Annotated in this window: 74 protein-coding genes, 2 pseudogenes and 1 riboswitch; of the genes and pseudogenes, 48 read left to right on the forward strand and 28 right to left on the reverse strand. The window is 52.8% G+C overall.

Features of this window, described 5'->3' with window-relative positions; all coding sequences use genetic code 11:
* Positions 1–106 precede the first annotated feature (106 nt).
* The 3 genes from BLQ82_RS21665 to BLQ82_RS21675 are packed head-to-tail and all read right to left on the reverse strand — an operon-like array spanning position 107 to position 2,682.
* Complete coding sequence (locus tag BLQ82_RS21665) at positions 107–490, reverse strand: RidA family protein (protein ID WP_062522722.1); 384 nt, start codon at positions 488–490, stop codon at positions 107–109.
* Positions 491–536: 46 nt separating this feature from the next.
* Positions 537–1,928, reverse strand: a complete 1,392-nt coding sequence (locus BLQ82_RS21670) for an aldehyde dehydrogenase (protein WP_062522720.1) — start codon at positions 1,926–1,928, stop codon at positions 537–539.
* 46 nt (positions 1,929–1,974) lie between these two features.
* Entirely contained in the window at positions 1,975–2,682 is a 708-nt protein-coding gene (locus BLQ82_RS21675) for a Crp/Fnr family transcriptional regulator (RefSeq protein WP_062522717.1), read from the reverse strand.
* 143 nt (positions 2,683–2,825) lie between these two features.
* On the opposite strand from BLQ82_RS21675, the gene hcp reads away from it, so the two are divergent.
* The 4 genes from hcp (at position 2,826) to BLQ82_RS21695 (ending at position 8,096) form a co-directional block, all read left to right on the forward strand.
* A complete protein-coding gene (hcp, locus tag BLQ82_RS21680; RefSeq protein ID WP_082722628.1) occupies positions 2,826–4,478 on the forward strand; it encodes a hydroxylamine reductase in 1,653 nt (550 codons plus the stop codon).
* 420 nt (positions 4,479–4,898) lie between these two features.
* Positions 4,899–5,558: a response regulator transcription factor gene (locus tag BLQ82_RS21685; protein ID WP_062522715.1), complete on the forward strand. Its 660-nt coding sequence runs from the start codon at positions 4,899–4,901 to the stop codon at positions 5,556–5,558.
* A 3-nt stretch (positions 5,559–5,561) separates the two neighbouring features.
* Entirely contained in the window at positions 5,562–6,917 is a 1,356-nt protein-coding gene (locus BLQ82_RS21690) for a sensor histidine kinase (protein ID WP_062522713.1), read from the forward strand.
* A 60-nt stretch (positions 6,918–6,977) separates the two neighbouring features.
* Complete coding sequence (locus BLQ82_RS21695) at positions 6,978–8,096, forward strand: hypothetical protein (protein WP_062522712.1); 1,119 nt, start codon at positions 6,978–6,980, stop codon at positions 8,094–8,096.
* Between the two features lie 95 nt (positions 8,097–8,191).
* On the opposite strand, the gene BLQ82_RS21700 is transcribed toward BLQ82_RS21695, so the two are convergent.
* Positions 8,192–10,183, reverse strand: coding sequence for a serine hydrolase domain-containing protein (locus BLQ82_RS21700; RefSeq protein WP_062522710.1), 1,992 nt, complete (start codon positions 10,181–10,183; stop codon positions 8,192–8,194).
* Positions 10,184–10,388: 205 nt separating this feature from the next.
* Here BLQ82_RS21700 and BLQ82_RS21705 point away from each other — a divergent pair, with 205 nt between their 5' ends.
* From BLQ82_RS21705 to BLQ82_RS21715, 3 genes are all read left to right on the forward strand, one after another.
* Positions 10,389–10,976 carry a sensor domain-containing protein gene (locus BLQ82_RS21705; RefSeq protein WP_062522708.1) on the forward strand — a complete coding sequence of 196 codons (588 nt, stop codon included), beginning with the start codon at positions 10,389–10,391 and terminating at the stop codon, positions 10,974–10,976.
* A 114-nt stretch (positions 10,977–11,090) separates the two neighbouring features.
* Complete coding sequence (locus BLQ82_RS21710; RefSeq protein ID WP_244280928.1) at positions 11,091–12,896, forward strand: helix-turn-helix transcriptional regulator; 1,806 nt, start codon at positions 11,091–11,093, stop codon at positions 12,894–12,896.
* A gap of 137 nt (positions 12,897–13,033) precedes the next feature.
* A complete protein-coding gene (locus BLQ82_RS21715; protein WP_062522704.1) occupies positions 13,034–13,636 on the forward strand; it encodes a flavin reductase family protein in 603 nt (200 codons plus the stop codon).
* Positions 13,637–13,736: 100 nt separating this feature from the next.
* Here BLQ82_RS21715 and BLQ82_RS21720 read toward each other — a convergent pair whose 3' ends face one another.
* Both BLQ82_RS21720 and BLQ82_RS21725 read right to left on the reverse strand, forming a co-directional pair.
* A complete protein-coding gene (locus BLQ82_RS21720; RefSeq protein WP_062522702.1) occupies positions 13,737–15,623 on the reverse strand; it encodes a flagellar assembly protein A in 1,887 nt (628 codons plus the stop codon).
* A gap of 106 nt (positions 15,624–15,729) precedes the next feature.
* A riboswitch (cyclic di-GMP riboswitch) is annotated at positions 15,730–15,822 on the reverse strand.
* Positions 15,823–16,138: 316 nt separating this feature from the next.
* Positions 16,139–17,239, reverse strand: coding sequence for an FUSC family protein (locus tag BLQ82_RS21725; RefSeq protein ID WP_062522700.1), 1,101 nt, complete (start codon positions 17,237–17,239; stop codon positions 16,139–16,141).
* Positions 17,240–17,530: 291 nt separating this feature from the next.
* Here BLQ82_RS21725 and BLQ82_RS21730 point away from each other — a divergent pair, with 291 nt between their 5' ends.
* From BLQ82_RS21730 to BLQ82_RS21745, 4 genes are read left to right on the forward strand one after another with little or no spacing between them, the layout of a single operon-like run.
* Positions 17,531–18,655, forward strand: a complete 1,125-nt coding sequence (locus BLQ82_RS21730) for an ABC transporter ATP-binding protein (protein ID WP_208810733.1) — start codon at positions 17,531–17,533, stop codon at positions 18,653–18,655.
* A complete protein-coding gene (locus BLQ82_RS21735; RefSeq protein ID WP_062522698.1) occupies positions 18,645–19,451 on the forward strand; it encodes an ABC transporter permease in 807 nt (268 codons plus the stop codon). Before BLQ82_RS21730 ends, BLQ82_RS21735 begins: the two co-directional genes overlap by 11 nt.
* Positions 19,448–20,275, forward strand: a complete 828-nt coding sequence (locus tag BLQ82_RS21740; protein WP_062522696.1) for an ABC transporter permease — start codon at positions 19,448–19,450, stop codon at positions 20,273–20,275. The genes BLQ82_RS21735 and BLQ82_RS21740 overlap by 4 nt, the downstream gene beginning before the upstream one ends.
* A complete protein-coding gene (locus tag BLQ82_RS21745) occupies positions 20,272–21,345 on the forward strand; it encodes an ABC transporter substrate-binding protein (RefSeq protein WP_062522695.1) in 1,074 nt (357 codons plus the stop codon). Before BLQ82_RS21740 ends, BLQ82_RS21745 begins: the two co-directional genes overlap by 4 nt.
* An 899-nt stretch (positions 21,346–22,244) precedes the next feature.
* Here BLQ82_RS21745 and BLQ82_RS21750 read toward each other — a convergent pair.
* From BLQ82_RS21750 to BLQ82_RS21765, 4 genes and pseudogenes are all read right to left on the reverse strand, one after another.
* A complete protein-coding gene (locus tag BLQ82_RS21750) occupies positions 22,245–22,916 on the reverse strand; it encodes a hypothetical protein (protein ID WP_062522693.1) in 672 nt (223 codons plus the stop codon).
* Positions 22,917–23,065: 149 nt separating this feature from the next.
* A pseudogene (locus BLQ82_RS21755) lies at positions 23,066–23,870 on the reverse strand (class I SAM-dependent methyltransferase).
* 363 nt (positions 23,871–24,233) lie between these two features.
* Positions 24,234–25,073 (reverse strand): 1,4-dihydroxy-6-naphtoate synthase, encoded by an 840-nt coding sequence (locus tag BLQ82_RS21760; protein ID WP_062522740.1) that lies wholly within the window; start codon positions 25,071–25,073, stop codon positions 24,234–24,236.
* Positions 25,074–25,085: 12 nt separating this feature from the next.
* A complete protein-coding gene (locus BLQ82_RS21765) occupies positions 25,086–25,781 on the reverse strand; it encodes a futalosine hydrolase (protein ID WP_244280929.1) in 696 nt (231 codons plus the stop codon).
* 495 nt (positions 25,782–26,276) lie between these two features.
* On the opposite strand from BLQ82_RS21765, the gene BLQ82_RS21770 reads away from it, so the two are divergent.
* From BLQ82_RS21770 to mprF, 7 genes are all read left to right on the forward strand, one after another.
* Positions 26,277–26,747: a MarR family winged helix-turn-helix transcriptional regulator gene (locus BLQ82_RS21770; RefSeq protein ID WP_082722627.1), complete on the forward strand. Its 471-nt coding sequence runs from the start codon at positions 26,277–26,279 to the stop codon at positions 26,745–26,747.
* A gap of 169 nt (positions 26,748–26,916) precedes the next feature.
* The gene (locus BLQ82_RS21775; protein ID WP_062522691.1) at positions 26,917–27,318 is read left to right on the forward strand and encodes a DoxX family protein; all 402 of its coding nucleotides are present in this window, start codon (positions 26,917–26,919) and stop codon (positions 27,316–27,318) included.
* 142 nt (positions 27,319–27,460) lie between these two features.
* Positions 27,461–28,411: a ring-cleaving dioxygenase gene (locus tag BLQ82_RS21780; protein ID WP_062522689.1), complete on the forward strand. Its 951-nt coding sequence runs from the start codon at positions 27,461–27,463 to the stop codon at positions 28,409–28,411.
* Entirely contained in the window at positions 28,408–29,028 is a 621-nt protein-coding gene (locus BLQ82_RS21785) for an alpha/beta hydrolase (protein WP_062522688.1), read from the forward strand. Before BLQ82_RS21780 ends, BLQ82_RS21785 begins: the two co-directional genes overlap by 4 nt.
* 213 nt (positions 29,029–29,241) lie before the next feature.
* A complete protein-coding gene (locus tag BLQ82_RS21790; RefSeq protein ID WP_062522685.1) occupies positions 29,242–30,471 on the forward strand; it encodes a multidrug effflux MFS transporter in 1,230 nt (409 codons plus the stop codon).
* Positions 30,468–30,626 (forward strand): hypothetical protein, encoded by a 159-nt coding sequence (locus tag BLQ82_RS32125; RefSeq protein ID WP_157243790.1) that lies wholly within the window; start codon positions 30,468–30,470, stop codon positions 30,624–30,626. The genes BLQ82_RS21790 and BLQ82_RS32125 overlap by 4 nt, the downstream gene beginning before the upstream one ends.
* Before the next feature lie 645 nt (positions 30,627–31,271).
* Positions 31,272–33,932 (forward strand): bifunctional lysylphosphatidylglycerol flippase/synthetase MprF, encoded by a 2,661-nt coding sequence (gene mprF, locus BLQ82_RS21795; RefSeq protein WP_062522683.1) that lies wholly within the window; start codon positions 31,272–31,274, stop codon positions 33,930–33,932.
* A 70-nt stretch (positions 33,933–34,002) separates the two neighbouring features.
* On the opposite strand, the gene BLQ82_RS21800 is transcribed toward mprF, so the two are convergent.
* The gene (locus tag BLQ82_RS21800; RefSeq protein WP_074648488.1) at positions 34,003–35,703 is read right to left on the reverse strand and encodes an ATP-binding cassette domain-containing protein; all 1,701 of its coding nucleotides are present in this window, start codon (positions 35,701–35,703) and stop codon (positions 34,003–34,005) included.
* Positions 35,700–36,512, reverse strand: coding sequence for an ATP-binding cassette domain-containing protein (locus BLQ82_RS21805; protein ID WP_062522679.1), 813 nt, complete (start codon positions 36,510–36,512; stop codon positions 35,700–35,702). Before BLQ82_RS21805 ends, BLQ82_RS21800 begins: the two co-directional genes overlap by 4 nt.
* A 124-nt stretch (positions 36,513–36,636) precedes the next feature.
* Here BLQ82_RS21805 and BLQ82_RS21810 point away from each other — a divergent pair, with 124 nt between their 5' ends.
* Complete coding sequence (locus tag BLQ82_RS21810; protein WP_062522677.1) at positions 36,637–37,245, forward strand: biotin transporter BioY; 609 nt, start codon at positions 36,637–36,639, stop codon at positions 37,243–37,245.
* A 120-nt stretch (positions 37,246–37,365) separates the two neighbouring features.
* On the opposite strand, the gene BLQ82_RS21815 is transcribed toward BLQ82_RS21810, so the two are convergent.
* Together BLQ82_RS21815 and BLQ82_RS21820 are read right to left on the reverse strand one after the other, a co-directional pair.
* Positions 37,366–38,910 (reverse strand): alpha-amylase, encoded by a 1,545-nt coding sequence (locus BLQ82_RS21815; RefSeq protein ID WP_062522675.1) that lies wholly within the window; start codon positions 38,908–38,910, stop codon positions 37,366–37,368.
* 107 nt (positions 38,911–39,017) lie between these two features.
* Positions 39,018–39,860 carry a DUF72 domain-containing protein gene (locus tag BLQ82_RS21820; RefSeq protein ID WP_062522674.1) on the reverse strand — a complete coding sequence of 281 codons (843 nt, stop codon included), beginning with the start codon at positions 39,858–39,860 and terminating at the stop codon, positions 39,018–39,020.
* A 182-nt stretch (positions 39,861–40,042) separates the two neighbouring features.
* On the opposite strand from BLQ82_RS21820, the gene BLQ82_RS21825 reads away from it, so the two are divergent.
* Positions 40,043–40,897, forward strand: a complete 855-nt coding sequence (locus BLQ82_RS21825) for an MBL fold metallo-hydrolase (RefSeq protein WP_062522672.1) — start codon at positions 40,043–40,045, stop codon at positions 40,895–40,897.
* Between the two features lie 363 nt (positions 40,898–41,260).
* Here the strand turns inward: BLQ82_RS21825 and BLQ82_RS21830 are convergent, their stop codons facing one another.
* Positions 41,261–42,853, reverse strand: coding sequence for a histidine kinase N-terminal 7TM domain-containing diguanylate cyclase (locus tag BLQ82_RS21830; RefSeq protein ID WP_062522670.1), 1,593 nt, complete (start codon positions 42,851–42,853; stop codon positions 41,261–41,263).
* A 399-nt stretch (positions 42,854–43,252) separates the two neighbouring features.
* On the opposite strand from BLQ82_RS21830, the gene BLQ82_RS21835 reads away from it, so the two are divergent.
* From BLQ82_RS21835 to BLQ82_RS21860, 6 genes are all read left to right on the forward strand, one after another.
* Positions 43,253–44,035 carry an ABC transporter ATP-binding protein gene (locus tag BLQ82_RS21835; RefSeq protein WP_062522668.1) on the forward strand — a complete coding sequence of 261 codons (783 nt, stop codon included), beginning with the start codon at positions 43,253–43,255 and terminating at the stop codon, positions 44,033–44,035.
* Between the two features lie 2 nt (positions 44,036–44,037).
* On the forward strand, positions 44,038–44,850 hold the full coding sequence (locus BLQ82_RS21840; RefSeq protein WP_082722626.1) for an ABC transporter permease: 813 nt from the start codon (positions 44,038–44,040) through the stop codon (positions 44,848–44,850).
* Positions 44,850–45,752 carry an ABC transporter permease gene (locus BLQ82_RS21845; protein ID WP_062522666.1) on the forward strand — a complete coding sequence of 301 codons (903 nt, stop codon included), beginning with the start codon at positions 44,850–44,852 and terminating at the stop codon, positions 45,750–45,752. Before BLQ82_RS21840 ends, BLQ82_RS21845 begins: the two co-directional genes overlap by 1 nt.
* Before the next feature lie 130 nt (positions 45,753–45,882).
* The gene (locus tag BLQ82_RS21850) at positions 45,883–46,980 is read left to right on the forward strand and encodes an ABC transporter substrate-binding protein (protein ID WP_062522664.1); all 1,098 of its coding nucleotides are present in this window, start codon (positions 45,883–45,885) and stop codon (positions 46,978–46,980) included.
* 91 nt (positions 46,981–47,071) lie between these two features.
* Positions 47,072–48,535, forward strand: coding sequence for a CoA-acylating methylmalonate-semialdehyde dehydrogenase (locus tag BLQ82_RS21855; RefSeq protein WP_062522662.1), 1,464 nt, complete (start codon positions 47,072–47,074; stop codon positions 48,533–48,535).
* A gap of 29 nt (positions 48,536–48,564) precedes the next feature.
* The gene (locus BLQ82_RS21860; protein ID WP_062522660.1) at positions 48,565–49,932 is read left to right on the forward strand and encodes an aspartate aminotransferase family protein; all 1,368 of its coding nucleotides are present in this window, start codon (positions 48,565–48,567) and stop codon (positions 49,930–49,932) included.
* On the opposite strand, the gene BLQ82_RS21865 is transcribed toward BLQ82_RS21860, so the two are convergent.
* Positions 49,898–51,586, reverse strand: coding sequence for a PucR family transcriptional regulator (locus tag BLQ82_RS21865; RefSeq protein WP_062522658.1), 1,689 nt, complete (start codon positions 51,584–51,586; stop codon positions 49,898–49,900). The two genes, BLQ82_RS21860 and BLQ82_RS21865, sit on opposite strands and share 35 nt — an antisense overlap.
* A gap of 331 nt (positions 51,587–51,917) precedes the next feature.
* On the opposite strand from BLQ82_RS21865, the gene BLQ82_RS21870 reads away from it, so the two are divergent.
* The 5 genes from BLQ82_RS21870 (at position 51,918) to BLQ82_RS21890 (ending at position 57,178) form a co-directional block, all read left to right on the forward strand.
* Positions 51,918–53,324 carry an NAD(P)-dependent oxidoreductase gene (locus tag BLQ82_RS21870; protein ID WP_062522656.1) on the forward strand — a complete coding sequence of 469 codons (1,407 nt, stop codon included), beginning with the start codon at positions 51,918–51,920 and terminating at the stop codon, positions 53,322–53,324.
* Between the two features lie 61 nt (positions 53,325–53,385).
* Positions 53,386–54,675 (forward strand): NAD-dependent dihydropyrimidine dehydrogenase subunit PreA, encoded by a 1,290-nt coding sequence (gene preA, locus BLQ82_RS21875; RefSeq protein ID WP_062522654.1) that lies wholly within the window; start codon positions 53,386–53,388, stop codon positions 54,673–54,675.
* A 2-nt stretch (positions 54,676–54,677) separates the two neighbouring features.
* Positions 54,678–56,105 carry a dihydropyrimidinase gene (gene hydA, locus BLQ82_RS21880; RefSeq protein WP_062522652.1) on the forward strand — a complete coding sequence of 476 codons (1,428 nt, stop codon included), beginning with the start codon at positions 54,678–54,680 and terminating at the stop codon, positions 56,103–56,105.
* Positions 56,106–56,345: a hypothetical protein gene (locus BLQ82_RS21885; protein ID WP_062522649.1), complete on the forward strand. Its 240-nt coding sequence runs from the start codon at positions 56,106–56,108 to the stop codon at positions 56,343–56,345.
* Between the two features lie 188 nt (positions 56,346–56,533).
* A complete protein-coding gene (locus tag BLQ82_RS21890) occupies positions 56,534–57,178 on the forward strand; it encodes a TVP38/TMEM64 family protein (protein WP_062522641.1) in 645 nt (214 codons plus the stop codon).
* Here BLQ82_RS21890 and BLQ82_RS21895 read toward each other — a convergent pair.
* The 7 genes from BLQ82_RS21895 to BLQ82_RS21925 all read right to left on the reverse strand — a co-directional run bounded on the left by BLQ82_RS21895 (position 57,164) and on the right by BLQ82_RS21925 (position 66,308).
* Positions 57,164–58,675, reverse strand: a complete 1,512-nt coding sequence (locus BLQ82_RS21895) for an aminotransferase class V-fold PLP-dependent enzyme (protein ID WP_244280930.1) — start codon at positions 58,673–58,675, stop codon at positions 57,164–57,166. The genes BLQ82_RS21890 and BLQ82_RS21895 overlap by 15 nt on opposite strands.
* Before the next feature lie 129 nt (positions 58,676–58,804).
* The gene (locus BLQ82_RS21900; RefSeq protein ID WP_062522636.1) at positions 58,805–59,281 is read right to left on the reverse strand and encodes a DsrE/DsrF/DrsH-like family protein; all 477 of its coding nucleotides are present in this window, start codon (positions 59,279–59,281) and stop codon (positions 58,805–58,807) included.
* Between the two features lie 92 nt (positions 59,282–59,373).
* A complete protein-coding gene (locus BLQ82_RS21905) occupies positions 59,374–60,255 on the reverse strand; it encodes a helix-turn-helix transcriptional regulator (RefSeq protein WP_062522634.1) in 882 nt (293 codons plus the stop codon).
* 123 nt (positions 60,256–60,378) lie between these two features.
* Positions 60,379–60,702 (reverse strand): hypothetical protein, encoded by a 324-nt coding sequence (locus BLQ82_RS21910; RefSeq protein ID WP_062522632.1) that lies wholly within the window; start codon positions 60,700–60,702, stop codon positions 60,379–60,381.
* Positions 60,703–60,832: 130 nt separating this feature from the next.
* Complete coding sequence (locus BLQ82_RS21915; RefSeq protein WP_062522631.1) at positions 60,833–62,977, reverse strand: bifunctional diguanylate cyclase/phosphodiesterase; 2,145 nt, start codon at positions 62,975–62,977, stop codon at positions 60,833–60,835.
* Positions 62,978–63,197: 220 nt separating this feature from the next.
* Positions 63,198–63,821: an acetate uptake transporter gene (locus tag BLQ82_RS21920; protein WP_062522629.1), complete on the reverse strand. Its 624-nt coding sequence runs from the start codon at positions 63,819–63,821 to the stop codon at positions 63,198–63,200.
* Positions 63,822–63,941: 120 nt separating this feature from the next.
* Entirely contained in the window at positions 63,942–66,308 is a 2,367-nt protein-coding gene (locus BLQ82_RS21925; RefSeq protein ID WP_062522627.1) for a bifunctional diguanylate cyclase/phosphodiesterase, read from the reverse strand.
* A gap of 152 nt (positions 66,309–66,460) precedes the next feature.
* On the opposite strand from BLQ82_RS21925, the gene BLQ82_RS21930 reads away from it, so the two are divergent.
* Both BLQ82_RS21930 and BLQ82_RS21935 read left to right on the forward strand, forming a co-directional pair.
* Positions 66,461–67,414: a 1,4-dihydroxy-2-naphthoate polyprenyltransferase gene (locus BLQ82_RS21930; protein ID WP_062522625.1), complete on the forward strand. Its 954-nt coding sequence runs from the start codon at positions 66,461–66,463 to the stop codon at positions 67,412–67,414.
* A gap of 93 nt (positions 67,415–67,507) precedes the next feature.
* Entirely contained in the window at positions 67,508–68,509 is a 1,002-nt protein-coding gene (locus BLQ82_RS21935) for a Gfo/Idh/MocA family protein (RefSeq protein WP_062522623.1), read from the forward strand.
* A gap of 457 nt (positions 68,510–68,966) precedes the next feature.
* Here the strand turns inward: BLQ82_RS21935 and BLQ82_RS21940 are convergent, their stop codons facing one another.
* Complete coding sequence (locus BLQ82_RS21940; protein WP_208810731.1) at positions 68,967–70,334, reverse strand: dicarboxylate/amino acid:cation symporter; 1,368 nt, start codon at positions 70,332–70,334, stop codon at positions 68,967–68,969.
* 261 nt (positions 70,335–70,595) lie between these two features.
* On the opposite strand from BLQ82_RS21940, the gene BLQ82_RS21945 reads away from it, so the two are divergent.
* The 3 genes from BLQ82_RS21945 to BLQ82_RS21955 all read left to right on the forward strand — a co-directional run bounded on the left by BLQ82_RS21945 (position 70,596) and on the right by BLQ82_RS21955 (position 75,286).
* Positions 70,596–71,396 carry an ABC transporter ATP-binding protein gene (locus tag BLQ82_RS21945; protein ID WP_062522621.1) on the forward strand — a complete coding sequence of 267 codons (801 nt, stop codon included), beginning with the start codon at positions 70,596–70,598 and terminating at the stop codon, positions 71,394–71,396.
* Positions 71,389–73,044, forward strand: coding sequence for a hypothetical protein (locus tag BLQ82_RS21950; protein WP_062522619.1), 1,656 nt, complete (start codon positions 71,389–71,391; stop codon positions 73,042–73,044). Before BLQ82_RS21945 ends, BLQ82_RS21950 begins: the two co-directional genes overlap by 8 nt.
* Positions 73,045–73,276: 232 nt before the next feature.
* Positions 73,277–75,286 (forward strand): bifunctional diguanylate cyclase/phosphodiesterase, encoded by a 2,010-nt coding sequence (locus tag BLQ82_RS21955; protein WP_062522617.1) that lies wholly within the window; start codon positions 73,277–73,279, stop codon positions 75,284–75,286.
* A gap of 195 nt (positions 75,287–75,481) precedes the next feature.
* On the opposite strand, the gene BLQ82_RS21960 is transcribed toward BLQ82_RS21955, so the two are convergent.
* Positions 75,482–77,176, reverse strand: coding sequence for a methyl-accepting chemotaxis protein (locus BLQ82_RS21960; RefSeq protein ID WP_062522615.1), 1,695 nt, complete (start codon positions 77,174–77,176; stop codon positions 75,482–75,484).
* 210 nt (positions 77,177–77,386) lie between these two features.
* On the opposite strand from BLQ82_RS21960, the gene BLQ82_RS21965 reads away from it, so the two are divergent.
* On the forward strand, positions 77,387–77,818 hold the full coding sequence (locus BLQ82_RS21965) for a MarR family winged helix-turn-helix transcriptional regulator (RefSeq protein WP_062522613.1): 432 nt from the start codon (positions 77,387–77,389) through the stop codon (positions 77,816–77,818).
* A gap of 80 nt (positions 77,819–77,898) precedes the next feature.
* On the opposite strand, the gene BLQ82_RS21970 is transcribed toward BLQ82_RS21965, so the two are convergent.
* Positions 77,899–79,785, reverse strand: a complete 1,887-nt coding sequence (locus tag BLQ82_RS21970) for an LTA synthase family protein (RefSeq protein WP_062522611.1) — start codon at positions 79,783–79,785, stop codon at positions 77,899–77,901.
* 259 nt (positions 79,786–80,044) lie between these two features.
* Here BLQ82_RS21970 and BLQ82_RS21975 point away from each other — a divergent pair, with 259 nt between their 5' ends.
* A complete protein-coding gene (locus tag BLQ82_RS21975) occupies positions 80,045–82,354 on the forward strand; it encodes an ATP-dependent DNA helicase (protein WP_062522608.1) in 2,310 nt (769 codons plus the stop codon).
* Between the two features lie 54 nt (positions 82,355–82,408).
* Complete coding sequence (locus BLQ82_RS21980; RefSeq protein WP_062522605.1) at positions 82,409–83,377, forward strand: Gfo/Idh/MocA family protein; 969 nt, start codon at positions 82,409–82,411, stop codon at positions 83,375–83,377.
* Between the two features lie 86 nt (positions 83,378–83,463).
* Here BLQ82_RS21980 and BLQ82_RS21985 read toward each other — a convergent pair whose 3' ends face one another.
* Both BLQ82_RS21985 and BLQ82_RS21990 read right to left on the reverse strand, forming a co-directional pair.
* Positions 83,464–84,144 carry a CidB/LrgB family autolysis modulator gene (locus tag BLQ82_RS21985; RefSeq protein ID WP_062522730.1) on the reverse strand — a complete coding sequence of 227 codons (681 nt, stop codon included), beginning with the start codon at positions 84,142–84,144 and terminating at the stop codon, positions 83,464–83,466.
* Positions 84,144–84,515 carry a CidA/LrgA family protein gene (locus BLQ82_RS21990; RefSeq protein WP_062522601.1) on the reverse strand — a complete coding sequence of 124 codons (372 nt, stop codon included), beginning with the start codon at positions 84,513–84,515 and terminating at the stop codon, positions 84,144–84,146. The genes BLQ82_RS21985 and BLQ82_RS21990 overlap by 1 nt, the downstream gene beginning before the upstream one ends.
* A 197-nt stretch (positions 84,516–84,712) precedes the next feature.
* Between BLQ82_RS21990 and cidR the strand changes: the two genes are divergently transcribed.
* From cidR to BLQ82_RS22035, 9 genes and pseudogenes are all read left to right on the forward strand, one after another.
* Positions 84,713–85,636, forward strand: a complete 924-nt coding sequence (gene cidR, locus BLQ82_RS21995; RefSeq protein ID WP_143013518.1) for a cidABC operon transcriptional activator CidR — start codon at positions 84,713–84,715, stop codon at positions 85,634–85,636.
* A 110-nt stretch (positions 85,637–85,746) separates the two neighbouring features.
* Entirely contained in the window at positions 85,747–86,031 is a 285-nt protein-coding gene (locus tag BLQ82_RS33110) for an aspartyl-phosphate phosphatase Spo0E family protein (protein WP_062522597.1), read from the forward strand.
* A gap of 134 nt (positions 86,032–86,165) precedes the next feature.
* On the forward strand, positions 86,166–87,566 hold the full coding sequence (locus BLQ82_RS22005) for a hypothetical protein (protein WP_062522596.1): 1,401 nt from the start codon (positions 86,166–86,168) through the stop codon (positions 87,564–87,566).
* A gap of 423 nt (positions 87,567–87,989) precedes the next feature.
* Positions 87,990–88,376, forward strand: a complete 387-nt coding sequence (locus BLQ82_RS22010; RefSeq protein ID WP_082722624.1) for a MarR family winged helix-turn-helix transcriptional regulator — start codon at positions 87,990–87,992, stop codon at positions 88,374–88,376.
* Positions 88,369–90,129 carry an ABC transporter ATP-binding protein gene (locus BLQ82_RS22015; protein WP_062522592.1) on the forward strand — a complete coding sequence of 587 codons (1,761 nt, stop codon included), beginning with the start codon at positions 88,369–88,371 and terminating at the stop codon, positions 90,127–90,129. Before BLQ82_RS22010 ends, BLQ82_RS22015 begins: the two co-directional genes overlap by 8 nt.
* Complete coding sequence (locus BLQ82_RS22020) at positions 90,126–92,039, forward strand: ABC transporter ATP-binding protein (protein WP_062522590.1); 1,914 nt, start codon at positions 90,126–90,128, stop codon at positions 92,037–92,039. Before BLQ82_RS22015 ends, BLQ82_RS22020 begins: the two co-directional genes overlap by 4 nt.
* 530 nt (positions 92,040–92,569) lie before the next feature.
* Positions 92,570–92,785: pseudogene (locus BLQ82_RS33235) on the forward strand (transposase); the annotation flags it as partial.
* A 353-nt stretch (positions 92,786–93,138) separates the two neighbouring features.
* Entirely contained in the window at positions 93,139–93,906 is a 768-nt protein-coding gene (locus BLQ82_RS22030) for a carbohydrate-binding protein (protein WP_062522588.1), read from the forward strand.
* Positions 93,907–94,759: 853 nt separating this feature from the next.
* On the forward strand, positions 94,760–96,985 hold the full coding sequence (locus BLQ82_RS22035) for an MMPL family transporter (RefSeq protein ID WP_062522586.1): 2,226 nt from the start codon (positions 94,760–94,762) through the stop codon (positions 96,983–96,985).
* Positions 96,986–97,242 lie beyond the last annotated feature (257 nt).

Raw genomic sequence — 97,242 nt, forward strand, 5'->3', positions numbered from 1 at the left:
CAGGCCGGCTGGCTCCGAAACAACGGCAGAAACGCCGTTGTTTTGGAGCCGTCGCAAGTCCGATGGCTCTATGATTGCAGCGCACGGAATCATGCAGGAGCATGGGTCACGGTGCAACAGCCTCCACTTCGATTTCAATGAGCAGATCGGGGTCGATCAGCGCTTTTACCTCGACCATTGTTGCAACCGGCTGGATCTCCTTGAAAAACTCCCCATGGGCCTTTCCGAATTCCTCCCATTTGGAAATGTCCGTAACGAACATTCTGGTTCTGATAACATTGTCCAGGCCGGCGCCCAGCTCCCCAAGTGCCTTTTCGATCATTTGCAAGATAAACCGGGTTTGCTCATAAGGACTGCCTTTGCCAAAAACTTTCCCGTCTTTCATCGCTGTCGTTCCTGCCACCTCAATTCGGCCGCCAACGCGGATGGCACGGCAGTATCCTACGGTTGACTCCCAGGGTGAGCCTGTAAACACTTGTTTCCGCTCCATAGAACCCTCTCCGTCCTTAAAGATTGTTCCTGAATCCTACAGCTTGCTATTTCAGCAGCTTTCGCGCCAGCTTGACTTTATTGCCGTATGGCGGATAGACAATGCCGAGATCGATTCGGGTGCTCCGCTTCACGATGCTTTTCCGGTGCGAAAAAACATCAAAGCTGTGCTTGCCGTGATACCCGCCAATCCCGGAGCCGCCGACACCGCCGAAGGGCAGGTGGGTGCTGGCGACATGGGTGATGGTATCATTCACGCAGCCGCCGCCGAACGAAACACGCCCAAGCACCTCCTGCTCCACCTGCTTATCCTCTGTGAACAAGTAGAGGGCCAGCGGTTTAGGGCGCTCATTCACCGATTGAATGGCCTCTTCCAGGACGCTGTATTCCATAATGGGCAGGACAGGTCCAAAGATCTCTTCCGCCATGGAAGCGTCGCTCCAGGCAGCCGGGTGGATCAGGGTAGGCTCAATGTACAGATCCTCCGGCAAAACCCTGCCGCCCAGAACAATCTTGCCCTGGTCCTTCTCCAGCATTCCGCGAAGCCGCTGCAGCTGCCGTTCATTGACGATCCGGCCATAATCCGGGCTGCGCTGAATATCGCTGCCATAAAAAACCGCAATATAATGCTTGATCCGGCCGATCAGCTCTGCTGCAACTTCGCTGTGGACCAGCAAATAATCCGGGGCAATGCAGGTCTGCCCGGCGTTGATCAGCTTGCCCCAGACGATCCGTTTGGCCGCAGCCTCCAGATCGGCCGTCTTATCGACGATGACCGGACTTTTACCGCCGAGCTCCAGTGTGACCGGGACCAGATTTTTGGCGGCGGCTTCCATTACAATTTTGCCGACAGGGACACTTCCCGTAAAAAAAATGTAGTCGAACCTGGCATGGATCAGCAGGCTGGTCATCTCTTTCTCGCCTTGAACCACACGGATATACGCCGGTTCAAAGGTCTCCCGAATCATGTCCTCTATGACTCCCGAGACGGCGGGGGTGCTCTCCGAAGGCTTCAGAACGGCACAATTCCCGGCGGCTATGGCACCGATCAGCGGTTCAATCAGCAGTTGGAACGGATAATTGAAAGGCCCGATAACCAGTACGGTTCCGTAGGGCTCGCTGAGAATCAGGCTTTTGGCCGGGAACATATGCAGCGGTGACTTCACCTTGACGGGCTTCGCCCAGCGTTTCAGGTGCTTCATCATGTACCCGATGCTGTCGAGCGTGAAGCCGATCTCTGTAGCATAGGCTTCGAACTCGCTTTTGTGCAGGTCCTTATTCAGAGCGGTAATAATCCGTGTTTCGTAGCGCTTGATGGTATTCTTCAGCTTCTGCAGCTGCTCCAGCCGGAAGGCAACAGCCCTTGTAACTCCGGTGTGGAAAAATTCACGGGTTTCCCCCAGCATTTGTTCTACGTTCTGTGATGCTGCTTCGAGCATTCTCGACCCTTCCTCCATAATCCGTCATCTGTTTATGCGTAACGCTTCAGCTCTTGCCCCCGGAATCAGCTTCGACACTGTGAATGTAATCCTTCATCTGATCCACGTCCAGCAGGGTGATGTCCCTCCCCTTGAAAAGAATCCAGCCCTGGTCGCGCAGATTCCCCATTTCACGGGAAAGCGAAGGCCGTGCCGTATTTAAATGCTCTGCCCATTCCTTTCTGCTGAAAGGAAGCCGGACAGTCGCGGAGGATTGCAGCTCCGCCTGCTCCAGCAGAAAATCGACAATCCGCCGCCGCAGCGGTCCGGCTGAGAGTATCTCAATCTTCCGGTTGACCAGCACCAGCCGCTCGGACAGATTCTCAATGAAGCGGGTCAGCAAGTCTGTATCTGCCGTAAACATCCGCAGCAGCTCCTGCTTGCTAATGAACATGACGGTGCAGGGCTCAGAGGCGGTAACTGTGGCGGGAACACTGTTATTTCTGCGGAACAGCACGGCTTCGCCAATGGTCTGGCCTTGATTCAGATGGGCAATGGTTACACCGCTGCCCGTGGGATGGTTCTTCTGTACTTCCACCCGTCCCGAGAGCACGATACCGAGGCGGTCGGCCTTGTCGCCTTCAGCGAGGATGACTGTTTTTCTCGGATACTCGCTGACAGTGTAGATCATCTTGTGCAGCAGAGATTCAATCTCTTCCACAGACCGTCCCCGAAACAGCAGACAGGCCTGCAGCACGGCAGGGTCAGGTTTCATAGATTTCCTCCAGAATCGTAAGTGTTCGGTAACATCCGTTACCGATTGTTCGACGAAAGTCTACTACAATTACTGGTAACTGTAAAGGCGGGACGAAGAGTGTCCTGTCCAGTATCCAAGAACCTATAAGGAGTGAACGGGAAATGAGCGAAATGTTCTGTTTTCAATGTCAGGAGGCGGCGAAGGGATCAGGCTGCACCATCCAGGGAGTCTGCGGTAAAACCAGCGAGGTGGCGAATCTCCAGGATCTGCTGCTGTATACGCTGAAAGGCATTTCAATCTTTGCACAGCGGGGCCGCGAGCTAGGCATCACTGATCAGGCCACGGAGAAATTTATAACCGGGAGCATGTTCGCGACCATCACCAATGCTAACTTCACCCCGGAGCATTTCACAGCACGCATCAGGGAAGGACTTGCACTGCGTGACCAGTGGAGAAACTGGCTGAACTCAGCAGGGGCAGAGGCTGCCCTTTCAGATCATGACGCAGCCCTCTGGATTGCCGGTACCGACGAAGAGCTGCTGCTGAAGGCACAAGAAGTAGGTGTGCTTGCCACAGAACATGAGGATATCCGTTCGCTGCGCGAGCTGCTGACCTATGGACTCAAAGGGATGGCGGCTTATATGGAGCATGCGGCGGTGCTGGGTTATTATGAGCCTGGGGCTCAGGCTTTTATGGAAAAAGGCTTGGCGGCAGTGCTGGATGACACCCTTAGCGGCGACGAGCTGACTGCACTGGTACTGGAATGCGGGAAATTTGGAGTAGAGGTCATGGCGCTGCTGGACCGGGCGAATACGTCAACTTACGGCAACCCCGAAATCACCAAAGTGAACATCGGTGTGGGAACCCGTCCGGGGATTCTGATCAGCGGGCATGACCTGAAGGATATGGAGTCGCTGCTCAAGCAGACGGAAGGAACCGGAGTGGATGTGTATACACACAGCGAGATGCTGCCGGCCCACTATTATCCTGCATTCAAAAAATACAGCCATTTCGTAGGCAATTACGGCAACGCCTGGTGGAAGCAAAATGAGGAATTTGCGAGCTTTAACGGTCCGATTCTGATGACTACGAACTGTATTGTACCTCCTAAGGACAGCTATATTAACCGTCTGTACACCACCGGCCATACGGGTTTCCCTGGGGTACAGCATATTGCGTCCGGTGAGAACGGGGAGAAGGATTTCTCTGCAATCATCGAGCAGGCCAAGAGTTGCGAGGCGCCAACTGAAATTGAAACCGGAGAAATTGTCGGCGGCTTCGCCCACGCTGCGGTAATGAATGTGGCCGATCAGGTGGTAGAGGCTGTGCAGAGCGGCGCGATCAAGCAGTTCTTTGTGATGGCAGGCTGCGACGGCCGGATGAAGAGCCGGAATTACTATACAGATTTCGCTGCCGAGCTGCCGGGAGATACCGTCATTCTGACGGCGGGCTGTGCAAAATATAAATACAACAAGCTGGCGCTTGGCGAGATCGGCGGGATTCCCCGCGTACTGGATGCCGGACAATGCAACGATTCCTATTCCCTGGTAGTGATCGCAATGAAGCTGAAAGAAGTATTCGGGCTGGATGACATCAATGATCTGCCGATTGCCTACAATATTGCCTGGTACGAGCAGAAGGCGGTCATTGTACTGCTGGCGCTCCTGCATTTGGGCGTTAAGAATATCCATCTCGGCCCGACGCTTCCGGCCTTCCTCTCCCCGAATGTAGCCAAAGTGCTGGTAGACACCTTCGGAATCAGCGGCATTACAACTGTAAAAGAGGACATGGAGCATTTCATCGCTGCGGTATAACAAGATAGGTTAAAATTAAGCCGGACGCTGCCCCCTTAGGGGATAGCGACCGGCTTATTGGCGTCTAAGATTGTAAAATAGAGGGAATTGGGTTAAAATGTCGAACCACAACGTCAGTTGCATCGAACGGGTGCAACTATATAAGATGAACTTAAAAAATACATAAAAGGGTAGAAGTGCGGAGGGGAAGTTTGGATACTTACAGAGCGAATGCGTCCGCCTGAAAGCTTTCCGTAGGAAAGCTCGCTATCTCCAGCATAATCAGTCACCGGATTTCAACCGCTAAAAGCGGTTCAATTCAAGAAATTCTTACGACAACAGCGGCTGGAAGTCCAAACATTCCCCGTAGTTACGACCATACCCCGCAATGTAAAACTAAAGTTCAACTTATATAGCTAAGCAATGGGTGGAGGTTTGGGGATGGCAACAATATTGGTGGTTGAGGATGAAAAGCCGATCAGCGATCTGATTACGATGAATTTAAAGCTGGTTGGCCATCAGTTTTTTAAAGCTTATGACGGGGAGCAGATGCAGCAGATTCTGGAGCAGGAGAAGATCGATCTTATTTTGCTGGATGTGATGCTGCCGGTGATGGATGGATTTGAATGGATGAGGCGGCACCGCCATCCGGGTGTTCCGGTTATTTTTATTACCGCCAAGGATTCTTTGGCTGACCGCATCACCGGCTTTGAGCTGGGTGCGGATGATTATATCATTAAGCCGTTTGAGATTCTGGAGCTGCTGGCCCGGATCAATGTCGTTTTGCGCCGTAACGTCAAGGAAGAGGAAGGGTTTACTGCGGGTGATGTGGACGTCCGTCTGGCGGCCCGGCAGATTTATAAGAGCGGACAGCTTGTCGAGCTAACGGCGAGAGAATTTGAATTGCTGGAGGTTCTGATTCAGAACCGGAATATTGCCTTGTCCCGGGAAAAACTGCTGGAGCTGGCCTGGGGATATGAATTTGAAGGCGATACCCGGACAGTGGATGTGCATATCCGGCAGCTGCGCAAAAAACTGGGCTGGGAAGAACGTATTAAAACGGTGTACAAGCTGGGCTACCGTCTGGAAGCAGAGAGGTGAGCGATGAGATTCTGGCAGAAAACGCTGTTGCTGATGCTCGTCTTGTTCGTTGTAGTGCTGGATGTGAGCGTCATTATGATTATGAACAAAAGCTGGCGGCTGAATATGGGAAGGGAACAGCAGCGGGCGGCAAGTGATCAGGCCCTGATTGCAAACAATATCTATGAAAATCTGAACTCTATTAAATCACGGGGCATGCAGATTAACGATACGATTCTGCTGGATGTTGCCCGTTCCTATGGGGAGTATTACCGGGAGCGGGGGATTTCACTGGAATTGTCGAGCCAGGATACTCCCGTCTATGCCGGGCCAGCGGAGCCGTCCGCCCGCTATATCAGCGTAACGAATGAGCTGCCGGCGCCTTATGGGTATTTGCAGCTAACCTACCGGCGGGATATTGAAGCGCTGTATGCCGGCCAGGATGAGTTGAACCGGTATTTTGTCTATATCAACTGCATCTCTATTCCTGTTCTTGCTGCGCTCATGTATGTACTGATCCGCAAGCTGACGAAACCTCTGCAATCATTGGCGGACAGCACCAAAAATATTGCCGAAGGAAACTACGGCAAACGGGTGCAGCTTCAGAACAGGGATGAATTCGGGGAGCTGGCGCGGCATTTCAACCGCATGGCAGATGCTGTGGAAAAGCAGGTTACGGACCTCTCCGCCATGGCTGAGGAGAAGCAGCGGATGGTGGACAACCTGGCTCATGAACTGAGAACGCCGCTGACCAGCTTGCAGGGATTCGCCCAGTATTTGAATGCCGCCCATATCGACGAAGAAGAGCGGATGACAGCGAGCGGTTATCTCTGGAGCGAAACGCTGCGCCTGAAGAATCTGGTCTTCAAGCTGCTGGATTTATCCATTCTCAGCCATCAGCCGGTAGAACGGAGCCGGATACCGGTTGTGGAACTGTTCGAATCCGTGCGCCGGATGGAACAGGCCAATCTGGATGCAGCGGGGATTGAGCTGATTCTGGAAGCGGATATTTCTGCGGTATGGGGCGACCGGGAGCTGCTCGAATCGTTCCTGGTGAATTGCCTGGAGAACTCTATCCATGCTTCAAACCCGGGTTCGGAGATCAGGCTGGCCGCGTATGAACAGGATGCTGCGGCTGTTCTGGAGGTAACAGACTACGGCAGAGGCATGAGCGCCGGACATCTGGAGCGGGTATTCGAGCCGTTCTACCGGGTGGATCATGCCCGGTCAAGAGAACATGGCGGGGCAGGACTCGGTTTGGCCCTGTGCCGCCAGATTGCAGAGGCGCATCAGGCACAGTTGTCTCTAAGTTCAGAGGAGCAGAAGGGTACGACTATAAAGCTTATTTTACAACTCCATAACAACGGGCTTCTTACTTGATAACATCTTTATCTTACAGTAGGGCTAAGACAAGCCACTTACACATTGGAGGTAGTAAAGATGAACAGGAATGACGTTAAATCGGCCCTTGGGGTAATTGCCATATCGGGAGGACTGCTGGGTCTCAGTGCTTTTGCGGTGCCGCATATTGTTGCTTATACAGAAATGAACCGTCAGGTGCCGGAAGCGCATGTATCTTACGAACAGCAGCATACCAGAAAGCCAGCGGTTCAACTGGCGAGCAGCCAGATTCCGGTGCTGAAGATCGAGGCGGAAGCTCCGGTCTCGACGATACAGACGTATTTGGAGCGCACGGTCACTGAAGAGGAAATCAAGGAGTCCAATGCGTACGCCGAAAAGCTTAGATATATGGATCATGAAATATTCACGCGGGAGATGACCGAGCAAGAAAGCAAGCGGCAGCTTATCCTGGACGATCAATACCGATTCGATGGCCTGCGTCCCAAGCAGAAGCTGCCCATGAAGGCCGGGAACTACGAGTTCTATCTGGATCGGAGCAAGGCTACTTATGTACTCCCCAAGCGTGCCCTTACGGATGAGGAACTGCTGCAGTTTATCGATTGGACTTATCGCTTCAACTATGTGTTGGGCCTGAGCTATGTGAAACCGCAACCCGATCAGAAGGACATCGGTGAGGCTGAAGCCCTCAGCAAAGCAAAAGAGAGTGTGGCCCGTCTGTTCGATGTGGATCTGTCTAAGATGGAAGGCAAGGCGTCCTATAACAAATCGGGTCCTGAGCAAAAGGGGGTATGGTTCGTACATTTCCAGCCTTACCGTGTAGGCGCACTCCAGGCTCAAGGAAAACCTTATTTCATGTATAATGTGTTCATTGACTCCCTGAGCGGAACCGTCATCGATTCCACTATTGTGGAATTGGCTTATAAGAGAACGCCGATCACAGCAGAGATGAACGGGCGGATCCGACAGGATTCCAGCTGGCTCCAAGCCGCGCGCACCATTGTTGCGGACAAACAGGGCGACACCCGTGAGATTGCCGGCACTACTATTATTAAAGACAGCATATATGACAAACGCGGGGTTGTAGCAGTTTTGGTTAAACTGAAAGACGGAAGCTCCTACACTGCAGAACTTCGTTATCCCGAGAAGAAACTGCGCTGCTTGATTTATACTCCGGCCTCCCCGGCCTCCAAGTCATAAAGGCAGTTCGCAGGCACCTGCTGCCTGCCGCTGTTCAAACCCAAAAAAAGTGAAGCGCTGTTCCATTCAGCGCCTCACTTTTAATATGAGCAAATTCAGGGTTTAATTGGTAAGGAGTAGTAACCGAAAGCTTTGTCAAGCAGCGCGCTGGCTTCTTGGCGGCTCAAAGTTTGTGTGGACCGGAAATTAACAGTCTGATTGGGATTAATCTTCGTATCCGGGTCTACAATGCCTTGAGAAACAAGCGCAGCGATTGCATCAACCGCCCATGAATCCGTTTTGCCGGTTAGTTTGACATTCGTTCCAGGTGCTGCATGCTTAAGATTTTGCATCATAACTGCCGCCATTTGTCTTGTAATTAAGGACTTTGGCTGATAATTAGGGACTCCCGCTATCATCCGCTTCTTATTTTCACGAAATTCATCCGGAAATGTATGCATGCCATGGGCGCGCAGCAATACATCCGCAAATTCCCCCTGTGTCATCTTTCCTTTAGGGTCAAAGCGGTTACCTGATTTGGCTCCCATAATGTCTAAACTGTTTAGATTATCAATGTATGATTTATATACACTGTCATTAGGCACATCGGAAAATGCAGGTTTCATCTTTACTTTTTGGGCGTAAGCAACGAAATCCACTCCATTGGGATTCGTATAATAGAAATAGGTGATATTGCCGGATTTATCTTTCTTGAATGCCATTTTATTGCCGGCTTCATCTTCAAATAGAAGCGGATGAACCATTTTCAGTGTATGCTTGCCTGTAGTCCCCGTTTCCATGAATAAATCCCCATCTGCATAAGAAATTTTAGTCCTTACTCCATACAAACGCGTGTTTTTGTATAATCCAATATAAGCTTGGGCTGCTTGCTTGCTTACTTTTGAATAGGTTGGTGGCTGCGTTGTTACAGTCTTAGGAAAATAGTGATTCATAAATGCCTTGTACACATCTAAACTCATCATTGAATCGTTATTGTAAGACAAGTAAAAAGCAGTATTCTTTTCTGGCAAGATGGCAATTAAAGAGGAATGCCCCGGAACATTTCCTCCCTTGAGTACTACATGCTGCCCATTCATCACATTGTTGTAATACCCCTCAAACCCAACGGTTGTGATGGGAATTGTAGGGTCAGCGTAAACTTGATAGGTATGCATCAGATCGATGCTTTTTTTGCTGACGATTTCTTTGCCTTCAAATTCTCCTTTGTTTAGGTGCATAATCAAGTACTTAGCCATGTCTTCACCTGTTGAAGTTATACTTCCCTCAGGCTTCTCGGACGGCGCGGTTCCCATTGTCGGCTGAAGCTCACCGCTCGGTCCATAGTGTGCAGCCATATTGGATAATATCTCAGGGGTTAATCTAACACTGGTCTTGTTCATCCCTAATGGTTTGAATACATTTTTCTCCATATATTGAGAATACGGCATGCCGCTTACGTTCTCTACTGCATATCCCGCCAGCATAAAACCAAAATTATCATACGTATAAGCTTCTCCCGGAGGTCTGACCACAGTCGGCATATTCTTATTGAGGTACCCCTTCATTGAAATGTCCTTATTCAGATATTCCACCGAATAATCAGTGACGATATCCGGCAAGTCCACCCCGCTCGTATAGGTAAGCAGATCAAACATCGTCAGCGGTTTCCCTGTTTTATTGGGCACCTTCATTCCACCGAGATATTCTTGGATGTCATGCTTGAGATCAATTTTTCCTTGATCAACAAGCTGCATAGCCGCCAATGCTGTAAAAGTCTTGGTAACAGATCCAATTTGGAAAATAGTATCTTTATCGACGGGTATCTTCTTTTCTCTATCTGCATAACCGTACCCTTTGCTTAAAAGCACTTTCCCGTCCTTAACGACTACAAAATTGGAGCCGACGGTATTGAATTTCTTCATCTTATCCGCAAATACAGAATTAGCGAACGTCTCCACTTCCTTCGAATCTTTGGGCCCTTCCAGGCTGACCTTCTCTGTTGGTTTCTGATCTGATGCAGCTGCACCATGAGTAGCTGTACAAGCTGTAACGACACTCGCAGATAATAGTAGAACTGCAAGACTGGTATTGCGGATTGCTTTTCTCATTGTTCCTGTCTCCCTCTATCATATTTGCCCTGTGACCACTTGGCCTACCCAAGTATTGCAAAGCGCCTGTCATAAGAACAAGCTGCATTTCGTCACCACTTTCTCTGGTATCTCTAGGAATGTCACATGACATTTTTGCACTAGATGAAGTGACACGGGCATCAGTATGATACGTCTATTACATTGAAGGGACGATGGAACATTCATGAATAAAACGATCCGTTGCTTTTTCCAAAATGGGTACTTCTTATTGCTCACTTTTGCTACAGGATTATTTTACTTTTGCTTTTATTTGGTTACTCTGACATTAGGCATAGGTCTTTCTTTTACAGTTGCAGGCATTCCCCTGCTCACACAGGTATTGCGGACCACGCTAACCTTCGTGCAATATGAACGTATACAAACGAAGATCTATACCGATATCACCACTCAGCCTTACGAACGGAGTATAAGAACAGAGCAATCTTTATGGGCGCAAGCTAAAGAGGAGCTTATGGATACACGCAACTGGGCCGCGATCTGCTGGCTGATGTTGAAGTTTTGGATTGGTCTTCTAAGTCTCCTAAGTGTTGTTTTGCTCTGTGTGATGCCTCTTTTGTTAATGCTAACTCCGCTGTTCTTTCCTATCTTTGATATCCGCCTTTTTGGGATACAGATAGATACCTTCATGCAATCACTTTTTATTATGGCTATGGGGGTTATTTTTGCTTTTATAAGTTCCTGGCTATTAAATGTCTTGGTTCGTCTTATAGGCGGTTACACGCGTCAAATGACAAAAAGATTAAACCGGTAGCCTCTGTGTTACAACCTGCATTTGTCCAAAACTTACTGCGGAAACTTATCGTTTAGTCGAACTTAGACTTATAATAGTAAATAATAAAAGACATAGAAGACTTAGTAAGGGGTGATGAACTTGTTTGAAACGGTAAAACAGTGGTTCTGGTATGACTGGATCATGTTCATATTTCGGCTTATTCTCAGTATTTCTCTCATGTTCACAACCGTACAATTCCATGCCCAGATATCCCTGCCGCTTTGGATTTTGATTTTTTGGCAGATTTTCGCTTTTTCCGTTCCCTGGCTTTGTTTGCAGCTCAACTATAAGTATTATCTGCTTACAGAAATTATTTTTTCGGGCGGACTATGCTTGTATTTAACTTCTTTGTTTCCGGAAGCTTATCTCGCGTTTCTGACCTATGCTTTCCTGATTGCGGTGAATAGCGCCCGTCAATCCTATCGTTGGACAGGGCCCGTAACGATCCTGCTCTTGCCGGTTTTGATAAATCTGTTATCTCACCAGAGCAATTATCTGATCATGATGCTCCAAATCGGACTTGCTTATGCCATTGGGTTTGCCTTTCATTTACTGGTGGTCAATCACCGGCAGAGTGAAATCATCCGGGAACAGAATACGGTCTTAAAACAGTATTTTTCCCAAATTGAACGCATCACGCTAGCTGAAGAACGTGACCGGCTGTCGAAGGATCTCCACGATACTATTGGACATTCCTATACTTCTATCATCATGGGATTAGAAACATTGCGTCCTGAACTTTCTACAGAGGCCGGGGAACAGAAGGTCAGCTCTTTATTGAATTTGGCCCGCAAAGGTTTAAAAGAGGTCAGAGGATACTTGCATCAAATAGAGCCCCCGCAGGAGACACTTCCGGTGCTGCAATCGCTGCAGCAGTTAGCAGAAGATTTTCAGGCACAGGCCAAAGTAAACGTTCACTTCCGTACCTTTGGAGAGGAATACCCGCTGCCCAAGCTGGCCAAGATGGCCTTCTATCGTTGCTTGCAGGAATCGTTAACTAACGCCGTCCGGCATGGAGAGTCTACAGAAATTACCGCTACTCTGAAATTTGAGCAGCGGCAGGCTAGACTGGAAATACAGGACAACGGTAAAGGAATGGAGAAATGGCAGGATGGCTTTGGCTTGAACGCGATGAAAGAGCGCGCCATGAATCTGCAAGGACAAGTGTCTGTTTATTCCGAGCCTGGGGAAGGAACGCTCGTGACCTGCACATTGCCAAGACAAGCAGAATTACCGGATGAGGTTATCCGCTTACTGATCGTAGATGACCAACCCTTCATCCGGGAAAGCCTGCGGACCATTCTGGAGGGGCATCAGGATCTGAAAGTGGTGGGATTGTCTGAGGATGGCTTACAAGCCATTGAGAGCTGTGAGCAGGATCAGCCCCAGGTGGTGCTCATGGATTTGGACATGCACAATATGGATGGAATTTCAGCATCCGGAATCATTAAACAAAGATGGCCGCACATCCGGATTCTAATTCTAACCACGTTTCAGGATACTGAACAAGCCCTTGAGGTTCTGCGAAGCGGAGCAGATGGTTACTTATTGAAATCTATTGAACCGCGGGAGCTTGCTGAAACTATTCGTCATGTCTATCGCGGGGGCACACTGATTGATCAAGAGATGTCGCATAAATTGTTTGAGAAGCTCGAAATGGACAAGAAGGAAACCGGAGTGTTGAATCCAAAAACAATGGAGAGCTTCGGTCTGACTTCAAGGGAAATAGAAATATTACAGCTTGTTTGCAAAGGGCTGCGCTATAAAACCATCGCCTCCAAATTATATTTATCTGATGGCACCGTGAGGAATTATGCCTCCGCAGTCTATACGAAATTGGGCGTTCGTAACCGGGAAGAAGCGGTACAGAAGGCAGTGGAAGCCGGACTCCTCGAATGAGTTCCAACTTCTAATGCCTGCCTTGTTCATAACAGTTTTGGTATGCCCCTTATAATCATAATTCATTTCAATTAGCATCATTTTGGTTAATTTCAAGAAAGCCATTAGGCGTTCTACACATTAAATGGAGGTGTTTTATGTATATCGCTGCATCAGCACAATCGGCGCATGACAATTACAAGCTTTTGATCGGAAGCATTATCCCCCGGCCGATTGCTTTTGTGACCTCAATCAATGAACAAGGCGTGGTGAATGCCGCACCGTTCAGTTTTTTTAATATTGTGAATGATGAACCGCCGATGATTATGTTCTCCTGTCTACGCAAGGCAACCGGAGAAATGAAGCATACTGCAAGCAACATTTTGGGCAACGGGGAGTTTGTGGTGCATATTGTGGACGAGGATAATGTGGCTGCGATTAACCACACCTCGATCAACGCCCCGGAAGGCGTCAGCGAGCTGGAATTGGCCGGACTGACGCCGGTGCCCGGGCAAATGGTCCGGGTTCCGCGTATAGCGGAATGCAGGATTGCCATGGAGTGCCGGCTTACGCGGCATGTGGAGCTGGGACACTGCGATATGCTGATCGGAGAAGTGCTGTGTTTCTATGTAGAGGATGAATTGATTCATAACGGACGCATTGATGCGGCCAAGCTGAAGCCGGTAAGCCGTCTCGCGGGAGCTTCGTATGCGGCGATTGGCCGGACGTTCGATATGGAGAGACCGCAATACGAGTCTTAAAACACGGGAAAGACCCTGCCGGATGCCGACGCGCGGCCCAGCAGGGTCTTTCAGTCTGTGTATCTTTTACCGGTAAGGCTATATGTAAGGATACCGCTGGTTACTCGTTTGAAGAGGATGCCGCTCCCCTGTATTTCTGTTTTAGACTTTTGGCCGTAAAAGCGATATTTTCAATCGGGTCAGTAATCTCCAGGGAATACCCGTCTATTGTCACAGAAGCATTACGGATGGTATGTGCAATGATTTGCCGGCCTGCAACCAGCAGCGATTTGCCGGTTGATTCCCCGCCGACGCTGTGTGCATTAATCGTTCCGGCTGCCTCCAAGGTGGAGTCAGAGGACATGGAGCTATTCTTCGCAAAATAAATATCGCCAGACGAATACAATCTGCTCAGGGAAACCCCTTCTCCATGAATATGGACATCCCCGCCGGATTTTATAATACTGTCATGTGACCCGGCAATATCAATCCGGACCCGTTCCTCCTGCATCTGGTAGATGCCACGGGCCAGGTTCTTCAACAGACTCAGAAAAGAGCCTATTCCCGCATCCGTAATTTGGTCGGTAAACTGTCCGGGATTCAACATAAACTCCATCATATGCTTCAGGATCTTGGTATCCTGAGGATAATCAGCGCTCATGCCTGATAACAGCTCCTGCATGTCACGGATCATACGGGGAAGATGTGCATATTTACTTTCGAGCAGCAGCATGATGACCAATCCGTATTTCACAGTCTGCATCGTTGACTCAACCGTCTCGGCAAGGTTCCTGGCGGCCTCTCTCAGTCTCGCAACCTCCTTCGCCAGCAGTTCGGTGAAGCTGCACAAGCGGTTATGTGTGGCCCCGTATCCCCCGGCATACAGCTCGCTCTCTACAACCATACCGCTGATAAATATGCTGCCTGTAGCAGTGATCCGGGATTTGCGCACATCACCAAAAATATAAACATTGCCCAAAGCCTCAATAACCGTGTTTTTGCTTAAATAATGAGTTGCGATAACATCACCAGGGTACATGAGGGTGACCCCAGCCTCACTGTCACTATGCGGAACGAGGAACGTTTGGGGAAAATCAATTGTTTTTATAAAGGTTCCGCTTCCGGTTATCCGTGGTCTGCCTTTGCGGCAGGCCTTGATCTCCCCGCCCGGAAGCAGTGCGGCGTAGGGGGAGGAGAACAGGGTGAGGTCCTGCGGCGGAGGCGGCGGAAGTACACCGCCATACACATCAAAGCCGGGAAGGCCTTCTTTGGGGGGCAGTTTCTTCGCAAACACTTCGCCTTCCTGCACCATGAAGAATTCCGGGCAGCTTGTTGCTTGGGCGGAATCGGCCATCGGCTTGAATGCATTCTCTATCTTCTGCTGAAACAGCAGTTCCAGACTCGCATCTGTCCCTGGCACGGGAGCCTTGCCTTCAGCAATACACACGGGAAGGTAGGTTGGATTATTCAGCTCCTCGTAAAGCGCAGGGATATTGAGACTGCTGACTATAGGGCTTTTCTCAAATCCGGCCATAATCCGTTCAATGGAAAGGGTGGATAACAGCATATCCCTGTTCATCTCCGCACGGACAGTGACAAAGGCTGAAGCCGGACTATTGACGAGGTTCCAGGCATACCTTTCAGCACGGTAAAGGGTAAAGTACACTTTAAGCTTATCATCGGATACGGTAATCTGGTATTGCGGTTTCTCGCAAATCTCCCAGGTGAGGTCATCTGCAGAGGTAATCTGAGTCGGACCCGTGATGACCTGACCGTTAATCTTCAATACAACAGGATGGATCGATGAGATTACAGCCGGTTTGCCTCCGGGAAGAGGCGGAGTGATGAAGATTTCGTTATTCTGGATAATGATAACACCATTCTTAGCTTCGTCTGTTCCGCCAAACGTCTGAGGATCCACAGAGTAAAGATTCAAGAGATCGGTCTTCCCAAGAAGCATGGAAGCAATGAACTCGTACCGTGAACGTTCGATGGTATGCTGCGGCATTCTCGTAACCTCACTTTTTTCGTATAATCAATGGTATCTGTACAGAAAAGAACATCATGGAGCCGTGATGCTTATATCCTGGGATATCCGACCAAATGGCGTCTCTATTGGCAACCTGGCGACCATAAATGCAGCAATAGCGCTCTTAGGCCCATGGCTTTGCGTCCTGCCCTTTCGGGACAGTTTGCCTTTAGGAATAGATCAATGATATATACTCAGTATGAGGCCAATTAAATCGACTGCAATCGACAAAAAGTGGTCAATACTGGTACGATGTCCAAAAATAACTTCTGCAAACAACATTAATTCTAGTCCTTAAGTAGCGAATTTTCAACTGGAATAATTGAATTTGACTATAAATATTGAATAAAGTAGGTAATTGTTGATTAATTGTAAATAAAATGAATTTATAATTAATGTAGGGCTTGAAGCAGGGGGAAGGGGCATGAAACAGAAGGCTGACTGATAGTGTGAGAGGTGAGAGCGATCCATTAAAAAAAGGGACGCTCCCAAGCTTAAAGCTTGTGGGAGAGTCCCTTTTGTATGAAGCGCACAGCATGTGCAGCTCCAGCTTTGGCCTTCTGCGGTGCGGCTGACATCACTACATAGTCGGCCTGCTCGATTTCTTCCAGCACCCGGTTCAGGTGGGAGAACACTGCGCCGAGATCGCGGATGGAGGTGAGGGAGCATTGTCCCTGCAGCTCGGAGAACCAGGCCAGTTGAAGATCGCGCGCCCGGCGCAGCGATTCGGGAAGCGAACGCTGGCATTCGGCATCCGCCAGTGCCTTCGTCCCATAAAGGGCGATACAGTCTGCGGTGGCTGTGACCACCTCAGCCATCCAGTCGGCTGCGGCATAATGTGCGGGCAGCAGTGCGATTTCCGCACGGATCTCTTTTACATAAGAGTGGATTTTTTTAAGATGGGCCGTTGTCTGTGTCAGTCCACGCAGCTCATTGCGGCAATGGTAATGGGTTAAGGTATAATGCAGCTCCTTCTGCTGCAGCTCGCTCTTCGCCAGCAGTGAAGCGGAGCGTGTCAGGGCGTCTCCCGCCTGAACGGCTTCCCGTCCGCCGCCGGTCTGACCGCTTAGGGCATCCGCCAGCAGCAGGCCGCCTTCCAGAGCCAAGCCCTTAACCTTGACGAACCCCTTAGGCGGAACGATAATCATATTGATGATTAGAGCAATGACTACACCGATAAGCGTTTCAGCGACCCGCCACTCGATATAATGATCATTATAGAAGGTGAGTGCCAGCACAGAGGTTACGCCGACCTGGGAGATCGCCTGGATATTGATCCGGCAGGCTGTGGCGACTCCGATACCGATCAGAAGCATCAGCAGAATGGAAAGGGCTCCTACATCGAAGAACCGCCCCACAATCAGGCTGACAATGCCGCCCAGTACAATGCCGGTCATGCGGTAAACGCCCTTTTCCAGAGAAGCCTTGACGCTGCCCTGTGTAATCAGAATCGCCGCCAGCGGGGCGAAGTATAAATAGCTGTCTCCATACAGCGTATGTACTGCCAGCCAGGAGAGTGAAGCAGCCAGTGTAACACGTATCATATATAAAGACAGTCCGAACTTCTCCAGGCGGTCCTGTAATCCTTCGTTCATTGGAGGTCATCTTCTTTCAGGTTGGTAAAAATGAAATGAATTTCAGCCGTTTTCATTATAGCACCGCAAAACAGCCTGGGAGGTTCTTAAATTTTACGAACTTGTTAAGTTTCCGGACTGGTTTTAACCATGTATGCTATCGCATATATAGGACTAATCCGTTATGCTATATATTATGGAAGGTTGTCGAAGAAAGGGAGGAATTGTCGCTTGCACGCGCTGAGCCAGCCCGCTTCGATTGTCCCCCGCAGGAAGCGGGTAAAATAGATTGTATACATAAGGTAAGGGAGGTTGTTAGCTATAGCTACCCCGGAAGGCACTATTATTTCTTTTGACCAGGTGATCAAACAATACGACGACGAAGAGCCTGTATTGAAAGGCGTCAGCTTCGAGATCGAACGCGGTAAATTCTATACCTTGCTGGGTCCTTCGGGCTGCGGCAAGACGACTATTCTGCGGCTGATTGCCGGTTTCGCTGAGCCGACTAAAGGCTCTATTTATCTCAACGGCCAAATCATCAACCACATTCCCGCCAACGAGCGGCAGGTCAATACGGTATTTCAGGACTATGCGCTGTTTCCGCACCTGAACGTATTCGAGAATGTGGCTTTCGGACTGCGCATCAAGAAGCTTAAGAAGGATGTTATCACGCATAAGGTGCAGGAAGCGCTGCGCTTCGTGAACCTTGTAGGCTATGAGCAGCGTGCAATTAATGAAATGTCCGGCGGACAAAGACAGCGTGTGGCGATTGCCCGCGCCATCGTCAATGAGCCGCAGGTGCTGCTGCTGGATGAGCCGCTGTCGGCGCTGGACTTGAAGCTGCGTACAGAGATGCAGTATATTCTGCGGGAAATGCAGCAGCGGCTGGGCATTACCTTTATATTCGTGACCCATGACCAGGAAGAAGCGCTGGCGATGTCGGACTGGATCTTTGTCATGAACGGCGGACGGATCGAGCAGAGCGGCACGCCCAACGATATTTATGATGAGCCGATCAACCGCTTTGTGGCCGATTTCATCGGGGAATCGAATATTGTGCCGGGTGTGATGATCGACGATTACCTGGTGGAGTTTAACGGTCACCGGTTCGAATGTGTCGATGCCGGGCTAAGACGCAATGAAGCGGTGGAGATCGTTATTCGTCCCGAGGACCTGGAGATTGCCGCGCTTGAACAGGGCAAGCTGCGCGTGCGCGTAGATTCCCAGCTGTTCCGGGGCGTGCACTACGAGATCAGCTGCTACGACGAATCCGGCCATGAGTGGCTGGTTCATTCCACGCGCAAAGCAGAGGTCGGCAGCGAAATCGGCCTTTATTTTGATCCGGAAGCGATTCATGTCATGCGGTTCGGTGAAACGGAGGAAGAATTCGACAAACGTCTGGAAGCTTACGGCGAGGTGGAGAGCCATGAAGAATAAGGGCAAGTCGTATTTTCTCATCCCTTACTACTTGTGGATCGCGCTGTTTGTCATAGCTCCGGTGCTGCTGGTGGTCTATTATTCCCTGTTTGATCTGGACGGGCATCTCACGCTGGACAATTATGTGAACTTCTTTACACCGGTATATATGAAAATGATGCTTAACTCCTTCTGGTATGCATTCCTGATCACGCTGTTTTCGCTTCTGGTAGCCTATCCCGCCGCCTATCTGCTGACCCGGACGAAGCATAAGCAGCTGTGGCTGCTGCTGATTATTCTGCCAACATGGATTAATCTGCTGCTGAAGACATATGCATTCATCGGCATTTTTGGAACCTTCGGGCCGGTTAATAATTTCTTCGGCCTGCTTGGCATCGGGGAGCAGCAGATTCTGTTTACCGGCTTCAGTTTTGTGTTTGTGTCCGTGTACATTTTTATCCCGTTCATGATTCTGCCGATCTTCAGTGCTTTGGAGGAGCTGAATTTGTCGCTGGTGGATGCCGCGCGCGATCTGGGCGCTTCCGGGTGGACGACGTTCCGCCGGGTGATCTTTCCGCTGACGATCTCCGGGGTGCGCTCCGGCTGTATGGCCGTTTTTATCCCGGCGCTGTCGCTGTTCATGATTACGCGCCTTATCGCGGGCAACCGGGTCATTACACTGGGCACTGCGATTGAGCAGCATTTTCTGGTTACGCAGGACTGGGGAATGGGCTCTACGGTCGCTGTCTTCCTGATCGTCATTATGGCGCTGTTCATGCTGCTGACGGGCGGCTCGCGGAAAGGGGTGCGCCAGTGAGGAACAAAAACGGACTTGCCAATCTGTATCTGGTGCTGGTCTTCGCCGTGCTGTATGCACCGATTCTGTATCTGATGTACTACTCGTTCAACAGCGGGGGCACGATGCACAAATTCGAAGGCTTCACGCTGGATTATTACCGCGAGGTCCTTCAGGATACAAGGCTGATGATTATTGTCATCAATACGCTGGTGATTGCGCTGCTGTCTTCAGCGATTGCCACACTGATTGCAATTATCGGCGCACTGGCGATTCAGCGTGTCCGCAGCCGCCGGGCCAAAAACACGCTGCTCTCGCTGAACAACGTGCTGATCGTCAGCCCGGATGTGATTATCGGGGCCTCGTTCCTCATCCTGTTCACGATTGTAGGCATTAAGCTGGGCTTCACTTCTGTACTGCTCTCGCATGTGGCGTTCAGCGTGCCGATTGCCGTGCTGATGATCCTGCCGCATCTGCAGGAGATGAGCCCCACGCTGACCGATGCGGCCCGCGATCTGGGAGCCAGCCGCCGTGATGTGCTGACGAAGGTTGTATTGCCGATTATTAAGCCGGGGATTTTCAGCGGCTTTTTCATGGCCCTGACCTATTCGCTGGATGACTTTGCGGTAACCTTCTTCGTTACGGGCAACGGATATTCCACGCTGTCGGTAGAAATCTACTCCCGGGCACGGCAAGGCGTGTCACTGTCGATCAACGCGCTGTCGACGCTGATCTTCCTCTTCACCATCCTGCTGGTCATCGGGTACTATTTCCTGAACCGGCGCAAGAACCGTCCGGCGGGCCCGCTCTCCGAGCCTGCCGCCGAAATGGGGGTGCCTAGATGAAGCAGCTGGTTAATGCGTTTCTGGCGATTCTTATTGTTGCCTTCGGGCTGATGTTCCTCGCGTCCCGGCTGAACTCAGCCGAGGGATACTCAGGGGGGAATACGCTGACCATCTATAACTGGGGCGATTATATTGAGCCTGAACTGCTGAAGCAGTTCGAGAAAGAGACGGGAATTACGGTCATCTACCAGACCTTTGATTCCAATGAGGCCATGCTGACAAAGGTCGAACAGGGCGGAACGACCTTTGATGTTGTGGTCCCGTCGGACTATGCTATTGCCAAGATGCGGGAGGAGAACCTGCTGTTGCCGCTGGATAAAAGCAAGATCCCGAATCTGGCCAACATCGATTCCCGGTTTATGGATCTGTCGTTCGACCCGGGCAACGTCTACTCCGTGCCTTATTTCTGGGGGACGGTTGGCATTATCTTTAACCCGGGCATGACCAAGGGCATGGATTTCAGCAGCTGGGATTCCCTATGGGACAGCAGGCTGAAGAATAATATTTTTCTGGTGGATGGAGCCCGCGAAGTTATGGGCATGGCGCTGAACAGCCTGCATTATTCTGTTAATGACCAGGACGAGGAGCATCTGCAGGAAGCATTGTCCAAGCTGAACCGGCTCTCGCCCAATGTGAAGGCGATTGTCGGCGACGAGATCAAGATGCTGCTGGCGAATGAGGAAGCGGCAGTCGGGATTGTATGGTCCGGCGATGCCTCGGAGATCATGGACGAGAACGACAAGCTGGACTATGTGGTGCCGAAGGAAGGCTCGAACAAATGGTTCGACAACATGGTCATCCCGCGCACGGCAGTGAATGTGGAAGGGGCGCACAAGTTCATCGACTTCATGCTCCGGCCAGACGTTGCAGCCAAAAATGCGGAGTACGTCGGCTACTCCACCCCTAATGTTCCGGCGCTGAAGCTGCTTCCCGAAGAAATCTCCGGCGATACGCGCTTCTACCCGCCCGCCGAAATTACCGACCGGCTGGAGGTCTACGACAATCTCGGCAAGCGGATGCTCGCCCACTATAATGAGCTGTTCCTGAGATTTAAAATGAATAAGAAATGAATAAGAAATGAAGAGGATATAAATGAGATATGAGCGGGTGGGACTTCGGGGCGGAATGAAACAGACCTTAATACTGCTGTGTTAGCGGAGCGCCGGTAACAAGTCCTGAGCCCCGCCCCTCCTTACACTCGACAGAAAAGAGCCTGATGCGGTATTTCGCTTCAGGCTCTTTTCTGTAGTCGAGGGCGGAGCCGCAAGTGGAACCGCGCGTACGAGGCGCGGAGAGGAATGAGGCAAAAGGCTGGTGGTATGTGCTTTGTGGCCGTAACCCGGTAGCCCCGTAACCCTGCCCCATTGCAGGCACATGGGTTTGAATTTAGAACACACTTGCTTTGTATACTCCTAATTAGTGGGGATTTCTCCACTAAAATTCTTTAGGCCACCTCTTTAGGAGGCACGAGTGGGAAAAAGTACACTTAAAACAAGCCTAAACACAGATAATGAGTAAATTCGAGTGGAATAAATATACTTTTTCCACCTAATTGTTCTGAAATGGCGAAAATGAACAGATTAGGTTCACTTTTTCCATCTAACCTTAGATATGAGTGTTAGCTAAAGAACGAACGGGACCCGCAAGCAACTATTCACTTGAACGATCCGGCGAACGCGACCCGCGCAGCTGTTGGCACCATCATTGCGACGATCGCGGGCAGTAACCCGGGAATTGGTAAAGTAACTAATAAGACAACGTGGGTAGTAGCAGGCAACTGCTGAATAATAAAGCAGCCCAGCGAGTGTGACCGGAATTGGCATTTGATGAGCACAAATAACCGGATCAACGGGAAACTGCCTGGTAAACCGCCTGTAAGTTACTCGAAACATACTGCGATCCGCAAACTCCAGCGCAATCCGCCAACGATAGGTCCACTGTTAAATAGACTTGTTTTTAAAACTAACGATTAGAAGTACTCCAAAACCCCGCGCGCCAGCTCGTAACGCACAATTCTCTGCTGCTTGGTGTCGGCGGAAGGGAGCAGCCAGCCTTTTACGGTCAGACTGCGGAGTATTTGAATCGCCGTTTTGTAGGTGATATTGAAATGCTCCTTCACATCCTGAGGGCGGATGGGACGAGCCAATTGAACGGCCAGCCGGATTACCTCCTGTTCCATAAGCAACACGCGTGATACAGGCGCTTCAGACGGTTGAAACCTGCCCAGAACCATGCGCAGCAAGGTCATGCAGAGCTCGGGACGCTGCTCCACATCATCATAGGCAAAAGAAATCACATGATAGCCCATAGCATACAGAAACGTTTCGCGGTTCAATTCACTGCAGTACTTTTGCCGGTCCATATCACGGACATGCGAGGCATAACCCTTAATTTCGATGAGCAGCTTTACATACCCGGGCAGCCAGGCGAAATCAGCAAAATAAGATCTCCCCCGCCAGTCGGTCACCTCATATTCGGGATGAAGTCCGGTAAAATGTCCCCGGAGCGGCCACCAGACATTACGGAGGAATAAGGCTTCAGCGTGCTGATGACCTCTTTCCAGCCGTCCCCGCCGCTCTCCTGCCGGTCTGTCCGCCAAATGACCATTTATAAATTGCAAATGCGCTTCTTCAAATACCAATCGTTCACTCTCCCCGGAAAAATAGAAAACGCCCCGGCTTCCCCTAAGAGGGCAACCGGGACGTTCTTCGTCTCGCTTCAATAAGTATAGGCCAAACATGAACTATCGTCAAACATAGCGCTATAGCCAAGGCGGCCGGTTTGTAATAGCTATTTTACACCCACCCGCATCCGGTAGCTGATCAGCACAGGCAGGGTCCGGCCTTGAAAAAACTGCTCCACATCTGCCGTGAACCCGGCAATATCCTGTGTCAGGGCAGCCGGATCAAGCTTAAGGACGGTCTGGATTCCGCCTTGACTGAGCATAAGCCCGACATAACGCTGTGCATCACAGTTTTCCGTATTATGAAAAACAATTTCCCGCGCATAGGTAAAGACTCCGCTGGCCTTCATCCGGGCCAAATGTCCTTCTTTGTCCCATTTGCAGGCCTGCTCGGCAGCGGGCTGAAGCTCTGCAAGCAAAGCTTCGGAAGTGGCAATCAGATGGCTGTAGCGGGCCTCAATATCCGGCTGCAGGACCAGCGGCCAATCACAATCATAAGCGGCGAATATTCCGCCCGGACGGAGGCAACGGGAGACTTCCTGCAGCGTACTGCCCGGGTCCATCCAGTGGAACGATTGCGAGCAGGTGATGATGTCCACGCTGTCCGGTGAGAAGGGAAGCTGGTTGGAGAAGCCTTGAATAAAGGACAGGGAGGGTGCAGAATCCTTCAAAAAATGCAGCTTTTCCAATGCTTTGCCCAGCATATCAGAATTAGGCTCCACTCCGGTTACAGTCTCCGCTGCATCCTTCCAGAGAAAGGTGGACAGTCCGGTTCCGCAGCCCACATCGGCCCAGGTACCGGGTTAGCCGCTCAATGACAATCGGCGGAGCTTCGGGCCGGTAGCGGTCATACTCATCCTGGAAACCCAGGAAACGTTCGATATTCGGCTTGCTGTTGCCGGCAGGAATCACATCAAATCCTCCTCGCTGTTCTTAATCTGTCCTTCTATCCTGAAATAACAATGTCCGAACTGGAACATTGTGTTCGGAGCCTCAGATTGGGCGGACTTTAGACCGTTGTGCAGCCGTGGGGCAGTTTGCAATCTTTAAGGTTCTTCTTCAAAACATTATCGCCTGATAGTGCCGCGAATGAACGGAGTGGCTGTCTTTGTATTGTCAGCGTAGTCTATTGTCAACGCAGTCTATCGTCAGCGCAGGTTAAGAAACAATATCAATCAGGGGAGGGCGGGAGGTTGAGCGCCGAGTTAAGAAATAACCGGCTCCCGGAGCGTTAGCATGTGGACGGGAGCCGATGGAATGTTGTCTGTCCGTGTGCTACCGCAGCAGCACCGGATCAACCGCCGGACCCAGCCCTTCGGCGGCGGCACGGTTCAAGAGGGCCGCAATCGCGGCATAGCCGTCATCGCCCAGGTTCATGGTGAACTCATTGACATACAGGTCAATATGCGACTTGGCTACCTCAGGTGACAACTCCTGGGCATGCTCCAACACATAGTCTCTGCAATCTGTCGGGTGATCCCACGCATATTGCAGCGAGCTGCGAATCCAGCCGGTGATGGCCTCGTGGTCCAGATCGCGGCGGGCGATAATCGCACCGAGCGGGATGGGCAGCCCGGTGTCGCTCTCCCACCAGCTGCCGAGATCAGTCAGCAGGTTAAGGCCGTAGGACGGATAAGTGAAGCGGGCTTCATGGATGACAAGCCCTGCATCGATCTGTCCGTCACGCACCGCAGGCATAATCTCGTCGAAGGGCAGGACGACGATCTCGGCTGGGCCGCCCGGCACCTGCTGTGCCGCCCATAGCCGGAACAGCAGATAGGCGGTCGAGCGCTCGCTTGGCACGGCGATTCTCCGGCCCGACAGCTCGCGCGGATGCCTGATGGCGCCTGCGCCCTCGCGGGTGAGCACCAGCGGGCCGCAGCCCCGGCCAAGCGCACCGCCGCAAGGCAGCAGCTTGTACTTCTCAAGCACCCAGGGAAGGGCGGCATAGGAGATTTTGAGCACCTCCGGTCCGGCGCCGTCCGCAGCCAGGCCGTTGGTGATATCGATATCGGCAAACGTCACATTCAGTTTGGGCGCGCCCGGAACTAAGCCGTGGGCCCAGGCATGGAACACGAAAGTATCGTTAGGACAAGGGGAGAAGGCAATATTCAGCTCTGTTGTCATTTACAGTACCTCCAATAGAATAGCCGCCGCTGCTGTGAGGGCGTCTAAGGCTTCATTGATCTTCCACGCGGCCCGGTCGCGCGGGCCGACCGGGTTTGAGATTGCGCGCAGCTCCAGCGCCGCAATCCCTAGCGCCTGGGCGGCCACGGCAACCCCGTGGCCTTCCATCGCTTCCGCCGCCGCCTCCGGGTGGCGGGCGGCCAAGGCGGCGGCCGTCCCGGCGGTGCCGGTCGCCGTAGACACGGTAAGCACGGGACCCGTGCTTACCGCTAGCCCGGCCGCTGCCAGCGCGGCCGCAAGGGCCTGCACCGTGCCGCGCTCCGCCGGCACGGTCACGCTGCCGAAGCCGAGCTCGGCAGCGCTGCGGAAGCCCTCCGGCGTCTCTGCGCCGAGGGCCGCGTCAGTCATCTCGCTGGCGACGACCAGCGAGCCTACGGGCGCACGGCCCGGGAAACCGCCGCCGATCCCGGCGCTGACGACGCAGCCGTAGCTCCCGGCTGCCAGAGCGGCGGCGGTTCCCGCCGCCGCCGCGGCGGTGCCGGCGCCCGCCGCAATCACATCGAACCTGCCGCTGCCGTTCAGGCCGCGCAGGACCGCGTCCCGCTCCGCTGCGACCGCCGTCACGATGAGGACGCGGGAACATTCCGCGCCGCCGGAGGCGGTGTCACCGGCAGCTTGTCTATCCAATACATTCATGAGGTAGCCTCCTTCTATATAAATACATATCAAAATGAAGATTAGCTGCCAAAGAAACCGCCCCTCAGCTATCGATGAAAAGAAATGCGTGACCTCTCTTCTATATAAGGGGGCATGGTGTGCAGCAGATGTAATGAAACGAAACTCTAAAAGAGATTAGTGCAAGATTCAATTGTACAGCGTGCTGCAGATCCGCTGTCCAGTTCAGTCTGTAGAACATTCTGCTGCACCAAATGCAGCAGAGCAGTTAAGCCTCCAGGGATACTCCCGGTTACGCTTTTTATGCAGTTCCGTGCGGGCTTCAGCCGGCTGCTTAAGGAAAGGAGTCTGCTCCCTTTTCCAAGGAAAAGGATACGCCGTTTTTAGAGGCAGGTCAAACCGCTGTGATTATTTTAACTGCAGGTGTTGACAATAGAGAGAGAATGGATTATATTTATCTTAAGTTAAAGATAATTAATTTAAAGATAAATGAAAGACGTTTGGAGGTGAACAAGGATGAGTGATATCAAGGAAGCAGCAAGCACAGCCGGCGGCACTCAGGATGAGGAGCAGTCAGCATCACTGAAATTATTCGTTGTCCTGTCCAAGGCATATAAGAGCCTTATGGATCATGCGGTGAAGGATATGAAGAGCCATGGGCTTGCTTCGGCGGAGTTTATGGTGCTGGAGGTCCTGTATCACAGAACCCGGATTCCGTTGCAGCAGATCGGTGAGAAGATCCTTGTTACCAGCGGCAGCATTACCTACAACATCGACAAGCTGGAGAAGAGAGGTTTGCTGAAGCGTGTTCCATGCAGTGAGGACCGCCGTGTAACTTACGCTGAGATAACCGATGCGGGGCGCGAGCTGTTCGATGATATTTTTCCCCGTCATGTAAGTTCCATTCACAGCTTGATGAGTGGTCTGAACCAGGAAGAAAAGAGTCAGGCGATCCAGCTGCTGAAGAAGCTTGGCAAAGGCGTATAGAACAGAATGTTCCACTTGCAAAGGTGCGCCTTGCCAGGATTAGAAGCGGAGTGACATCCGGTCATAGAAACAAAAGTTGTTCAACAGAAATAAGCGTAGGACCAAAAAATTTTTACCTAATATCTTAACGTTAAGATAATTAAATCCAAGAGAATGGGGAGTGTTTAAAATGGTTAGTGTAGGTTTATTGTTGATGAGATTGGTGATCGGGATTGCGTTTATCGGGCATGGCTCACAGAAGTTGTTTGGCTGGTTTGGCGGCTACGGTCCGAAAGGGACCGGAGGCTGGATGGAGTCGGTTGGCATTAAGCCCGGCGTGCTGATGGCGGTAGTGGCAGGGCTGATGGAGCTTGTCGGAGGTCTGCTGTTCGCAGCTGGATTCCTGACGCCGGTGGCCGCCGTACTCATTGCCGCAGCGATGCTCGGCGCCATGGTTAAGGTTCATGCCCCTAATGGCTTCTGGTCTACGGCCAACGGGATTGAGTTTCCGCTGACGCTGCTGGTGGTTGCGGTAGGCGTGGCACTGGCCGGGCCGGGATCGATCTCCCTTGATGCGCTGTTTTTCAACTGATCCGGCAATGCAAGACCATAACCGCAGCTTTAAAGCCTCAAAATAACTTTTTATGAAAAAAAGGTTCTCTGCCCTCTTGGGTGCAAGCTGAACTTGAGATATAAGGATTGACCCCTATAAAAAATTTCAGGAGGTAATTATAATGACTATGCAAACTCAAGGGATTCACCATATTACTGCTTTTGTTGGAGACGTTCAGCGCAATGCGGATTTCTATGCCGGAATTCTCGGACTGCGCCTGGTGAAAAAAACGATCAATTTCGATGCCCCTGAGGTATACCACCTCTATTTCGGGAATGAACAGGGCTCGCCTGGCACGATCATTACATTCTTTCCCTACTCCCAGGGACGCAAAGGCCGCATCGGCGGCGGACAGGTGGGCGTAACCACTTATGCGGTGCCGGTAGGCTCCATGGACTTCTGGAAGCAGCGTCTGGCTGCCTATCAGATTCCGGTAACCGAGGTGAGCCGGATTGGCGAATCCTATCTCTCCTTTGCCGACTTCGACGGGCTGCGGATTGAGCTGGTGGAGCGTGAAGAAGGCACACTGAGCACCTGGTCCTTTGGCGGTGTGACCCCGGAACATGCAATCAAAGGCTTCGGCGGAGCCGTTCTGTACAGCACCAATCCGGAAAAAACAGCAGACACGCTGTCCAACACGCTGGGCCTCGAACGTATTGCTGAAGGCGACGGCTATATCCGCTACAGATCGACCGGCGACCTGGGCAACATCATCGATCTGAAGGCAGCGCCGGTTCCGCATGGTGCCGGAGGTTCAGGAACGGTCCATCACATCGCTTGGCGGGCCAAAGATGATGCTGAGCAGCTGGAATGGGGCCGCCGCGTGCAGAGTCATGGCTATCAGCCGACCCCGGTGCAGGACCGCCAGTACTTTAACGCCATTTACTTCCGTGAAGAAGGCGGTATTCTCTTCGAGATCGCAACTGATCCTCCAGGCTTTGCCCGTGATGAAGCGCCGGATGCGCTGGGCCAGAAGCTGATGCTTCCTGCCTGGTTCGAGCCGCACCGCGCAGTGATTGAAGAGAACCTTACCCCTTTTGAAATCCGTGAAATCGGGGTGAACCAGGGATGATTCATATCTTCCGCAAGGGCAGCGATGAAAGTCTGCCGACGTTAGTACTGTTCCATGGAACAGGGGGCAACGAACATGATCTGCTGCCCCTGGCCGGGCTGCTGGCCCCGGGCGCTTCCGTATTGGGTATCCGGGGGAATGTGCTGGAGAATGGCATGCCCCGTTACTTCCGGCGCTTGGCCGAAGGCATCTTCGATGAAGAGGATCTGGTCTTCCGCACCCATGAGCTTAAGCAGTTTCTGGATGAGGCTGCTGAGAAGTACGGATTCGACTCCGGCAATCTGGTCGCGGTAGGCTACTCCAACGGCGCGAATATCGCCGGCAGCCTGCTCTTTCACTACGGCAGCCTGTTCCGCTCGGCTGTGCTGCTGCATCCGATGGTGCCGCTGCGCGGGCTGAACCTGCCATCCCTGAAGGAGGTTGCCGTATTCATCGGAGCAGGCACCAACGATCCGATCATCCGTACAGAGGAAACCGTGGAGCTAGAATCGCTGCTGCGGGAAGCCGGTGCAGAGGTAACGATGCATTGGGGCAATCAGGGCCACCGCCTCAGCTCAGCCGAAGCGGAAGCCGCCCGGGATTGGCTGAAGCAGCAAAGTAATTTCCGTCAAGTCTGACACCTGCAACTGCCTGCGGGGCTGCTGCCAAGTGACTATTTCAGCCGCTTGAAAGCCCCTGCGGGCGGTTTTTTGCTGTGGGCAGGAAAGGGTGATCCGGTCCTGGCGGTCTGGAAGGTTCACGGCACGGGCGATTAAAAAGCATTGAATATTCCGTCTGCAATCAGGTAGTATGAAGGTTACATTGCTGCGGAAAGGTTGAAGTTATGAATCATGATCACAAAAATCGATAATAAGATGCTGGGAGCGAAAGGACCGTCGAGGAAGCAGCGGCTGCAGATTGCCGTCATTCTGGGAGCGATATCAGCGATCGGACCGTTGTCCATTGATATGTATTTGCCCGCGCTTCCGGCGCTGGGTGCGGATTTTGGGGCGGGGGCTGCGCTGGTGCAGCTTAGCCTGACCTTCTTTTTACTGGGGCTGGCCTCGGGCCAGCTGGTAGCAGGGCCCTTAAGCGACGTGTATGGACGCCGCACACCACTGCTTATTGGCATGCTGGTGTACGCAGTTTCCTCCTTGCTGTGCGCATTCACTCCTTCCATCGGGCTGCTGGTAATGCTGCGGTTTATCCAGGGGCTGGCCGGGTCCGTAGGGGTTGTAATCTCGCGCGCGGCGGTACGCGACCTGTATAGCGGGTCAGAATTAACGAAGTTCTTTTCCTTGCTGATGATTGTCAACGGATTGGGGCCGATCCTGGCCCCGGTCATCGGGGGGCAGCTGTTGAGGGTTACAACGTGGCAGGGTGTGTTCGTGGTGCTCTTTGCCGCCGGGCTGATCTTTTTTGCCACGATTCTGCTGAGGCTTCCGGAGACCCTGCCCAAGGAACGGCGTTTGAGCAGCGGAATTCGCGGCACACTGCGCACGTTCGCTGTCCTGCTGGGAAATGGAAGGTTTATGGGCTATGCCCTCTCCCAGGGGTTTGTCTCCGCCGCCATGTTCGCTTATATTTCCGGCTCCTCTTTTGTCCTGCAAAATATTTTTGGGGTCTCCCCGCAAATGTACAGTGTGATCTTTGCCGTAAATGGACTGGGCATTATCTTGTCCGGCCAGATCGCCGGGAGACTGGCAGGAAGAGTCGGCGAGCAGAAGTTTCTGGTCAGCGGCCTCCTGCTGTGCACGCTGGGCGGTGTGCTGCTGCTGCTGACAGTTCTGGCCGGAGGCGGCCTGCTGCCCATCCTGATCTGCCTGTTCGCCATTGTTTCCAGTGTAGGCGTAGTAGGGACAACCAGCTTCTCGCTGGCCATGCAGGATCAGGGCGATTCTGCAGGCAGCGCCTCAGCGCTGCTCGGCCTGCTGCCCCTGCTGCTCGGCAGCTGTGCAGCTCCGCTTGTCGGGCTTGGCGGCAGTGAGACTGCTCTGCCCATGGCGATGGTCATCGCGGGTGCCGGTGTATGCTCCATTCTGTGCTTTCTGCTGCTTTGCAGACAGGGCGGCGCTAAATGAGCCGCAAAGATTTCGGCACGCTGCTGCTTGTTTTTGACTGGGGCGCTTCCTTTCTGTTCACGAGAAAACCAATGTTATGTCATGTGCCGGCAGGCATACAGGAGATCGCTGCTGCCGCTACAGACAGCGAGGGAAGATTTGATATCCGGGTGTAAATGTAAAGAGGACCCCTTTGCTGTGAGGGGGTCCTTTTTTTGTGCTTGTATAATAACTAGGCCTTCCCCTCAGTTGGAATCTTTGAAAGGTTGATGGTTCGGAGGGCCGCAGGGAGTGAAATGGAATTAGTGAACTTAAATGGGCTCAAATTCGTCCTGCAGAGGTAGTAGTGGGAATTAGTATACTTAAACTCAGCGAATTTTAATGTAAGGGTGTCAACGTGGCGGATTAGATTTACTTTTTCCAACTAGCGCTTGCTGGGAACGGGATGGGGAAGAGTTAAGTTCACTTTTTCCACTTAGGCCTACCGCCTGGTCAAGGAGGGGTGGAATTACAGGGGGAACACAAGTCTACCCAGCGGGTTGGAACTTGGCAGTCCTCTGCTAACCCAACCTTAAACTTCGCACCTTCCTTTACGGGACAGCGCAGCCGTTTTGTTCAGAGAGAGAGCTTGCTGCAGGGAACGCCCGAAATGCCTTTGATCTTTTATACGCGTGATGCAGTGATGAGGGCCTTGCGGGAGGTCTAACCTTTAAACGCTGTAAAAAGAAGCCTTCCATCCCCGGAGTTGGTATAATGGAGAAATGGATAAGGGTGAATAGCCCAATTAAGCTCACCATCCGGCAGTAAAGGCAGGAGAAATTATGAATTCTATGAAGCAAACCTTGGAGCGGTTCAAAATTGTAAGGCTGATTGTATCCATTTACCGGCTCAAAGCGGTCAGGGCGCTTGTTCCGCTTGTGATTATAGCTTTTGTGTATCTGGAGGGGCAGCATGAGCTGAAGCGGGTCCATTTGGGCCTGATTCTCCGTGAGCTGAAGCATGTCCCGGCAGGGGCCATCTTGCAAATGATGGGGGCTGCACTGCTCTCTGTGGCGGTCATGAGCAGCTACGATTATCTGATCAGGCGGCATTTCCGGCTGGAACTTGGACACTGGAGCACTTTCCGCTACTCGTGGATTGCCAACACGTTCAACAATCTGATCGGCTTTGCCGGTTTGGCGGGAGTGGGCTTGCGCACGCTGCTCTACAAAAAAAGCGGAGTGCCTGCCTCCGTTCTTACGCCCGCCATTGTATTTCTTTCACCGCTGATGATTACCGGGCTGTCTCTGCTCTCCTGGGGCAATATCCTTGGCCTGCTTCCGGCCGCCGCGCTTCTGCACGAGCACCGCTGGCTGGTGTTCGCGGTCTGGGGGATGGCGTTGTATCTGCCGTTTTTTATTATCGTTCAGCGTTCAGCGCTATTCGCAAAATGGATCAACCGGGGACAGAACAGAACACCCTGGCTCACCGTAGGGGCTTCCATCGGCGCTTCGTTGCTGGAATGGCTGTTTGCCGGGATTACCTTCTGGACCATCGGGAGCCACCTGATCGGCAGCATCGATTTTGTTGCCGTATTCAGTATTTATGTGATCGCCGCCATTGCCGGCATTCTCAGCATGGCACCCGGCGGCATCGGCGCTTTCGATCTGATTGCGCTGCTGGGGCTTACACAGCTGGGATACCGGAGTGATCAGGCGATGGCAGTGCTGGTCATTTTCAGATTATTTTATTATCTGATTCCCTGGCTGATCGGCCTGGTGCTGGCGGCGCTGGAAATCGGGCTTCAAGGCAAAAAAAGCGCTGACCGCAATAACGCCGGCATCGAGCCTCAGCTTAATGTATGGCAGAAAATCTGGGGCTGGCCGGGCCAATATACCTTCCTGAGCGATCTTGGCGTATGGGCGCTCGGCAAGCTGGTGTTTGCCAGCGGGATTATTCTGCTGCTGTCGGCGGCGACGCCCGAGCTGCTGTACCGGCTGCGGATCACGGAGGATCTGCTCTCGCTGCCGGTGATGCGGATTTCGCATCATCTCTCCGTGCTGATCGGATTCATGCTGATTTTGCTGTCGCGCGGAATTTCGCTGCGGGTCCGCAGAGCCTATATTTGGACAAGCGCGCTGCTGTTTGCCGGTGCCGTGTTTACCTTTACTAAGGGGTTCGATTATGAGGAGGCTGTGTTCCTGCTGGTAGTAGCCTTTATTCTCTGGATCTCCAGAGCGCGTTTCTACCGGATCAGCGTCCCTGTAAGCCGGCAGAATACGGTCTGGTGGCTGGCCCTGACCTCTTTTATAGCGCTGGTATACTACCTGCTGGGCAATTACGTGCATCATGGCTTCTTGAGACATCTTCCCCATGGAGTCGAGCCGGAATGGCTGCATCGTCACAGCAATGTGGCGGTTACGGCAGCCGGCGGGCTGGTGTTCTCCTGGCTGCTGCTGACGATGATGATTACCCTCCGGCCGCACCGCAGCGTGGATGAGCTGTTCGCGGACAGGGATATGGAAAGATTAAGCCGCTTTCTCGGGGAGCATACCGGAAATTCCCTGACGCATATGCTCTTCCTGGGGGACAAAAGCTTCTACTGGGCCCAGGACGGCAGGGTGCTGTTTGCTTTTGCCAGAGCGCGGGACAAACTGGTCGTGCTGGGTGATCCGCTGGGCCCCCGGAGTCTGATCAATGATGGAATCAGTGAATTCCGGCAGGCAGCCGATCTGTACGGGCTTGCGGTGGTATTTTATCAGGCCACCCCGGACTTTCTGCCTATATACCATGAACAGGGATACCACTTCTTCAAGCTTGGTGAAGAGGCGATGGTGCCGCTCGCCGACTTTACCCTCAGCGGCAAAAAAAATGCAGACCTGCGGAATGTGAAAAGCCGTTTTGAACGGGAGGGATATGTGTTTGAGGTGGCGGAGGCGCCGCATCCGGAGACACTGCTGGAAGAGCTGCGCCGGGTCTCTGAGGAGTGGCTGAATGGCCGCAGCGAAAAGGGGTATTCCCTCGGCTGGTTCAAGCCGGCATATCTGCAGCTGGCACCGATCGCGCTGCTGCGGAGCAAGGAGGGCGATGTGCTGGCTTTTGCCTCTATGGCCCCGGGATATGACAGGGGAGAGACAGCCTCGATTGACCTTATGCGCCACCGGAACAAAACGCCGAACGGCACCATGGACTATCTGTTCATCCGTTTGCTGGAATGGGCCAAGGAGCAGGGCAGCGTCAGATTCAATCTGGGCAATGCCCCGCTGTCCAGCGTCGGCCATAATTCGGGAGCGCTGCGGGAAGAGAAGGTAGCCCATCTGGTCTTTGTACGGGGCGGACACTGGTACGGATTCGCCGGCCTGCGCCGGTATAAGGAGAAGTTCAGCCCGCTGTGGGAACCCAGGTATCTGGCATATCCCGCAACGCTCACCCTGTCGATCCTGACGCTTGATCTGGTAAGGCTCGTCTCCCGTCACCCGGAGGCGAAAGAGGATCAGGCATAAGCCTCAGAAGGTGCGGGATAGATTTATATGCCGGGGCCGCAGCCTGCGGAATACATACTGAGCTATAGCCTCAGCTGAACCGCGAGACGGTCCACAGCAGGGCGGCTGCCAGCAGGATATAGAGCAGGGCGAGCGTATCGCGGTTCTGCCAGGACAGCCGGTAGGATGGCGTCCGCTCCTTGGCGGGGTCGTAGCCGCGGGATTCAACGGCAGTAGCCAGCTCATCGCCCATCCCGATGACCAGGATCAGCAAGGGGACAATCAGCAGTGCAGCTTGCCTGGGCGAGTACCGGGCCAGGCCGCGGGCTTTTCTGCCGCGCGAGTCCAGCGCCAGCTGCAGCTGGGCCAGCTTGTCTAGAATCCAGGGCACAAACTGCAGCGTAACCGATACTGCCAGCGACCAGTTGCGGGTGCGGACCCCCAGCTTCCTCAACGGAGCGATGCCCCATTCCAGCCCTTCCCGCAGGGGAGCGCCGGTGGTCGTCTCTGTGAACAGGAATCCAAGTGCGATCATCAGCAGAAAGCGGAGCACATTCAGTCCGCCCCGTTCCATGCCTGCCGCGCTTACGCCAACCGGCCCGAGCGTATAATCCGGGGAGCTCCAGCTGAGCGAGGACAGCAGCCAGAGGAACAGAAACATCAGCAGGAACGGGCGGAAGAACCGGACGGTCCTCCGCCAGGGAATGCGGGCTGACAGCGTCAGCCCGGCAATCAGGCCGGCTGCAAGCAGCAGCGGCAACAGTGTATTCATTCCCAGAACGACCAGTGTTCCCAGCACCATCCCCAGCCATTTCACACGGGGGTCCAGCCTCTGCCACAGTTTCTGGGCCGGGGCTGTTTCTGTATTTACGGCGCCGGAGGAGCGGCTGTCCGCATCCCCGGCAGCAGGCCGGAGCCGGCCTGCTCCGCCCGGGCTTCGGCCCGGGCGCTGCTCCCCCGGTGCCGCTGGAAGCAGATCAGCCGCCGGAGCAGCAAGCGGCTGCCGCTCAAGCTCCGCCAGCAGGCTGTCCAGACTGTCAGGCAGTTCTGCCAGCAGGCCGCGCTGCCGCAGGCTGTGTCCCAGCCGCATGTAGGCGGGAGGCGTAAGACCGGCACCCGTGAGCAGAAGCGGATCGGCGGACAGGGCAAGAGCCGGCCCGTCATAATGGACGGTGCCCTGGAACATCACAATCACCCTGTCAGCCATGGGCAGGAAGCTGTCGAGCTCATGAGTGCCAACCACCAGAGTCAAGCCGCTGCGGCGCAGCCCGCGCAGCATCTCCAACAGGGATTCAGCCGCCTGCGGGTCCAGCCCGGCTGTGGGCTCGTCCAGGACAAGCAGGCCGGGGGCGGAAGCGATAGCAGCGGCTATGCAGAGCCGCCGCTTCTCGCCGCCGCTCAGCAGAAAGGGCGAGCGCCCGGCGAATTCGTCGTAGGGCAAGCCTACTCTGGCAAGCGCGCTGCGGATCAGCTCCAGCCGCTGCGGCCCCGGGACTCCGCGCTCGGCAAGGCCGTATTCCAGCTCTTTATGGACGCTGCCCGCGAACAGCTGCGTCTCAGGCTGCTGGAATACCATGGAGACCTTTCCGGCAGGAGGCTGGCCGCCGTCAAAGGCAATAGTGCCGGAAGCCGGCTGCGCAAGGCCCGACAAAAGGCGCAGCAGTGTAGACTTCCCGCTGCCCGTGACTCCGCACAGAACAGTCAGCGTGCCTTCGCGTATGTCCAGGCTGATGTCCGTAAGGACAGGGAGCTTGTCGTAACGGAAGGATACGTGGTCCGCCTGAATCCTCACAGGGCTGCCTCCAGCTCCCGCTCGGTCAAAGGCAAGCTGTCCAGGGACCAGCCCTTGTCCCGCAGCAGCCGTCCGATGCGGATGACGGGCGCGGACGGCCAGCCCAGAGCTTCCGGCAGTTTGCTTGCATAGAAGAGCGTCCGCGGATCTCCGTCATACAGCATCTTGCCTTGTTCCATAACGGCAACACGCGGACTCTCCGCCAGCTCCTCCATCCGCTGGGTGACCCAGAGCACCGTCGTCCCCTGTGCCCACAGCTGGCGGGCCAGCTCCAGGATATCCCTCCGTCCGGCCGGGTCGAGCATGGAGGTCACCTCATCAAAAATAATCATTTCCGTATCCAGCGCCAGACAGCAGGCGACCGCCAGGCGTTGGCGTTCTCCACCGGACAGGGTAGAGACATCCGCTCCGGCTTTATGGGCCAGCCCTACCTGGCCCAGGACGTGCTCAATCTTTGCAAGCATTACGCTGCGGCTGAGCCCGCGGTTCTCCAGCCCAAAGGCAACATCTTCAAACGGTGTAGAGCCGACGGTCTGCGCTTCAGGATTCTGAAACACCAGTTGAATATGCCGCTTGACAGCTGCGCGGTTATCTGATGACCGCAGATCCAGACCGGCAGCAGACAGACTGCCCCCGGTTGGAATATTCAGGCCGTTGAAGGTGCGGATGAGTGAGGATTTGCCGCAGCCGTTGGCTCCGGTAAGAGCCACCCATTCGCCCCGTTTGATATGTATGGAAATCCCCTGCAACACCGGCAGCCTGCGCTGGCCGTCCCGGAAGGACAGGGTCAAATGCTCAGCTCTGATCATGTCGTGCCTGCTTCCTTAACTGCTGTAGTCAATAATCGTTACCCATTATAGCAAATATTTTAGGATTGATGTATCCGGTAAGGGATGATATAGTGTTCCTAAAAAAATGGGGGTAATCCTGCTCATGAAAAAATGGACGACTCGCGGCCTGATCTTCAGTGCACTTTTCGCCGGAGTTATGATCGCACTCAGCTATTTGAGAATTTCACTGCCCTTTTCTACGGTGCCTATTACCATGCAGACGCTTGCGGTGATGCTGGCCGGTTCCATGCTGGGTGCGCGCTACGGCAGTCTTGCAGTACTGATTGTCATCGGGCTGGCGGCTGCCGGATTCCCGGTGCTGGCCGGAAGCGGCGGCTTGTCGGTGCTGGCCGGACCTACCGCAGGCTATATTTTTTCCTGGCCGGTGATGGCTTTTCTGATCGGTCTGTTCGCACAGCGCATAGAGCAGAATAAATACACATTTGTGAAGCTGCTGGCCGTGAACTTTTTGTTCGGCGTACTGCTTGTGTACCCCGGCGGCGTCTGGTGGCTGGCCCATTCCACAGGGATGACCTCTCTCTCCAAAGCATTGACGGCGGGAATGTGGCCGTTCATCCCGGGCGATCTGATCAAAGCGGTGCTAAGTGCCGCCGTTGTAACCGCCGTATGGAGAGTCTACCCGATTGAGCGTATTCTGAACACGGAATCTGACGCTTGGGCCGAAGGTGGAAATTCAACGGTCAGCCGCTAGAAGGTTAGTCCAACTGAAATAAGGAATACAGCAAAGAGGTGAACTCTGCCCGTTACGGCGAAAGTTCACCTCTTTTTCTATGTTGTAAACCTGAACTTGCTGGAATGCCTTTCACTATTCCTATTCCCCAGAGCTTCCTTCAGTACCGGAGCTATTCTTCGTACTCTTCTCTACGGCATCCATTTCCTGTGCAGCAGGCTCCTCTTCTTCCCCATCCGGCAGTGCCCATACGGAGACGCTTCCGCCGTTCACAGGGAAAATTCCCCAGCCGTCCTCGCCAATGGTCACGGACTCTTCGCGGTTATGGGTGAAGTCTACCCAGAGCTCTCCCGCCCGTTCCTCGCCAATGAACATCCGCTTCTCGCCATTGTCTCCATTCGAGATGACCACGGCACAGCCGGAGCCTTCGACTTCTTCTATCCCGCGGCGTACCCAGCCGATGGTATTCGGATGATCGAAATAATCATCCTGCTCCCCATAGGCCTTGTGGCAGCGGGCGTACAGCAAGGGATCGATCGCCTCTTTTTTGCCTTCCACGGGAGCGGGCCCGCCAATGCCGTAATAATCACCGTAGAAGACCACCGGATATCCATCCCGTCGCAGCAGGATCAGGGCGTAGGCGCTCTGTTTGAACCAGTCTCCGACCCAGGACTCCAACGCTTCATGCGGTTGTGAATCGTGGTTATCCACGAAGGTCACTGCATTGGCAGGATGGGTCTGTACCAGTGTGTCGTCAAATATATGCGTCAAATCAAAATCTCTGCCGCCCAGCGCAGCCGCATACAGCTTGTAATGCAGCGATACATCGAACAGGTCTATCTGATAATCGACGGTATTGAGAAATTCCCGGCAGGCTTCGAGATTCGAATTCCAGAACTCCCCGACGATGTAGAAGTCCTCGCCCCGCTTTCTGGTCATTTCCGCCGCGAATTCTTTGATAAACTCATGATTGATATGCTTGATGGCGTCAAGACGGTAACCGCTGCACTGCAGCGTATCTACCAGCCATTTGCCCCATTCCAGCATCTCGTTCCGGACTTCCTCCTGGCTGTAGTCAATATTCGCGAACATGAGATAATCATAATTGCCGAACTCGTCATCCACATTCTGGTTCCAGCTTTTGTTCTCTCCGTTAATCCGGAAGACTCCATTCCGTCCTCCTTTGGCATCGAAATCGGTGCCGTTGAAATGCGTATGATTCCATTTGAAGCTGGAGTACGTGTCTCCCCGTCCGGGGAACGTAAATTTGGTCCAGCCTTCGATCTCGAACGGCGCGGAGATCTCCTTGTTGCGGTTGTTCGGGTCTACCTCAATCACCTCGAAGACCTCAGTCTCGTCTGCGCCCGCCTTATGATTCATAACGAGGTCCACATACACGGCAATCCCGTTCTTGAGGCATTCAGCAATGGCGTCGATCAACTCCTGCTTGGTGCCGTATTTCGTGCGGATGGTCCCTTTCTGGTCGAATTCTCCCAGGTCATAAAGATCATACACGCCATAGCCTGTATCCTCAGGGGAAATGGCCTTCGTTACCGGAGGCACCCATACGGAATCAATACCGGCGGCTTTCAGTTCGGGAGCCATTTGGGCCAGCCGCTTCCAGTGCTGCCCGTCTGCTGCGACATGCCATTCGAAAAATTGCATCATAGTATGGTTTCTCTTCATTTCCTGTGGCCTCCTTCATCGAATATGAAACGGATGGATAGGTTATATGATTTAGTCTTCAACAAGAAGTAGAAGAGAGTATGTAGACCTGCAAACATCACCCGGATTCAGAAGAAATCCAGCTGGCGCGGAGCCAGTCCGCCATCAATTCCGAGTAATGACTGCAGCTCTTTCGCGTTATCTGTGGCGTCTCCGCCAGAATTATTATTAAACACAACATACAGCTCGCGGCATGTTTTTTCAAGTTCCAGCAGCCGGTCCCGCCACTCCGTCAGCTCTTCGGTACTGTAGCGGTACAGGTAGCGCAGCTTGCGCCAATCCGGGTGGCTGCTCTGGTTCCAGCCGCTGATGTTGCGTCCGTGCAGCCGCACATGAGTTGCATCAGTGCCGGTGGATACAGGAACGATGGGGATCGACCCGGAGCCGGCCTGCGGCTCATCCGCCACTGTGTGAATCCAGCCCTCCTGCTCCAGAAAATGCAGCGTTTTGCCGCGCATTTCCGGACTGTACCAGGATTCATTGCGGAATTCTACCGCAGAAGGAACATCCTGCATTCTTTCTTTGGCCTCACGCAGAAACTCTACATTGTCCTTGGTGCAGTCGAACCAGGGCGGGAATTGAAAAAGCACCATGGCCAGCTTCCCCGCGGAACGTACAGGCCCGATAGAGGCATGGAAGGCCTGATACATCTCTTCCGGTGTGTCGAAATAATTCTTTTTGCTGCGCAGATGTCCGGTCATGCCCTGATATGCCTTGACGATGAACTGAAAGCCTTCAGGGGTCTGTTCTGCCCATTTGGCATAATTCCTGACCGGCTGTACCGCATAAAAAGAACTGTCGATCTCCACGATGGGAAAATGACTGCTGTAAACAGGCAGGCGTTCGGCAGGTTTGATTTTGCCGTAAAGCTCCTCGTGGTCTCCAAAGCCGGTCAACCCGATTTTGATCATGGAATCTCCTCCTCTAGAGCTGGAAAGTGAGCTTGAATCAATCGGCTAACTCTTATTAAACTGAAAAGCGGTGTTCACAAACAACAGTCAGTTGATTAATAACTGGAATTCATGCAACATGTACGATATACAGATTTTTTTATTCATTTGCCATAGAGGCAGGATACCGGGGGAAACTACTTATGGAACATAGATTTCAGCAACTGAGTCCGCACATCCTGATCATGCACGCGGAGCATGAGACGGACCGGCCCGTTTTGGCAGCTATCACCGGGGAACGCCGGACGCTGCTGATGGATGCAGGGAATTCACCCGGGCATGCGGAGCTGTTCCGCCAAGAACTCGCCAGGCGCGGTATCAAGCCGCCGGAGCTGGTGGTGTTGACGCATTGGCATTGGGATCATTCTTTTGGACTGTCCGCGTGGCAGGCCCCGGTTATTGCCCATGAAGGAACGGCAGAAGCGCTTGGCAGACTTGGCGGACGAAGCTGGTCGGATGAGGAGCTTGCTGAGCTTGTTCTCGCCGGCATTCTGAACGAAGAGAGTGCACAGCATATACGGCTGGAGTACGGAGACGCCAGAGAGATAACAGTAATGAAGCCGGACATCGTATTTTCAAGTAATATCGATATTGATCTGGGCGGTGTTACCTGTGAATTGAGCCATGTGGGCGGGGACCATTCTGCAGATTCTTGTTTTCTGTACATCAGGGAAGATAATGTGCTTTTTCTGGGTGATGCCCTGGGGCCTTCTGTATATGGCGGTCCGCGCCGATACAGCAGTACAGGCTTTTTGAAGCTGCTGGGGCTTGCCTATGGCTATAATGCGCAGTGGTATGTGGAATCCCATGGAGTCCCGATGAGCTTGGCGGAATTCCGTGCCGATCTGGCGCCGTGGGAGCGGCTGGCCCGGATTGTGGATGTATTCGGCCATAACCGCGAACGTGTGGTGCAGGAGCTGAAGGATTATCTGCAGCTTGAGGAGCTGCCCGCCGGTTTGCTGCAGGGTGTGGAGTACTTTATGGCCGGTTGCAAATGAATGGAAGCGGAATGGGAGCTGCAGGAATTGAAGTGGAATAAGTACACTTTAAATAGACAGAAAAGCGTGCTGCGGAGGGGATAGTGGGAAAAAGTAGACTTGATTTAAGTGAATTCACCCAAAAGGGTGGATATCGGTCGGATTAGTTCTCCTTTTTCCAACTAGCGCTTCTGGAGAAGCGGGAGGGGGAAGAGTTAAGTTTACTTTTTCCACTTGGGGTTTGCCGCCGATTCTAATGAGCCCCCGCGCACTCTAAACCAGACACTCTACAACGGCTACACTGTCCAATGAAGGGCGGGGTAGCCGTTATGTTCTTATTAGAGGACTTACCTGCTGTTGTGTATACAAGCTAAGCGGGGTTGCTCACACCGGTGTGAAGTGCGTGATGGAGGAGCCGCTTGATACATGAACGGCATTGCGCCCATTACGCTTGGAGGTATACAGAGCGTGGTCTGCTTCGGAGAGCAGATCTTCCAGCGAAAGATTTTTGCCCCGGGCCTCCACGACGCCGAAGCTTGCCGTGACATGGATGGGCCTGGAAATGGCAGATATGGAGCTGCGCTCAATGTCCTTCCGCATCGATTCAGATAACAGGGCAGCCTGCTTCAAGGCTGTTCCCGGCAGACAAAGAACAAATTCCTCGCCCCCGTAACGCCCGAAAATATCTCCCTCGCGCAAATGACTGCTGCAGACGGTTACAATATGCTGCAGCGCCATATCCCCATAGTGGTGGCCGTAACGGTCATTGATGTTTTTGAAGAAGTCAATATCGAGCAAAATAATCGAGACCGGCTCCAGACTGAGGGCGGCCTCATTCAGCAATCCCCGGCTCAGCTCCATGAAATGCATCCGGTTGTAGATCCCGGTGAGGCTGTCTACGGTGGCGAGCTGGAGCAGTTTTTCCTGAAGCAGCGTCCGCTCCGTGACATCAATCAGCATAATCATCCGCCCCACCTGATGCCCGCCATACTTCTGCACCGGAGAGGATCTAACCTGATAGTACCGGGTCTCGCCGTTCATATTCCAGCCCAGCTCGCGTTCTTCGCTGATCAGCGGATCGGAATTCATCACGTAATCGACCGCATCCTGGCCTGCCGGAAGAAAGAGCTGGGCCAGGGGCTTGCCGATGGCCGAGGCATCCAGATCCTGCAGCATGTCCGCAGCGGCCCGGTTGTAATCGACCAGCGTATCGGAAAGATCCGTAACCAGCACACCGTCGCGCATGCTCTCAAACAGATTTTCGCGGGCAATAGGAGCGGCGGTGAGCATACCTCTGGACAGAATAGCCCATATATACAGGGTTGAAGTAATACTCATAATGACCGGAACAGGGTCCATTCCATAGGGAGTTGCATCCATTAAATAGAGAAAAGCGCCCAGAGCCGGGAGGAACTGCCCGATAAAAATGGTGAACAGCTGCCTGCGGTAGACGCGCTTCATCCGGTTCCACTGCCAGAGAATCAGGCACATCCCGGCAAGCATACAGCCGAAGGTCAGACTGCCCTGAACTATATACCAGGGACCCATAACGACATCGATCAGCGGTGTGGGTGCTCCTTCCCGGAAATACATCGACTGATAGAAGAGATGGTGATGGTCGTTGGTCCATACAAGCAGTACGGAGATAAAGGGAATGGCATACAGCGCGGTGACCAGCCCTTTTCGGATCAGCCGCTCCAGTCCTACGAAATACATAATCATCAGCAGGCTGGAAGGGGCGATAAAAGGCATCCCAAGATACTCGACCTTAATCCAGAAACTGATTTCCGGCATCGTGCTTCCCGACAGCTCCAAGGCAAAGCCGAAGGTATAGATGGCCGATGTTAGGGAACTGAGGATAAAAGCCCGTGTTCCAGCGAAATCGGTTTTTTTATAGTAGGCAAAAAGCGCCAGCAGGGCGCTCAGCACACCGGAGATTGAAACAATAACTATATAATTCGAAATCATGGACCCCATTGTTCAAGCCTCCGTCTGCGGATATATGCTGCGGGCATAGGCAGATTGTCTCCTGTTTATTAAAAATCTAGTGAGATAGTAGCAAATATACATAGTGAAATCCCGTTTGTCAGCGCATACAGCATGAAGATATATACCTACTTTATCGGCAAAAGTCGCAATTTTTAAAAATTTAGAAAGCATATTTTTAACAGTATCCTAGAATACCTAGACAAAGTGACGGAATTTCTCAGACTCCATTTTACTTTTTGTCTAGTGAGAGTAACCGGAGCACAGTGTATTATGTTAGTTAATCGAACATGTTGAAGAAATAAACATCATCTCACGCAGGAATATGTTATTTTATCTAACATATGGAAAAAAATCAAATCCGATCCGGGAATAAAGGGGGAGCTGGAAATGTCATTAGCAGCGGCAAAAATTCCTGAGATACAGCTGCAGAACGTCGAGATGCGTTACCAGACGGACGCGGCCGATGTGCTTGCACTGCATCAGGTAAGCCTGGATATCGCCAAAGGGGAGTTCGTTTCCCTGCTTGGACCGTCCGGCTGCGGCAAAACTACACTGCTCAGACTGATGGCAGATCTGCTGACGCCAACAGGCGGAGACGTTACGGTAGCCGGCAAGAGTGCGCGTGAAGCCCGGCTGGCCCAAAAGTACGGTATCGTGTTCCAGAGCCCGGTCCTTTATGACTGGCGGAAGGTGAGGCATAATATAACGCTGCCTCTGGAGCTGATGGGCGTGAAAAAATCCATCCGTGAGGATAAAGCGCTGGAGCTGCTGGATCTCGTAGGCCTGCAAGGCTTCGCGGACAAGTATCCGTGGCAGCTCAGCGGGGGGATGCAGCAGCGGGTAGCCATCGCCAGAGCACTGTCGATGGAGCCGGAAATCCTGCTGATGGATGAACCCTTCTCCGCGCTGGATGAGTTCACCCGCGAACGTCTGAATGAGGAACTGCAGGCTGTATGGGGCAAGGTGCAGAGCACCATTGTCTTCGTCACCCACAGCATACCAGAGTCGATTTTTCTCTCGGACCGTGTGTTCGTGCTGTCTCCGCATCCGGGCAGGCTGTCCGCCGTTGTGGACATTCCGCTGCCGCGTCCGCGCACGGCGGAAATGAGGAACAGCCCGGAATTTTTTGAACTGATCGCCCGTATCCGCGACAGCTTCGAAGGGGTGTAGGGATGAAGGGGAACAGTATGTATATGCGGGACCGCTTGCTGCCGCTGTTCGTCTGGATCTTCGGCCTGCTGGCAGTCTGGGAGGCGGTCTCCTGGTGGCTGTTGCGTGTGGCCAAGACACCGCTGGCCCAGTCTAAGCTGCCTTATGTCCATGAAGTTGCGGCAACCTTGTGGAAATATAGCGGCACGCTGCTCAAGGAGGGCGGGGCGACCTTCGGCAATGCCGGAGTCGGATTTCTGATCGGTGCAGCGGCCGGAGTGCTCCTGGCTGTGCTGATGAGCCTGTCGAAGACAGTTGAACAGCTCGCCTTCCCTTATGCGGTGGCCTCGCAGATGATTCCGATTCTGGGGCTGGCACCGATTATCTACGGCATTGTACGGGATGAGCAGGTGTCGCGGATTATTATTTCCGGGTACATTACCTTTTTCCCGGTCGCTCTAAATATGCTCCGCGGGCTGCGCAGTGTCGATCTCCCCGCAGTGGAGCTGATGCATTCCTATGCTGCAAAGCCTTGGGCTGTATATTGGAAGCTGCGCTTTCCGGCTGCGCTGCCGGGCCTCTTCAGCGGACTCAAGATTGCGGCACCGCTCGCTGTGACCGGAGCAATCCTTGTAGAGCTTATGGGCGCACAGCATGGCATCGGCGTCATTATGCTGCGCAATCTCTATTACGGTCCTTCTCATACGTATATGTTCTGGTCAACCGTGCTTGTCGGCGCCTTGCTCGGGATGGCCAGCTATTGGCTGATGAGTCTGGTGGAACGCCTGGCAGCGCCATGGCAGCCGGAATTCCGCCCGAAAGGGGGCAGCCGTTAATGGAGAGCAACACTACTGTGCGGGATACATCCTTCATGGCCTCCACGGGCAAAGAAATCAAATCTGTCTCTTATACGTCAACTAACAACGAAGTATCAACGGTTATTGATAGGCGAAGAAGCCCCCGGCGGCCGTTCAGGCGGCTGAACCCCGGTGTGATTCTGCCCCTGCTGGCCGGGATACTGTTTCTCTTCCTATGGGAATTTCAGGTTTTTCATAAGCTTTTGGATCTCAAAAAGTACCAGCTTCCGCTGCCCTCGGCCATCGCAGAAGCAATGCGGGATAACATCAGCCTGCTGCTGTCTTATACCGGTTATACGCTGGCCGAGGCGGTCGCGGGGATGCTGATTGGTTCAGCCTGCGGCTTCCTGATCGCCCTGGCGGCAACCGCCTGGCCCCGGTGGGGCGGAGGCAGCCTTACCCTCGTGGCAGCGCTGAATGCCGTGCCCATTGTGGCGCTCGCCCCCATTATGAATCTGTGGTTCGGGGACGGCATCGGGTCCCGCGCCGCAATCGTTACAGCGACCACGATGGCTGCGATGGCAATTAATGCCTACAAGGGCATGTCAGCCGTTGACCCGCTGGCTCTGGATCTGATGCATTCGTACGCGGCTCGCAAGCCGGCAGTGTTCCGCTACCTCCGTGTTCAGAACAGTCTGCCCTATGTGTTCACGGCACTGAAGATCAATGCCACCGCGAGTATGATCGGAGCCATAGTGGGGGAATTCTTTTTCTCCTCGCGGGGGCTCGGCTACCTGTTATCCAACTCGATCAAGGTGGCCAAAATGCCGCTCGGCTGGTCCTGCATCGTGCTCGCAGCCATTGCCGGGGTAATCTTCTACCTGATTGTGGAGCGGCTGGAGAAGGTGTTCATCAAGTGGCATTCCTCCCAGCGGGCCTGACCCCCTGAATCCGTTACATCCGGTCCTGCGCCGAAGGGAAAAGAGAACCCTCCCCAGGCCGTATGCATAGAGCATCATGCTGTATTTATTTTCGAAATGAAAACTCAAACGGATAGGGGGAGTTGTATTGATGAACGGGAGTAAAGGCAAGTTTCGCGGCGGGCTGCTGGCGGCTGCACTAATCATGATGATTTCTTTGCTGGCAGGCTGCGGGGGCAGCAATAATAATGCAGCTCCGGGGGCTGAGGAGACGGCTGGGGCAGAGGCTTCCGCTTCACCGGAAGCGGCGGACCCGGCTGCAGATCCGGTAACCGTCAAGCTGCAGCTCAAATGGGTGCCGCAGGCCCAGTTCGCCGGTTACTTCCTGGCACAGGATAAAGGCTATTATGCCGAAGAAGGGCTGAAGGTAGAGATTCTGCCCGGCGGCCCGGACATTGTGCCGGAGCAGCAGGTTGCGGGCGGATCGGCGGATATCGGCGTGGACTGGGTGGCAAGTCTTCTGACCAGCCAGGAGCAGGAGATGCCGCTGGTGCAGATCGCGCAGATCTTCCAGAAGAGCGGACTGGTGCTGGTATCCAAGAAGGCTGCGGGGATTGCCGGACCGGCTGATCTGAAGGGCAAGAAGGTCGGCAACTGGATGGGCGGCAACGAGTTTGAGATTCTGGCGCTCTTCGATAAATACAAACTGGATTCGAACAAGGATCTGAACTTTACCAAGCAGGGCTTCACGATGGACCAGTTTCTCGGCGGCGAGCTCGACGCGGCATCGGCTATGACCTATAACGAATACCAGGTCATCCTGGAGTCCGGCGTCAAGGCGGAGGATCTGAACGTAATCGACATGAACGATGAAGGGGTGGCGATGCTGGAAGACAACCTGTTCGCCAACAAGGAGTGGCTTGAAGCCAATAAGGAAACGGCGGCCAAGTTCGTCCGCGCCTCCCTGAAGGGCTGGAAGGACGCGATCGCCGATCCGGAGGCGGCGGTAGACAGCGTGATGAAGCTGGCAGAAGAAGGCAGTACCACCCGTGAACATCAGCTGACGATGATGACTGAGGTTGCCAAGCTGATCCAGCCGGAAGGGTTCGATGCTTCCAAGATGGGCTATACCGATGCGGCGGCGTTCCAGCAGACCGCAGACATTGCCCTTAAGTTCGGCGTCATCAAGAAGGCATCCAAGGTGGATGAAGCCTATACGAACGAAATTGTGGAGATGGCGGCAAAGTAACGATGGCTCATTCATATTTCTGATAGATGACCGCCGGAATGGGCGGTCATCTATTATAATCAATGGCTCAAGATGGAAAGAGGTGCGGAAGATGTCTCTGCTTGTGAAGCAAACGGAGAAACTGAAGAACTATGTGAATGGAGTCTGGGTGGAATCCTCCTCCGGACAGCAGGAGGAAGTATTCAATCCGGCAACCGGCGAGGTTATTGCTTACGTCCCGATCTCCAGCCGGGTGGAGCTGGACACTGCCGTGAAGGCGGCCTCAGAGGCGTACCGCTCCTGGAAAAAGGTTGCCGTTCCGCGCCGCGCCCGCTATTTCTTTCAGTACCAGCAGCTGCTGGTGCAGCACTGGAACGAGCTGGCCGGGCTGATTACGCTGGAGAACGGCAAAAGCCTGGAGGAAGCGCTGGGTGAAGTGCAGCGCGGCATTGAGTGTGTGGAATTTGCCGCCGGCATTCCGACGCTGATGATGGGCAGCCAGCTGCCGGACATTGCTACCGGAGTCGAGTCGGGCATGTACCGGTACCCGCTTGGGGTAGTGGGCGGCATTGCACCGTTCAACTTTCCGATGATGGTGCCCTGCTGGATGTTCCCGCTGGCGGTTGCCTGCGGCAACACCTTTGTCATGAAACCCTCCGAGCGCACGCCGCTGCTGATGAACAGGCTGGCAGAGCTGTTCGCGGAAGCGGGATTTCCGCCGGGGGTGCTGAATGTGGTGCACGGGGCGCATGAGGTCGTGAACGGGCTGCTTGAACATGAAGAGGTCAAAGCTATTTCCTTCGTAGGCTCTCAGCCGGTTGCAGAATATGTCTATAAGCAGGGAACATCCTTTGGCAAACGGGTGCAGGCTCTGGCCGGGGCCAAGAACCATTCGATTGTGCAGCCCGATGCCGATCTCGACAATGCGGTCAAAAATATCATTTCCGCCGCCTTCGGCTCTGCGGGCGAGCGCTGCATGGCCTGCTCTGTGGTGGTTGTCCATGAGGCGATCGCCGATGAACTGGTGAGCCGCCTGACTGAGGCGGCGGACAGCCTGAAGATCGGCGGCGGCAAGGACGAAGGGGTGTTCCTCGGTCCGGTGATCCGCCAGTCGAACAAGGAGCGTACGATCGGTTATATCGAAACGGGAATTCAGGAGCAGGCGGTGCTGGTGCGGGACGGCAGGTTGGACAGTGCGGCAGCCGGAGCGGGCTATTTTCTTGGACCGACGATCTTCGACCATGTGCAGCCGGGGATGACCATCTGGCGGGATGAAATTTTTGCGCCGCTGCTGGCGGTGGTGCGGGTCAAGAATCTGGCGGAGGCGATTGCCGTGGCGAACCAGTCTCCTTTTGCCAACGGGGCCTGCATCTATACAGACAGCGCTAAGGCGATCCGGGAATTCCGGGAAGAGATTGATGCGGGAATGCTGGGGATCAACCTGGGGGTGCCTGCGCCGATGGCGTTTTTCCCCTTTTCGGGCTATAAGAAATCCTTTTATGGCGATCTCCATGCGAACGGCAGGGACGGCGTTGAGTTCTATACCCGCAAGAAGATGGTTACCGCGCGTTATTAACTATTACGGATATTGAGAGGTGAGAGTCCATGCAGAGCCTGGGGAACGAAAGCGAGCTGGCTGTTAAGAAGGATCAGCAGTATTTATGGCATAACATTACCCCTTACAGTGAAAAGAATCCGCCGATGATTGCAGCGGCAGCAAGCGGCTCATGGGTGACGGATATCGGCGGGAACAAGTTCCTGGACGGCATGTCCGGCCTGTGGTGTGTCAATGTCGGCTATGGACGCAAGGAGCTGGCGGAAGCGGCCTATCATCAGCTTCTTAGCCTCCCGTATTTCCCGCTTACGCAGAGCCATATGCCGGCAATCGCTCTGGCTGAGAAGCTGAACGCATGGCTGGAGGGAGACTATGTCATTTTCTTCTCCAACAGCGGTTCAGAAGCCAACGAAGCTGCCTTCAAAATAGCCCGCCAGTACCAGCAGCAGATAGGCCAGCATTACCGTCACAAATTCATCGCCCGCTACCGGGGCTATCATGGCAGCTCGCTTGGCGCGCTCTCTGCCACCGGCCAGGCGCAGCGCAAATATAAATATGAGCCGCTCAGCGGCGGATTTCTGCATGTGGCCCCGCCGGACAGCTACCGCCGTCCAGCCGGCATGAGCGTGGAGGAATTCAACCTTCAGAGTGCGCAGGCAATAGAGGATACGATGATCTGGGAAGGCGTGGAGACGGTAGCGGCGGTCATTATGGAGCCGGTGATTACCGGCGGCGGTGTCATTGTGCCCCATCAGGTCTATCTGGACCGGGTGCAGGAGATTTGCCGCAAGCATGGCGTGCTGCTGATTATTGATGAGGTCATCTGCGGCTTCGGGCGCTCCGGCCGCAAATTCGGCCATCAGAATTATGGCGTGAAGCCGGATATCATCACCATGGCCAAAGGATTGACCAGCGCCTACCTGCCGCTGTCGGCAACGGCAGTCCGCAAGGATATCTACGATGCCTTCAAGGACAACAGTGACGAATACGGGTATTTTCGCCATGTGAATACCTTCGGCGGCAATCCGGCAGCCTGTGCGCTGGCCCTGCGCAATCTGGAAATCCTGGAGCAGGAGAACTTGGTGGAACGCGCCGGCATTCTTGGCAAGAGGCTGACTGCTGAATGGGCCGGACTGCTGGACCATAAGCTGGTGGGGGATATCCGCAGCTTCGGGCTGATCATTGGCATTGAACTGGTAGCAGATAAGGCTACCAAGCAGCCTGCCGAGCTGGCTGTCGTTAAGGGCATTATCGCCGAGTGCAAAGCCAAGGGGCTGATCATCGGCAAAAACGGGGATACGGTAGCAGGCTTCAATAATGTGCTCACCATCGCCCCGCCGCTGTCCTCGACCGATGAGGATATCCAGTTTATTGCCGGTACGCTCAAAGCTGTGCTGAACGGGAGCTGGGCAGAGTGAGCCTCTCGGGATACAGGAGCTGGTAGGCGCGCAGGGCGACCTGGATAGAGATGCGGTTCTCAGGCAGCATGAAGTCTTCGCCCAGCAGCTCGGTGATTTTGTCCAGCCGGTAGTAGAGCGACTGTCTGACGATGAACAGATTCCGGGCGGCAATCTGCTTCGAGCCGTCATGGTCGAGATAGACGCGCAGGGTCAGCAGCAGCTCGCTTCCTTTGGCGGTATCATGGTCAATCAAGGGTCCGAGATAGCTGCGGATGAAGTTCTCCAGCGTCTTGCCGTCATTCAGGCTCAGCAGCAGCTGGAAGACGCCCAGCTCTTCATAGAACAGAATGGACTTCTGATAACAAGAATACAGAGACAGCGCTTGTACGGCTTCCTGGTATCCGGCGTAGGCGTGCTTCAGGCCCCGGTGGGACTTGCTGACTCCAATGACGAGCTGCAGGTCCTTCAGCTTCTCATCGGAGCGGATATGCTGCAGGGCATCCAGCGCCTGCTGCAGCCGGAGCTTGCCGGGCAGCTTGGACTGGATGTCGAGGGCGATGACGGTGAGGCGGTTGTTCTTCAGTGTAATCAGCGGGCGCAGCGAGTACTTCTCGAAGATCGAGCGCAGGATGAGCGACAAGTGAAAGGTGATTGATTCCCAATCATTCTCCGAGCTGTTCCATTTCACATCGCGGGGGTTTTCGATTTCGACCAGGCACACGCGGTAGGGAAGCTCATTAACCACATTGAAGTCAGGCCCGACCAATCCTTTGAGCCGGTTGTCCTCCTGGGTCCGGCCGCCGATCAGCTCATCCACCCACAGATTCTCCGAGAACAGCTTGCGCTCCTCCATATACCGTGTGCGCAGCAGCTCCTGGGCAATGGACAACGACGCGGAATCGAGCAGCAGACAGTCAAACTCCTGGGGCTTGTGATTGCAGACCATCAGAATATAGGCCCAGGTCTGATCGAGCGCACCCACCGGCTTCAGGGCAATCGTCTTGTGGCCGTAGTCGCGGATATAAGGGGCGGCATCCGGCTGCACGCCTTCCATTTCTTCGCCGAAGGCTTCGAAGAAGCTTAGGAGAGGGAGCTGTTCCTCAGGCGTAAGTGCCGGGAAGAACAGAGGTTTTCCTTGCGGCTGCATATACACAATTTGTGTGCGGGTGCTTTTGCATAATAATTGCAGTACCTTGACCGTACCTTGAGAGGTCAGTGTTAGACGGTGGAACTCACGGGAGATGCTCTCCAGCTCCTGAAGCATGCGGTGATGCCGGTTGATAATAAGGGAATGCAGATCAAGAGTGATATCTACAAAGCGTACAGTGCGGGTGAAAATAATCAGCGGGAAGTCATGATGATTGGCCAGATCAATCATTTCCTGGGGGATGCTGCTGAAATAAGCTCCCAGCTCGATGCATAAGCAGGCTGCGTTCTTGTCAATCAGATTCTGCATAAAAGATAAGGAAGAGGGCAGGCCGGCGCTTGCCCCTATGCCGGTGGTCAGAATCATCTCCTCCCCGTGGATCAGGCTTTCAAAGCTCGCGCTCTCCAGCACATGCACCCAGCGGATGGCGCGGTTCAGGCCGGTTCTGCCGCCGATGACTTCCGATTCTGCAAACAGCGGTCTTTTGAGTGCATCACGAATGGTAAAAACAAGCTCCCAATCCATAAACATCCCCCTCGCTTAACATATGATCTTTTCCTGTCCGGTGCGGGCTGTTTCAGGCTATATTCTCACAGGTAAAAAATACACTTTTGAAATTAGACAATCTGTCTAATGTAACGAAAAATGGAATTTACTATAGTTTCAATATAACGTGTAAGGAAAGTTTACCTAAGTGGATGAAAAGTGGAATGAGGAATAAGGCTTATTGTTCATTTTACTACATTAATTCTCAGAAGTAAGCAAAATATTAAGGCAATACTCGTAATTATGTTATATTATATAACATAAATATGACTCTAAAGCGGAAACCGTTCATACAGAAGGAGGGATACGGATGGAGCATGCTTCTCCGTTAAACACATTCACGCCCGACATGTTCATGCGGGGTTTTGCCGAGGCCGAGCCTGGCCTTACCCGCAAAGGTGCAATCGAAGAGTCCAACCGCTGCCTGTATTGTTATGATGCGCCCTGCATCAAAGCCTGTCCGACCAGCATTAATATTCCTTCTTTCATCAAACGCATCGCCACAGACAACCTGAAGGGTTCGGCACAGACGATTATGGATTCCAATCCGGTGGGCGCCAGCTGCGCTCGAGTCTGTCCAACGGAGGAACTGTGCGAAGGGGCTTGTGTGCTGAATGATGCTTCTGCACCGATACAGATCGGGCTGCTGCAGCGTTATGCCACCGATTGGGCGATCAACAGCGGAGTCCAGTTATTTAAGCCGGGTCTTCCTAACGGCAAGAGAGTCGCCGTGATCGGCGGCGGTCCCGCCGGTCTGTCCGCAGCCAGGGAGCTGGCGCGTGAAGGTTTTGGTGTGGTGATCTATGAAGCGAAGGAGCTTGCAGGCGGGCTGGACACCCATGGAATTGTCTCATTCCGGCTGCCCCAGTCCATCCCGCTGTGGGAAGTGGAGCAGATCGGGAAGCTGGGCGTAGAGATCCGAACAGGTATGAAGGTGGGCGTGGATGTTTCTGTAGAAGAGCTGAAGGCCGATTATGATGCAATCGTGCTGGCTGCGGGAATGGGTTATGTTCCGCCTCTTGGCATTGAAGGAGAGAAGCTCTCCGGCGTATATGATGCCATCGGGCTGGTGGAAACCACAAAGACGGGCATTCCGGCATTGGAGCTGACGGGCCGTCGGGTCGCCGTCATCGGCGCAGGCAACACGGCGATTGATGCAGCCACCTGCTCGGTGCGGCTGGGAGCGGCGAATGTGAAGATGGTCTACCGCCGGACGCCCGCAGAGATGACAGCGTATGATTTTGAATATGAATTCGCCAAGCAGGAGGGTGTGGAATTCAGCTGGCTGACCCTGCCGAAGCGGATTATCGGGGACGAACTGGGCAATGTGACTGCTCTGGAGTGTGTGCAGATGAAGCTGACCGGGGAGAGAGGCAAGGATGGCCGTCCGACACCGGTGCCGGTGGAAGGCTCTGAATTCCTGATGCCGGTAGAAGCGGTGGTGGTGGCCATCGGACAGAAACGGCGGGTTGACCTGATTGAAGCGCTGGGGCTTGAGCATGAACGGGGCGTGGTCAAGATTGATGAAGCAACCGGCCGGACCTCCGATCCGCAGATTTATGCCGCCGGGGATATCGTCTTCGGCTCGGGCAAAGGTGAAGCGATGGTAGTCTCCGCTGCCCGGCAGGGCAAGGCTGCCGCTTATGCCATCATGAAGCAGCTGTTGGGTATGCAGGATAGTGCGCTTGGCTCTATCCTGACTTATATTTCTCGCTGAAACGGTACCGTCCTTTAAAAGGACGGCGAAGCCGTTTCTACTTGACAGGGAGGTAATATTAATGGCAGATTTGCGTATCGATCTTGCAGGGATCAAGTCACCCAATCCATTCTGGCTGGCCTCGGCGCCGCCTACCAATACCGGCTACCAGGTGCAGCGCGCCTTTGAGGCAGGCTGGGGAGGCGCGGTGTGGAAGACGCTGGGCGATCCGATTATCAATACCTCTTCCCGGTTTGCGGCTGTGCATTTCAACGGGCAGCGTGTAGCCGGCTTCAATAATATCGAGCTGATCACCGACCGTCCGCTGGAGGTCAACCTTAGGGAAATCTATGAAACGAAAAAAAGATTTCCGGACCATGCGGTTGTCGCCTCCCTGATGGTAGAGCCGAAGCAGGAGAAATGGCATGAAATCGTCAAGCGGGTTGAAGCTGTCGGCGTAGATGGCCTTGAGCTTAACTTCGGCTGCCCGCACGGCATGGCTGAGCGCGGGATGGGCGCGGCCTCCGGGCAGCAGCCCGACCTGGTGGAAGCCCAGACCTACTGGGTCAAGGAAGTGGCGGCTACGCCCGTCATTGTGAAGCTGACGCCGAATATCACCGACATTACGGTTGTGGCCCGCCACGCCGTCAAGGGCGGGGCAGATGCAATTAGCCTGATCAATACGATTAACAGTCTGGCAGGTGTCGACATCCACAGCTGGAACACGATCCCGAATGTGGGCGGCCAAGGGGCGCACGGCGGCTACTGTGGCCCGGCTGTGAAGCCGATTGCCCTCAGCATGGTCGCTGAATGTGCGCGCGACCGCGGGGTGGGCGTGCCGATCTCCGGGATCGGCGGGATCTCCACCTGGCAGGATGTGGTCGAATTCATGCTGATGGGCTCAACCGGTATTCAGGTCTGCACGGCGGTCATGCATCACGGGTTCCGGATTGTCGAGGAGATGCTCGACGGCCTGAACAACTATCTGGATGACAAAGGATTGGCATCTGTCACTGAGCTGACCGGCAAATCGGTGCCCAAGTACTCCAACTGGGGCGACCTGGACCTGAATTACAAAGTGGTGGCACGGATTAATGAGGAGAACTGCATCAACTGCAACAAATGCCATATTGCCTGCGAAGACGCCTCGCATCAATGCATTGATATGCTTACGAATGCCGACGGCAAGGCCTTTCTGCACGTGCGCGAGGAGGATTGTGTAGGCTGCAACCTGTGTTCCATTGTCTGCCCGGCGGACGGGGCGATTGATATGGTGGCTCTGGACAGCGGCGTGGCTCCAATGACATGGAATCAGCGGCAAAAGGTCATCAGCGGCCTGAACAGCTCATATTCGGAAGCGGAGGTGGTGTAAGAATGAAGAAGATGATCAAGAATGGCATTATCGTGACCGCAGCGGATACGTATACAGGGGATGTTCTGATCGAAGACGGGATCATTGCCGGAATCGGCCTCAATCTGGAAGCGCCGGGTGCGGAGATCATCGACGCTTCCGGCTGTTATGTATTTCCGGGCGGCATCGACCCCCATACGCATCTGGATATGCCTTTTGGCGGCACGGTGACCGCGGACGACTTCGAGACCGGAACGATTGCCGCTGCATATGGCGGGACGACGACAGTCATCGATTTCTGCCTGACCACCAAAGGCCAGCCGCTGCAGCAGGCCGTGGATACCTGGCATCACAAGTCACAGGATAAGGCGGTGATTGATTACAGCTTCCACCTGATGGTTTCGGAGCTGAATGATAAGGTGCTTAGCGAGCTGCCGCAGATTATTGAGAACGAAGGCATCACTTCGCTGAAGGTGTTCATGGCCTACAAGAACACCTTCCAGGCCGACGACGGCGTGCTGTACAAGACGCTGCAGGTTGCCAAACGGGAAGGTGCGCTCGTTATGGTCCATGCCGAGAACGGCGATGTGATTGAATATCTGGTCGAGCAGGCCTTGGCTGCCGGGAACACCGATCCGATCTACCATGCCTTGACCCGTCCGCCGGAGCTGGAAGGCGAAGCTACCGGAAGGGCGGCGTATCTGACGGAGCTGACCGGTTCCCAGTTGTATGTGGTGCATGTAACCTGCGCGGAAGCCGCCTGGAAGATTGCGGAAGCGCGCCGGAAAGGGCTGCGTGTCTACGGCGAGACCTGCCCGCAGTATCTGGTACTTGATCAGACGGCGCTGGAGAAGCCGGACTTCGAAGGTGCCAAATATGTCTGGTCTCCGCCGCTGCGCGAAGCGTGGAACCAGGCGGTGCTGTGGGATGCGCTCTGGAGCGGCGCGCTGCAGACGATCGGCTCCGATCAATGCTCTTTTAACTTTAAGGGACAGAAGGATCTTGGGTTGGGCGACTTCTCAAAAATTCCGAACGGCGGCCCGACCATAGAAGACCGGTTCAGCGTGCTCTACTCTGAGGGCGTGCAGAAAGGCCGCATCTCCTTGAATAAATTTGTAGATATCATCTCCACCTCCAGCGCGAAGCTGTTTGGGCTTTTCCCTCAGAAAGGCACCATTGCCGTCGGCAGCGATGCAGATATCGTTATTTTCGACCCAGCTGTAGAGAGAACCCTTTCCGCAGAAACCCATCATATGAACGTAGACTATAATGCCTTCGAAGGTATGGAGGTCAAAGGCGAACCGGTCTCCGTACTCATCCGGGGGGAGTTCGTTATTCGTGATAAGCAGTTTGTCGGCAAGGCGGGGTCCGGCAAATATCTGCACCGCAAACGGTTTGAAGCGGAAGCGCCGCGTCCCTCGCAAGCAGAAATCAGCGGAGGAGTGGTCTGAATGTCCGCATATGCCGAGTTTGACAAGGAACGGCAGGAGATAGACGCTCTGCTGCGGCAGGGCTACGTGATCACGGGAATCCGGGAAGATCTGAACGGGGCCGCAGTACAGTTCACCAGCAGCGGGCCGGGCGTAAACCGGGTAGAGCTGCTGTTGCTGACCGCCGATAGCCGCAAGTATGTGACGACATTGATATTCGCCGGTGCCAACCCGGCCAAGCCACTAGAAACACATATGTAAGTTGTCATAAGCAGTTGATTGATGTGAATTCAGAGATCAAGTCTAACCGTTTTTTTATACGGTATAGGCTTGGTCTTTTTTTGAATCTAAGGAGATGTACGGGAGGGCACGCATCCGGTGAAAAGTATTGTATAATTGAGGCTCAGTGCAGGCAATTTCAACTTAAGGATGAGGAGAGCGGATTTCCTATGTTTTTTTTAGATAGTATGTCATGGCTGACGGAGGAGCGTCTTCTGCAGCTGCTGGAGCAATACCGCTCACTGGGGCCTCTGCCCGGAATCGGGCTCACCTTCATGAAATCCTTCGTCCCGCCGCTGCCGACGATTGCAATTGTAGGACTTAACGGGGCGGTGTATGGGCTGTGGCTTGGTTTTTTGTATTCCTGGCTCGGGCTGGTTGCGGGCTGTGTAACCACGTTCCTGATTATCCGCCGAATCGCCTCGCACCCTTACTTGCGCAAGTGGGCGCTGCGGCCCAAAGTCGCGAGAGGCATGAAATGGGTCCGCAATAGCGGCTTCAGCTACGTTTTTCTGCTTAGCCTGTTCCCGGTTGGACCCTTTGTTGTAATCAACATGGCTGCTGGACTTGCGCAAATGCGGCTGCGCTCGTATCTGCTTGCCCTGTGTGCGGGCAAAGCGATCATGGTGTTTGCAGTTTCCTATATTGGTAATGATGTGGACCGGTTCATCCGCCATCCCGGAGAAATCATCTATGTGCTGCTCTTTATCGGGGTTTCACTCTGGGGGGTTAAGGCCATTGAGGCCCGGTTCACCCGGGCCGCGCAGGCGCGGGAGGAGCAGCTTCCGGCAGGGGGACCGCTACAACGCAAATAATCCGCTGACCGCAGCCTCATTCCCGGCCTCATCGGCTGGGTGCACCCAGCTGTTCGTGCTGCGGTTATAACGGTAATCCTGTCTCCACACGCTGATATGGCGGACGATACTGTGGACGGCGTGGATCATGAACTCGACTTCACCGTCGGTCATAATGGGGTGCAGGGAAAGGCGGACCCACCCCGGCTTGCGGGACTGGTCACCGGCATGAATGGCCTGGATGAATTCCCGGGACAGCTCCCGGTCCAGTCCCAGCAGATGGTGGCCGTAAGGTCCTGCGCAGGAACAGCCGCCGCGCGCCTGAATGCCAAACCGGTCATTGAGCAGCCTGACCACAAGATTATAATGAATATCTTCAAGGTTGAAAGATACAATGCCGTGACGCCTGGTGTGTTCACCTGCAAGTATCGTGCAGCCTGGAATGGAGTGAAGCCCGGTGAGCAGCCTGCTGCACAGCTGCTGCTCTCTGGCAAGCATGAATCCGCCATCCCCGTTCATCGCCTCCTTCAGCTTGAGGCACAGCGCTGTACGGAAGGCCTGCAGGAATCCGGGAGTTCCGCTGTCCTCGCGTACTTCGACTGAATGGATATACCGGCGTCCGCCCCAGGCATCGACCCAGACCACGGTTCCACCGCCCGGCTCATCCGGCAATTGGCCTCTGCTGAGGCCGGAATCGAAGAGCAGTACTCCCCCTGTGCCGGGGCCGCCGAGAAATTTATGCGGTGAGAAAAAGATAGCATCCAGCTTCTCCAGCGGATCTGCCTGATGCATGTTGATGGATGCATACGGGGCGCAGGCGGCAAAATCCACAAAACAAACTCCCCCGTGGCGGTGCATGGCGGCGGCGAGCCTGTGATAGGGGATATGGATGCCTGTAACGTTGGAGCAGGCCGTGAAGGAACCGATTTTGAAGCGGCGGTTCCGGTAGAGCATCAGCAGGCGTTCCAGCTCCCGGAGATCGGCAGTTCCGTCCGCTCCGGCAGGGACGGTAACTACATCGCCGATGCCTTCCTGCCAGGGCAGCAGATTGGAGTGATGCTCCATGTGGCTGACAAAAATAACCGGGCGGTCCTCCGGAGCACATAGATAATCCTCCCGCAGCCATTCGGGAAGCTTCAGGCCCATCAGCCGCTGCAGCTTGTTGACTGCGCCTGTGGTGCCGTTGCCGCAGAAGAGCAGCGCATCACCCGGCCCGGCGTTCACATGGTTCTTGATAATCTTCCGCGCTTCGTTATAGGCGAGGGTCATGGTCAGACCGGTCGTGTTCGATTCTGTGTGCGGGTTGCTGACATAAGGCCCGAACATCTCCTGAATTTTACGTTCAATGGGTTCATACAGCCTCCCGCTGGCTGTCCAGTCGGCATACAGCAGCGGGTGACGGCCGTAGGGAGTGGAGATCACATGCCGTCCCCCAATAGTATGCTCGCGAAAAGGTGCGAAATGCTCCAGCAGTGAAGCGGGCTCCTCTGCCGTAGAAGCGCGGTTGATACTCAGCACGGACAATCCCTCCAGCCAGTGATTAGATACGGTCCTATAATCGACGGCAAAGCCGTTTCTTCTTATGGCCCAGTATATGCCCGCCGGAGGAAATAGGTTAAAGCCCAGGAGCATTATTCCCAAGCAAGGCTAGATGAACAGCTGCATATCGCTTTCCAGTGCATCCTTCAGATAGGCGGCGGCATCAATAATCTCGACCTCGGGCAGGAGTTCCTCCGGCTTGAAGCCCATGATGTCAACGGAGAGCTTACAGGCGTAGAATTTGATGTTCTTTTTGCGGGCCCCCTTCAAAAAATGGATCAGCTTCGGCGCCCCCTGATCTTCGATCATTTCCTCCAGCATCAGCTTCCCGAGACCGCTGAAATTCATCCGCGAGAGCGGCAGCTGCTCCGGTCCTTTCGGGGTAATGACGTCCATTAGCTTTTCATAGATCGATTTGTCCTCCAGCGTCATTTTGTCCGGGTCACGGACAAGGAATAACCCCCAGAACGAGAAGAACATAGTAACCTCCACGTCGATATCCCGGGCGGTATTGGCCAGAATCAGCGCCGCCATCGCCTTGTCATACTCCCCGCTGAACATCAGCAGATTCATTCTTTTATTCATCCTACTCATCCCTCCATTGTTACCCAGAATGTCATTAGTATGGTTATGGAGAGAAGAAGTATGCTTCCGGTCAGCCTTATATGGGGAAATATTCAGAAAAAAAGCCGGCTGTAATTCAAACTGCCGCTCCCGGACCGGAAAGAGCCGGGAGTTTGTCCCGTCAGCTTTTGGAAGACCTTTATGAAATAACTGCCGCTCGAATACCCGACCCGGGAGGCAATGGCTTCGACGCTCAAGTCAGTGGCGGTCAGGAGTTCTATAGCGCGTTCAATCCGGGTCCGGTTCAGATATTCATTTGGGGTTAGGCCAACATATTTGCTGAAGGTGCGCAGCAGGTGGAATTTGGAGAGTCCCATCTGCTCGGCAAGCTGCTCCTGGCCGATCATGGAACTGTACCGTTCTTCGATGAATTGGACGGAATCCCTTACTGCCGTTGGCCATTCTGCCGCGTCACGCGGTCCGCTGGAGGAGAGCCTTCCCAGTTCCATCATGAACTGGTGCAGCAGGGAGGAGGCGATATAGGGATCGGAAATTCTGCCCGAATATGCTTCATGGACAATATCACGCAGGATACGGATCGGCCTGCTGCCGGGGACAATGGCTGGAGCGGTCCCAAGCTTGGCCTTAATGTCCTCCCACAGGGGAAGCAGCGGCTGTGGCCGGAAGAGCAGGAAATAAAATTCCCACGGCACCGAATCGCCGGGATGATAATAGCGGTGGCTGCCGGGGATCTCAGCCAGAAATGCCCGTCCGGAGCCGATGCGGAACGTCTCCTGCTCCGTTTCGAATATTCCGCTGCCTTCTGCTGTGTACTGAAACAGCAGCAGAGGTCCATCTGTACGGTCCATGCCATTCCAGTGATAGGAAGCATCCGTCACAACATCATGTCCGACCGCGAAAAGGTTGCAGAGCGGCAGGTGGTCCGGCTCGCTGAAGCGGAAGCCATAGACCCCGTAGCTGCTTGAGTTGTTCACAGAATCCCTCCTTGCAGATTTCTTTTATAGTATCAAAAAAGCCCCCACAGGGGGAGCTTATTAAAAATATAAGATAGTATCTGCTGTGCATATTAAAATATCCTAATCTTTCCCGCTGTCTGGCTATTCTTTGCCTGTTTTCTGCTCTGCCGGGTCTGCGGCCTCAGGACGGCGCAGGTCATAATAGCGGGCGGCCAGCCACACACTGCCCGTGAACAGCACAATCAGGCCGAGGATGATGCCAAAACGCCAGTCTCCTGCTTTGAAATTGAGCTGGAGAACCGCAAGCACAAGCGCGACCTGCGTCCAGACTAAGGTTCTCTTGCGGAAAGCTGTAATATTTCCGGCCATATGCGGCATGCTGCGGATCACGCGGTAGGCGATGATCGCCAGAATCAGCGCGAAGACAAGGGTAGCCATCCATTCAGGTGTTGATAGCGCATTCATTATTCTCAAAATCCTTTCGGCTTAACTTCAAAGCTGCTGCCGCCCCGGGAAGGACGGCACAGTTGTTGCTTTTTATTATACTGGCCCGAAGGGCTTTTACCAAGCCGCAAAACTTAGGACTTGCAATTTGTTATGATGCCACCTTGTGAATATCTTCGGCAGGCAGCGGCGGAAAGAATAAGAAGCCCTGAATATGCGGGCAGTTATGCTTAATCAGGAAGTCAAGCTGTTCCTGGGTCTCCACGCCTTCCGCAATCAGATCATACCCGAGCTGCGAGGCGACGTATACGATGGATTTAATAATCGTTTCATCAATGGAGCTGACGCCGATACCGGTGATGAAGGTGCGGTCGATTTTGATTTTGTTAACGGGAAAATGCTTCAGGTAGTTCAGTGAAGAATATTTGGTGCCGAAGTCGTCGATGGAGACGACGATGCCATGGTCGCGCATCTGCTGCAGCAGCGGATAATGCTCTTCCAGCAGCGCGGTGCTCTCCGTAATTTCGAACTCCAGCATACTGGTCTCCAGTCCATATTGGTCCAGCACCGCAAGCAGGTTCTCGATCAGGTTGCGGTTGTAGAACCAGCTGTTGGAGATATTGATCGAGGTCCTGTGCAGCGGCAGACCCATCGATCTCCATTCACAGAGCTGGCGGCAGACCTCACGGAGCACCCAGTCCGTAAGCTGAATCATCAGCCCGGCCTCCTCCACGGCGGTAATGAAGGTGCCTGGCCCGATCAGGCCCTTTTCGGGATGGTTCCAGCGGACAAGCGCCTCCATGCCAATCATTTTACCGGTAACGGCGTTGATCTGCGGCTGGTAGTGCAGCACAAATTCTTCGCGCTCCAGTGCGGAATGCAGATATTTGGCGATCATCGTCTTCTGCTCCAGCTTCTCGCGCAGCTCCCAATCAAAGATGAAGTAATTGGCCTCCTCCTGACTTTTGGCCTGATACATCGACATGTCCGCGAACTTCAGCAGATCATCCTTGTTCAGCGAGTGCTCAGGATACAGCGAGACGCCTATACTGGTCGATAAGCTCAGATGTGCGCCGGAAATCAGCAGCGTTTCCGAGATCAGCCCGCTGATGTCTCCAGCGATAAGGGGGATATGCTCCCGGGGCAGGCCGGAGAATACCATCACGAACTCATCGCCGCCGGTGCGCGCGAACAGCTTGAAGGGCACTTTGCCGTTTTTCAGCCGATGGGCAAGCGTCTTGATGACCTGGTCGCCGATGGAGTGTCCCAGTGTATCATTGATTTCCTTGAAACGGTTGAGATCAAAAAAGAACAGCGTGTAGGTCTGTGTCGGCTCTGCCGATTGCAGAAGGCGTTCGAACTCGTCCATAAAATACAGCCGGTTGGGTATTTCCGTTAGGCTGTCGTAATGCGCGAGCTTTTCATACAGACGCTTGGACACGCGGAGATCACGTGTGCGGATGCTGACCACCCGTTCCAGTTCACGGTTGAAGCGGCTCTGATGCCAGAAGATATAGAGAATGAATGCGATGATAAGCAGGATAGCCATATCGATCCAGAGAACGCTGCGCAGCACTTCCCATTTCTTATGCGAAGGCGTAGGAATGCCCATCAGCCAGTGCTGATTGTAGACGGTAACCGGAACCACCAGCTGCTTGTCTTCCTTACGGGTGGGAGTGCCGAATAGAAAAGTATGGTCTTCTGTTCTCACAAATATTTGGGTGTCCTTCAGCAAAAGCTGGTCCACAATATTCTCAATCTTCAGTGTTACAGAAACTATGCCTGTAAAAGAATTGTTATGGTAGATGGCTTGTCTGATCACCATGCCGTATTCACCCTGGGCGAGAGTCCGGGGACCGTCTATTGTAATGCCGCCGGAGCGGATGGTTTCTTGGACCATGCCGGGTGAGGATAGTGCTGAATCCAGCAGCAGGCTTTTGCCCAGAATCGCTGTATTGCCTGAGAGAGGATATAAATAACGGATGAGGCCGTCCGGAGCGATCATGATATTCATAACGTTGCTAGAATTATTGTTGTAGGCGGTGTGCAGATACTCGTTAATCAGATTTGGATCAGCATCAAAGCCAACCGTTTGTATAAAGGAACTGACGCCTTTGACAATCGAGGCTCTCTCTTCAATGTTTGAGGTTAGCATGACTGCTTGTGAGGACAGATCGGCTTTTTCAGCCCGGTACTCCCGGTCTACAGATAAAGAGTAATAGTAGAAAAGAGAGAGCTGAAGAACGACTACAAAGCCGAGGATGATCGTTAAAGGCTTTTTATTAATGAAAGCCATGGAGTGCCTCCGATATCAAAAAAATTCAACATTATTCTTACCATTCATTAGAAGCGGTTCCCGCCCAGGAAAATGTCGATATATGTCGTATGTGTTTCTATAGCATGTCATCTTTATCGTCTTTGCGCAAGGGAAAAGCTTACAGTGGGCCTGCAAAATTAAAAAAGGATAAACACGTCCCGCCTGAAGGCGGCATGTATTTATCCGTTGCAGTTCTAACCTATTTTTTGAAGATCCCGAGCGGAGCTCCGACCGGAAGGAATTGGCGTCCAAAATGAGCGTTGAGCACTGACGCGCCACAGCCATAAAGAGAAACGATACCAATGGCCAGTTCGGAGCAGGCAGCCAGCTTATGGAAAAACTCAGCAGCGAATCCAAAGGAATCCATCGTAAGTCCGAGGAACAGGAAATCAATTAACACAAAGATGACGAGCAGCACCCGGTTTGCTTCCACAGCGCCGAGGGTCATGAAGAGGGTGAAGACCAGATATCCCAGGAAAACAAATCCCAGCTGTTTGGGGTCTACGCCTTCCGCCAATACCGTTCCGAATACCCCGAGCTTGATCAGCCAGCTGCCCGCCATGCCGAACCAGAAGAACGCGTAAGCGCCAAAGGCGGTCATCCCGAAGGTATTGTTGTGTTTGGCATCCTGAATGGATGCGAACAGCTGGGCAAAGGCTCCGAGAAAAATAGCCCAAGGAATGCAATAGCTGAGACCTGTTGTAATTTCAAGCTTTTGTGAAGAAGCGACCAGGGTGACGATAGCCAATCCGAACAGGCCGATGGCGCTGGGGTCGGCGGTGACGATTTTGACGGATTGGGTGTGTGGCGATTGCGCTGACATAACAATAAATGCCTCCAATTTTCATAAGTGTTCGCATAGGATAACAGCACCCGGAGCGGGTGCTGTTATCAGCTTGCCTATCATATCATATCGCCCGAACCTTGCCTATAAAGGAAGCATTCATTTTTCGCCAAAAAACAATTTTTTCTGGGACAAAACGGACTGGATTTCACCGGCATTAACCGGTTTGCTGATGTAGAATCCCTGCAGCTCGTCGCTGCCCAGCCTGCGCAGCATATCAAATTGCTCCTGCAGCTCGATCCCCTCGGACACTACACTCAGCCCGAGATTGTGGCTCAGCTCGATAATGGCTTTGACCAGTACATCACCTTGCGGGTAAGGGGTCATTTCAGAGACGAAGGAGCGGTCGATTTTGATCACATCGACAGGGAACCGCCGCAAATAGCTCAAAGAAGAAAATCCGGTGCCAAAGTCGTCCAGTGAAATGCGGAATCCGTGTGCTCTAAGCTGCTGCAGCGACTCCGATATGCTGTCGCCGGAGACCAGCACGCTCTCCGTAATTTCAAGCTCCAGGCTGGAGGGCGGCAGCTCATATTCATGCAGCAGCTTGAGCAACAGCTCCAGCAGGCCAGGCTGCATCAGCTGCAGCGCTGAAATATTGACTGCAGCGGTAAGAAACAGGCCGTTCTCCCGGAACCTCTGCATATCCGCGCAGACTTGCCGCAGCACCCAGCCCCCGATACTTACAATGGAACCGCTGGTCTCCGCGAGCGGAATGAACTCTGCTGGAGATACAGGCCCGTAGGAGGGGCTGGTCCAGCGCAGAAGCGCTTCCACCTTATGCACCTGCAGCCGCTCAGCATTGAGAATTGGCTGGTAATGCACTTCAAACTCAGCATTGGCTGCTGCAGAGAGCAGCTGCTGCGACAACACCTTTTTGCGCCGGATGCTCTCTTCCAGGTCCTCGGAATATTGAAAGATATGGTTCCGTCCCGTCCCTTTGACATGGAGCATCGCCAGATCGGCTTGTTTGACCAGATAGTCGGCGTCATCCCCGTTCTGGGGATACATGCTGATGCCTATGCTGGCTGTGCAATAGAAGAGATGCCCCTGGATTTGATGCGGCATCGAGAGAGCGTCCTGAATGCTTGACAGCTGGGCCGAAATAGCGGCCGAATCGGGGATGTCAGAGAGCAGAATGGTGAATTCATCGCCGCCAAGGCGTGACACTACATCATGTGTCCCGACGACCTGTGTAAGCCGGAAGGCGATTTCCTGGAGCATGGCATCGCCGAAATCATGGCCCAGCGTATCATTGACGGTCTTGAAGTGATCCAGATCAATGAAGACAAGGGCAATCTGCCGGTTGCTGCCCTTCGCTGCACCAATCGCTGCATTGAGCTTCGCGAAGAAAAGCGAGCGGTTAGGCAGCTGGGTCAGCGGATCCAGCATGGATTGCTGCTGAAGCTCCTCCTGGGCCTGCTGCAGGGAATCGATCATCCGGTTGAATTCATGCTCCACATCACTGAACTCATCCCTCCCGGTACTGATGATGCGAATGGATAAATCCTTGCTGCTGCCAATAGCCCTGATATTTTTGATTAAGGAAGTCATTCTTCCCAGGATGGAGCGGTTCACGAAGAGCATGCTCCCTATGCAGCTCAGAAGGGTTACGATGAAGAAGACTAGCCGGAAGCTGTAGACCGATTCCTGCCCGCTCTCATAAATCTGGCGCGGCTGCTTCACGGTAAAGACAACGCCGGGGTTGCCGAACAGGTCGTCCACAACGGTGTGAATCGACATCATACTGCCGGAAACCGGGCCCATCCAGCGATCCTCACCGCCGCTCTGTGCCAGCATTTCTGAGGTGGCCCGGGTTATTTGGATACTGGCGGTGCCGTCTTCCCAGACAGGGGTGACTTCCTCCTGCTTAAGCTTTCTTCCGGCAACGGCGGTGCCGATCACCGGCTTATCTGTGCTGCTGCCGGCTATAGGCGTAAGCGTAATCAGCATCGGGCCCTGATCGAGAAGCACGATCCCGGTTTGGCTGTCATTTGCACTTGCCAAGGCAGGCAGCCTGCTGTTCATCAGTCTGAACAGGGTATGCAGCTCCGGTGTCAGCGGGGAAATGCTCCTGCGGAGCGTATCATATGTCCCGCCATATAGGGGCTGTCCCGATTTGTCCAGCAGGGCCATCATATCCAGGTGATTGACTTCAAAGGCTGTACTATTGAATGTGCTGCGGATAAAACGATCATCTGCAGCAGGGGGACGATCTGCTGAGCGGCTTGCTTCTACGAACCGGTAGGTTTCGTCCCGGAGCGAATAGTTCAGCATTCCGGTCTTCATATCCAGCAGTTCCTTCTGATAGGAAGAGAGCGCATCGCCCAGACTGTGTTTCAGCGCCGCTTCATCCAGCTTCTCAAAACGGTTCAGCATGATGAGATGCAGAAGCAGGTAGTTAATCCCCAAGGTAACCAGGGCAACAACACAGGTGAAGAAGATCATTTTTTTACGCAGCTTCATGATGCTCCCCTTTTATAAATTTCTAATGAATAGGAAATAAGTACCATACTGTACAGTGTACCACGAATAGGGAATATTTTGCAGGGCTTTTCCACCCAATATGTCGAAATTTGATGTATAATAATTCAATGATGAGATAAGGATGTATGCCCGTGAATGTTAAAAGCTTTTTGCAATTTGTCGAGCTGCCGACAAAGGTGGCGAGCATGCTGCCTTTCCTGCTGGGGACATTGTATGCCCTGTACCGGTTCGAGGATTTCTATGTTCTGCGTTTTGCCCTAATGCTTGTGTCCCTGCTGAGCTTTGACATGGCGACAACGGCGATCAACAACTATTATGATTATAAAAAAGCGGCCAAAACCCACGGCTACGGCTATGAAACGCATAATGCCATTGTCCGCTACAGGCTGAAGGAGAGTACAGTGGTGGCTGCTATTGCTGTCCTGCTGGCGCTTGCCGTGGGCGGCGGGATTGCGCTTGTTGCCGAGACAGGGCTGCTGGTGTTTCTGCTGGGCGGCTTGTCCTTCCTGATCGGCATTCTGTACTCGTTCGGTCCGATACCGATCTCAAGGATGCCGCTCGGCGAGCTGTTCTCCGGGCTGTTTATGGGGTTTGTCATCATCTTTATTTCTGCGTATATCCACTCGGACCAGACTGTGGTGACACTGCTGTTCTCCGAAGGCTGGGCCAGCCTGCATGTCCATATCGCAGAGGTGCTATATCTCTTCTGGTTCTCCGTGCCGGCAATTCTTGGAATTGCCGGAATTATGCTGGCCAACAATATCTGCGATATTGAGGATGACATGGACAACCGGCGGTATACACTGCCGGTGTATATTGGACGGAAGAATGCTTTGCTGCTGTTCAGGCTGCTGTATTATGTCTCTTTTGCGGATCTTGCCGTGCTGCTGCTGCTGGGAGTGAATCCTGTGCTGGTGGCGCTGCTGCTCCTGACGCTGATTCCGCTCCGCCGCAATATCGCCCGTTTTGAAGAGAAGCAGGAGAAGGCTTCAACCTTCATTCTGTCCGTCAAAAATTTCATGCTGATGAGCGTGGCCCGGATTGTGGTGCTGGGTGCGGCTATCCTGCTGAAGGTTCTGCTGTGATTGCAGCTGCCATTCATAGAGATATGCCGGATTCTGTGATATTGTTTCAATAGAGACATCCAGGAAATCAATGACAAGGGAAGGTGTACACCGATGACACAAAAGCTGCGTTGGGGAATTATGGGCTGTGCACAGATCGCAACAGGCTCGGTCATGCCGGCCATCCGGGAATCGGAGACGGGAATCATTCAGGCGGTGGCGAGCCGGGGGCTGGACAAGAGCAGTGCCGTCGCGGAGGAATTCGGCGTGGCACAGGCCTACGGCAGCTATGAGGAGCTGCTGGCTGATCCGGATGTTGATGCGGTATATATTCCGCTTCCGAACCATCTGCACCGGGAATGGGTAATCCGGGCGGCAGAAGCCGGCAAGCATGTGCTGTGCGAAAAGCCGATTGCCCTGAACAGCCGGGAGGCGGCAGAGATGGTGGAAGCCTGCCGTAAGGCGGGCGTGCACCTGGCCGAAGCCTATATGTACCGGCATCACCCGCGGATTGCCGAAGTGCAGGAGATTATCGCCAGCGGCGAGATCGGCGATCTGCGGTCCATCCGGGGGACTTTTACATATAATGATGCCGGAGATACCTCTAACATCCGCTTCAAATCGGCTTGGGGCGGGGGCTCCCTGTACGATGTCGGCTGTTACCCGCTCAGTGCGGCGCGGCTGTTGTTCGGCGCGGAGCCGGAAGCGGCAACCGTACAGGCGATCTTTTCCCCTGAGCATGACAATGTGGATATGATGGCCTCCGGTCTGGTCGAGTTCCCCGGCGGCGTCAGCCTGATCTTCGACTGCGGCATGTGGGCCTACAACCGGCAGCTGTTGGAGGTGCTCGGGACAGAAGGGCGGATTGAGCTTCCGATGCCGTTTAACGCGAGATTCGATGATGCCGAATTTTTTGTATATTCCGGCGGGGAAGTCAGACGCGCCCGGGCTACGGGAGCCAATCCGTATGTCTGCCAGGCGGATGATTTCGCCGCCGCTGTCTTCGGCGCAGCACCTGTAATTGCTGCGGAAGACCCGGTGCTGAACATGACGCTGATTGAGACCTGCCTGGCATCCGCACGGACACGGCAGCGAATTAGCCTGAAGCAGGGATAGAAGAGGAAATAACTATGTTTAGAGTTGGAAATAGACATTAGGTGGAATAAAGGAACCTATTTCCCTCCAAGATCAACAATTGTGAGATTTAAGTGGAATTAGGGAACTTATTTGGGCCATCTTACTCCGCCAGGAGCGAAATGAGCTGAATTAGTGATCCTTTTTCCACCTCATCTCAGGAGCGCATGGTGCTGGAGCGAATTAGTGATCCTTTTTCCACTTGGCGCAGCCGCAGGATTCATCGAGCGTCCTCCAGGCACCGCTAGACTGAAATGAAGAACGGCTGCGCTGCCCGGTGATGGATGACGTAGCCGTTTTTTCAAAATATATTTTATACTTCACGCATTAAATGTTCTTTAGATTTCCCGCTGAAACGATACCGTCCTTTAAAAGGGCGGCGAAGCGGTTTCTGCTTGTATACACGCTCACCGCAAGGAGATCCTGTTTCTGCCTAGCTTTACACAGTATTCAATAGGATTTCTTCGTCATCATCCCCCCGGTTGAAGGCCTCGCGGTCAAACTCGCCTTCCGAGTTGGCCACCAGAAGTGCGGTGACGGTTGTTCCTGTCGCATTTACAGCAGTACGCCCCATATCAATGAGCGCTTCTACCCCTGCCACAATGGCAATGCCTTCAAGAGGCAGTCCCAGTGCGGTCAATACAACTGTTGTAGAAATAACTGCCGGACCGGGGACACCCGCCACACCTATAGAAGAAATGATGCTTACCAATACAAGGGTCACATAGTCAGTTCCGGTCAGCTGGATTCCGAACACCTGGGCCGTAAAAACAGCCACGATGGCAGGCCAGATCCCGCCGCAGCCATTAAAGTTGACAGAAGCCCCCAGAGGCGCGACAAAGCTGGCAATCCGTGGGGAGACATGCAGCCGCTTCGTGATGACCTCCAGGTTGATTGGAAGCGTAGCATAGCTGCTTCTGGTGGTGAAGGCAACAGTAAGGGTTGGATATATCTTACGGAAAAATCGCAAGGGATTGATTTTGGCAACGAGCAGTACCAGCCCTCCGAAAATGAGGACAAAATGAATGATAAGCGCGACGTAGGAGGTGATGATGACGCTGCCCAACTCCTGCAGGGTTTCCCAGCCGTAACGTGCTGTAATTCCCGCGATCAGCGCAAAAACCCCATATGGAGTCAGGCGGATGACAAACTTGACTACCTGGTGCAGGACAATTGTCAATGATTCAATGAGATCGCGTACCGGCTTGACGGCCTCCGGTTTTTTGGAGCCGACCTTGATGATCGCAACAGCCAGGAAAATGGCAAAGATCAGAAGGGGGACCACCTTACCGGTTGCGGCCTCATTAACGGGGTTGGAGGGCACCAGGTCCAGTATGACCTGTGAGAAGGTAGGGATTTCACGGGCCTCGAACCCTTCCGGCACCGTTTGTTGAATGCCCTTCCCGGGATTGAACAGCAGGGCTACCGACAATCCGATGATGGAAGCGACACCGGTTGTCCCCAGGAACCAGGCGAAGGTTTTTATTCCTATTTTGCGTAAATACTCCAGATTGGTTAAGGATGAAATGCTGTTCAGGACCAGGACAAATACCAAGGGAATCACGAGCATCCGGATCAAACTGACATAAATGCTGCCAAACGTCTTAATTGCCTCGGTCTCCAAATCAAAATATTGCAAGAAAATGCCGGCTGTCAGACCGATGCCGAGACCCGCCAGAACACGGGTACCGAACCCGATCCGTTTACGCGCCAAGAGAAAAAGAATACCAAACACAACAATGGAAATCACGAAACCATGCCAGTTCGTCTCAATTGCAGACAACAGATTGTTATCAATATTGTCCATTGGCGTTGCAAAACCTCCTAAACCGACTTTTTTGGTGTGAATAATGAGAATAATGTACAGAGTATTTTTATGATTGTCAATATAAGAATATGTTAAAAAACTTAATTGTAAGTTATTCAGGAATCCACTGGACCGCACCTGTATAACTGGGCATGGGCATTTCTAATAGGTTGTTGATCTATAATTTGGTAGAATGGGAGTTGAATTTGGGATTACATATATTTGGAATTGCCTAGCGGATTTCTGAAAGGGGAGCAGATTATGGGACTACCAGAAGAACCGGTCATTTCGATTTCAGGACTATGGATGAATTACAGCGACCGGATGGTGCTGCGGGGCATAGACCTCGAAGTATACAGGGGGCAGATTATCGGCTATATTGGCCCGAATGGGGCAGGCAAGAGCACTACGGTAAAAATTATGCTGGGGCTGGTGGAAGGCTACACAGGGACGGTACGGATTTTTGGCAGGGATATCGCTGACGGCGATGCCGCCTACAAACGGAGAATCGGCTATGTGCCCGAGATTGCAGAGCTCTATGACAGCCTGACCGCCCGGGAGTATCTGACATTCATTGGCGAGCTGTATGGTATGGAGCGGACCGAAGCCGATGCCAAGGCCGAACGGCTGATGGACCTGCTTAATTTGAAAAAAGCCTACGATATGCGCATCGCTTCCTACTCCAAGGGGATGAAGCAGAAGGTGCTGCTAATCTCAAGCATGCTGCATGATCCCGACATTCTGTTCCTTGATGAGCCGCTTAGCGGCCTTGATGCCAACAGTGTTATGGTGGTCAAGGAGATTTTCGCTTCGCTTGCGGCACAGGGCAAAACGATCTTTTATTCCTCGCATATCATGGATGTCGTGGAGAAGATCAGCAGCCGGATCATCCTGATCAATGGCGGAGATATCGTGGCGGACGGAACCTTCGCGCAGCTTCAGGAACAGAACAGGGAAGGTTCGCTGGAGGACATTTTTAATCAGCTGACCGGGTTTGACAAGTACCGGGATATTGCCGGCGAGTTTGTCGCTGTACTTGGAGAAGGTGCTCCGCATGAATGATTTTTGGGTGTTGAAGCTGCTTGACCGGCTGCAGGGCGGATTCCGGAGGGCCGGGGTGGATTACAAGATGCTGCGCAGCATTCTGCAGGTGAAGCTTACGATGGATGGAAGGCGGACACCGACAGTGCTTCGAACACAGAAGGGCAGTCAGGGAACCGAGGGCTCGCCGCTGCGGGTACAGTGGATCTATCTATTGCTTGGACTGATGCTGATCCTCTTCGTTGTACCCGGAAGCAACTACATGCTGATGATGAGCGTGCTGTTTGCGGTCATCATGTTCATGATCACTACTACCCTGATTTCCGACTTCTCGTCAGTCATGCTTGATCTGCGGGACAAGAACATTTTGTTCTCTAAGCCGGTAGACCGCCGGACCTTGAACATGGCCAAGAGCCTCCATATCCTGATTTATCTGGTTACGCTGACGCTGACCTTAACGGCACCCTCGCTCGTGGTTGCCTTGTTCAAGCAGGGAGTGCTGTTCTTCCTGGTCTATGCAGCGATGATCCTGCTGATGGATTGTTTTATTCTGGTGATAACCGCCCTGCTCTACTTGCTGATTCTAAGGGTCTTCGACGGGGAAAAGCTCAAGGATATCATCAACTATATCCAGATTATTTTGTCGGTCGGAATTGCTGTAGGGTACCAGCTGGTTCCGCGTCTTTTCGATATGACAGATTTGACAGCTTCCTTCCAGCCCGCATGGTGGCAATATTTCATTGCACCTGTGTGGTTTGCCGCTCCGTTTGAGGTGCTTGTGGGAGGCAACCATGGTGTGGATTTCACTGTGCTGGCTGCAATGTCTGTCATCGTCCCGCTGGTGGTGCTGCTGGGCTATATCAAGCTGATGCCGCTGTTCGAGCAGAGCCTGCAGAAGCTGGCAGAGCAGGGGGCTGCCGGGAAGGAGAACGGCCGCTACTCCGGCCTGTTGTCGGGGTGGTTGTGCCGGGATAAGGCTGAGGCGATGTTCTTCCGGTTCACCTGGTCAATGATGAGAAATGAGCGTGATTTCAAACTAAAGGTTTACCCGACCGTAGGCTTATCCTTAATCCTGCCGTTCATCTTCATATTCAACCAGGCCTGGACCAGTGATCACTCATTGAACACAGAATCCAAAGCGTATCTGTTTATCTATCTTTGTGCGCTGCTGCTGCTGACAGCAGTGCAAATGCTTCGTTATTCTTCAAGCTATAAGGGAGCCTGGATTTATACAGCCATCCCGCTGCCCGAAACGGCTCCCGTGTACCGGGGGATGCTCAAGGCTGTGCTGCTGCGTCTGATGCTCCCGCTGTTTGTCCTGGAATCGGCCGTATTCCTGTGGCTGTTCGGACCGCGTATTCTTCCCGATCTGGCAGGAGTAATGCTGGTGTTGCCGTTATTTGCGGTCATCTGCTTCCGGATGCTGCCGCGGGCGCTCCCGTTCTCAGAGAAGTATGAAGCGGCGAAGCAGAAGGATTTCACGGGGAGCGGGTTTGTGCTGCTCTTTATCCTGATGGGCCTGGCGGGTCTGCATTATGTTGTCTCCCTGCTCCCGCTTGGGATTTACATCTATTTGGTAATTTTGGCAGCGGTGAATGTCTGGGCCTGGCGTGCGGCCTTCCCGCATGAAGGTTCGCGGCCCGGACAAATTCCAACCCTAGGCGCATGAGGCTGACACGCAAATATGGACATTTTTTGCCGACACTAAAAAAAGGGTCTAAGTTCCAGTATTTACTTAGACAGTGTACTAAATACAGGTTAGAATACAGCTAAAGTTTACGTTCAGGGATGGCCTATAATCTTTATGCACTCTTCCATTTATCTGATATTCGTATATTGGTTTTTGACTTAGTAAATGTACTGCGGCGACGATGATAATCATATATGTGAAGAGGTCAACTATGGATCAAATGGGAACCCACTACAACCTATGGATTGTTTTACTATCTTTTGCGCTTGCTGCCACCGCAGCTTATTCAGCGCTTAATTTAATTTTACAGGTTTTCCATTCTGCTGGCAGGGTAAGACGCTTATGGCTGCTATCCAGCGCCTGTGTGCTGGGCAGCGGAATATGGGCTATGCATTTCGTAGGAATTATGGCGAGCTATTTACCTTTCAAAGTAAGCTATCATCCGGGTATAGCCGGTTTCTCACTGCTGATCAGCCTGTGTGCGTGTTATCTATCCTTATGGATTGCTACAATGTCCCGCCTGAGAACAGGGCGACTGCTGCTCGGCGGCCTGATTCTGGGCGGCGGGATTTCCATGATGCATTATATGGGCATGTACTCCATGAAGCTGCAGGATAAGATTCATTATGAGGCGCTGATCCAGGGGTTGTCCGTCGCCGTCGCTTGTCTGGCTTCGTACACCGCCGTATTTCTTTTTCACAAATTCAAGGATTATGCCGGTTTCAGCCGCTGGAAGCTGTACTCCGCGGTGTTCATTGGGCTTGCAGTTACCGGAATGCACTATATCAGCCTGCGGGCCAGCTTTTTGGAGGTTGGCAGCTGGACTGGCGCGAGACCTCTTCTAATGGAGAGAGATGTGGTTCTGCTGACGGGAGTTTCTCTTGTCACATTGTTTATGCTTGCGGTATCCTGCGGAGCGGTATTTCTGGACCGGCATGTGCTGGAGCGGATGGCCTATCATGATCCCCTGACAGAGCTGCCGAACCGGCATGGGCTGGAACGTTACTTCAAAGGTGAATTTTTTAGCGGGCATTCGGGTGCGGTGTTTTTTGTCGATCTGGACCGGTTCAAGTCGATTAATGATACCTTGGGACATGATATCGGAGACATGCTGCTCCAGGAAGTTGCAGGGAGATTGCGGTGTGTGATCAGTGCCAAGGGCAAAGTTTTCCGGCTGGGCGGGGATGAATTTCTGATTGCCCTTCCGGTCTGCACCATGGAAGATGCCCGGGAGGAAGCACAGCACATCCTGCGGGAAGTGAAAAAGGCTTACAGCATTGAGGGCAATGAACTGTATGTTACAGCGAGTGTCGGCATCAGTATGACTCCTTTGCACGGGACAGACCGCTCTGCGCTGATGAAGGCGGCGGACACCGCGCTGTATACTTCGAAGGACTCCGGCAAGAATAAATTCAGTGTGTTCGATCAGGAAATGAACCGCCACCAGCTCCGGCGGATGTCGCTGGAGAAGGATCTGCGCAAGGCGCTGGCCCGTTCAGAATTCATGGTGGTCTACCAGCCGAAATGGGATTCGCTCATGAACGTAACCGTCGGGCTGGAGGCACTGCTGCGCTGGAGGCACCCGGAACATGGCATTATTTCGCCTGCCGAGTTCATTCCCATCGCCGAGGAGACCGGGCTTATTGTGCCTATCACGTATTGGATGCTGCATGATGTGTGCGGCCAGAATAAGCTCTGGCACAAAGCCTGCGTGGCCAATGTTGCCGTCTCCATTAACATGTCGGCCCGGATGTTTGAAGGCGGCAGCCTCTATGATGTGGTCGAAGAGGCGCTGGTCCGCTCCGGTCTGGAACCGCATTTCCTGGAGCTGGAGATCACAGAGTCCATCGCCATGAACAATATGGAAGAGACGGTAGCGCAGCTCTCCAAGCTGCGAAATCTCGGAGTCAGGGTATCGCTGGATGACTTCGGCACTGGTTTCTCCTCCCTGGGGAATCTGGATGAAATTCCAGTGAACACGCTGAAGATTGACCAGGTATTCATCCGCAAGAGCAAGATGCATTCCAAGAAGGCGATCATCAGCAATATTATTGCCATCGCCAGCAACCTCAACATGGAGGTTGTCGCCGAAGGTGTGGAAACACCTGAGCAGATTGAACTGCTGCAGTCCCTGGGCTGCAGGGTGATGCAGGGCTTTTATTACGGAAGGCCCATGCCTGTCAGTGAGCTGGGACAGTGGTTCATTGAGAATACAGCGTGATGAAATACATTAAGCTTATCCTACAGCAGACAGCGCAGAACCTCTTGGGAGATTCTGCGCTGTTTGCTTATACATTAAAGCCTATATAGATTGAACTTGAAAATAAAAAAAGCGGTTCAAATATTGAAATTCAATGATAACAGCGGCCGGAAGTCCAAACATTTCCCGCTGTCACGGCTAGACCCTGAATTTGACCTAGACCTTGAACCTCTCTACCAGAACCTGCAGCTTCTCTGCCAGAGAGGAGAGGAACCCGGCTGAGGATTCCACTTCTTCCATTGCTGCCAGCTGTTCCTGGGAAGAGGCGGAAAGGGTCATGGCACCTTCTGCCGTATAATTGGACACAGTGACGATCTTCTGAATCGACTCCACGAGTCTGCCCGCGATCAGGCCCAGTTCACCGACGGTCTCGGAGATCTGCTGGCTCTGTGAAGACATGTCGGAGACTGAGGTTTCGATCTCGGAGAATGAGCGTCCGGCGGACAGAATCATTTCCTTGCCCTGCTGGATCTCTTCTGTTGAACGTTTCATGGTTTCACCGGCGTTGTCCATCTGACTGATGATCAGGCTGACCAGCTCGCCAATCTGGCCAGCTGATGCGGCTGAACGCTCGGCAAGTTTGCGGACAGAGCCGGCAACGATGGCGAAGCCCCGGCCTTCTTCTCCGGCACGTGCAGCTTCGATCGCTGCGTTCAAGGCCAGCAGATTGGTTTCTTCAGCGATGCCGGAAATCGTTCCTACGATGTTCTCAATCTCTTTGGAGTGGCTGCCCAGCATATCGATAATGTCCGAAAGGTCATGGATACTTTCGCTCACAATCCCGATCTGGGAGGTCGTAGAGTCCAGCGATTGCCGGCCGAGTCGGGCTTTCTGGGCGTTATTTGCAGCTGTATCCTTCGCGCTGTCGGCATTTCCGGCGATCTCACTAATGAAGCGGGACATGTCCTGTACAGCCTGATAGCTTCCTTCCAAGTCCTTCAACTGGGTACCCGCACCCTCAGCCAGCTCAATGGTAACATTCGCACTATGCTCTCCGGCACGGTTCGTCTCCTGGGCGCTTGCGGACAGCTCTTGGGAGGAAGAGGCTACCTGCATGGAGGTGTCATTCACCTGGGTGATAATGTCGCGCAGATTCAGGGTCATGTCATTGAAGTCACGGGCCAGTGTCCCGATTTCATCTTTGCTGTTGAAGAGCAGCGGTTCATGGGTAAGGTCGCCTCTCGCAATAGTGTTCACCGAGGCGGACAGCTTAGTGAGCGGGCTTACCATACGCCGGATCATCAGGTAGGCGGCGAGAATAGCTACGATCAGAATGGAACCGCCGATGATGAAAGGCTGAACAATAATATCCATCGTCCGTTCTTGAATTAAGGGGCCGTCAAAATTGATAGCCATCAGGGCAATAATAGGTTTGGTGGGATCGTGATCCTGATAGATGGGGCCATACCCGGTTTTGAGCGAGGTTCCTTGATATGTATAAACTTTGGAGTATGCGGAATGCTTCATGGTAGTAATCATGGCTTTATCTTCTTCTGCAAAATAAAAGGCATCTCCGGCTTTATAGCCTCTTTTCTTCAAGCTGGCGTCGGCGGCGAGTATTTTACCGTCCAGTGACAGGATAAATGCTTCCTTGAAAATGGGCTTATGTTCCACAATCCAGCCGATCCGGTCTTCAATTGCAGACACTTTGCTGCTGTCTCCGCTGACAAGTGCTGTAATGTCGGCGGGATCAATCAGGCCGGTTGTAATATTGGCGCAGCCCACCAGCTCGATTCCCGCAGCCTCATCTACCTGATGATAGGCGGCACGGTAACCAAAGAATCCGATGGAGGACCCTACAAGGAGCAATACAGTAAGGATCATCCAAGTTAATTTTGTTGCCAATTTCATTTTTTAGTACCACCAACCCTGCTTCTAATGTTTTCAGCAATACCGTTGTATCACTGCTACGATTATAGCGCATCAATGCCAATGCAAATATAGTATTTTTGTGTCGGAACATGACACTTTATGTAAAAATGTGACTAGATAAAAGCATTGAACCAAGGCCCGTGATAATGTTACGCTTGAATCAGGACAAACGGACTGGAGCTGAAAGAAATGTCGCAACAAATCGATCCGCTGGTAGAACGTTTAGGGTTATCCATGTGGAAGGTACAGCGCAAAATTGCCTCACAAATGTCCCTGCACCAGGAAATCGGACTTACCGTGCCGCAATTTGGCCTGCTTCGCATGATCGCGCAGGAGCAGAATGCGCGGGTGATCCAGCTCGCGGACAAAATGGAGGTCAAATCCAGTGCGGTAACAGTGATGCTGGACCGTCTGGAACTGCTGGGGCTAAGTGCGCGCGAGCAGGATGAACACGACCGCAGAGCCGTCATTGTAACCCTTACCGACAAGGGAGAGAAGCTGCTTGAAGAAGGGAAAAACCGCTTCCTGCTTCTGCTTAGCGAACATTTGGCCATCCTGAAGCCGGAAGAGCTGCAAAATTTCGCTGACTATTACCAGATGCTGGACCAGCAGGAACGTTAACGTTCAATATATGTACGCGCACAAAGCCGCGCTCCGGTATCCGGAAGCGCGGCTTTGTTTGTCTGCTATGCGTTTTTTAGTTATTCTGTATCTTTCACTTTATCCGGAAGCTGCGTTACGTAGCTGTCCGAGAGCTGGCGCAAACGCAGCGCACGGTTGTACTCATCCTCGGTTCCGGCAGGCGCCTTGTTTCCCGAAGCCAGCGTGAACTGTGTATTATCCTCGAAGCTGTTGCCGGGGATCAGCAGACCGGAGCTGGAAATAAAGGACCCGGTAGGCAGATAATAACGCTGCGGCAGCAGGTTGTACGACTGGCTTGTCAGATCCTGGCCGAAGTGAATATTGTTGTCCATGGAAACGCCCAGCAGGCTGGCCGCCGTTGGCATAATATCCACTTCACCGCCGACATGATCAAGGGTTTGCGTCCCGATCTTGCCTTCCGCATGAATGATCAGCGGGATATTCAGCATATCTGCATATTCATATTCATGACCGTAGATTTCCTTCATCAATTCCTTGTCGTCATGATCCAGGGAGTAGATCGGCAGGCCCATATGGTCCCCATAGACCATGATCAGGCTGTTATCCCATACGCCATCTGCCTTAAGCTCATCCACGAACTGACCAAAGGCAAAGTCGGCATAATTCTGGGACCGGATATAATCACCGACAAAAGTGCCTTCATACCGTTCCGGCAGCTTCATCTTGTATTTTTCCTCAGGAATAGTGAACGGATGATGGGCAGACATCGAAATGACCTGGGCGTAAAATGGCTTGCTGTCTGCATCCATTTCCTTCAGTTTGTCTGCGGTCTTGCGGTAGAGCGCTTCGTCGGAAGGCCCGAAGAAAAAGGTATCCTCGTCCCCGAAGAACTTATGGTCGTAATAATGCTCCCAGCCGAGAGAGCTGTACAGCTCCCCGCGGTTCCAGAATTCCACATCATTGGTATGGAAGGTAGCTGTCTGGTAGCCGTTTTCCTTCAAAAGACGCGGCAGGCTGGGCAGCTCCTTGTCGACATACGCCATGGTAGCCGCACCCTGCGGCGGAATGTAGAAGGAGGAGTTGACCACGAACTCGGCATCCGATGTGTTCCCTTGGCCAACCATTTGATAAAAATTAGGGAGATACAGACTGTTCTCCATCAGACGGTTCAGATTGGGCGTAATTTCGTGGCCGTCTACCTTAAGTCCAAGCAGGAAGCTCTGGAATGATTCCAATTGAATAATAATCAGATTCTTGCCTTTGGCTGCTCCCTGAAGCGGCGAGACCGCAGCAGGATCGATCCCCTTGAGCTTGTTGATGGCCTCCTGCGTGATTTCGCTGGCATTCACAAGCGCAGGTTTGTCTTTGGCAAAAATCGTGTACGCCTCATAATTCAGGATGCCCATCTCCTGCGCCTTCTTGATCTCGTTCATGCTGGCCTTGTTGGGCAGGATATTGAATAGGCAAAGGGCCAGCGAGACTGCGAACAGAAGACTGTGCGAGAGTTTTCCGCCGCGGTGATTAATGTTATCCTTCTTGTAGGCCCGGCCCTTCTTATTGAAAAAGAAATAGATGCCGAGGACAATAATATCGGCAAATATCAGCAGATAATACGGGTCCATCAGGGAGAATACGCTGTTGCGGACAGCGGTAACCTGATTCACCTGCTCCGCCGCATGGTAAGTGACGATAACCCCATAATATTTAAAGTACATAATGGCGGCAAAAAAGATTGCGGTGACGAGCAGATTGACCGTCATGTAATAGCCAAGCTTCCGTTTGGAAGCGAAGCGTTCGATAAGGGCGAACAAGGCCCAGACAAAAGGAATCTCCGTTAAGAGTGTTTTCCAGGAGAGGAGATCTCCAAAAATTACGCCCCAGGCCAGAAAACTCTTCAGGACAAAAAGAATGGAGAAAAATACGAATGGTTTGATCAGCCATCGTTTTATGGTTAAGGATGACACAGCTTCGCCTTCTTTCTGCATAATGAAACACCAATTCCCGGCTAGTAGGAAGCAGCGCAAGACACAACAATACCATTATCAATAGTCCTTATTATGCAGCGCTGGGAGAGGAATGTCAAAAATCAGAATTGCCGTATACCCACCCCGTAAGGCGCATTTTGAAATGCCGCCATGTGAAGCGGGGAATATCAACTCTTAATGAGGTTAAACCGGGAAAAAAGGACGGAAATGGCCTTGTCGGACAAAAAAGGCGCGCGGGCAACGGGAAGGAGGACGGGACATGGACAATGCAGAGATAGCTCTTTCGGTAAGAACGCTGGTGGAGTATGCCTTCAGCAGCGGCAGTCTGGAGCCGGGTTTCCGCAGCGGTGCGGCGATGGCGGAAGGCACGCGTATTCATCAGCATATCCAGAAGCAATATAAAGAAGGGGACCGCAAAGAGGTCTACCTCAAGACAGAAATTCCGTATGAGGGCCTTCTCTTTATCATCGATGGACGCTGTGACGGTTTGTTGGCCGGAGAGGATGGCAGGCTCATTGTAGAGGAAATCAAGTCCATAGCCGGACCCCTGGATTCCACGATGGAAGGGAAGGAGGTTCACTGGGCGCAAGGGTTTATGTATGCCTATATGATAGCGGTAGATCAGGAGCTTTCTTCTATTGAAGTTAAGCTTACCTATGTGATGAGAGGCAGTGATGAGCAGCACAGCCTGTACAGGACTGCCACCCGGGAAGAGCTGGAGGCCTTTGCCGCCGGAACGGTAGCCCGATATGCGCCTTATGCCAAGCTGAGGGTACGTCATGAAGCGCGGAGGGGGGAGAGCATCCGGCGTCTGTCTTTTCCGTTCCAGGACTACCGGCAGGGCCAGCGGCATTTCGCTGCCGCCGTGTACAAGACGGTTGCTGAAGGTGTTAATCTGTTCGCCCAGGCACCCACAGGCATCGGTAAAACGATGTCGACCCTTTTTCCTGCGGTAAAAGCACTGGGCGAGGGGATCGCGGCGGGGATCTTCTACTTAACCGCGAAGACGGTTAACCGCTTTGCGGCGCAGGAGGCGGTCCTGCTGCTGATTGGCGGCGGCCTTCAGCTGCATGCCATCACGCTGACTGCCAAGGAGAAAGCCTGCTTCCGTGAGGAAGGGCTCTGCAGCAAGGAGGGCTGCCCGTTTGCCGAGGGCTATTATGACCGGGTGAATGCGGCTGTGCTGGACATGCTGGAGCATGAAACATTGATGACCCAGGAGGTCATCGCCGTCTATGCCCGGCGGCATATGGTGTGTCCATTTGAATTCTCGCTGGACGCTGCCTATGCCTGCGACCTGGTCATTTGTGATTACAATTATATTTATGACCCCCGGATCAGTCTGAAACGGCTCCCGGAGGAACGCAAGAAGAAGACGGTGCTGCTGGTGGATGAGGCCCACAACCTGGTGGACCGGGGCAGGGAAATGTTCTCCGCCTCGTTGACCAAGGCGCCGTTCCTGAACCTGCAACGGCAGTATAAAACGGTTACCCCTGCATTAAGCGCAGCAGCCAAAGCGGTGAATGGCTTTTTCATTGCCCTGCGCAAAAACTGCAATGAAAACGGGGAGGGACAATGGGCTGAATATCCCGGGGAATTGCCGCAGCTGCTGGAGGCGTTTGCCGCTGAGGCAGAAATGGAGCTGGCAAGCCCATCCTCCGCCCTCATTGCTCTGCCCGAGGATGGGGAAGGCGGCCTGCTGGATACCTATTATGCGGTCCAGGGTATGCTGCGCACCTTCAAAACCTATGATGAACGGTATGTTACCTACGCAGAGGTTAGGCGCGGCGATGTGTTCCTGAAGCTGTTCAATCTGGACCCTTCACATCTGCTTCAGCAGATGGCCAAAGGCTTCCGCAGCCAGATTCTTTTCTCGGCGACACTTTCGCCGATGTCCTATTACCGGGACATGATTGGTGCAGCGGAAGAGGACTACAGCCTGCGTGTAGCTTCTCCGTTTCACAAGGAGCAATGGGAAGTGTCCGTAGTTCCGGTATCCACCCGTTATCATGACCGCGCCGACTCTCTGATCCCGCTGAGCGATGCGCTGCGCGGGATGGTTGGAAGGAAGGGGAATTATCTTGTGTTTTTCCCGTCCTATGCTTATTTGCAGAACGTCTTCGAGGTGTTCACGGACAAGTATCCTGAGATCACGACGCTGGTGCAGGGAAGCGGAATGAGTGAGCAGGCCCGTGAGGCGTTTCTCGCTTCTTTCCGTCCCGATAATCCGCAGACGCTGCTTGGTTTCGCGGTGCTTGGCGGGATTTTCTCGGAGGGCGTTGATTTGCCCGGGGACCGCCTGAACGGCGTAATGATTGTTGGCGTAGGCCTGCCGCAGGTCGGACTGGAACGCAATCTGCTGCGCGGATATTTTGGGTCCCAAGGCAAGAACGGCTTTGACTATGCCTACGTCTATCCGGGCATGTGCAAAGTGCAGCAGGCCGGTGGAAGACTGATCCGCAGTGAGAGTGACAGCGGCATTATCGTGCTGGCGGATGACCGTTTTCTGCAGCAGTCCTATGCAGACCTGCTCCCCGAAGAATGGCGGGACTACCTTATCCGGACCTAAGCGGGTATAATCTTTGAAAAGGTATACATTCGAGAATTCCAGGAGGTAAGAAGGATGACACTCAATATAGGAATTGTAGGCACCGGCTGGTTCTCTAAGGTGCATGCCGATTTGCTGTCAGGAATGGAGGATGTGAAGCTGCGGGCAGTCTGCGGCAGCAGCAAGCAAAAGGGCGAAGACATGGCTGGTCCCTACGGCGCTGAAGGGTACGGGGAAATTACAGAGATGCTGGATGCCCACAAGCTGGATGCCGTATATATTTGTGTGCCTCCGCAGTCGCATGGAGCCATTGAGCGGGCGCTGATCCGCAGGGAAATCCCCTTTTTTGTGGAGAAACCGCTGGGTTCGAGCACGGAGATTCCGGCCAGCCTGCTGCAGGATATCCAGGAGCATGGGCTGCTGACCTCGGTTGGCTACCACTTCCGGTATGAGGAGAATATCGCACGGCTGAAGCAATTACTCAGCGGCGACAAGGTAGGGATGATCGTGGGACAATGGATGGGCAGCATGCCGGGCGTTGCCTGGTGGCGCGACCAGGAGCAGTCCGGCGGACAATTTACCGAGCAGACCACCCATATTGTCGATCTGCTGCGTTATCTGGGCGGCGAGGTAACGGAGGTTTACGGCATGTTCGGCAACCGCATTATGCATGAGCAGCATGAAGGTGTTACGGTAGCCGATGTGGGCACGGTCTCGCTTAAGCTGGACAACGGTATTGTTGCGAATATCTCAAATACTTGTGTACTGCCGGGAGAGGTCGGACAAGTAGGTCTTAGCTTCTATAACGACAAGGGGCTGCTGGATTGGAATCCGGACCGGCTGATGGAGGTGCGCAGCGGCGACAGCAAGGAATACGTAAGTTCCGGCAATCCTTATGCAGCCGAGAGCGAGGCGTTCCTGCATGCGGTGCGGACCGGCGACCGTTCGCGTATTCTCAGCGATTACGAAGACGGCTATAAGACGCTGAAGGTAACCTGCGCTGCCTATGAATCCGCGAAAAGCGGATTGCCGGTGAAGCTATAGGGACAACGAACCAGCAGGTTCATATGCGAAAAAGAGACCAGACCGCTCTGGTGAGCGGTCTGGTCTTTGGCCCAAGCCGGGACGGCCTAGTGGAGGAAAACCGCGAGGAGAGCCGGCGCTAGTCCAATCGAGAGCAGGGCCGTCAGAATCATCGCGATACTGGAGATGGTGCCGGTCAGCGAACTCAGCTCGAAGGCTTTGGAGGTGCCCGTACCATGTGCGGCGGTTCCCAGCGATACACCGCGCGCAATTTCGTTGTCAATGCGGAAGAGGCGCAGCACGGAAGGCCCCATCAGCGTACCGAGCACTCCGGTTAAAATTACGAATACTGCCGTAATGCTCGGAACGCCCCCAATGCTTTGCGAGATGCTCATGGCGATCGGTGTGGTGACCGAACGAGGTACCAGGCTGGTTGCCAGATCGCCGCTCAGATGCATCCATTTAGCCAGCAGCATCGAGGAGAGCACAGCCATAACCGTCCCTGACAGCACGCCTGCCGCAATTTCGGCAGCATGTTTTTTCAGTACCTTGAAGTTTTTATGAAGAGGGATTGCAAAGGCAATGGTTGCCGGCTGCAGCAGATCCGTAAGCCATTTGCCTCCCGCATTGTAGGATTCATAGGGAATTCCTGTTAAGAGCAGAAAGCTGATAATCAGCAGCGGTGTGATGATAAGCGGTGAAGCATACATCTTGCTGCTGGAAGCATAGATTCGCTTGGCCAGCAGATACACAGCGACAGTCAATACAAGCAGCAACAGTCCAGTCATCATGATTCTCTACGCTCCTTTGCTTTTGATATAGCTCCCGTAAGCAGCCCTGAGCTGGCCATTACAGCGAAGGTACCGACAATCACAACCGCCAGCACCTGCAGGCCGTCTGATTCGAGCAGCTTGGAGTATTTCATAACACCTATAGCTGAAGGGATAAAGAACAGCAGCAGCTCGGCGAGCAGCCAGGAGGCTCCAGCTTCTACCCAGTTCAGACGGATGACTCCGGACTCCAGCAGCAGGAACAATAGGATCATGCCGATGATGCTTCCGGGAATGGGAATATGAAGGAATGGGGTTAATACATTAATGAGCATCGAGAACACGGTGAGTCCAGCTACCTGCAGCAAGCCTAGACCTAGCTTTTTCATAAGGCTTCGTTCCTTTCATGAAATAGAAGAACACTTCCGTTAACCTTCTATTTTTGAAAAAACGGAAGCCGCCTTCTTGCAGAGGACGGCGCGGCCGTTTTTCTTATTACTGAAAGTTTACATCCTTTTCTTTCATAGGTAAAATGAATAGATCGAATATGTAACATTCCACTCATCTATACATGGAGGCGAAAAAATTGGATATCCGGCAGCTGCAGTATTTCGTCCAGGTGGCCAGGCTAAACAGCTTTTCCAGAGCTGCGGAATCCCTGTATATCTCCCAGCCCACCATCAGCAAAATGATCCGCAATTTAGAGGTTGAGCTGGGGGCCGATCTCTTTTACCGTGAAGGAAAAAGCATCCGGCTGACAGATGCCGGAGAGATTCTGCTGACCAAAGCACAGAATATTGTGGAATCTTTCACGAGCCTGTCTTCGGAGCTGGACAGTCTGCGCAATCTGAAGCAGGGGCATATCCGCATCGGGCTGCCGCCTATGGTGGGGGCAAGCTTCTTCCCCGCAGTCATCGGTGAATTTCACCGCCGCTACCCGGATGTGACCATCCGTCTGCACGAAGATGGAGCCAAAAAAGTGGAGGATGACGTGGAAACCGGACTGCTCGATATCGGGGCCATCGTCCTGCCGGTGAATACAGCCATATTCCATTGCTTTACCTTTGTGGAAGAGAAGCTTGAGCTTCTGGTGCCGGCAGGCCACCGTTTGGCGGGCAGAGCCTCCGTGCCGCTGAGGGAATTGGCTGAAGAGGAGTTCGTGTTGTTCCGGGAGGATTTTGCGCTGCATGACCGGATTATTACGGAGTGTGTCAAGACGGGATTTCAGCCAAAGGTCGTATATGAGAGTTCGCAGTGGGATTTAATCAGCCGGATGGTGGAGGCAGGAATGGGGATTGCCCTGCTTCCGGAGAGAATCTGCCGGGACATGGACCGCACGCGGGTATCCGTGGTTCCGCTGACTGAGCCTGTAATCCCCTGGCAGCTGGGCATGATCTGGCGCAGAGACCGCTACTTGTCTTTTGCCGCACGCGAGTGGATTCATTTTGCCATGGGAGTATTGGGGGAGCGTTACCTCCCGCCTGGAGAAGCCGGACAGCCTGAATTGTGAAAATAGGTTTGGATGCTGATCGACATTTTTTTCTTTTTTTTCAAAATATGTTTTTTGGCATCATGACTTATGATAGAGGGGAAGTTGATCAGGAGAGAAGGTGAGTAACCGTGAACCTTTACCAGAATTCGTCCGCTGAACTTGGAAAAGAGTATAGAGAAGATGAGCTGTATATAACTATAGAGAGTCTTAGATCTGAACTGTTGGAGGTTGCACAGGAACGCAGTCTTAGCGACCATGCGGTCCTGGAGCTCAGTCAGCGGCTGGACGGTTATATCGTGCTTGCCCAGAACAAAATGATGGAAAGTCTGCGCAGCCGCAAGAACGCTGCTGCCGCTTACGGAAAGAAAACCAAGAGCCAGAGAATTCGCAATAATGCTGTGCTGCAGCAATAGCCTATCCTCGGACATAAACTTGTTACAAATAAAGGCCCCACTTTGTGGGGTCATTTTGTTGTACTTTCTATAGTCATCACCTATAATGTCAATTAATAGAAGGTTAATCTTGAAATTAACGGAGGAGGTGCCGGGTGGAGGCAAAGTTGACAACCATACGCTCAGAAATTGAGAAGCATCTTTCCCGCTCGGGCCATAATCTCGCTTCGTTTGCCAAGGTTTCCGGTCTGAACCGTGGCAGTCTCAGTGCGATTCTCCACGGGAATCCCCCTAAGCCAATGTCATTGGGACAGCTGGATGCGGTCACCAGAGCCTTTGGGTTTCCAGAAGGATGGCTCTATCCGCTGTATGTGGATGAATGCTTCAGCGAGGAGCGGATCTCCCGCCGGAGGATTGAACCATTTCTAATCCGCTGTGCCGAAATCGGCAAGCAGCATTGCATCGAAGATGCCCTGAACCGGATCATGGAGTACCCGAAGCCGCTGGGGATCTTGTATTCTGTGGCGGAGAAGCTTTTTGCAAACGGAAAGATTCAGGAATCCCTGGTATTTTATAAAATTATTGTAGACAACGAAATGGACAGTTATTCTGAACGCATGGCGATTTGCCAATACCGTATCTTCAAGTCGCTTGAATCGTTGGTGGACAAAGAAGAGCAGCTGCGCGCAGTCATAACCTTTGAGCCCTATCGCGGCCGTCTTCCGGAGAATATGCAGCTGGATGGCCTGCTTAAGCTGGCTAATGTCTGCTTCACACTGCAGAAGTGGAAGGATATGGGCAAGTACGCTGATGAGCTTAGGGCTCTGGCTAACGCCATTTACCGGCAAGAGCTGCGCAGAAAGAGCAACCGCAGGGGTGAAGAGTTGGACCTGTTCCGGCCATTGGTTCTATATTATGCACAAGGCTATTTACTCAAAGCAACTGCACTCACCAAGTTAGAAAGATATGAGGAAGCCAAAAAATACACTGCTGGATATGCCGATCTGAACTGGTTTGAAATTTTGGATGAAGAGGGACGGGAGGTTGTAAAAGACTTCAGCCTTTTTGCGGTAGCCAACGGTTTTACCCTTGAGATGCTGATAGGCAACAAGGCGGCGCTTCCGGCCTATTCCGCCTTCTTGGCCAACAACCCCGGTGAAATCCTGCCAGGGCTGGTAGTTATTGTTGAGTCCGCCAACCGATATGGTTTCTCTGTCGATAAGGTGTTGGCGCAGTTCTCCCGCGAAATGGTCCGCTTTGAGCAATTCATGGACCCGATCAATATTGACCGGTTATATCGCCTGCGCTACCAGATTTCAATGTACCTTCTGGACCGGGGGCAGTATAATCAAGGAGTAGAGACTATTCTGCAGTCTCTGCAATTGGCCATTCGGCTGAATGGTGCGGCCAGCATCATTGATTGTGTAACGCTATTTGAGACGTACAGGCATTTTGCAACCGAGCAGCAACAGAAGAAATATGGGGAAACCCTAAAGGAGCTGAGGAAAAATGAAGAAAACACTGTTAACGGCATTCAGCGTTCTGGCATTATTTAGCTTTATTCTGATCGGCCCGAGAGTACCTGCAGAAAATTCAGGATCAGCTGGTGGATCTTTTACGACAATGGAGCATGGAATAGGCTACTAAGATCCGAAGCAGATTGGACAAGCACCCATGACAGCCGCACCACAAAACCCCGCTTACTGGCGGGGTTTTTGTGTTTCCGGCATGTTTAGGCGATGTTCTTCATTCCGTAATAATTGATAACGCATTCAAGAATTGACAAAGCTTCTGGCCGGAAATATAATTAGGTATCCTAATTAATATAGTATTTAATAATTTGTATACCTAAATAAAATCGAGGTGGAAGCATTGGGATAAATCATGAAAATCCAGTCGCGCACAAGCTTTTTGCCGCACTCCGGCAGTTGCGTAAAACACACTGGCAGCACACGGTGGAAGGCCATAAGCCTAGTGAGATGACTTTATTAATAACTATCGCAAGACGTTCGCGTGAGGAGGACGAAGGGTTGAAGGTTTCCGAAATCAGCCGTTTCATGGGACTCACGCCTCCAACCGTTACGCAGCTTATTAACAGTCTTGAAGCCAAGCAAATGGTAGAAAGACTGCCGGATGCAAACGACCGGAGGGTTGTGCGTATCAAGCTGACGGAGCAGGGGGGAATAATTACCCGCAGGGCAAAAGAGCATATGAATGCAGCGCTTAACAGATTGGTGGATTATCTGGGTGAAGACGAGAGCAACCAGCTGGCAGAGCTGCTGCTGAAGGTGCACCGATTCATTGAGGATAATCCACCGCCCAATTTGGACCGGTTACAAATGAACGGAGATGAGAAACATGATTAAATTAATGAAACAATTGAAGCCCTTTAAGCTGGCTATCGCAGCCGTGCTGATTCTCGTATTTCTGCAGTCCATGGGCGATCTGTATCTTCCTACCCTGATGAGCGACATTGTCGACAAAGGGATTGTCCAGGGAGACCGCAGTTATATTTGGAGAATCGGCGGATTCATGCTGCTGGTTGCCGCCGGAGGAGCCCTATGCTCAATTATTGCCAGTTACCTGTCAGCAAAAATTGCCGCAGGCTTCGGTAAGAATACCCGCTCGCGGATGTTCAATCATGTAGAGAATTTCACCCTGCATGAATTCGACAAGCTGGGAACAGCATCGCTGATTACACGTACCACCAATGATATTACACAGGTACAAACCGTGCTTACTATGATGCTGCGCATGATGATCGGTGCGCCGATGATGATGATCGGCGGTATTATTATGGCTATATCGGAGGATGCCAAGCTTTCCCTGATTTTTGTTGTGGTAATTCCGCTGCTGGTGGGCGCGATTCTCTTCATCGGGATGAAGGGCCTCCCGCTGTTCAAGGCGATTCAGGTCAAGCTGGACAAATTGAACCGCGTGCTGCGCGAGCATCTGACAGGTATTCGCGTCATCCGTTCCTTCAACCGGATCAGTCATGAGAATGAACGGTTTACCGAAGCCAACAAAGATCTCACGGATACTGCCATCAAGGTCAACAAGATTATGGCCGGTCTGATGCCGCTGATGATGATTGTTATGAACTTTTCGATGATTGCCATTCTGTATTACGGCGGTATCCGGATCGGCGACGGGGATTTGCAGGTCGGCTCGCTGATGGCTTTTATTCAATATGCAATGCAGATTATGTTCTCCCTGATCATGGTATCCATGATGTTCGTATTGATTCCCCGGGCCTCTGCCTCCGCACTGCGGATTAATGAGGTGCTGGACATGATGCCTGAAATTACAGATCCGACCGCCGGACAGCTCCAGACTACAGCTGCAGCGACCCGTAAGGACGGCCGCGGCAATATGCACGGGTTCGTTGAGTTCGATAACGTATCCTTCTCTTATCCTGGTGCGGAACAGCCTGCATTGTCAGGAATCAGCTTCAGTGCCAAGCCCGGTGAGATCACAGCGATTATCGGCGGTACAGGTTCAGGCAAATCCACTCTGCTTAGCATGATTCCACGATTCTACGATGTCAGCGAAGGTGCAGTGCGTGTAGATGGAGTCGATGTGCGGGAGATGACACAGGAAGAGCTGCGGAGCAAGATTGGCTATATTCCGCAAAAAGCCGTGCTGTTCACGGGTACAATCAATGAGAATATCCGCTACGGCAAAGAAGAAGCCACAGAGGAAGAAATCATCCATGCGGCTAAGATCGCCCAGGCTTACGATTTCGTCTCCGCCATGAAAGACGGCTTCAATTCAGAAATTTCCCAGGGCGGGGGGAACGTCTCCGGCGGGCAGAAGCAGCGTCTTTCGATTGCCCGTGCGCTGGTAAGAAAACCGGAGGTATATTTGTTCGACGACAGCTTCTCTGCCCTGGACTTCAAGACCGACGCCAAACTGCGGGCTGCACTTAAGGGCGAAACCACGGAATCAACTGTAGTCATTGTAGCCCAGCGGGTCAGCACGGTCATGGATGCCGACCGGATAATTGTGCTTGATGAAGGACAGATTGCCGGCATGGGCACACACCGCGAGTTGATGGATAACAGTGAAGTGTACCGCGAGATCGTGTCCTCGCAGCTGTCAGAGGAGGAAATAGCATGAGCGAACAGAATAATGCAAGTAAACCGGCTCCCCGCCGGCATGGCGGATTCGGAGGCGGACGCGGCCCTGGTGGACCCGGCGGTCCGGGCATGGGGCTGCCTCCTGAGAAGGCCAAGGATTTTAAGGGGACGCTGCGCCGTCTAATCCGCTATCTGCGGCCCCGCCAGATGCAGCTCATTATTGTTTTTATTATGGCCATTGCCAGTACCGTATTTAGTATTTTCAGCCCTAAGATTATGGGTAAAGCCACGACCAAGTTGTTCGAAGGCGCTTTTGGCATGATGAAGGGTGTGCCTGGCGCTGCGATTGATTTTGGCTATATTAATGATATTCTGATTATTCTGGGCGCTTTGTATCTGCTCAGCTCATTGTTCAGTTATGTGCAGCAGTATGTAATGTCCGGTGTGGCGCAGAAGGTTGTTTTTGATATGCGTGAGCAGATCAACAGCAAGCTGGAGCGGCTGCCGCTGAAATATTTTGACTCCCGGACCCACGGGGAAATTCTCAGCCGGGCCACCAATGATGTGGACAATATCAGCACTACGCTGCAGCAGAGTTTGACACAGCTCATAACTTCTATCGTGACCATTATCGGTGTGATTATCATGATGCTGACCATTAGCCCTTGGCTTACTCTGATCACGATTATTACACTGCCGCTGAGCTTTGTGGTCATTATGGGCATCACCAAACGTTCCCAGACTTATTTTATCGGGCAGCAGAAATCTTTGGGCCAGTTGAACGGGCATGTTGAAGAAATGTACACCGGTCACCGCATTGTCAAAGCTTTTGGCCGCGAAAAGCACTCGCTGGGCGAGTTTGATAAAATCAATGACTCGCTTTACGATTCCGGCTGGCGGGCACAGTTCATTTCCGGTATTATCATGCCGCTGATGATGTTCATCGGGAACCTGGGTTATGTGCTGGTGTGTGTGGTTGGCGGTATTTTTGTCACCAAAAAAATTATTGATGTCGGGGACATTCAGGCATTTATCCAGTATTCGCGCCAATTCACCATGCCGATTACGCAAACGGCCAATATTGCCAACATTATTCAATCGACGATTGCTTCGGCAGAACGTGTATTTGAGCTTTTGGATGAAGAAGAGGAAGTTCCTGAAGTCAGTACGTCCCTGGCCAAACGCCCAGTGGATGCAGAAGAAGGCTCGGTTGAATTCCGTCATGTGAAATTCGGCTACAAGGAAGATGCTATTCTGATTGAAGACATGAACATTGAGGTCAGCCCCGGACAGACCATTGCCATTGTAGGGCCAACCGGTGCCGGCAAAACGACGCTGATCAACCTGCTGATGCGCTTCTATGAAATCAGCGGCGGGGAGATTATCATCGACGGTGTCAACATTACTGATATGAAGCGCAGTGAGCTGCGCAGCAAGTTCGGGATGGTGCTTCAGGATACCTGGCTGTTCAACGGAACCATCCGTGACAATATCGCCTATGGCCGCGAGGGTGCTACAGAAGCCGATGTGGTGCGGGCCGCCAAAGCTGCGCATGCCGATCATTTTATCCGTACACTGCCGCTTGGCTATAACACGATTCTGAACGAAGAAGCCTCCAACATTTCGCAGGGGCAGAAGCAGCTGCTCACTATTGCACGGGCAATTCTGGCGGACCCTTCCATCCTGATTCTCGATGAAGCGACAAGCAGCGTCGATACACGGACTGAAGTCCAAATCCAGAAGGCGATGAACACGCTGATGAAAGGCAGAACAAGCTTTGTCATCGCCCACCGTCTATCCACCATCCGTGACGCCGATTTGATTCTCGTTATGAACAAGGGCAGCGTCATTGAAAAAGGAACCCACGAGGAACTGCTGGAAGCTGGCGGATTCTATGCGGATCTGTACAACAGCCAGTTCTCCGATGAGGGTCTGCCGGATGTAGGTTAAAAGAATATAATGAATCCCAATGGATAGTTGCTCCTATGCGGCATACCGCCGCTTAAATAGTCCCCCTGTTCACAGCAGTCCGTACATGCTGTGGACAGGGGACTTTTTTTCATAATATAAGCCTCTTCGATTTCCCGCCGCTGATAATACAATCCGCAAGCAAACAGAAGCTGTTGCCTTGGAGTAGACTGCCTTGGGAGCTGTCGAGAAACAAAATCTGTTGCAGTTTGTGCATTAGATTGCCCTGGAAGCAGCCAGGATACGGAAGGGGCTGTCCCAAAAGCCATGTAATGGCTGCTTGGGATAGCTCCTTGTTTTTAAGGTAGGATCAACGTGAGTCCTTGGGTGGTCGCTCCGCGAACGGACCGTTGTTCCAATCGCTGTGGTCTCCAGATTGTTTCCATTCCCCTTAGCGGTGAAAATCCGGAGACAAGGCGACCGCTGCCGCTTTTCCACAATCGTTCCGTCCTCTCCGCTGCTTTTAAAGGAAAAAGTTTCTGTAATCCTTCTAAATTCACAAAAAAGAAATCGCCGCCGGACAAACGCTGCATTTCCGCAAAGAAAGCAAGGAAACGTTAGTGAGTGGATATGAAATCCGAAAACGTCATTACCGTAGCCAGAGCTGCGAGGGCTGCCCACTGAAGGAACGATGTACGAAAGCCGAAGGAAATCGAGAAGTGGTCGTCAGTTTGGAACGACTGCGGTACCAGAGTCAGGCTCGGGAGCAGCGATTCTCCAGTAACGGGAGAATCGCTGCTTTGCTCAATTTTTGTGGTTTTAAGAATGAAGAAAGCTATCACAGTCAAAGAAATCTACTTTTGGGACAGCCCCTTCTACATTTCTCCCATTGCCTCCGCTTCGCCCGCTGGTCATTAGGGATGAAGCTCTGTCCAGGAATAGCCTCCGTCCGCTGTGCTCCAGAGATATTCTTATGTTCAAAAGATTACACAAATGTGCAAACGATTGCTGTTACGGTCTTATCTATGAAAACTAATCATATCCATTTAATAAAAAATTAACATAAAATATGTTTACTATTGGTATATTTTATGGTATATTTATCCTGAATTTCATACTAAAAAAAAGGAGATGTCGTAAAATGTTCATCAAGATGAAGAAGAGTTTATCGATTTTGGTTGTGGCAGCTGTTTTTGTGCTAACGTTTGCACAATCTGTCTTTGCCAGTGACCAGCCTGTTCAACTGACTTCAGCCAATCTATATGTTTACAAGTTTGGATACGTTGGATTCAGCGGCAATATCGAAGTAAGCAACCTGGGCAACCCAAAAACTGTAACTATTCACTATACTCCTGGAGACGGTCAGTGGTATGATACGAACGCCTCCTATCAAGGCCCAACGGACTCCACGCATGAAAAATGGGGTTTTATAGTTTCCACCGATAACATAAACAATAATAATCCGCAGCTCACAAATGCCCAAACGATTCAATTTGCAATTAAGTATGAAGTCAATGGACAAACGTATTGGGACAATAACAACGGACAAAACTATTCCGTCAGCCGTTTTAATGAAAGTTCAACCATTCTTGGTAAACCGAACGTTTTTCGCGCTTACGATGATTTATATGAGAACACCTTCTCGGGAAGTGTATATGTCAAAAATTTAGTCCCCAGCAAAGAGGTTAAAATCAAATATACAACCGATAACTGGAATACAACCAGGGAAGGATTCGCCAGCTACTCCATACCGGCGAACTCCGATGGCAGCGTAGAAATCTGGGGTTTCAGCTTTAATAATATTGACCCAAGTGTTACGCAAATTCAGTACGCTATCTCCTACACCGCAAATGGACAAACGTATTGGGATAATAATTACGGGAACAACTACACAGTAAACCGCCATTAATACAGAAATATATACGTGAACTTAATGCTCTTCCCCTTGTTTAAAACGGACCTTTGGGGCTGTCCCAAAAGCCATGAATGGCTGCTTGGGACAGCCCCTTATTTTGGAGTAGGATCAACGTGAGCCCTTGGGTGGACGCTCCGCGAACGGACCGTTGTTCCAATCGCTGTTGTCCCCAGATTTTATTTATTCTCCTTAGCGGTGAAAATCCGTGGACAAAGGCGACCGCTACCGCTTTTCCACAATCGTTCCGTCCTCTCCGCTGTTTAAGCGGAAAAAGTTTCTTCAAATCTTTCTAAAATCACAAAAAGAAACCGTCCTTTGGTAAAATGGAGTTACCACACAACCATTTCAAAGGAGAGGTTCCGGACGGCAACGCCCCAACTTTCGCACAATGGACCAAAAACAGAAAGCAGCGATCCTCCAAAAACGGGAGAATCGCTGCTTTTTTAACATTTGAAGCTTTTGAGAAATTTGAGAATCTGACTCGTCAGTAGAATATCTACTTTTGGGACAGCCCCTTCTGTGAAAAATGGACTTTGGCCCCTAATTGCACAAATCAATTGCACCAAATACAGCAGAATGCGATTTTGCCGCAATATACAGGGATTCTGTTGCATAAAGTGCAAGCATAATCATAATGCCCTATATTGAACATGCTCCAGCCATACAAATTTCAGCGCTATGGTGTATTGCATAAGATTCTGCACTAACCCTAAGATCTTTGGCATATAAACCTAAGGATATCGCGATCTTTTGAAAAAAGGGTTTGATTAAAATTTTTAGGGTATATATGATAAGGGTATAAAAATGACCCACGGTTCATTTTGAGGCCGGAGGACACGAAGAGAGGATGAACGGAATGTCAGGCTACGGAAAATGGGTGGCAGGCAGCAAGACAAAGTGGGTTACCCTAATCGTCTGGATAGCGGTTGTGGGAGCACTCACCATGTTATGGCCTTCGGTGAATTCGCAGGAGCTGAACAATGCATCCAACCTGCCTGAAGATTTGCAGTCGGTGCGGGCTTCAGCCGTTGCTGAAAGGGAGTTTCCGGCTGGCAGCGGCGTCCCCGCCTTGCTCGTATGGCATAGGGAAGGCGGAATGTCTGGGGAGGATCTGGCTCATATCACCGCTGTGTACAGCAAGCTTGAGCAGCAGCCATTGGCACATCAGAACTATGTTCCGCCGCTCGGGAAGCTGCCGCCGCAGGCGCTTCAGGCTTCGTTGTCAGAGGATGGCAGCACACTGGTTACCCCGGTGCTTTTTGACAAGACGGCGGACAGCGGCCAGCTCGGTGAAGCATTAAAGGAAATGAAAAAAGTAATAAAAACAGAGACAGGCAGTGACCCTTCCACAGCGAAGACGGAGAGTAATGATCTAAGCCTCCGGGTATCCGGGCCGGTAGGGATCTCCGTTGATGCGACTGGACTGTTCCAGAATGCGGATGTCTCACTGCTGATCGCAACGGTCGTGCTGGTGCTTGTGTTCCTGCTGTTCATCTACCGCTCGCCGATTCTGGCCTTGATTCCACTGGTGGCGGTAGGCTTTGCCTATGGTGTTACCAGCCCTGTGCTCGGAAAAATGGCCCAGGAAGGCTGGATCACCGTAGACTCCCAGGCCATTTCCATTATGACCGTGCTGCTGTTCGGTGCGGGTACGGACTATTGCCTGTTCCTGATTTCCCGGTTCCGCCAGATGCTGAAGGTGGAGGAGCATAAGGGGCACGCATTACTGCGTGCAATCACACATTCTTCCGGCGCTATCGCCATGAGCGGATTTACAGTTGTGCTGGCGCTGTTTGCGCTGCTGCTGGCCAAATACGGTGCGTATCACCGGTTCGCCGTTCCGTTCAGCGTCTCGATTCTGATTATGGGGATAGCCAGCTTGACGCTGGTGCCTGCGCTGCTGGCGATTTTTGGCCGCACCTCCTTTTTCCCGTTTATTCCGCGTACTCCGCAGATGGAAGCCGACCGGGCCAAAGCGAAGGGCAAACCGGCACCGCAGCCCAAATCAACACGCAAAAAAGGGATCGGCAATCTCGTGGTTTCCCGCCCTTGGGTGATTGTAGGCATTACAGTGGTTCTCCTGGGGGTGCTCGCCACCTTTTCCAGCGGGATCAAGTTTACTTACGATATTCTCTCATCTTTTCCGGAGGATATGGAGTCGCGCGAGGGCTTTGACCTTATCGGCACCCAGTTCTCTCCCGGCGAGCTGGCTCCGGCCAAGCTGATGATTGATACGCAGGGTAAGGTGAACGGGGAGGATATCAAGGTTGTTCTCAGCGGTATTTCTTATATTGATACGGTGTCCGATCCCCAGCAGGGTGCGGTCAACCATAATATCCTCGGGTATGATGTAGAATTCACAAGCAATCCATATTCTCTGGAGGCCATGAGCCACATTCCGGCGCTTCAGGCATCCGTAGAACAGGCGCTGGCTGAATCGGGTCTGGACAACGCCAAGGATAGTGTGTGGATCAGCGGACAGACTGCGACCCAGTACGATACCAAAGAACTCGGGGAGAGAGATACGGCTCTGATTATTCCGGTCGTTATCGGGATGATTACCGTGCTGCTGCTGATCTATCTGCGTTCTGTGGTAGCGACGGTTTATCTGGTGGCAACCGTAATCCTGTCGTTCTTTTCAGCGCTTGGGCTGGGTTGGATTATTATTCATTATCTTATGGGAGCAGACGCCATTCAGGGCGCTATTCCGCTGTATTCCTTCGTGTTCCTGGTTGCACTGGGGGAGGACTACAACATCTTCATGATCTCGAACATCTGGAAAAAACGCAAAATTATGCCGCTGAAGCAGGCCATTGCTGAAGGAGTAAATGAGACCGGCTCGGTCATCACCTCCGCCGGGCTCATACTGGCCGGAACCTTTGCGGTGCTGGCCAGCCTGCCGATTCAAGTGCTGGTGCAGTTCGGCATTATCACCGCCATTGGGGTGCTGCTGGACACCTTCGTAGTCCGCCCTTTCCTGGTGCCGGCAATTACCGTACTCTTGGGCCGCTGGTCCTTCTGGCCGGGTAAGCATCAGGAGCAGGAGCGAGCGCTGTTAGTGAGCGAGGATTAATTTAGGGAGAGGGCCAATACAATAAAGAGGTGCGGACGGGCTGGGCGAGAACATGAGGAGTATTGAGCAGGGAGCTTCTCGACGTCCCCGTTGCTGTAATATGCGGCTGCTCATTAATATACAACAGGGATGCCCCGCTGTGCCGTATAGGTCAGCAGGGCATCCCTGTTTAGGTTAGGCAAGCAATCAACGGCAGTAATACCGCAATAAGCGGGCTATCTGGCGAAATGAAAGGTAAAAGTACCTTTGAATTCGTC

The organism is Paenibacillus jilunlii (assembly GCF_900102965.1).
GTDB classification, from domain to species: domain Bacteria; phylum Bacillota; class Bacilli; order Paenibacillales; family Paenibacillaceae; genus Paenibacillus_AQ; species Paenibacillus_AQ jilunlii.

Coding starts and splice junctions, on each gene's coding strand:
- BLQ82_RS22030 (WP_062522588.1), top strand. CDS start 93,139: ATGTTCATCAAGATGAAGAAGAGTTTATCGATTTTGGTTGTGGCAGCT.
- BLQ82_RS21970 (WP_062522611.1), bottom strand. CDS start 79,785: ATGCAGAAAGAAGGCGAAGCTGTGTCATCCTTAACCATAAAACGATGG.
- BLQ82_RS21815 (WP_062522675.1), bottom strand. CDS start 38,910: ATGAAGAGAAACCATACTATGATGCAATTTTTCGAATGGCATGTCGCA.
- BLQ82_RS21675 (WP_062522717.1), bottom strand. CDS start 2,682: ATGAAACCTGACCCTGCCGTGCTGCAGGCCTGTCTGCTGTTTCGGGGA.
- BLQ82_RS21835 (WP_062522668.1), top strand. CDS start 43,253: ATGTCATTAGCAGCGGCAAAAATTCCTGAGATACAGCTGCAGAACGTC.
- BLQ82_RS21820 (WP_062522674.1), bottom strand. CDS start 39,860: ATGATCAAAATCGGGTTGACCGGCTTTGGAGACCACGAGGAGCTTTAC.
- BLQ82_RS21765 (WP_244280929.1), bottom strand. CDS start 25,781: ATGAATGTATTGGATAGACAAGCTGCCGGTGACACCGCCTCCGGCGGC.
- BLQ82_RS22015 (WP_062522592.1), top strand. CDS start 88,369: ATGATTAAATTAATGAAACAATTGAAGCCCTTTAAGCTGGCTATCGCA.
- BLQ82_RS32125 (WP_157243790.1), top strand. CDS start 30,468: ATGAGCCGCAAAGATTTCGGCACGCTGCTGCTTGTTTTTGACTGGGGC.
- BLQ82_RS21920 (WP_062522629.1), bottom strand. CDS start 63,821: ATGTCAGCGCAATCGCCACACACCCAATCCGTCAAAATCGTCACCGCC.
- BLQ82_RS21975 (WP_062522608.1), top strand. CDS start 80,045: ATGGACAATGCAGAGATAGCTCTTTCGGTAAGAACGCTGGTGGAGTAT.
- BLQ82_RS21685 (WP_062522715.1), top strand. CDS start 4,899: ATGGCAACAATATTGGTGGTTGAGGATGAAAAGCCGATCAGCGATCTG.
- BLQ82_RS21915 (WP_062522631.1), bottom strand. CDS start 62,977: ATGGCTTTCATTAATAAAAAGCCTTTAACGATCATCCTCGGCTTTGTA.
- BLQ82_RS21945 (WP_062522621.1), top strand. CDS start 70,596: ATGGGACTACCAGAAGAACCGGTCATTTCGATTTCAGGACTATGGATG.
- BLQ82_RS21775 (WP_062522691.1), top strand. CDS start 26,917: ATGGTTAGTGTAGGTTTATTGTTGATGAGATTGGTGATCGGGATTGCG.
- BLQ82_RS21735 (WP_062522698.1), top strand. CDS start 18,645: ATGAAGAATAAGGGCAAGTCGTATTTTCTCATCCCTTACTACTTGTGG.
- BLQ82_RS21690 (WP_062522713.1), top strand. CDS start 5,562: ATGAGATTCTGGCAGAAAACGCTGTTGCTGATGCTCGTCTTGTTCGTT.
- BLQ82_RS21840 (WP_082722626.1), top strand. CDS start 44,038: ATGAAGGGGAACAGTATGTATATGCGGGACCGCTTGCTGCCGCTGTTC.
- BLQ82_RS21990 (WP_062522601.1), bottom strand. CDS start 84,515: ATGAAAAAGCTAGGTCTAGGCTTGCTGCAGGTAGCTGGACTCACCGTG.
- BLQ82_RS21785 (WP_062522688.1), top strand. CDS start 28,408: ATGATTCATATCTTCCGCAAGGGCAGCGATGAAAGTCTGCCGACGTTA.
- BLQ82_RS21955 (WP_062522617.1), top strand. CDS start 73,277: ATGGATCAAATGGGAACCCACTACAACCTATGGATTGTTTTACTATCT.
- BLQ82_RS21890 (WP_062522641.1), top strand. CDS start 56,534: ATGTTTTTTTTAGATAGTATGTCATGGCTGACGGAGGAGCGTCTTCTG.
- BLQ82_RS21715 (WP_062522704.1), top strand. CDS start 13,034: ATGTATATCGCTGCATCAGCACAATCGGCGCATGACAATTACAAGCTT.
- BLQ82_RS22035 (WP_062522586.1), top strand. CDS start 94,760: ATGAACGGAATGTCAGGCTACGGAAAATGGGTGGCAGGCAGCAAGACA.
- BLQ82_RS21825 (WP_062522672.1), top strand. CDS start 40,043: ATGGAACATAGATTTCAGCAACTGAGTCCGCACATCCTGATCATGCAC.
- BLQ82_RS21940 (WP_208810731.1), bottom strand. CDS start 70,334: ATGGACAATATTGATAACAATCTGTTGTCTGCAATTGAGACGAACTGG.
- BLQ82_RS21850 (WP_062522664.1), top strand. CDS start 45,883: ATGAACGGGAGTAAAGGCAAGTTTCGCGGCGGGCTGCTGGCGGCTGCA.
- BLQ82_RS21700 (WP_062522710.1), bottom strand. CDS start 10,183: ATGAGAAAAGCAATCCGCAATACCAGTCTTGCAGTTCTACTATTATCT.
- BLQ82_RS21900 (WP_062522636.1), bottom strand. CDS start 59,281: ATGAATAAAAGAATGAATCTGCTGATGTTCAGCGGGGAGTATGACAAG.
- BLQ82_RS21710 (WP_244280928.1), top strand. CDS start 11,091: ATGAACTTGTTTGAAACGGTAAAACAGTGGTTCTGGTATGACTGGATC.
- BLQ82_RS22020 (WP_062522590.1), top strand. CDS start 90,126: ATGAGCGAACAGAATAATGCAAGTAAACCGGCTCCCCGCCGGCATGGC.
- BLQ82_RS21770 (WP_082722627.1), top strand. CDS start 26,277: ATGAGTGATATCAAGGAAGCAGCAAGCACAGCCGGCGGCACTCAGGAT.
- BLQ82_RS21885 (WP_062522649.1), top strand. CDS start 56,106: ATGTCCGCATATGCCGAGTTTGACAAGGAACGGCAGGAGATAGACGCT.
- BLQ82_RS21720 (WP_062522702.1), bottom strand. CDS start 15,623: ATGCCGCAGCATACCATCGAACGTTCACGGTACGAGTTCATTGCTTCC.
- BLQ82_RS21965 (WP_062522613.1), top strand. CDS start 77,387: ATGTCGCAACAAATCGATCCGCTGGTAGAACGTTTAGGGTTATCCATG.
- BLQ82_RS21860 (WP_062522660.1), top strand. CDS start 48,565: ATGCAGAGCCTGGGGAACGAAAGCGAGCTGGCTGTTAAGAAGGATCAG.
- BLQ82_RS21910 (WP_062522632.1), bottom strand. CDS start 60,702: ATGAATGCGCTATCAACACCTGAATGGATGGCTACCCTTGTCTTCGCG.
- BLQ82_RS21790 (WP_062522685.1), top strand. CDS start 29,242: ATGATCACAAAAATCGATAATAAGATGCTGGGAGCGAAAGGACCGTCG.
- mprF (WP_062522683.1), top strand. CDS start 31,272: ATGAATTCTATGAAGCAAACCTTGGAGCGGTTCAAAATTGTAAGGCTG.
- BLQ82_RS21865 (WP_062522658.1), bottom strand. CDS start 51,586: ATGGATTGGGAGCTTGTTTTTACCATTCGTGATGCACTCAAAAGACCG.
- BLQ82_RS21665 (WP_062522722.1), bottom strand. CDS start 490: ATGGAGCGGAAACAAGTGTTTACAGGCTCACCCTGGGAGTCAACCGTA.
- hcp (WP_082722628.1), top strand. CDS start 2,826: ATGAGCGAAATGTTCTGTTTTCAATGTCAGGAGGCGGCGAAGGGATCA.
- BLQ82_RS21805 (WP_062522679.1), bottom strand. CDS start 36,512: ATGATCAGAGCTGAGCATTTGACCCTGTCCTTCCGGGACGGCCAGCGC.
- BLQ82_RS21870 (WP_062522656.1), top strand. CDS start 51,918: ATGGAGCATGCTTCTCCGTTAAACACATTCACGCCCGACATGTTCATG.
- hydA (WP_062522652.1), top strand. CDS start 54,678: ATGAAGAAGATGATCAAGAATGGCATTATCGTGACCGCAGCGGATACG.
- BLQ82_RS21695 (WP_062522712.1), top strand. CDS start 6,978: ATGAACAGGAATGACGTTAAATCGGCCCTTGGGGTAATTGCCATATCG.
- BLQ82_RS21960 (WP_062522615.1), bottom strand. CDS start 77,176: ATGAAATTGGCAACAAAATTAACTTGGATGATCCTTACTGTATTGCTC.
- BLQ82_RS21925 (WP_062522627.1), bottom strand. CDS start 66,308: ATGAAGCTGCGTAAAAAAATGATCTTCTTCACCTGTGTTGTTGCCCTG.
- BLQ82_RS21780 (WP_062522689.1), top strand. CDS start 27,461: ATGACTATGCAAACTCAAGGGATTCACCATATTACTGCTTTTGTTGGA.
- BLQ82_RS21830 (WP_062522670.1), bottom strand. CDS start 42,853: ATGGGGTCCATGATTTCGAATTATATAGTTATTGTTTCAATCTCCGGT.
- BLQ82_RS21670 (WP_062522720.1), bottom strand. CDS start 1,928: ATGCTCGAAGCAGCATCACAGAACGTAGAACAAATGCTGGGGGAAACC.
- BLQ82_RS21950 (WP_062522619.1), top strand. CDS start 71,389: ATGAATGATTTTTGGGTGTTGAAGCTGCTTGACCGGCTGCAGGGCGGA.
- BLQ82_RS21980 (WP_062522605.1), top strand. CDS start 82,409: ATGACACTCAATATAGGAATTGTAGGCACCGGCTGGTTCTCTAAGGTG.
- BLQ82_RS21810 (WP_062522677.1), top strand. CDS start 36,637: ATGAAAAAATGGACGACTCGCGGCCTGATCTTCAGTGCACTTTTCGCC.
- BLQ82_RS21935 (WP_062522623.1), top strand. CDS start 67,508: ATGACACAAAAGCTGCGTTGGGGAATTATGGGCTGTGCACAGATCGCA.
- BLQ82_RS21855 (WP_062522662.1), top strand. CDS start 47,072: ATGTCTCTGCTTGTGAAGCAAACGGAGAAACTGAAGAACTATGTGAAT.
- BLQ82_RS21985 (WP_062522730.1), bottom strand. CDS start 84,144: ATGACTGGACTGTTGCTGCTTGTATTGACTGTCGCTGTGTATCTGCTG.
- BLQ82_RS22010 (WP_082722624.1), top strand. CDS start 87,990: ATGACTTTATTAATAACTATCGCAAGACGTTCGCGTGAGGAGGACGAA.
- BLQ82_RS21745 (WP_062522695.1), top strand. CDS start 20,272: ATGAAGCAGCTGGTTAATGCGTTTCTGGCGATTCTTATTGTTGCCTTC.
- preA (WP_062522654.1), top strand. CDS start 53,386: ATGGCAGATTTGCGTATCGATCTTGCAGGGATCAAGTCACCCAATCCA.
- BLQ82_RS21725 (WP_062522700.1), bottom strand. CDS start 17,239: ATGAACGAAGGATTACAGGACCGCCTGGAGAAGTTCGGACTGTCTTTA.
- BLQ82_RS21705 (WP_062522708.1), top strand. CDS start 10,389: ATGAATAAAACGATCCGTTGCTTTTTCCAAAATGGGTACTTCTTATTG.
- BLQ82_RS21845 (WP_062522666.1), top strand. CDS start 44,850: ATGGAGAGCAACACTACTGTGCGGGATACATCCTTCATGGCCTCCACG.